Origin of the sequence: Desulfobacter hydrogenophilus, assembly GCF_004319545.1 — a bacterium.
Classification (GTDB): Bacteria; Desulfobacterota; Desulfobacteria; order Desulfobacterales; family Desulfobacteraceae; genus Desulfobacter; species Desulfobacter hydrogenophilus.
On sequence record NZ_CP036313.1, the window covers coordinates 4,203,245 to 4,318,587 of the forward strand.

At 45.8% G+C, this 115,343-nt stretch carries 114 protein-coding genes, 2 pseudogenes and 1 riboswitch (1 of these 117 cut by a window edge); of the genes and pseudogenes, 59 read left to right on the forward strand and 57 right to left on the reverse strand.

What is annotated here, in order from left to right:
• The 12 genes and pseudogenes from EYB58_RS18650 to EYB58_RS18705 form a co-directional block, all read left to right on the forward strand.
• On the forward strand, positions 1-326 hold the end of the coding sequence (locus EYB58_RS18650) for an alpha/beta hydrolase (RefSeq protein ID WP_242637432.1). 718 nt of this gene lie to the left of the window's left edge; 326 of the gene's 1,044 nt are visible here — the last part of the coding sequence; the start codon falls outside the window, past its left edge; the stop codon is at positions 324-326.
• A gap of 52 nt (positions 327-378) precedes the next feature.
• Positions 379-1,332, forward strand: a complete 954-nt coding sequence (locus EYB58_RS18655) for an alpha/beta hydrolase (RefSeq protein ID WP_111953096.1) — start codon at positions 379-381, stop codon at positions 1,330-1,332.
• Positions 1,333-1,344: 12 nt separating this feature from the next.
• A complete protein-coding gene (locus EYB58_RS18660; RefSeq protein ID WP_111953098.1) occupies positions 1,345-1,704 on the forward strand; it encodes a cyclophilin-like fold protein in 360 nt (119 codons plus the stop codon).
• A gap of 10 nt (positions 1,705-1,714) precedes the next feature.
• Positions 1,715-1,861, forward strand: coding sequence for a hypothetical protein (locus EYB58_RS18665; protein WP_207309086.1), 147 nt, complete (start codon positions 1,715-1,717; stop codon positions 1,859-1,861).
• 9 nt (positions 1,862-1,870) lie between these two features.
• Positions 1,871-2,320: a cupin domain-containing protein gene (locus tag EYB58_RS18670; RefSeq protein WP_111953100.1), complete on the forward strand. Its 450-nt coding sequence runs from the start codon at positions 1,871-1,873 to the stop codon at positions 2,318-2,320.
• 109 nt (positions 2,321-2,429) lie between these two features.
• Positions 2,430-3,584: an MBL fold metallo-hydrolase gene (locus tag EYB58_RS18675; RefSeq protein ID WP_207309087.1), complete on the forward strand. Its 1,155-nt coding sequence runs from the start codon at positions 2,430-2,432 to the stop codon at positions 3,582-3,584.
• Positions 3,581-3,994 (forward strand): cyclophilin-like fold protein, encoded by a 414-nt coding sequence (locus tag EYB58_RS18680; protein WP_131072118.1) that lies wholly within the window; start codon positions 3,581-3,583, stop codon positions 3,992-3,994. Before EYB58_RS18675 ends, EYB58_RS18680 begins: the two co-directional genes overlap by 4 nt.
• Positions 3,979-4,377, forward strand: coding sequence for a cyclophilin-like fold protein (locus EYB58_RS18685; RefSeq protein ID WP_207309088.1), 399 nt, complete (start codon positions 3,979-3,981; stop codon positions 4,375-4,377). Before EYB58_RS18680 ends, EYB58_RS18685 begins: the two co-directional genes overlap by 16 nt.
• Before the next feature lie 297 nt (positions 4,378-4,674).
• A complete protein-coding gene (locus EYB58_RS18690) occupies positions 4,675-5,625 on the forward strand; it encodes a Gfo/Idh/MocA family oxidoreductase (RefSeq protein WP_111953106.1) in 951 nt (316 codons plus the stop codon).
• 81 nt (positions 5,626-5,706) lie between these two features.
• Positions 5,707-6,861 (forward strand): MFS transporter, encoded by a 1,155-nt coding sequence (locus EYB58_RS18695; protein WP_111953108.1) that lies wholly within the window; start codon positions 5,707-5,709, stop codon positions 6,859-6,861.
• Between the two features lie 550 nt (positions 6,862-7,411).
• Positions 7,412-7,549 (forward strand): annotated as a pseudogene (locus tag EYB58_RS24225) (IS256 family transposase); the annotation flags it as partial.
• Positions 7,550-7,668: 119 nt separating this feature from the next.
• Positions 7,669-7,914: a molybdopterin-dependent oxidoreductase gene (locus tag EYB58_RS18705; RefSeq protein ID WP_207309089.1), complete on the forward strand. Its 246-nt coding sequence runs from the start codon at positions 7,669-7,671 to the stop codon at positions 7,912-7,914.
• 240 nt (positions 7,915-8,154) lie between these two features.
• Here EYB58_RS18705 and EYB58_RS18710 read toward each other — a convergent pair whose 3' ends face one another.
• From EYB58_RS18710 to EYB58_RS18725, 4 genes are all read right to left on the reverse strand, one after another.
• Entirely contained in the window at positions 8,155-9,579 is a 1,425-nt protein-coding gene (locus EYB58_RS18710) for an efflux transporter outer membrane subunit (RefSeq protein WP_111953109.1), read from the reverse strand.
• 1 nt (position 9,580) lies between these two features.
• On the reverse strand, positions 9,581-12,763 hold the full coding sequence (locus tag EYB58_RS18715) for an efflux RND transporter permease subunit (protein ID WP_111953110.1): 3,183 nt from the start codon (positions 12,761-12,763) through the stop codon (positions 9,581-9,583).
• A complete protein-coding gene (locus EYB58_RS18720) occupies positions 12,763-14,106 on the reverse strand; it encodes an efflux RND transporter periplasmic adaptor subunit (RefSeq protein WP_111953111.1) in 1,344 nt (447 codons plus the stop codon). The genes EYB58_RS18715 and EYB58_RS18720 overlap by 1 nt, the downstream gene beginning before the upstream one ends.
• Positions 14,107-14,175: 69 nt before the next feature.
• Positions 14,176-14,535, reverse strand: a complete 360-nt coding sequence (locus EYB58_RS18725; protein WP_111953113.1) for a hypothetical protein — start codon at positions 14,533-14,535, stop codon at positions 14,176-14,178.
• A 235-nt stretch (positions 14,536-14,770) separates the two neighbouring features.
• Here EYB58_RS18725 and EYB58_RS18730 point away from each other — a divergent pair, with 235 nt between their 5' ends.
• Entirely contained in the window at positions 14,771-16,339 is a 1,569-nt protein-coding gene (locus tag EYB58_RS18730; protein ID WP_111953115.1) for a sigma-54-dependent Fis family transcriptional regulator, read from the forward strand.
• A gap of 420 nt (positions 16,340-16,759) precedes the next feature.
• Here EYB58_RS18730 and EYB58_RS18735 read toward each other — a convergent pair whose 3' ends face one another.
• The gene (locus tag EYB58_RS18735; protein ID WP_111953119.1) at positions 16,760-18,034 is read right to left on the reverse strand and encodes an HD-GYP domain-containing protein; all 1,275 of its coding nucleotides are present in this window, start codon (positions 18,032-18,034) and stop codon (positions 16,760-16,762) included.
• 218 nt (positions 18,035-18,252) lie between these two features.
• Here EYB58_RS18735 and EYB58_RS18740 point away from each other — a divergent pair, with 218 nt between their 5' ends.
• Positions 18,253-18,837, forward strand: coding sequence for a hypothetical protein (locus EYB58_RS18740; RefSeq protein ID WP_111953121.1), 585 nt, complete (start codon positions 18,253-18,255; stop codon positions 18,835-18,837).
• 81 nt (positions 18,838-18,918) lie between these two features.
• Here EYB58_RS18740 and EYB58_RS18745 read toward each other — a convergent pair whose 3' ends face one another.
• Complete coding sequence (locus tag EYB58_RS18745; RefSeq protein ID WP_111953123.1) at positions 18,919-20,412, reverse strand: glycogen synthase; 1,494 nt, start codon at positions 20,410-20,412, stop codon at positions 18,919-18,921.
• Positions 20,413-21,023: 611 nt separating this feature from the next.
• On the opposite strand from EYB58_RS18745, the gene EYB58_RS24890 reads away from it, so the two are divergent.
• The 7 genes and pseudogenes from EYB58_RS24890 (at position 21,024) to EYB58_RS18780 (ending at position 25,970) form a co-directional block, all read left to right on the forward strand.
• Positions 21,024-21,215 carry a transposase gene (locus tag EYB58_RS24890; RefSeq protein WP_423201861.1) on the forward strand — a complete coding sequence of 64 codons (192 nt, stop codon included), beginning with the start codon at positions 21,024-21,026 and terminating at the stop codon, positions 21,213-21,215.
• 480 nt (positions 21,216-21,695) lie between these two features.
• Positions 21,696-21,875: pseudogene (locus tag EYB58_RS24230) on the forward strand (IS1595 family transposase); the annotation flags it as partial.
• 427 nt (positions 21,876-22,302) lie between these two features.
• Positions 22,303-22,842 (forward strand): hypothetical protein, encoded by a 540-nt coding sequence (locus EYB58_RS18760; protein WP_111953127.1) that lies wholly within the window; start codon positions 22,303-22,305, stop codon positions 22,840-22,842.
• Entirely contained in the window at positions 22,808-23,116 is a 309-nt protein-coding gene (locus EYB58_RS18765) for a CHC2 zinc finger domain-containing protein (protein ID WP_111953129.1), read from the forward strand. Before EYB58_RS18760 ends, EYB58_RS18765 begins: the two co-directional genes overlap by 35 nt.
• Positions 23,117-23,195: 79 nt before the next feature.
• Positions 23,196-23,993 (forward strand): tyrosine-type recombinase/integrase, encoded by a 798-nt coding sequence (locus EYB58_RS18770; RefSeq protein ID WP_165477784.1) that lies wholly within the window; start codon positions 23,196-23,198, stop codon positions 23,991-23,993.
• On the forward strand, positions 23,980-24,954 hold the full coding sequence (locus tag EYB58_RS18775) for a tyrosine-type recombinase/integrase (protein ID WP_111953133.1): 975 nt from the start codon (positions 23,980-23,982) through the stop codon (positions 24,952-24,954). The genes EYB58_RS18770 and EYB58_RS18775 overlap by 14 nt, the downstream gene beginning before the upstream one ends.
• Positions 24,951-25,970 (forward strand): tyrosine-type recombinase/integrase, encoded by a 1,020-nt coding sequence (locus EYB58_RS18780; RefSeq protein WP_111953135.1) that lies wholly within the window; start codon positions 24,951-24,953, stop codon positions 25,968-25,970. The genes EYB58_RS18775 and EYB58_RS18780 overlap by 4 nt, the downstream gene beginning before the upstream one ends.
• A 580-nt stretch (positions 25,971-26,550) precedes the next feature.
• Here the strand turns inward: EYB58_RS18780 and EYB58_RS18785 are convergent.
• Genes EYB58_RS18785 through EYB58_RS18795 form a run of 3 tightly spaced genes read right to left on the reverse strand, consistent with a single transcriptional unit; the run spans position 26,551 to position 28,064 of the window.
• A complete protein-coding gene (locus tag EYB58_RS18785; protein WP_111953137.1) occupies positions 26,551-27,102 on the reverse strand; it encodes an HD domain-containing protein in 552 nt (183 codons plus the stop codon).
• Positions 27,103-27,156: 54 nt separating this feature from the next.
• Complete coding sequence (locus EYB58_RS18790) at positions 27,157-27,762, reverse strand: DUF7713 domain-containing protein (protein ID WP_111953139.1); 606 nt, start codon at positions 27,760-27,762, stop codon at positions 27,157-27,159.
• A gap of 14 nt (positions 27,763-27,776) precedes the next feature.
• Entirely contained in the window at positions 27,777-28,064 is a 288-nt protein-coding gene (locus EYB58_RS18795; protein WP_111953141.1) for an integration host factor subunit alpha, read from the reverse strand.
• A 248-nt stretch (positions 28,065-28,312) separates the two neighbouring features.
• Here EYB58_RS18795 and EYB58_RS24235 point away from each other — a divergent pair, with 248 nt between their 5' ends.
• Positions 28,313-28,477 (forward strand): endonuclease, encoded by a 165-nt coding sequence (locus EYB58_RS24235; RefSeq protein WP_278186257.1) that lies wholly within the window; start codon positions 28,313-28,315, stop codon positions 28,475-28,477.
• Here EYB58_RS24235 and traI read toward each other — a convergent pair.
• The 24 genes from traI to EYB58_RS18915 form a co-directional block, all read right to left on the reverse strand.
• Entirely contained in the window at positions 28,431-29,750 is a 1,320-nt protein-coding gene (traI, locus tag EYB58_RS18805) for a TraI/MobA(P) family conjugative relaxase (RefSeq protein WP_111953143.1), read from the reverse strand. The genes EYB58_RS24235 and traI overlap by 47 nt on opposite strands.
• A gap of 90 nt (positions 29,751-29,840) precedes the next feature.
• A complete protein-coding gene (locus EYB58_RS18810; RefSeq protein WP_111953207.1) occupies positions 29,841-30,182 on the reverse strand; it encodes a plasmid mobilization protein in 342 nt (113 codons plus the stop codon).
• An 85-nt stretch (positions 30,183-30,267) separates the two neighbouring features.
• Complete coding sequence (locus EYB58_RS18815) at positions 30,268-30,921, reverse strand: TrbM/KikA/MpfK family conjugal transfer protein (protein ID WP_111953145.1); 654 nt, start codon at positions 30,919-30,921, stop codon at positions 30,268-30,270.
• Positions 30,918-31,853 (reverse strand): P-type conjugative transfer ATPase TrbB, encoded by a 936-nt coding sequence (gene trbB, locus EYB58_RS18820; RefSeq protein WP_111953147.1) that lies wholly within the window; start codon positions 31,851-31,853, stop codon positions 30,918-30,920. Before trbB ends, EYB58_RS18815 begins: the two co-directional genes overlap by 4 nt.
• 23 nt (positions 31,854-31,876) lie before the next feature.
• The gene (locus tag EYB58_RS18825) at positions 31,877-32,314 is read right to left on the reverse strand and encodes a S26 family signal peptidase (RefSeq protein ID WP_111953149.1); all 438 of its coding nucleotides are present in this window, start codon (positions 32,312-32,314) and stop codon (positions 31,877-31,879) included.
• Positions 32,304-34,148: a type IV secretory system conjugative DNA transfer family protein gene (locus EYB58_RS18830; protein ID WP_111953151.1), complete on the reverse strand. Its 1,845-nt coding sequence runs from the start codon at positions 34,146-34,148 to the stop codon at positions 32,304-32,306. The genes EYB58_RS18825 and EYB58_RS18830 overlap by 11 nt, the downstream gene beginning before the upstream one ends.
• The gene (locus EYB58_RS18835; RefSeq protein ID WP_111953153.1) at positions 34,145-36,463 is read right to left on the reverse strand and encodes an ArdC-like ssDNA-binding domain-containing protein; all 2,319 of its coding nucleotides are present in this window, start codon (positions 36,461-36,463) and stop codon (positions 34,145-34,147) included. Before EYB58_RS18835 ends, EYB58_RS18830 begins: the two co-directional genes overlap by 4 nt.
• Complete coding sequence (locus EYB58_RS18840; RefSeq protein WP_111953155.1) at positions 36,456-36,677, reverse strand: hypothetical protein; 222 nt, start codon at positions 36,675-36,677, stop codon at positions 36,456-36,458. The genes EYB58_RS18835 and EYB58_RS18840 overlap by 8 nt, the downstream gene beginning before the upstream one ends.
• Complete coding sequence (locus tag EYB58_RS18845; RefSeq protein WP_111953157.1) at positions 36,667-38,829, reverse strand: DNA topoisomerase 3; 2,163 nt, start codon at positions 38,827-38,829, stop codon at positions 36,667-36,669. The genes EYB58_RS18840 and EYB58_RS18845 overlap by 11 nt, the downstream gene beginning before the upstream one ends.
• Positions 38,826-39,002 (reverse strand): hypothetical protein, encoded by a 177-nt coding sequence (locus EYB58_RS23350; protein WP_165477785.1) that lies wholly within the window; start codon positions 39,000-39,002, stop codon positions 38,826-38,828. Before EYB58_RS23350 ends, EYB58_RS18845 begins: the two co-directional genes overlap by 4 nt.
• The gene (locus tag EYB58_RS18850) at positions 38,999-40,309 is read right to left on the reverse strand and encodes a TrbI/VirB10 family protein (protein WP_111953159.1); all 1,311 of its coding nucleotides are present in this window, start codon (positions 40,307-40,309) and stop codon (positions 38,999-39,001) included. The genes EYB58_RS23350 and EYB58_RS18850 overlap by 4 nt, the downstream gene beginning before the upstream one ends.
• A complete protein-coding gene (locus EYB58_RS18855; protein WP_111953161.1) occupies positions 40,306-40,731 on the reverse strand; it encodes a conjugal transfer protein TrbH in 426 nt (141 codons plus the stop codon). Before EYB58_RS18855 ends, EYB58_RS18850 begins: the two co-directional genes overlap by 4 nt.
• Positions 40,728-41,570, reverse strand: a complete 843-nt coding sequence (trbG, locus tag EYB58_RS18860) for a P-type conjugative transfer protein TrbG (RefSeq protein WP_111953163.1) — start codon at positions 41,568-41,570, stop codon at positions 40,728-40,730. Before trbG ends, EYB58_RS18855 begins: the two co-directional genes overlap by 4 nt.
• A gap of 11 nt (positions 41,571-41,581) precedes the next feature.
• Entirely contained in the window at positions 41,582-42,235 is a 654-nt protein-coding gene (locus tag EYB58_RS18865; protein WP_111953165.1) for a VirB8 family type IV secretion system protein, read from the reverse strand.
• On the reverse strand, positions 42,236-43,300 hold the full coding sequence (gene trbL, locus EYB58_RS18870) for a P-type conjugative transfer protein TrbL (protein ID WP_242637433.1): 1,065 nt from the start codon (positions 43,298-43,300) through the stop codon (positions 42,236-42,238).
• A 109-nt stretch (positions 43,301-43,409) separates the two neighbouring features.
• Positions 43,410-44,162: a P-type conjugative transfer protein TrbJ gene (trbJ, locus tag EYB58_RS18875; RefSeq protein WP_111953169.1), complete on the reverse strand. Its 753-nt coding sequence runs from the start codon at positions 44,160-44,162 to the stop codon at positions 43,410-43,412.
• Positions 44,163-44,173: 11 nt separating this feature from the next.
• Positions 44,174-46,888 (reverse strand): VirB4 family type IV secretion/conjugal transfer ATPase, encoded by a 2,715-nt coding sequence (locus tag EYB58_RS18880; RefSeq protein WP_111953171.1) that lies wholly within the window; start codon positions 46,886-46,888, stop codon positions 44,174-44,176.
• The gene (locus EYB58_RS18885) at positions 46,888-47,208 is read right to left on the reverse strand and encodes a TrbC/VirB2 family type IV secretion system protein (protein ID WP_111953173.1); all 321 of its coding nucleotides are present in this window, start codon (positions 47,206-47,208) and stop codon (positions 46,888-46,890) included. Before EYB58_RS18885 ends, EYB58_RS18880 begins: the two co-directional genes overlap by 1 nt.
• A gap of 15 nt (positions 47,209-47,223) precedes the next feature.
• Positions 47,224-47,484, reverse strand: coding sequence for a hypothetical protein (locus tag EYB58_RS18890; protein ID WP_111953175.1), 261 nt, complete (start codon positions 47,482-47,484; stop codon positions 47,224-47,226).
• The gene (locus tag EYB58_RS18895) at positions 47,481-48,218 is read right to left on the reverse strand and encodes a P-loop NTPase family protein (RefSeq protein WP_111953177.1); all 738 of its coding nucleotides are present in this window, start codon (positions 48,216-48,218) and stop codon (positions 47,481-47,483) included. The genes EYB58_RS18890 and EYB58_RS18895 overlap by 4 nt, the downstream gene beginning before the upstream one ends.
• An 11-nt stretch (positions 48,219-48,229) precedes the next feature.
• Positions 48,230-49,435, reverse strand: coding sequence for a Rha family transcriptional regulator (locus EYB58_RS18900; RefSeq protein WP_111953179.1), 1,206 nt, complete (start codon positions 49,433-49,435; stop codon positions 48,230-48,232).
• 27 nt (positions 49,436-49,462) lie between these two features.
• Complete coding sequence (locus EYB58_RS18905) at positions 49,463-49,801, reverse strand: TraK family protein (protein WP_111953181.1); 339 nt, start codon at positions 49,799-49,801, stop codon at positions 49,463-49,465.
• Positions 49,798-50,010 (reverse strand): TraK family protein, encoded by a 213-nt coding sequence (locus tag EYB58_RS24525; protein WP_020586435.1) that lies wholly within the window; start codon positions 50,008-50,010, stop codon positions 49,798-49,800. The genes EYB58_RS18905 and EYB58_RS24525 overlap by 4 nt, the downstream gene beginning before the upstream one ends.
• On the reverse strand, positions 49,994-51,175 hold the full coding sequence (locus tag EYB58_RS18915) for a helix-turn-helix domain-containing protein (protein WP_242637434.1): 1,182 nt from the start codon (positions 51,173-51,175) through the stop codon (positions 49,994-49,996). The genes EYB58_RS24525 and EYB58_RS18915 overlap by 17 nt, the downstream gene beginning before the upstream one ends.
• Before the next feature lie 410 nt (positions 51,176-51,585).
• On the opposite strand from EYB58_RS18915, the gene EYB58_RS18920 reads away from it, so the two are divergent.
• On the forward strand, positions 51,586-52,293 hold the full coding sequence (locus tag EYB58_RS18920) for a Bax inhibitor-1/YccA family protein (protein ID WP_111953185.1): 708 nt from the start codon (positions 51,586-51,588) through the stop codon (positions 52,291-52,293).
• A gap of 222 nt (positions 52,294-52,515) precedes the next feature.
• Here the strand turns inward: EYB58_RS18920 and EYB58_RS18925 are convergent, their stop codons facing one another.
• Positions 52,516-52,824, reverse strand: coding sequence for an SH3 domain-containing protein (locus EYB58_RS18925; RefSeq protein ID WP_242637435.1), 309 nt, complete (start codon positions 52,822-52,824; stop codon positions 52,516-52,518).
• Between the two features lie 183 nt (positions 52,825-53,007).
• On the opposite strand from EYB58_RS18925, the gene EYB58_RS18930 reads away from it, so the two are divergent.
• The 5 genes from EYB58_RS18930 to EYB58_RS18950 all read left to right on the forward strand — a co-directional run bounded on the left by EYB58_RS18930 (position 53,008) and on the right by EYB58_RS18950 (position 56,875).
• Positions 53,008-53,385, forward strand: coding sequence for a hypothetical protein (locus EYB58_RS18930; protein ID WP_111953187.1), 378 nt, complete (start codon positions 53,008-53,010; stop codon positions 53,383-53,385).
• Positions 53,386-53,639: 254 nt separating this feature from the next.
• Positions 53,640-53,996 carry a CHC2 zinc finger domain-containing protein gene (locus EYB58_RS18935; RefSeq protein ID WP_111953189.1) on the forward strand — a complete coding sequence of 119 codons (357 nt, stop codon included), beginning with the start codon at positions 53,640-53,642 and terminating at the stop codon, positions 53,994-53,996.
• 2 nt (positions 53,997-53,998) lie between these two features.
• Positions 53,999-54,556 carry a DNA methylase gene (locus EYB58_RS18940; RefSeq protein WP_111953191.1) on the forward strand — a complete coding sequence of 186 codons (558 nt, stop codon included), beginning with the start codon at positions 53,999-54,001 and terminating at the stop codon, positions 54,554-54,556.
• Positions 54,549-56,216 (forward strand): integrase, encoded by a 1,668-nt coding sequence (locus EYB58_RS18945; protein WP_111953193.1) that lies wholly within the window; start codon positions 54,549-54,551, stop codon positions 56,214-56,216. The genes EYB58_RS18940 and EYB58_RS18945 overlap by 8 nt, the downstream gene beginning before the upstream one ends.
• The gene (locus EYB58_RS18950) at positions 56,213-56,875 is read left to right on the forward strand and encodes an AAA family ATPase (protein ID WP_131071983.1); all 663 of its coding nucleotides are present in this window, start codon (positions 56,213-56,215) and stop codon (positions 56,873-56,875) included. Before EYB58_RS18945 ends, EYB58_RS18950 begins: the two co-directional genes overlap by 4 nt.
• A 266-nt stretch (positions 56,876-57,141) precedes the next feature.
• Here the strand turns inward: EYB58_RS18950 and EYB58_RS23630 are convergent, their stop codons facing one another.
• A complete protein-coding gene (locus tag EYB58_RS23630) occupies positions 57,142-57,483 on the reverse strand; it encodes a DUF6515 family protein (RefSeq protein WP_207309090.1) in 342 nt (113 codons plus the stop codon).
• Positions 57,484-57,517: 34 nt separating this feature from the next.
• Positions 57,518-57,826 carry a hypothetical protein gene (locus EYB58_RS18960; RefSeq protein WP_111960416.1) on the reverse strand — a complete coding sequence of 103 codons (309 nt, stop codon included), beginning with the start codon at positions 57,824-57,826 and terminating at the stop codon, positions 57,518-57,520.
• Between the two features lie 724 nt (positions 57,827-58,550).
• Here EYB58_RS18960 and EYB58_RS18965 point away from each other — a divergent pair.
• Positions 58,551-59,897: a CDP-archaeol synthase gene (locus tag EYB58_RS18965; RefSeq protein ID WP_111960418.1), complete on the forward strand. Its 1,347-nt coding sequence runs from the start codon at positions 58,551-58,553 to the stop codon at positions 59,895-59,897.
• Positions 59,898-59,993: 96 nt separating this feature from the next.
• Here the strand turns inward: EYB58_RS18965 and EYB58_RS23355 are convergent, their stop codons facing one another.
• The gene (locus EYB58_RS23355) at positions 59,994-60,152 is read right to left on the reverse strand and encodes a hypothetical protein (protein ID WP_163354392.1); all 159 of its coding nucleotides are present in this window, start codon (positions 60,150-60,152) and stop codon (positions 59,994-59,996) included.
• A gap of 89 nt (positions 60,153-60,241) precedes the next feature.
• Entirely contained in the window at positions 60,242-60,757 is a 516-nt protein-coding gene (locus EYB58_RS18970; RefSeq protein ID WP_163354394.1) for a PocR ligand-binding domain-containing protein, read from the reverse strand.
• 438 nt (positions 60,758-61,195) lie between these two features.
• On the opposite strand from EYB58_RS18970, the gene EYB58_RS18975 reads away from it, so the two are divergent.
• Entirely contained in the window at positions 61,196-61,915 is a 720-nt protein-coding gene (locus EYB58_RS18975) for a glutamine amidotransferase (RefSeq protein WP_111960422.1), read from the forward strand.
• A 114-nt stretch (positions 61,916-62,029) separates the two neighbouring features.
• Here EYB58_RS18975 and EYB58_RS18980 read toward each other — a convergent pair whose 3' ends face one another.
• From EYB58_RS18980 to EYB58_RS19000, 5 genes are all read right to left on the reverse strand, one after another.
• A complete protein-coding gene (locus tag EYB58_RS18980; protein ID WP_111960424.1) occupies positions 62,030-62,272 on the reverse strand; it encodes an ORF6N domain-containing protein in 243 nt (80 codons plus the stop codon).
• 90 nt (positions 62,273-62,362) lie between these two features.
• Complete coding sequence (locus tag EYB58_RS18985) at positions 62,363-64,117, reverse strand: aldehyde ferredoxin oxidoreductase family protein (RefSeq protein ID WP_111960426.1); 1,755 nt, start codon at positions 64,115-64,117, stop codon at positions 62,363-62,365.
• Between the two features lie 233 nt (positions 64,118-64,350).
• Entirely contained in the window at positions 64,351-67,827 is a 3,477-nt protein-coding gene (mfd, locus tag EYB58_RS18990) for a transcription-repair coupling factor (RefSeq protein WP_111960428.1), read from the reverse strand.
• Positions 67,828-67,901: 74 nt separating this feature from the next.
• On the reverse strand, positions 67,902-68,789 hold the full coding sequence (gene xerD / locus EYB58_RS18995; protein ID WP_111960430.1) for a site-specific tyrosine recombinase XerD: 888 nt from the start codon (positions 68,787-68,789) through the stop codon (positions 67,902-67,904).
• A 22-nt stretch (positions 68,790-68,811) separates the two neighbouring features.
• Positions 68,812-71,172 carry an SUMF1/EgtB/PvdO family nonheme iron enzyme gene (locus tag EYB58_RS19000; RefSeq protein WP_242637436.1) on the reverse strand — a complete coding sequence of 787 codons (2,361 nt, stop codon included), beginning with the start codon at positions 71,170-71,172 and terminating at the stop codon, positions 68,812-68,814.
• A gap of 540 nt (positions 71,173-71,712) precedes the next feature.
• Between EYB58_RS19000 and EYB58_RS19005 the strand changes: the two genes are divergently transcribed.
• From EYB58_RS19005 to EYB58_RS19045, 9 genes are all read left to right on the forward strand, one after another.
• Entirely contained in the window at positions 71,713-72,483 is a 771-nt protein-coding gene (locus EYB58_RS19005; RefSeq protein ID WP_111957716.1) for a ParA family protein, read from the forward strand.
• A gap of 10 nt (positions 72,484-72,493) precedes the next feature.
• Positions 72,494-72,907, forward strand: coding sequence for a hypothetical protein (locus EYB58_RS19010; RefSeq protein ID WP_111957718.1), 414 nt, complete (start codon positions 72,494-72,496; stop codon positions 72,905-72,907).
• A gap of 12 nt (positions 72,908-72,919) precedes the next feature.
• Positions 72,920-74,371: a DNA topoisomerase I gene (locus tag EYB58_RS19015; RefSeq protein WP_242637437.1), complete on the forward strand. Its 1,452-nt coding sequence runs from the start codon at positions 72,920-72,922 to the stop codon at positions 74,369-74,371.
• A 133-nt stretch (positions 74,372-74,504) separates the two neighbouring features.
• Positions 74,505-75,386, forward strand: a complete 882-nt coding sequence (locus tag EYB58_RS19020; RefSeq protein WP_111957722.1) for a type II secretion system protein N — start codon at positions 74,505-74,507, stop codon at positions 75,384-75,386.
• 31 nt (positions 75,387-75,417) lie between these two features.
• Positions 75,418-75,873, forward strand: a complete 456-nt coding sequence (gene yidD, locus EYB58_RS19025; protein WP_242637438.1) for a membrane protein insertion efficiency factor YidD — start codon at positions 75,418-75,420, stop codon at positions 75,871-75,873.
• Complete coding sequence (locus EYB58_RS19030; RefSeq protein ID WP_111957726.1) at positions 75,870-76,823, forward strand: tol-pal system YbgF family protein; 954 nt, start codon at positions 75,870-75,872, stop codon at positions 76,821-76,823. Before yidD ends, EYB58_RS19030 begins: the two co-directional genes overlap by 4 nt.
• Before the next feature lie 128 nt (positions 76,824-76,951).
• Positions 76,952-77,116, forward strand: a riboswitch (FMN riboswitch).
• 146 nt (positions 77,117-77,262) lie between these two features.
• Positions 77,263-77,919: a 3,4-dihydroxy-2-butanone-4-phosphate synthase gene (gene ribB / locus EYB58_RS19035; RefSeq protein WP_111957728.1), complete on the forward strand. Its 657-nt coding sequence runs from the start codon at positions 77,263-77,265 to the stop codon at positions 77,917-77,919.
• A gap of 340 nt (positions 77,920-78,259) precedes the next feature.
• The gene (locus EYB58_RS19040) at positions 78,260-78,808 is read left to right on the forward strand and encodes a recombinase family protein (protein ID WP_111957730.1); all 549 of its coding nucleotides are present in this window, start codon (positions 78,260-78,262) and stop codon (positions 78,806-78,808) included.
• 185 nt (positions 78,809-78,993) lie between these two features.
• Complete coding sequence (locus tag EYB58_RS19045; RefSeq protein WP_111957732.1) at positions 78,994-80,925, forward strand: bifunctional acetyl-CoA hydrolase/transferase family protein/GNAT family N-acetyltransferase; 1,932 nt, start codon at positions 78,994-78,996, stop codon at positions 80,923-80,925.
• Position 80,926: 1 nt separating this feature from the next.
• Here EYB58_RS19045 and rlmD read toward each other — a convergent pair whose 3' ends face one another.
• Positions 80,927-82,318: a 23S rRNA (uracil(1939)-C(5))-methyltransferase RlmD gene (gene rlmD / locus EYB58_RS19050; protein WP_111957734.1), complete on the reverse strand. Its 1,392-nt coding sequence runs from the start codon at positions 82,316-82,318 to the stop codon at positions 80,927-80,929.
• Positions 82,319-82,404: 86 nt separating this feature from the next.
• Here rlmD and EYB58_RS19055 point away from each other — a divergent pair, with 86 nt between their 5' ends.
• Positions 82,405-83,130, forward strand: coding sequence for an alpha/beta hydrolase (locus tag EYB58_RS19055; protein ID WP_242637439.1), 726 nt, complete (start codon positions 82,405-82,407; stop codon positions 83,128-83,130).
• Between the two features lie 397 nt (positions 83,131-83,527).
• The gene (locus EYB58_RS19060) at positions 83,528-83,731 is read left to right on the forward strand and encodes a cold-shock protein (RefSeq protein WP_111957736.1); all 204 of its coding nucleotides are present in this window, start codon (positions 83,528-83,530) and stop codon (positions 83,729-83,731) included.
• A 140-nt stretch (positions 83,732-83,871) separates the two neighbouring features.
• Here the strand turns inward: EYB58_RS19060 and EYB58_RS19065 are convergent, their stop codons facing one another.
• Positions 83,872-85,137: a CinA family nicotinamide mononucleotide deamidase-related protein gene (locus tag EYB58_RS19065; RefSeq protein ID WP_111957738.1), complete on the reverse strand. Its 1,266-nt coding sequence runs from the start codon at positions 85,135-85,137 to the stop codon at positions 83,872-83,874.
• A gap of 17 nt (positions 85,138-85,154) precedes the next feature.
• A complete protein-coding gene (locus tag EYB58_RS19070; RefSeq protein WP_111957740.1) occupies positions 85,155-86,678 on the reverse strand; it encodes a B12-binding domain-containing radical SAM protein in 1,524 nt (507 codons plus the stop codon).
• A 256-nt stretch (positions 86,679-86,934) separates the two neighbouring features.
• On the opposite strand from EYB58_RS19070, the gene EYB58_RS19075 reads away from it, so the two are divergent.
• The 6 genes from EYB58_RS19075 (at position 86,935) to EYB58_RS19100 (ending at position 91,864) form a co-directional block, all read left to right on the forward strand.
• Positions 86,935-87,183 (forward strand): hypothetical protein, encoded by a 249-nt coding sequence (locus EYB58_RS19075; protein WP_111957742.1) that lies wholly within the window; start codon positions 86,935-86,937, stop codon positions 87,181-87,183.
• An 84-nt stretch (positions 87,184-87,267) separates the two neighbouring features.
• Positions 87,268-88,755: an anthranilate synthase component I family protein gene (locus EYB58_RS19080; RefSeq protein WP_111957744.1), complete on the forward strand. Its 1,488-nt coding sequence runs from the start codon at positions 87,268-87,270 to the stop codon at positions 88,753-88,755.
• 6 nt (positions 88,756-88,761) lie between these two features.
• A complete protein-coding gene (locus EYB58_RS19085) occupies positions 88,762-89,331 on the forward strand; it encodes an anthranilate synthase component II (protein WP_111957746.1) in 570 nt (189 codons plus the stop codon).
• 1 nt (position 89,332) lies between these two features.
• Positions 89,333-90,352, forward strand: a complete 1,020-nt coding sequence (trpD, locus tag EYB58_RS19090) for an anthranilate phosphoribosyltransferase (protein ID WP_111957748.1) — start codon at positions 89,333-89,335, stop codon at positions 90,350-90,352.
• 16 nt (positions 90,353-90,368) lie between these two features.
• Positions 90,369-91,172 (forward strand): indole-3-glycerol phosphate synthase TrpC, encoded by an 804-nt coding sequence (gene trpC, locus EYB58_RS19095; RefSeq protein ID WP_111957750.1) that lies wholly within the window; start codon positions 90,369-90,371, stop codon positions 91,170-91,172.
• Between the two features lie 5 nt (positions 91,173-91,177).
• Complete coding sequence (locus EYB58_RS19100; protein ID WP_111957752.1) at positions 91,178-91,864, forward strand: phosphoribosylanthranilate isomerase; 687 nt, start codon at positions 91,178-91,180, stop codon at positions 91,862-91,864.
• An 11-nt stretch (positions 91,865-91,875) separates the two neighbouring features.
• Here EYB58_RS19100 and EYB58_RS19105 read toward each other — a convergent pair whose 3' ends face one another.
• From EYB58_RS19105 to EYB58_RS19115, 3 genes are all read right to left on the reverse strand, one after another.
• Positions 91,876-92,586: a LysM peptidoglycan-binding domain-containing protein gene (locus tag EYB58_RS19105; protein ID WP_242637440.1), complete on the reverse strand. Its 711-nt coding sequence runs from the start codon at positions 92,584-92,586 to the stop codon at positions 91,876-91,878.
• Positions 92,587-92,665: 79 nt separating this feature from the next.
• The gene (locus EYB58_RS19110; RefSeq protein ID WP_165477786.1) at positions 92,666-93,142 is read right to left on the reverse strand and encodes a hypothetical protein; all 477 of its coding nucleotides are present in this window, start codon (positions 93,140-93,142) and stop codon (positions 92,666-92,668) included.
• Positions 93,143-93,155: 13 nt separating this feature from the next.
• Positions 93,156-94,346, reverse strand: coding sequence for a YkgJ family cysteine cluster protein (locus EYB58_RS19115; protein WP_111957758.1), 1,191 nt, complete (start codon positions 94,344-94,346; stop codon positions 93,156-93,158).
• 236 nt (positions 94,347-94,582) lie between these two features.
• On the opposite strand from EYB58_RS19115, the gene EYB58_RS19120 reads away from it, so the two are divergent.
• Positions 94,583-95,446 carry a formylglycine-generating enzyme family protein gene (locus EYB58_RS19120; protein WP_111957760.1) on the forward strand — a complete coding sequence of 288 codons (864 nt, stop codon included), beginning with the start codon at positions 94,583-94,585 and terminating at the stop codon, positions 95,444-95,446.
• A gap of 13 nt (positions 95,447-95,459) precedes the next feature.
• Here EYB58_RS19120 and EYB58_RS19125 read toward each other — a convergent pair whose 3' ends face one another.
• Genes EYB58_RS19125 through murJ form a run of 5 tightly spaced genes read right to left on the reverse strand, consistent with a single transcriptional unit; the run spans position 95,460 to position 98,680 of the window.
• Positions 95,460-95,951, reverse strand: a complete 492-nt coding sequence (locus tag EYB58_RS19125) for a MauE/DoxX family redox-associated membrane protein (protein ID WP_111957762.1) — start codon at positions 95,949-95,951, stop codon at positions 95,460-95,462.
• Positions 95,948-96,460: a rhodanese-like domain-containing protein gene (locus EYB58_RS19130; RefSeq protein ID WP_111957764.1), complete on the reverse strand. Its 513-nt coding sequence runs from the start codon at positions 96,458-96,460 to the stop codon at positions 95,948-95,950. The genes EYB58_RS19125 and EYB58_RS19130 overlap by 4 nt, the downstream gene beginning before the upstream one ends.
• Positions 96,457-96,789 carry a hypothetical protein gene (locus EYB58_RS19135; RefSeq protein ID WP_111957766.1) on the reverse strand — a complete coding sequence of 111 codons (333 nt, stop codon included), beginning with the start codon at positions 96,787-96,789 and terminating at the stop codon, positions 96,457-96,459. Before EYB58_RS19135 ends, EYB58_RS19130 begins: the two co-directional genes overlap by 4 nt.
• Positions 96,786-97,088, reverse strand: a complete 303-nt coding sequence (locus tag EYB58_RS19140) for an FtsB family cell division protein (protein ID WP_111957768.1) — start codon at positions 97,086-97,088, stop codon at positions 96,786-96,788. The genes EYB58_RS19135 and EYB58_RS19140 overlap by 4 nt, the downstream gene beginning before the upstream one ends.
• A gap of 2 nt (positions 97,089-97,090) precedes the next feature.
• Positions 97,091-98,680 carry a murein biosynthesis integral membrane protein MurJ gene (murJ, locus tag EYB58_RS19145; RefSeq protein WP_111957770.1) on the reverse strand — a complete coding sequence of 530 codons (1,590 nt, stop codon included), beginning with the start codon at positions 98,678-98,680 and terminating at the stop codon, positions 97,091-97,093.
• Between the two features lie 101 nt (positions 98,681-98,781).
• On the opposite strand from murJ, the gene rpsT reads away from it, so the two are divergent.
• Positions 98,782-99,033 carry a 30S ribosomal protein S20 gene (gene rpsT, locus EYB58_RS19150; RefSeq protein ID WP_111957772.1) on the forward strand — a complete coding sequence of 84 codons (252 nt, stop codon included), beginning with the start codon at positions 98,782-98,784 and terminating at the stop codon, positions 99,031-99,033.
• Positions 99,034-99,130: 97 nt separating this feature from the next.
• Here rpsT and EYB58_RS19155 read toward each other — a convergent pair whose 3' ends face one another.
• Positions 99,131-99,643, reverse strand: a complete 513-nt coding sequence (locus EYB58_RS19155; protein WP_111957774.1) for an LPS-assembly lipoprotein LptE — start codon at positions 99,641-99,643, stop codon at positions 99,131-99,133.
• Between the two features lie 3 nt (positions 99,644-99,646).
• Positions 99,647-102,247, reverse strand: coding sequence for a leucine--tRNA ligase (leuS, locus tag EYB58_RS19160; protein WP_111957783.1), 2,601 nt, complete (start codon positions 102,245-102,247; stop codon positions 99,647-99,649).
• Between the two features lie 214 nt (positions 102,248-102,461).
• Between leuS and EYB58_RS19165 the strand changes: the two genes are divergently transcribed.
• The 8 genes from EYB58_RS19165 (at position 102,462) to EYB58_RS19200 (ending at position 109,480) form a co-directional block, all read left to right on the forward strand.
• Positions 102,462-103,631 (forward strand): CNNM domain-containing protein, encoded by a 1,170-nt coding sequence (locus EYB58_RS19165; RefSeq protein ID WP_165477787.1) that lies wholly within the window; start codon positions 102,462-102,464, stop codon positions 103,629-103,631.
• A 208-nt stretch (positions 103,632-103,839) separates the two neighbouring features.
• Positions 103,840-104,361: a 30S ribosomal protein S6 gene (gene rpsF, locus EYB58_RS19170; protein ID WP_111957787.1), complete on the forward strand. Its 522-nt coding sequence runs from the start codon at positions 103,840-103,842 to the stop codon at positions 104,359-104,361.
• A gap of 23 nt (positions 104,362-104,384) precedes the next feature.
• Positions 104,385-104,642 carry a 30S ribosomal protein S18 gene (rpsR, locus tag EYB58_RS19175; RefSeq protein ID WP_111957789.1) on the forward strand — a complete coding sequence of 86 codons (258 nt, stop codon included), beginning with the start codon at positions 104,385-104,387 and terminating at the stop codon, positions 104,640-104,642.
• A 31-nt stretch (positions 104,643-104,673) separates the two neighbouring features.
• Positions 104,674-105,606, forward strand: a complete 933-nt coding sequence (locus EYB58_RS19180) for a DUF2232 domain-containing protein (RefSeq protein WP_111957791.1) — start codon at positions 104,674-104,676, stop codon at positions 105,604-105,606.
• A 45-nt stretch (positions 105,607-105,651) separates the two neighbouring features.
• Positions 105,652-106,110 (forward strand): 50S ribosomal protein L9, encoded by a 459-nt coding sequence (gene rplI, locus EYB58_RS19185; protein ID WP_111957793.1) that lies wholly within the window; start codon positions 105,652-105,654, stop codon positions 106,108-106,110.
• A gap of 63 nt (positions 106,111-106,173) precedes the next feature.
• Positions 106,174-107,553 carry a replicative DNA helicase gene (dnaB, locus tag EYB58_RS19190; RefSeq protein WP_111957795.1) on the forward strand — a complete coding sequence of 460 codons (1,380 nt, stop codon included), beginning with the start codon at positions 106,174-106,176 and terminating at the stop codon, positions 107,551-107,553.
• A complete protein-coding gene (gene hflX / locus EYB58_RS19195) occupies positions 107,550-109,166 on the forward strand; it encodes a GTPase HflX (RefSeq protein WP_111957797.1) in 1,617 nt (538 codons plus the stop codon). Before dnaB ends, hflX begins: the two co-directional genes overlap by 4 nt.
• A gap of 95 nt (positions 109,167-109,261) precedes the next feature.
• Positions 109,262-109,480 (forward strand): hypothetical protein, encoded by a 219-nt coding sequence (locus EYB58_RS19200; RefSeq protein ID WP_111957799.1) that lies wholly within the window; start codon positions 109,262-109,264, stop codon positions 109,478-109,480.
• 96 nt (positions 109,481-109,576) lie between these two features.
• Here the strand turns inward: EYB58_RS19200 and dnaA are convergent, their stop codons facing one another.
• Positions 109,577-110,980 (reverse strand): chromosomal replication initiator protein DnaA, encoded by a 1,404-nt coding sequence (gene dnaA, locus EYB58_RS19205; RefSeq protein WP_111957801.1) that lies wholly within the window; start codon positions 110,978-110,980, stop codon positions 109,577-109,579.
• 512 nt (positions 110,981-111,492) lie between these two features.
• Between dnaA and pdxA the strand changes: the two genes are divergently transcribed.
• On the forward strand, positions 111,493-112,527 hold the full coding sequence (pdxA, locus tag EYB58_RS19210; protein WP_111957805.1) for a 4-hydroxythreonine-4-phosphate dehydrogenase PdxA: 1,035 nt from the start codon (positions 111,493-111,495) through the stop codon (positions 112,525-112,527).
• A complete protein-coding gene (gene uvrA, locus EYB58_RS19215) occupies positions 112,517-115,342 on the forward strand; it encodes an excinuclease ABC subunit UvrA (protein WP_111957807.1) in 2,826 nt (941 codons plus the stop codon). The genes pdxA and uvrA overlap by 11 nt, the downstream gene beginning before the upstream one ends.
• Position 115,343 lies beyond the last annotated feature (1 nt).

A 115,343-nucleotide genomic window follows, 5' to 3' on the forward strand; every position in this document is an offset into this window, starting at 1 on the left:
ACCCCATTTCAAGTGAATTCTGGGAATACTACGCCATGCCCCGTGGGCACCATCCCAGGTCCCATGGCCCCTTCACCCAGACCAGCAACCTGGCGTTTATGAATTTTTCTCTGCTGAATTACATTGACACCATCTCCCCAAGACCGATTCTGTTCATCATAGGTGAGAAGGCCCACTCAAGGTATTTCGCCGAGGATGCATATAAGTTGGCTGCCGACCCCAAAGAACTGGTGATTGTTCCCGGTGCAAGACATATTGATCTGTACGACAGAACCGACATGATCCCCTTTGATAAACTCACCACCTTTTTTAATAAAAATCTGTAATGCCGGCGATGTACAAATATGAATATAAACGATTTAAAATCAGGAGATTGTTATGTGGGATAAAATTTTTCCAAAAAGCGACAAGGTAATTGTAGAAAGAGTTTCATACCGGAACAGGTTTGGTATCAGCGTATCTGCCGACCTCTATCTGCCCTGCAATATTGATCTTTCAAAAAAATATCCGGCACTGGTTGTGGGAACCCCCTACGGCGGCGTCAAGGAGCAGGGTGCAGGACTCTATGCCCAAACCATGGCGGAAAGGGGATTTGTAGCCATTGCATTTGATGAATCCTATAACGGCACCAGCGGCGGTGAACCCCGGCGCACCTCGTCTCCTGAAATTTTCACTGAAGATTTCAGCGCGGGCGTGGATTTCCTTGGCACCCGGCCCTATGTGGACCGGGACAGAATCGGGGCCATCGGTATCTGCGGTAGCGGCGGTTTTTCACTCAAGGCCGCCCAGGTGGATCAACGCATTAAAGCTGTTGCAACGGCAAGCATGTATGACATGAGCCGGGTCACCCGCAACGGCTGGATGGACGGCATGACCGATGATGAACGCCGCCAGGCGCTGGTTGTACTTGGCGAACAGCGTTGGAAAGATTTTGAAAACGGGCTGCCTGAAATTCCGGCAGGATTCCCAAGCACGCCCCAGCAGACAATTCCCCAAGAGCTGGACCCCATTACAAGTGAGTTTTTTGAATTCTATGCCATGAAACGGGGGCATCACCCCAATGCACCGGCCGCCTTTACCTTAACCAGCGGCATGGCCTTTATGAACTTTCCCTTGCTCAACTACATTGAGACAATTTCACCTCGGCCCGTTTTGTTCATTATCGGAGAAAATGCCCATTCCAGGTATTTTTCCGAGGATACCTACGAGCAGGCAGCAGAACCCAAGGAACTGTATATCGTTCCCGGTGCAAGACACATTGATCTGTACGACCGCACCGATATGATTCCCTTTGATAAACTGACAGACTTTTTTACCAAAACGCTGGGATAGAGGGGAACGGTCATGACACCGATTATTTTAACAGCCGCCGGCACAACCATCCCGGCGGGATTAAACGACAGCAAGGCCTCCAGGGAACTGATTGCCCGGTTGCCCTGCACGGTTGAGCTTCACAGATATGAGCATGACTATTGCGGGGTGATGGATACGCCTCTTCCATACAATAAGGAAGATTTGAAGAACGGCTGGAAAAACGGAGAGATCGCTTTTGCGGTTGACGGCGGCTATTTTGCCGTCCTTTACAAGGACGAGGAGATATCCTCCGAGTTTGGAAACCTTGTGACGTTAGGCAAGATCAGCACAGACCCGTCAGTCATGGAGACGCTCCCTGCCGGGATATCGCTCAAAATTGAATTAAAATAAAACAACAGCAATGAAGGGGGAGACGCCCCCCTCCATTGTTCCATTAACCGAGAATACAAAAAAAGGTGTCATCTCAGTCACAGGCATCTGGGACCCGGGCCTTGTCAAGGGCACTCGGGCCATTGAGCAGGCATATGCCATGGGTAAAAATGCATAACCCGACAAAATGTATTTTTTGCTGCGATTCCGGAAAAACACCGGCAAACGGCGTGATGCAACAGACGGTCTTTGGGGGGATACCCGGAAAGCCTTTAAAGGACCACAGGAATTATTTACCGGAGAAGTTCAGTTAGCTTTACTGTTCCCCCCCAATGGGACGGCCCGGTATTCAGGAGCTCAGTGCACATTCCAGCCCGGCGTAAGAACGGCCTGGCACATTCACCCTGCAGGACAATACATGGTTGTGACTTCAGGTCTCGGACGCACCGGAACCCGGGATGGTAAAATTTTAGAAATCAAGGCGGGCGACGTAATCTGGTGCCCGCCTGACACCGAACACTGGCATGGCGCCTCTCCGGATGCCCCCATGGCACTCCTGGTCATCTCCGGTGTATTTGAGTGCAAAAATGTCATCTATAAAGAAAAAGTCACCAACGAACAATATTTGGGAAAATAAGGAGTGGATTATGAAAACCGCTATTTTGACAGCATTGGTCTCTGGCCCGATATTGGATTCGAAAGGGAAAAATATTTCGGTGCTGAATTAGAACATGGGAACACGACCATTGATTTCATTGATATATATTTCGGCAATGACGGTCTGCCTGGGACTGGCGGCCTGTGCGGTTGTCAACCAGGAGAGGTTCGGCAAACTTCCCACAGGAGACCGCCTTGGCCGGATTCAACAATCGCCCCATTACAGGGATGGAAAATTCCGGAATCTGGTTCCAACACCAAAGTTCTCAACAGATGACGGCATGATGTCCGTGATATGGAGCGGGATATTTGACAGGGCGGAACGGCTGACGCCCGATAGGTCCGTACCAACGGTAAAAACGGACTTGAAAGCGTTGTCGGCACGATCTCCCCAAAAAGATACGGTGGTATGGATGGGGCACTCCTCCTGGTATATCCAGGCGGCCGGCAAACAAATTTTAATCGACCCCATCTTCAGCAAATCGGCGGCGCCCTTCTCCTTTTTGAATAAGGCATTTGACGGCACCAACATATACACTGCCGACGATATGCCCCGGATCGACTGTTTGCTGATTTCCCATGATCACTGGGATCATCTGGACTATCCGACAATTATGGCCCTTCGGTCAAAAGTCAAACAGGTGATCTGCCCGCTGGGCATCGGGGCCTATTTCCAACACTGGGGGTATCCCAAAGAAAACATCCGGGAAGGGGACTGGCATGACAAGATCACCCTGGGAGGAGACGTTGTTGTTCATGTGCTGCCGGCCCGGCATTATTCGGGCAGACTGTTCAAGGAGAACAAAACACTCTGGGCGGGATTCGCAGTTGAAACCCATGAACATCGAATTTTCTTCAGTGGAGACAGCGGATACGGATCACATTTTTCACAGATCGGAAAAGCATTTGACGGGTTTGACCTGGTGATGCTGGATTGCGGACAGTATGATCCCCGCTGGGCCTATATCCACATGACGCCCAAAGAGGCGGTACAGGCTGCCCGGGACCTTGGGGCCAAAGCGTTCATCCCCGCCCATGTCGGCCGCTTCACCATTGCCAACCATTCATGGGATGAGCCATTTAAGCTGTTGGCAGAAGACAGTGATGACTATCCATTCCGGCTTTTGACTCCGAAAATCGGAGGGCCGGTGATCTTGGATGCAGAGCCATCTCAACAATTTTCATGCTGGTGGGAGGCAACCGGCAAATGCCCGGAGGCCGAACAATCTGAAGGAGACCTATGAATCGAATTTTAGCTGTTTTGTTTTTAGGTATTAGCATGGCGGCATCCACGACTTGTAGGGCACAAACGCTACCCCTGTCGGATATGCAGATAAAAATCACATCCAGGGGGCATACGGCAACATTCCATTTGTATGAAACCACCGGAGCAAAACAATTTTATGACCAGCTGCCTCTTGAATTGGATTTGACCAATTTTCGCGATGCTCAGTGGATGTTCTATCCGCCCGAAAAATTATCCGTGACTGAGCAGGAAGCTTACCATGAAGGAAAAAAAGGAGAGTTGAGCTACTATGCCCCATGGGGGGATGTGTTCATGCTCTACAAGGATTATTATGCAGGCGACCAGATGCATCGCCTGGGTATCAATGTAACCGGAATTCAGGAGATAAAAAAATGTCAGGCAAGGTAACAATTGAAAAAAACAAAACAAATAAATCCCAGGATCAGGGAGCCATACGCTTAAATGTTACGGGAAACGGCAAAATAACCGTATTTGAATTGAACGGCAATGCTGCAGCCAAAGATCTATATGCCCAGCTGCCCTTAAGTATCAAAGTGGAAAACTACAGCAACAATGAAAAGATTTTCTACCCGCCCCAAAAACTGAATATCAACGCCACGCCCAAGGCCGATGCCAAAGCAGGAACCCTTGCCTATTATGCGCCCTGGGGAGACGTGGTGATGTTTTACGGAAACTTCGGTTCCGCCCCGGGATTGTACGAACTGGGACATGCCGTATCCGGACAGGAATATATTAAGGATATGTCGGGCACCATACAACTTGAGAAATGATCCGTTTCCGGTGGAAAGCATAAAATATCATGTCTGATCAGTCCGTTATCATCTTAAATGATATTCACAATCCTATGCCGGGGTTGAGGTGCTTAAGGGTATTTGAATCTTGGATGATCAGGCAATGATTGTGTAGGATCAGATGATTGTTTTTGCCTAAGACGGTGCATATTTTTGTGTCAGTTTTCAGATCACTGGACGTGAATTTCTGAAGAAACGAACAGCAATGATGAGTCATCCTAACTTAATGTATTTAAGAAGGTTCCTGATATAATTTTAAAGCAACGGAGCAGGATTATGAAAAATATTATCCGTATCGAATTTATCGGCCTTAACCCGGACAGTCACTGTGCATCCATGTCCCATTTCCCGGTCCTCCGGTCCCTTGGTGACAAATTCACCGTTGTGGGTGTGGCCAACAGCACGAAAGATAGCGCCCGGCGTACCGCAGACGCCCTATGCTTGTCTCATGCCTTTGACAATGTCCATGCACTTGTAAACTCACCAGAAATTGATCTTGTGGTTGTGACGGTAAAGGTTCCCCACCATTTGGAACTTGTGACCGCAGCCCTGGAGATCGAACATCTTGGTAAGCTTATCGCTGACGGATATGTTGGAAAGGTGCTTTCCACCACCATAGTGGACTCCGGCGGGAACTGGGCGGATGAAACCATTGAGGATCTTTACTATCTGTTCGACAAAAAGAACGGGGCGACCATGCTGACCATTCCCCTCGCACATACCCTGGCGGCCGTGAAGGATGTGCTTGGAGACTTCGGTCCGTTGTTCTCACGTTTTGTCAGCCGGTTCGATACGGTAAAGGTTACGGAAACCGGTGAGACCAGGAAAAAAACAGCAGCCGACCAGATCATGATCCACGGCACCTTGGAAAGCGGTGCTGCCGTTTCCAGCCACTACCGCGGCGGCGTCTCAAGGGGAACCAATCTCTTATGGGAGATCAACGGAACTAAGGGTGATATCCAGGTCACCGGCGAAATAGGGCATGCCCAGATGATCCAATTGACGGTGAAGGGAGCCCGGGAGGTGGAAAAGGAACTGATGCCTCTGATGCCGGCAGCCTCCCTCTATGAGGGATGGCCCGAATCGGTTACAGTCAGGAATGTGGCACGGATTTATTCTCGTCTGTATGACGATATCTATAATGGTACGCGCACAGCGCCATCGTTCCAGGATGCCGTGATCCTGCATGAACTGATTGACAGGATTGAACATGCTGCGGTTGCATAATCTGCAAGCTTTAAACAAAATCAAGATTTGCTTGCCAGAAAGCATAGGCCGGCAAGCAATTAAACAAGAGAGCAACAACATATGAATCCCGGCAGACAATCGGTCGCCCGAGGCGGTGCGGCTGCATCACCCCCCCCATTGGATATTTCCCAAAACGGCCTGGGGGTGGCATTCCCCATCATGGCCGCAGTGTTTTTGTTTTTTACAGTGGTTGGTGCTGCCCTGCCGGTGCTGCCCCTGCAGGTCCACAACATTCTGGGGTTCGGCCCCTTTGTTGTTGGGATTGTGGCCGGATGCCAGTTTGTGGCGGCCCTGGTGTCCCGGCTGTGGGCCGGGCGTTTGGCCGATTCAAAGGGGGCCAAGTACGCGGTAAGGTTGGGGCTTTGGATATCCATCGCCGGCGGACTGTGCTACATCGCATCCCTTTTCTTTGTGGATACGTCCAATGTGTCCGTGGGCTTTCTGCTGGTGGGGAGGACCCTGCTGGGCGGCGCCGAAAGCCTTGTCATAACAGGTTCCATATTATGGGCCATTCAACTGGTGGACACGCGTCGATCCGCCAAGATGATCGCATGGGTGGGCATGGCCATGTTTGCAGCCCTGGCCGTGGGAGCACCGGCCGGAAGTTTTGTGTTTGAAACCTGGTCTTTTTCGGGAATAGCTGTGGCATCCTCAATCATACCGTTTGTGGGCCTGCTCATGGTTGCACCGATTCATTGTGCAAAACCTGAGACGAGCTTGGAACAATCCGGCTTTGGCTCCGTGTTCAGTGCAGTGTTTTGGCCAGGCGTCGGGTTTGCGCTCAGCGGCATCACCTTTGGCTCCGTGACAACCTTTTTAACTCTTTTGTTTTCGGTGAATCACTGGAATCACGGCGCATTGGCGTTTGCGGTGTTTGCGTGCATGCTCATCGTGACCCGGATTTTTTTCGGGCACCTCCCGGATAGATTCGGCGGAGTAACGGTCTCACTTTATTGCCTTGTTTTCCAGGCAGCAGGTCTTATCATGATAGGCACGACCGCCCATGGCCCGGTGGCCATGGTAGGGGCGGCTGTTGCCGGTGCGGGATTTGCCCTGGTGTTTCCCGGATTGGGCATTGAGGCGCTGAGACGCGCCCCTGTTGAGCACAGGGGACTTGCTATGGGGTGTTTGCCTTTCTCGATGTCACCCTGGGATTCGGCAGCCCCGGGCTGGGATTTCTGGCCGGAAAATTCGGGCTTGAATCCGTTTTTTTAGTCAGTGCCGTCGCAGCAAGTCTTGCAATTTTTATTACGATTTATCTTCGTTGCCGGCGGGGCAGCAGGCTGTTGCATTAAACTTATTTCACTGCTTCTGATAGAACAATGGTTCAGATAGTTTTTAGCCAATGAAATCAATTGATTTTAGCTACATAGCCATTTATTTGCAGCTCAACCCACAGATTGAGTTGCAAATAATTATTTGGCATACCTCAAAAGCTTGATTACAGGACTTTCACTTTGATTTTCAACTATGCTTACGACGCGATCTTTCCTGTTCCCACAACCTTTCCCGACTGAGTGCCGGGACGGAATAACAAACGGGACGCTATTGCAGATTCCTGCAGCGAACTATACATCCCTATATATATTGGTAATCCGAGAAAATTAAGGATTATCTGGGACAGCAAGGATAAATCAGATCTGCGGGATGCAAGAATCCTTGCAATGGTCTGCCGAGTTGAACCCAGGTTGCTATGGCCAATAAAGCATAGAGACAGACAAGCTTATGCTGATTTAGGGATTATTAAATTCACTTCGGCCATACTCCCGCATATCTTCGGAAAACAAAAACAATGGAGGCGCTGATTCCCTGGCTTTATTTAAAAGGAGTATCAACCGGCGATTTTTCCGAAGCATTATCTGTCCTGTCTGGACCCGATGCATCCGGGCTACCCTTAAGTACAGGCATAGTCCACACAAAATGTAAGAGTAATCAGGCAACTTACCCAAGCAACGCTAAAAAAGGAGGGGTTACCATGTTTGAAATCAGAAAAAGCTATTGCGGGCTTTGCCATCCGCGCTGATGCACATTGAAGACGGCAAAATCGTTAAAGTAACGGGAGATCCCGGACATCCGGTCACCCGGGGTGTTATCTGCCAAAGAGGACGGCTGATGCCGGATCATGTCCACCACCCCAAGCGCCTGAACTATCCCTTGAAACGCAAGGGTGAAAAAGGCGGGGCGCAATGGCAGCGGCTGACCTGGGAACAGGCCCTGGATGAGGTAGCCGAAAAACTGTCCCGGCTCAAAGAGCATTCCGGAAAGTGAAGAAAAACTGCCCGGCCTTTTTAAAGTGTTTGAATCCAGTGCCAATATGCTGTGCCCGGACTATCCCGAGGTCTGCAGCCCGGAAACCGGAAGCTGGCCCCATTCTGCATTGCTGTGCAGTATTGAAAAGAAAGCGTGAGTTGTAAGGGATTCGACAGGCTCTAAGACCAACGGTTGTCGGGTTTTTTTTTACGCCAATGGATATATATGCGTTTCCATTGGCGCGCCCACCATAAGTTACTATTGAGGCTGAAGACGTAGGCCGTCACCTCCGCCTAATACAGTGTAAAGAGTTATCTGATTTGCCATCTTTGCCAATTGAAGTGATATCAGGCTCTGCTGCTCTGCGTAGAGAAACCTATGCGCATCAAGCACGCTGAGATAACCGTCTATCCCCAGATTGTAGCGTTCATTCGAGAGGCTGTAGGTCTCGGTTGCCGCGTCAACGATGGATTCCTGTGCCGCCACCTGCCGGTCTATGGTCCCCCGAACGGCAAGTGCGTCGGCTGTCTCCCTGAAGGCTGTCTGGATGGCTTTCTCATATTCGGCCAGGATGATTTTCCGGTCTGCTTTACTGACCCGGAGGGCTGCCCATACACGGGTATCGAAAATCGGCATGGAGATCCCGGGTGCAAAATTCCAGGTATCTGATCCGGAACCGAACAGCCCGGAGAGTTCATCACTTGCCGTTCCCATAGAAGCTGTCAGGGAAATACGGGGGAAAAAGGCCGCCCGTGCTGCGCCGATAAACGCATACGCCCCTTTGAGCCGGTGTTCGGCGGCAACAATATCCGGCCGGTTCAAAAGCGTTTGGGAGGACAGGCCGGCGCAGATTCCGTTAACAGGCGGTACACTGCTGAGGTCGTTGGGCAACATGGCTTCGGGCACTTGCGTACCGGCCAGAAGGTTTAATGCATTCAGGTCCTGTGCCGCAAGTTGGATATAACGCTGCACATCCCTTCGCGCGGCATCTGCCTGGGTCTGTGCACGGCGCAGGTCAATCCTGGTCGCCAGCCCTGTCTGATAGTTTGCCAGGATAAGATTATAAGAATCCCGCTGGTTCTTAAACGTAAACCGGGTCAGATTAAGACGCTCCCTGTCCGCCGCAAATGTCAGATAGGTTCTGGAAACCTCGGATATCAGTGCGATCTGTGCGCTGCGGCGGGCCTGCGCTGTGGCCATATATTCCTCCAGAGCCTGATCTTTCAGACTCCGTATCCGTCCGAAGAAATCCATCTCCCAGGAGACAATTCCCAGATCGGCACTATACTGCTCCACCGTCCCGGGTTCCCCCGGATCGATAAGGTCCTTTGACTGGCCTTGTTTGCTCCCGGCGCCGGAGGCATCAAGCGCAGGAAACAGTTCAGCCCGCCGGACACCGTACTGCGCACGCGCCTTTTCCACATTTAAGGCGGCGATCCTCAGATCACGGTTATTGTCCAAGGCCGTTTCAATAATCTTTTTGAGCTTCTGGTCGGTAAAAAAGTCTTGCCAGTTCAACTCCTGGGCTGCCGGTATTCCGGATACGGACTGGGTGTCCCCGTAGGCTTCGCCCTGGGGCCAGGTATCGGAAATTGGTGTCCGGGGCTGTTGGTATTTGGGTGCCAGGGAACAGCCACCCAGGAAAACAAAGACACCTATAACAACCAGTATTTTTCTTATCATCTCAGCGAACCTCCTCGGACGCGTTAGTATCCATATGCTGTTCGGAAACGAGCTCCTTCTCTTTCTTCCCCTTGAACAATCGTGATACCAGGACAAAAAAGATGGGAATAAAAATAAGATCAATGAACGTGGCGGAGAGCATGCCGCCGCAAACGGCCGTGCCAATGGCATTCATTGCACCGGCGCCGGCGCCGGTGCTCATGGCCAGCGGCAGAACGCCGAAGAAGAATGCCAGAGAGGTCATCATGACCGGCCGGAACCGTGTTTGGGCAGCCCCAAGCGTTGCATCAATGAGGCTTTCTCCGTGTGTCATGCGCTCCTTGATAAATTGAATGATCAGAATGGCGTTTTTTGTCGAAAGGCCAAGCGTGGTTAAAAACCCGATCTGGAAGTAAACATCATTGTGCAGTCCGCGCATTGATGTCGCCAGTATTGCGCCGAAGACACCCAAAGGCAGCATCAGCAGGTTGACAAAAGGAATTGTCCAGCTTTCATACAGGGCTGCCACGCAGAGGAAGATTACGAAAACGGAAAAGGCATAAAGGATTGGTCCCTGGGCTGTTGCTATTCTTTCCTGATAGGACAGGCCGGTCCAGTCAAAGCCGATTCCCTGGGGCAACTTTGCAGCCAGTTCCTCCATGATGGACATGGCCTTACCGGAACTTCCCCCCGGCGCAGGGTCGCCCCAGATGTTGATGGATGGAAAAGCATTGTAACGTTCCAGCTTCGGCGATCCAAACATCCACCGACCGGAGGCAAAGGAGGAGAAGGGGACCATCTTACCCTGATTGTTACGCACATAAAGTTTCTCCAGGTCCTTGGGCAGCATGCGATAGGGAGCGTCTGCCTGCACAAAGACGCGTTTAACCCGCCCGGCCTGAATAAAATCATTGACATAGGCACTGCCGAAGGCCGATGAGATCGTGTTGTGGATGGAACTTATAGGAACCCCCATGGCGCCGGCTTTATTCCAGTCCACATCAATCCGGTACTCGGGGACATCTTCCATTCCATTGGGCCGGACCCTGGTCAACCTCGGATCCTGTGCCGCCATGCCGAGAAGCTGGTTCCGTGCCTCCATCAGTTTTTCGTGTCCCAGGCCACCGCGATCCTGCAGGTGAAAATCGAATCCGCTGGCATTGCCCAGTTCTATGACGGGGGGCGGGGAAAACACGAATATCCGGGCTTCAATTATCTGTGACAAGGCTCCCATGGCCCTGCCGATAATTGCCTTAACCTTCAAGTCCGGCCGTTCGCGGCGTTCCCAGTCTTTAAGTTTGACAAATCCCAGGCCCACGTTCTGGGCTTGGCCGGAAAAGCTGACACCAGCCACTGCCATAAAGGACGCTACGCTCTCTGTTTCGTGTGTAAGCCAATAATCCTTTATTTTATCCATGACCTTCTGGGTCTGCTCCACGGTTGAACCCGACGGAAGTATGACTTGAACCATCAGAATTCCCTGGTCTTCATCCGGGAGATAAGAGCTGGCCATCCGTTGAAACAGGAACCCCACAGCCCCTATGATCAAAATGTAGATTATCAGGTAGCGCAGTGTTTTTGTAAATGACCGGCTGACGATGCCTACATAAAAGCGCCTGACCCTGAGAAAACTATTGTCGAACCACCTGAAAAACGGGCGCAGGAAGAAAACCGCATTGTCTGCGGCATGATGACCTTGGGGTATCGGTTTAAGAAACGAGGCGCAAAGCACCGGGGTCAGGATCAGGGCCACAACCACCGAAAGCAGCATGGATGCGATGATGGTAACGGAAAACTGGCGATAAAGAACGCCGGTGGAGCCCTGAAAGAAAGCCATGGGGCCAAAAACAGCCGAGAGCACCAGACCGATGCCGATCAGGGCACTGGTGATCTCGTCCATGGACTTGGCCGTGGCCTCCCTTGGCGCAAGCCCTTCCTCGGCCATGATCCGTTCCACGTTTTCCACGACCACAATGGCGTCGTCCACCAGCAAGCCGATGGACAGCACCATGGCGAACATGGTCATCATGTTGATGGAAAATCCGAAAAGTCCCAGAACCGCAAAGGTTCCCAGTAACACGACCGGCACCGCAATGGTTGGGATGAGGGTGGCCCGGATATTACCCATGAAAAGATACATGATGATAAAGACCAGAAAGATGGCCTCGAACAAGGTTTTGACCACCTCGTCAATGGCCACCACGGTGAAAGGTGTGGTGTCGTAAGGATAGATCACCTTCATGCCGTGGGGAAAATACCGGCCCATCTCCTTGAGTGTTTCCTTAACGGCATTGGCGGTTTCCAAGGCATTGGCCCCGGCCGCCTGGCGAATGGCCATGGCAGCGGACGCTTTCCCGTTGTATCTGGCCACAACGTCGTAGCGTTCGGTCCCCAGTTCCGTGTGGCCGATATCCTTGATGCGGACCACCGACCCGTCGGTGTTGGTGCGGATGGGGATGGCGGCGAACTCTTCCGGGGTCTTAAGCAAATGCTGAACGACAATGGATATATTCATCCGTTGCCCCTCCCGGGCAGGCGCCCCGCCGAATTGACCGGCGGAAACCTCGACATTGTAGTCCTGAAGTGCCAGGATAACATCTTCTATGGTCAATTGATAATTGGTCAGCTTGTCAGGATCGACCCAGACCCGAATGGCATATTGGGAGCCGAAATTTTCAACTTCGCCCACCCCTCGCACCCGGGACAGGACTTTTTCCAGATTGGACTGGGCGTAGTCTCGCAGGTCCAGGCCGTCCATGCTGCCGTCCTCGGAGATCAGACCTACGATCATCAAATAGTTTCGGGTTGACTTGCTGACCTTGACTCCCTGCCGCTGGACCACATCGGGCAGGCTTGCCATGGCCAGCTGCAGCTTATTCTGCACCTTGGACCAGGCAAGATCCGGATCGGTCCCCGGGGTGAAGGTCAGCTCAATGCGGGATGCGCCGGATGACGAACTGGTGCCGGAGAAATAGATCATATCGCCCAAACCGGTCATTTTCTGCTCAATGATTTGGGTCACGGTATTTTCAACGGTCTCTGCCGAAGCGCCGGGGAAATATGAATCAATGGCGATGGACGGCGGAGCGATAGAAGGGTTCTGGGATATTGGCAGGTTGTAGATGGCAAGCAGGCCGACGGTCATAATGATGATGGCGATGACCCAGGCAAAGACAGGCCGATCCAGAAAAAATCGAGATAACATCAGGCACCCCCATCTTCACGCGGTACGGCCGGTGTGCCGGATTCGGCCTCAGGCCCAGATACGGTTTTTGATTCATTAAAAGGGACTGTATTCACCGTTGTTCCGGGCCGCAACATCAGCATCCCCTCGACAATCACCCGGTCCCCGGGGGTAAGGCCTGCCGAGACCAGCCATTTGTCGCCGATGGCACGGTCAAGGGTGATCATACGCAGTACGACCTTGCTTTCAGCATCGACAATCAACGCAAACGGGTTTCCTTTGTGATCGCGGGACACACATTGCTGGGGAATAAGGATGGCCTGCGGGTTGACACCTTCATTGATAACCGCACGGACAAACATACCCGGCAGCAGGATTCTGTCCGGATTGGGAAACACCATTCTCAAAATAACGGAGCCGGTTGTCGGGTCTACGGTCACGTCACTGAATTTCAGACTGCCGTCCTGGGTATAATTTGTGTCGTCTTCCAGGATGAGTTTGACCTCTTCCCGGTCTGTTCCGTCCTGGTGGAGCCGGCCCTCTTTTATCCGTTGCTTCAGGCGCAGTAATTCAGTGGTGGATTGCGGCACATCCACATAAACGGGGTCAAGCTGTTGAATGGTGGTCATTGCTGCGGATTGATAGGCGGTTACGATGGCACCCTCCGTTACACCTGACCTGCCGATACGACCGGAAATGGGTGCAGTGACGTTGGTATACCCCAGATTGATGCGGGCTGTTTTTAACTCGGCCCGGGCCTGGGCAATGGTTGCCTGGGCCACGGCCACGGCTTCACGTCTGCTTTCCACCTGCGCTTCAGCGGCCTTTAATGTGGATTCGGCTGCCTGGGCCTCGGTCACAGCCTCGTCCCGCTGGATCGTTGAGACGGCTTTTTTATCATGGGCAGTTTCATACCGGCCTCGATTTGTTTCGGCAAGTTTCAGAGTGGCCCTGAGCCGGGCCACATCGGCAATGCTTGCTTTCAGCGCCGCGCGCGCCTGGTCGGTGCTTTTAAGCTTGGCGGAAAGATTTGCATCGGCATTGTCAACGGCTGCCTGAAACGGCGCAGTATCAATATGGTAGAGAACCTGACTGGCCTTGACATCGGCACCTTCCGTAAAAAGGCGCTTTTGCAATAGACCGCTGACTTGGGGCCGGATTTCCGCAATGCGGTAAGCCGAGGTACGGCCGGGCAGTTCAGTGCTAAGCCTGATCTCTCTGGGCTGCACGGTCATGACTGACACTCTGGGAACTGACGTGCCGGTGCCGGGAGGGGCTTGCGGCCCGCAGCCCGCCGCCAGGAAAATCAGCAGCAAAGCCGGTATCATTGCAGTTATAGAGTCCTTTTGATGGATAGGTTGCATGTGTATTGTTTCCTTTTACATAATGGAGTTAATTATCTTAAAAATGTTTTTAAGATAATAGATTGCTATCTAATAACTATTTTGATTTTTAGGACCGGTTTTAATTAATTCATCAACGGCCTGGTCATCCCGGGCATCGTAGAGTTTCCATACCGTATGATTTACGAGACCTACAGTGCGAAGCATTTCTGCCACATAGGTTGCCAGGACTGATTTCCTATGATCCTCTATTGCCGAATTCTGAAAACATACCGCCCAGTCACTTTCCACATGTTCATTTTTGCAAAGGAAAATAGCACGATGGCGGTTTTCATTTCTCTTGGAAAGTTTGGATATCTCTTTCAAAATGTCATGGACGGCATGAGTATCACTAATACTGTAAACACGAACTATAATCATCTCTGTCTGGCTTTCGGCTGTTTCCTTCATTGTTTATGTGTCTCCTGTAAAAACCGGTGTGCCCTTTTCATAACCCAACCTTTACTGTTAGTTTCTTCAAATCATAACTATACTTGGGCGTTGCCAAATTCATACCAATATCGTAATACCCTGATGATCAGTCCTTTTTTAGGCTATGGCACCATATAAGGTATAATTTTATGCCATATATGGTGTTTTGTGGTATAAAACACCGAATATGGGGCTCTTGTTAAAGGAGGGATTTATGACATCAAAAGAACAGGATTTTTTTTACCAGGCGACCATGCGGATTTGTGGCAACCTCAATCTGGATGCAATGCTGTCCGACTGTTATGCGTTCATTGAAAAATTCATTCCGACAAACGCTTTAATCATGGCTCTTTATAATCTGGAGGCCAAAATTTCAGATGCCCTCTCAATCGTTGCAGATCCGGAATTGGACCTGAACATGAAAACCATGCCGTTGACATCGGAAGCCATCACTCACTTTAAAAATCTTGAAAAAAAAGACCCCATGCATTCCAATTTTATTATTAATAATCCCAGGGAAGATCCGGTGGGTAAAATTGGCTGGGAGGCTTTGGGAAAGAAGGAAATATCTTATATATTCTCTCTGCTGAAAGTGGGGGAAGAAAAAATGGGCTTAGTAGCCTTGGTCGCAAAGGGATATAATAGGTACTCAAGGCATGATCTCGAATTGTTCAGCCTGTTAAGGGGACCGTTTGCGATTGCCATGGCAAATGCACAGAAACACCAGGAAGTGATTCGCCTGAAAGAGATATTGGCCGATGACAACCGGTATTTAACAAGGCAGATGTCAAAAGCAGTCGGAGACGAGATGATCGGGAAAGAGTTTGGCCTTCGGGATGTCATGGAGATGGTCAGACAGGTTGCCCCCCTTTCCAGTCAAGTATTGTTGCTTGGGGAAACAGGTGTTGGAAAGGAAGTGATTGCCAACACCATTCACCACACGTCTGCAAGATCGAATGGTCCGTTCATTAAGGTCAACTGCGGGGCAATTCCCGAATCCCTTGTGGACAGCGAATTATTCGGCCATGAAAAAGGGGCGTTTACCGGTGCGGTCAAGCAAAGGCGCGGATGCTTTGAAAGGGCCCACGGCGGAACAATCTTCCTGGATGAAATCGGTGAGCTTCCCCTTAAAGTCCAGGTCAGGCTTTTGCGGGTCCTCCAGATGCGGGAAATTGAGCGGATTGGGGGAGCCCGTCCGGTTCCCGTGGATATCCGCATCATTACCGCCACCCACCGGGATTTGCCTGCAATGGTCCGTAAAGGAACATTCAGGGAAGATCTTTGGTTCCGGCTGAATGTATTTCCTATTACCATCCCGCCCCTACGGCATAGGAAGATGGATATTCCAGCCTTGATCAATTTTTTTGTACTCCGGAAATCAAAAGAGATGAATCTTCTCGTAACGAATAAGCTGGAACCGGGGTGTATGGAAAAGCTTCAAAAATACCATTGGCCCGGCAATGTCAGGGAATTGGAAAATATTGTGGAACGGGCATTGATCCGAAGTTCGGCCAATCCGGAGGAAAAATATCTGCGCTTTGATGGACCAAACCGCTCTTCCGGTCAAAACGTTGCCGCACCAGCTGTCTCATTGGCCTCCCCCCCGGTTCTGAAGATGGATGCAGCCATGAAAAATCATATCGAGTCCGTTCTCGATCTGACCAACGGAAAAATCCAGGGGGATCACGGCGCAGCCTCTCTGTTGGGATTACCCCCCAGCACGCTGCGCAATCGGATGCGTAAGTTAGGCGTAATCTATGGAAAGGCAAGAAAGGGCCGGTAAAAAATCAACTGGTCCCGACTTGATTTTATCAATCATGATTCGAAGATTAATAAAATCGCTATAGTGCTTTAATTTTAGTTTCTCAGGCATGCCTTTTGCTGCATTTGCAATAGACTGTATGCACAAGATATTATTACGACGCTTGTTTCGACCAAGGCCGGGCGCAGTCCAGCACCCACATGACCACGGGATTCTTCCCACCGACGGACAGTCTTTTTCCATGGCCTCGCTTCCTCTTTGAATCCTATCGTCCTGGTCATCGGGCTATTCCCGGCCTTGGTCATATATAGGGCGTCTGAAACAGGCTTCCTTCTTTTTCCTGCGGATGTAAAATAAATCCAATCCAATGCAATCCAATCCAATCCAATCCGACCAGAGCCAGCTCCATGGCGAGGCAATACTCTGGCATATAAAAAAGCATTAGTTCTCAAAATAATGGAAAAGTTTTACCTCTAAGCGTTTTATCAATTCCATTTTACCAGCGGGAGCCGTCTCGTCGTAAAGCACTTTAGAGATTTCTATAAAAGCATTCAATATTTTGGGATCAAATCCCTGTGCCTCTTTGGTCAGAATTTTAATGGCATCCCCATAAGAAAACGCTTGCTTATAGGGGCGCTGGGAGGTGAGGGCATCAAACACATCCACCACTGCAAAAATTCGGGCTGTCAGTGGTATCTGTTCTCCGGCCGTACCAAAAGGGTATCCACTGCCGTCATATCTTTCATGGTGAAACAGGATGACCTCCCTGGCGTCTGCCAGCCAGCGAATATCTTTGACGATCTGCCCTCCCAGTTCCACATGGGTCTGCATCACTTTGAACTCTTCTTCCGTGAGTTTGCCGTGCTTGAGTAGGATATTATCACTAATCCCGATTTTGCCCACATCATGAAGAAAAGCGCCTTTAACAAGGGTTCGGATGGATGCCGGGGACATGTTTACATGCTCAGCCAAGCAGAGACTATAGTAGGTGACCCGGTAGTTATGTTCATCGGTATCGCTGTCCCGTTTGGCAATAGCGTTGCCAAGGGCAAGAATGGTGTGAAGGTGGCTCTCACGCAATTCACGACTGATTCCCTGAAGCTTTCGGTAGAAATTATAGGTCAGCGGATAGAGGACCAGAGTCATGGTCAATATAGTACTGATGGTCATTATCAATGCCATGGTCCGTGTTTTCTTTAATCGATCCAATATGTTCGGATCAACCGCCACCATGATGTCCATAAACCCGAGCAGTGTTTGGTCATGGTAAAGCGGGCTGAAAATCCGGAGATAAAGATCATTCTGAAACTTAATGAAAATATATTCCTCATCATCGACCAGGGAAAACACCTTCCCCAAAATTTTTTTCCCCTTGCTTACAGCCGGAAAGTCCGGCTCGCTGACATAGTGAAAGATGTCTTGCTTGCCTGTATCGTAAACGTCCAGCATCACAACACGAAAGTGGGTAAGCTTTTGGTGCAATAGATTAATTATATGCTCAAAAAGCCTGGAATCCTTTTTACTTAAAGGCCGGACCCGCCCTTCAATAAAGATAGAGCCTACTTTTTTCGCTTGCAGAAACAACTCCTGTTTGATCTGGCGGGTTTGGTAGAGATAGACCACCCCACCCCAAAATAGAAGTAGTAAGATCGTGCAACCCGCTATGCGACGAAAGAAGATAGAGAGTAATTTTTTACTGCCAATGCCGTTTTTCATAGAATAATCAATAGTTTTATCAGCAGTTGGACGGCCCTCCGGGCCGCCATTGGCCTATATTTTTTCAAAAAAAAGATGGCCTGATTTTAATCAAAGATTGTTTGGCAGTCAAATTCAAAAAATTCGAACAGCGAATAAGTAAGTGGCATGTATTTTGAAGATATGATTCGAACGAATAGTGTAAACCAGTTGTAAAAGTTAAAACCGGGAGAGATCAAATGGAAATTGGTATTCGCGCAAAATCTGCTTTTTTTATTCTTGTTTTCGTTCAGATGTTGAACCTTCCCACAGCATGGGCCGGCAACAGGTTTATCGACTACCAGGGGTTTTCGGTTTTCCACGGCCGGAGCGACGGGACCAGTATCGGGCCCGATACTGTTGACGAATATGAATGGACTACGCTCAATTATACACTGGGAAAAAACCTGACCACTTGGGCCGCTTTTGAAACCCTGCTCGGGGCCGGTCACCTGGAAACCGATCATTACGGGGATACCGAGACCCTGGAGGTCAGGGTGCTTGCCGAAGTTCATTATAAATTCCTTTTTTTAAAATTCGGAGCGGGAATCGCTCATCTTTTCGACGATAATAATCTTCCCGGTCTCGCAGAGTCCGGCATTCACGGTATTATCTCAGGATCGGCGGGGTTCCGTTTCCGGTTCCACCGGGAGAAAAAGCCCCCTGTCGCGGTCTGCCTGGGATACGGGGTCGAGCATATTTCCGCTCCGTTCAAGGATGGGGATGACGGGGATGACGGCTGGAATACCGGCGGCGTACTCTTTACCCTTTCCTGTCCTTTCTAAGAGGGGAGTTTTTCTCTCGTTGGACGTCGGGTTGATGGTCGTCCCATTGACATAAGCCTTGGCATGGAAAGCTCTACGCTTTTAAAAAGCCCTTTTAAGCATTTTTTCATACAGGCCAATATAGCTTTCAGCACAACGGCTGTGGTTGAATTCCGTGACAGATTCAATCATGATCCGCCGGATCTGGACTTCTCTTTCATCCGGATCAAGGGCAAAAAAGTCCATGGCCCGGTCCACAGCACAGCTCAGTCCCCAGGCATCGTATACGGAGAAAACAAAACCGTTGCCGCTGGCGCTTTCTGTATCAAGGGGCCTTACCGTGTCATGGAGGCCGCCTGTGTCAAATACAATGGGCAGGGTACCGTAAATGGCCCCGATGATCTGGGGAAGGCCGCAGGGTTCAAAGGAAGAGGGCATGAAAACAAAATCACTTCCGGCAAAGGCCTGGTGGGAAAGTTGTTCGTCAAACCTTAGAACGCTTATTCGATGCCTTAAGTCGTGGAATTCGGCAATATCTTTAAAGTGCTTATAATATTCTCCGTCTGCCACCGAGACAATCTGAATCCCGGTCTCCCAGTAGCGTGATATGGTTTCGTACATGATCTGGGCCAGCAGCTGGCACCCTTTTTGGACCGGATCCAGGCGTGAAGGCCAGAAAAATAAAGGGGCATCCGGATTTTGTTCAAGGCCGACGGCTTTCTGGAGAAACGCCTTGTTTTTCTGTTTCATCCCGCGGTGATCTTTCGGGCCGTAATTAAACCGGATCATTTCATCTACTGCCGGGTTGAATTCCGGTTCCGGCGCATTCAAAATACCCGTAGCACAGCCGGCCTCCCATTTGTGAGCAAGTTCGGCCTGAAGCCCGGCATCCACAAAAGGATGCTTGTTTTCAACGATCTCCTGCAAAAACGTCGGGCTGACTGTATTAACATAATGGGCTGAAAACACGCCGGAACAAAGAAAATCCACCCGGTTAACTTCCCGGCTTTCCTCATAACTTTCAGGCGGCCGTTTAAAATAAAGCCATTGCCAGAAGGAAGCGGCGTCAATCCCCCGGTCCTCTATCTCAGCCAGGGTGGAGGTCATGGTATGGATATTGTGAATGGAAAACAGGCAGGGAACTCCATACTGCCTTGCCATGGCCGGGATCAGGCCTGTCATCCAGTCGTTGCAGTGGATAATGTCCGGTTTTACTCTGGGAATGATATTATTGATAACCTCCCGTTGAAATGCCAGGGACACCTTCAGATTTGTTTTATAACTACCCGAATATACTTTTTCTTTATAAAGAAACGCCCGATCAGCGGCAAAATGAATCCGCTTCTCGTTCAGGCATTGCCTGATTTTTTCCACCTCCAGGTCATGCTTTTCGGTGGAATAATCATGATAGATGGAACGATAATCAGGGATGGCGACATGGACATCGCAGTTCAGATCAAACAAGGCACTGATCAGGGCCGCTGAAACATCGGCCAGGCCGCCGGCCTTGGCGGAATAACCTGAGCATGATCCCATTTCTTCCGGCAGATAAGTCACCTCCGGAGTGACAATAAGAATTCTTGCTCTATCAGGCATAAGCATCTACTCCTCTATTTCAAACCGGTCATTATGAGGGAATCAAGGTTAACCTCAGTTGTTTCTTTCATTAGTTATGCGTTCTCCAGTAAAAACCGGTGTACTCTTTCCATAACCCAATCTTTACCGTTTAGTTCCTTAAATGGATAACTATCCTTGGACGTTGCCAAATTCATACCAACACCATAATACCTTGATGGACAGGAATCTTTAGGCGCAAGCACACCATATATGGTTTAATTTACGACCATATATGGTGCTTTATGATATAAATATCAAATATGGTGTGCTTGATAGCAGATTCATCACAAATTATAAATTTCCGTTCGAAACTCACCAGGTTCAATCATTAATATCCTCACGAAAACATAGCTGCGTTTTCATACAAATACACCTAAGCTTTTTCGTTGCCTCGTCAATTATATTTTTCTGTTAAAGTTTAAAACCCTCGCCTTTAGGCGGATAGCATTTTGCTGATAGGTGTTTTATGGTGCTTGGGGTGGAGTATCGGTAGAAAACAGCCATACAAAGTACAAAATAGAATATCATCTGGTTTGGGTGGCGAAGTACCTGTTCCATTCCAAGAAAATGTTGCTTTGTGAATAAGGGAAATCGCCCAACAAACTTGTGAGAAGTTCGAAATTCTCATTTTGCGTGGTGTGGTCAGTCAGAATCATATTCACATTCTGTGTTCGGTAACCCCCAATATTTCCCCGGCTGAAATAATGCTCAGTGTCAAGGGTCGAGTGTCTCGGAAAATTTTTGAAGAGTTTCCACATTTGAAAAGGCTGTGTCCCCTTTAAATGTTGTTGAAATTCAATAAATGATTTTGGCTCATATTGCGTTTCTGGGTCTTATTTTCGGCTATAGCTTTAACTGCTTGAATTTAATGATAATTCACCAACACCTTAAGTCCTTGAAGACCCGGATAAATTTAAAATAATTTCATATAGTTATGGACAAATTGAATATATACAACCCTGAAGCACAACAAGAGCCATGATTTTTATCTTTTGGATATACTCCAAGAAGGAGGAAATCATGAAAGATACAGATTTTTTACAGTTATTGCATCAAATCACCAAAATGGATCATCGTCAACGGAGTAGCTTGCTGAATGCCCTTACCCATCTCTCCGATAATAGTCAGGTTATCGAATGTATTGAATCACATTTTGACGCAGACTGTAAATGTCCTTTCTGTAGTTTTGCCCATTATTACAGACAAGGATCTGCCAACGGATTACAACGTTATCGGTGCATAAGGGTGCTTTCCACCTCTAAAATGTCAATGCCTATCACAGCCGATTTAAAGGATAGCTGCACCGATTCTACGGTGCTGCTAAGAAATATTTACAACATTATCTTGGCTGGCGGCGTTCACTTGAGCAGCACCCAGGTATATTACCAGAGTCTTTGCTGAGTATTTCATTAGAGCAATTTCAACTATTAAAGGGAACATAGCCTTTGAAAAAGCGATATTGGAGGAAACATTTTTGCATAACCTTTGGAGAAATGACAAAAATATGATCCAAGAGTATTTTGAGCATCATTTTGATATAAGGTAGCTCCTTAAACCGCCAACAAACGGCCTGGCTGAATTTTCAATGCAAATTTTTATTGTCTTTAAAAGGCATTGCGTGTCACTGGTTTTAGGGACAAGTTCCGTTTTGACAGGGTGACCACTATAATATTTATTCCCCAAAACACGATTCCTACCAATTCGATTTTTCAGAGACTGAGCATTGATGGTATTTATGTAGCGAGTTTTTTTTGTTGCGTGTTCTACCCCGCCCGATCCAGCCGAACCCCGCCGGACCCCGCCATATTTTGAAAAAATACTACCCCGCCATCGTCCATCCGATCATAGATCTAAGGAGGTATCAGGTCTATGAAAAAACAAATCCGACAACGCAGGTGTAAAAACTGCCAAAATTTATTCAAACCAGATCCCCGGCATTTGAAGCGGCAAAGATTTTGTGACAAACCCGAATGTAAAATTGCCAGTAAAAAACACAGCCAGCAAAAATGGCTGAATAAGCCAAATAATCAGGATTATTTCTCAGGGCCGGAGAATGTGGCCCGTGTTCAGGAGTGGCGCCAAAGTAATCCTGGTTACTGGAAGCGAAAAAAGCTCCCGGAAACCCCATCCTTAACTGAAGATACGTTACAAGAGATGAAAACCGGCAAAAGCATTGCTGCTAAAGGATTTTCGATAGATTTAATTCAAATACCGTTACAAGATTTAATATTGGCCAAAACCCTTGTCTTTATTGGGGTTGACACTCTTCTTAACAAAAGTGCGTTACAAGAGATTATTGATGCCACGGACCTGGAAACGATAGAATTGACGCCAGATATTCTGAAAGAACTGACCAAAAAGAAGAGGTGTCAACATGGGCAAGTTATTTTCTTCAAAGGAGCTTTATAAATTACGAAATTCAATCCCCATTCATGTGTTGATCGAAACACAACTGGGTATTCCTGCCAAAATCAGTGAAGGGGTATTCCGTTTTCTGTGCCCCTTGTGCAACGAGTTTCAGACCGCAGTGAATCCCAGAACGAACTTGAGCCGGTGCTTTCGATGCGAAAAGAATTTTAACACCATCGATATGGTAATGATCTGCCGCAACACCGATTTTGTCAGCAGCGTAAAATATCTGCAGACTATTTTAAACCCAAGGGAATCCGGTCATGGCACCTGATCATATATTGCCAGAAATCTGTCAGCGGTATTTGGACTATTATAGTCATCAAGTCCGTGCTCAGGGAAGTGTTAGAGGAATGCAACGGATACTGACAGGTCTGGATATCTATTTACAAAAATCAGGCGTTCCCCTGAATGAGATATCCATCCAGAAGGTTGATCAATTTTTAGCCCTGTACAATACCAATTATTCCATAGGGACCGCTAAGTCGAACCGGTCATATCTGAGGCAGTTTTTGAGATATCTTTATCTGAACCAATATATCAAAAAAGATCTCGCCCCTTTGATAGTAAGCCCTCCGGAGTTCGGACAATTAAAACCACCCAAATTTTTACGCTCCCATGAAGTTCAAAAGCTGTTTGACAGCCTGGATCTATCAACAGCAAAAAACCTTCGCACCAATGCCACTATGCACCTGGCGTATTATCTGGGATTGAGACCCCAAGAAATTAGTTCGCTAACCTTGGATGACATCTCATTTAGACAGAAAGAGATTTTTATCCGTTCAAGAAAAAATTGTAGTCCTGCCCATTTCCCCCTTCCCGACAACATAATCAAAGCTATCACTGCTTATATTGTAGGCGGGAGGCCTGAAACTCAATCCCGAGTTCTATTTTTACAATTGATACCACCTTATAAACCGGTCAACAGATGCGATATCCCCCGATATATAAAAAAATGCATGACGGAAAACAATCTTGAATCGAGCACATACTGGCTGCGGCATTCATTTGCCCAGAATATGTTGGAGTCCGGCATGTCCATCTATGAAATCAAAGAAATGATGGGTCATAAAAGCATCGATTCTACCAAAAAATATCTGAGCATTCATATCGGCCTGATGCGGGAGGTTATCCTTGATGAAACGTTTTAAAAGCTTTTTGGCTGAACAAATGGAGGATTTTATCATATATCGTTTTCAACTGGGGTACTCAAACACCTCAATGATATACTGCCTTAAGATGCTTGATCGATATGTATCTGAAAAACAAGTGACTTTGGCTTCCTTTGATCCGCTGTTTTTTATCCGGTTCAGAGCAGATCTTGATCTTGAACCCCGGTCCATAAATATGATTTTTAGAATGATCAAGATATTTTTTAATTATCTTTTACGCAAAGATTTGGTCCTTGAGAATTCGTTACAGGAAATCACTGAGCTACAGGAAAATCACGTTATTCCTTTTATATTTTCTCCGGAAGAAACAGACCTTTTCCTCAAAGCTGCAGTCAAGTCGATGCGGATAAGCCAGAGATTCTATGTGTCAGATTTCAGTGCTTATATTGCCTTTTTGTTGATGGCCCGGTGCGGACTTAGAACATCGGAGACACTCAATTTATTAAAAACCCATTACAGGCCCAAAGAAAGAACAATCTATATTGAAAAGACAAAATTTAGAAAAGATCGATTGATCCCTATACCCACAGCTGTAGCCCATGAAATCAACAACCTGCTAAAAGTCCGCCGGTTATTCCCTGATGAGGATGACAGTCCTTTTTTGCTGGTAAAGGTAAAAGGGAAAAAACTGGTACGTATGTTTATAAATCGCAGATTTAAACAGGCTCTCACAGACATTAATCTTGATCACTCCCGGAAAATAATCGGTACGACCAACTTCAGCCAGCCTTCACATCATTCCCTGCGGCATTCGTTTGCTGTGAACACGCTGAAAAGGATAAAACAGCAAGGAAAATCCTGTCAAAATGCCCTGCCTGTACTGGCTGCGTACATGGGGCACAGCAAATACAAATACACAACCTATTATTTAAAGGTACTGGATGCTGAGCACCGTCGGCAACTGTTTGATTTTGCGAGATCAAAAAGCGAGGGTACATGAGATTGACAAGTTGCCTGCACCAGTATTTTTATGAATACTTGCCCTCAATAAAAGGGACGAGCAAACAAAGTGTTCAAGCCTACCGGCAGAGCCTGTCTTTATTCCTGCATTTTTTGGCGAATCATCACTCAATAAAAATCAAGTCATTGAAAATAGAACACTTAACGGTGGATGCAGTGCTTGCCTTTCTCCAGCATCTGGAAAAAAACCGGAAAAATAGCGTGCAGACTCGAAATCAACGCCTGGCCGCGATCAAGTCTTTGGCCAAGATGATCCGCTTCATGCATCCGGACAAAAAACGAATCGCCGAAGGCCTGCTGAACATCCCGCAGAAAAAAGCTCAAAAAAAGGTGATGGGATTTTTATATCCTGAAGAAATCATGAAAGTCTTCAGTGCCGTGGATCTGAAAAAGAAAGAAGGCATGAGGGATTTTACCATTCTACATTTGCTTTATGACTCCGGTGCCCGGGCCAGTGAGATTGCCACCTTAGAATTTGATTATTTTGATCCTGCAAACGAAACCATTGCGGTCCTGGGAAAGGGAAACCGGTACCGGTTGATTAATCTATGCTCCAGAACCGCCTCGTTGATCTCGGATTATATCGCCAATCACAGGGTAGATCCCATCCCGTTATTTGCCCATAGGCTGTTTATCAATCAACGGAAGCGGGAAATGACCCGGCACGGAATTAATAAAATTTGCAGAAAATATTTGACCTTGGCATTGCCGGAAAAAAGGCTGAAAGGACTGAGTCCGGCGCACTGCTTCAGGCATTCGTGTGCGGTCAATATGGTCACATCAGGTGCTCCGGTATCGGATATCAAAAATCGTCTTGGTCATCAAAGTATTGAATCAACAATGACCTATCTGCAGCTGGATCTGTCAAAAAAACGGGAAATCCAAAATATGCTCATGGAATACATGCAATCGAAAATAACTCATGATAAAAAAATTGATGAGTTAATCGACTGGGAAAATAACGCTGAAATCCTTGCCTGGCTTGACAGTTTATAAACCACTGAAGCAGCTTTTGCTAGCCTTGGAGGGGTATGTAGTAAAACAATAAATTATGTTGCCACTGATTTTTAAAATTTTTAAAATGGGCTTTAACGTGTTGAATTCTAAAACAATATTGATTTGCACAACAGGTAATAAAAATTTCTATTAAATTTAGTAAGTTAGCCAAACTCGCAACATAATGGTATTTAACCGGACCGGCAAGATTTTGAATAAAGCGATAAATTCCTCAAAAAAATCATAGGTTTGAACAAGACGTCAGTGAACCCTATAACTCGTAGGGCTCGCTTTTTTCATAACAAATTTTGACCGGCCAAAAAGATTTCCAAAAGAGCAGACTACCTCCAAGACAAGAACCATTTTCCAGGTGAAAATCACCCCGGACTTTCCCTGTACTTCCACACTTTCTAAATCACCAAACCGGCGAGCAATATTATGTGTATCCCGGAGTTTCCGATTCTTACCAATTCAAATTTTTTAGTAGACCGCAATAATGGTGTGAGTTTTCATGAATGCCTCCCCCAAAAAAGGGTTCAATAACAGAAGTAGGGTTGGTGGCTTTTATCATGCAGACACCTCAAATATAAGACTGATATTCCAGAATTTTTGCCGTTAAACGATAGGACAAGAAATCACTACCAGACCTTAATTCATTCAAAATCAATTTAGCCTGTTTCAGATATTTTTTTTTTTTTTCAGAAGACCAATGGGAAGGAGGGGGCTGTAGATTGGTGATCCTTTCAGCAAGTTTGACCATCCAGATTTCTTTGGAATGGAGTTTGATCCTTTTCAGGCTGTCTTCTATTTGATGCTGTTTTTCAATAGCCCCGTCTTTGGTAAGAGCCAATACTCCCTCTGCAACATGCCGTCCGAATTCTGATTTTAATTCGTCATAAGTGGCATCTGTATCTTCAATGGTATCATGGAGAATTGCAACTTGAACGACTAGGTTCCCATCCCTATCTGTTTCATGGCTTAGAGCAGCCATAACTTCCATACTGACCATGCTCAGATGGGCAAGATAAGACCAATCTGTTCCAGGAACTTTTTGTCCGATATGCTTCTCAGCAGCAAATCTGTAGGCCTTGATATATGCCTCTTGTGCCCAGTTGTTGTTTAATTCACGCATAAAAATTTAATTCTTCACAATATTGGTCGTATGGTATTTTAACGGCGATGATTATTAATCCATCTCATCGCTCGGATCATAGATTTGCAGTTTGAAATTGAATCCTTCGAAGGGCATCAACATCCTGCCGAATTCTTCCCAGGGGATCTTTTTTCCGTCAACGACAATCAATGGGGTTTCAATAGAATCGTCCGAATCCATATCCGCTTCAATCCTACCCCTTACGACATCTTCGCCACCATCGCCGGTCTGGACATGCCATCTACCAGTTTCAGTATCTTTATACATATGCTTGGTATTTAACGTGTTGACCATTCGTTCATAAAGGCTTGCGAACAAACTGAACAGGCTGTCTTCATAATCACCGATCATACTGAATTCATATGCACAGACATCATCCTGGGTGTCTTCATGCGTTTTTAGCACAAGTTGATCTCCCATCAACTGGACGGTGAACTCGAATTTATGTTCATTGCCATCCATATCCTTTAATAAGATGGGCTGGAGTTCAATGTGGTCATAATCAATCCCGACGGATTCAGCCATGTCCTTGTTATAGCAATGCAGGCATACTTTGGTATAACCATCTTCGGATTGCATCATTATGGAATTATAATTTTTTACTTCAGCGCCACAGTATGTGCACTTATCGCCTGCCATTTTAAGAAAATCCTTTATTGTCCCTCATTAATTTTGTCCCTTAATTTACCGGAACACTTAAAAACAACGACTTTCCTTCCATCCAGGATCATCTCTTCGCTGGTGGCCGGATTCCGTCCTTTCCTTGGGGCTTTCTTATTCACTTGGAATTTACCGAAGCCGCTTATCATGATGTCTTCTTCAGCCGCCAAGGTGGATTTCATTATCTCAAGGAGTTCTTCTATTATGTCTTTTGCTTGAAAGGGTTTCAGGTCAAGCTTTTCTGCAACTGATTCAACAATGTTTTGTTTGGTAAGCGCCAAGGGAATTTGCTCCTCTGTTTATTATGCCTGGTATTTTGCTAAAATCAAAGCTGATGTTTAAAATTTAGGATGAGTATTGTCAAGTTTGTTGTTACAGAATAAGAAGTTACAGCCAGGGGAGGGTTTTTCTAAAAACAATCACCTCGACAGTAAATCGTTTGCATTACCGCACAAATCACAGTTGGGCGGCCCTTTGAGGCATAGGCAGAAAGCCTTTCACGGGCAGCAAGTGTGCTGAAAAGGTGAATATGGCATATCGCTATATACAGAGGGATATGTATAATTTGGTTCCTGCTATCGGCCAGGTCAATGCGCTACGGTCAAATTACAGTTATGCCATGATTCCTACCGCTGGAAATGATAAATTTACATTCCATAATCTTCACCATAAAACCGCTGAAAATTTTTATTAAATTTTATCCAGTTGTAATTATGTCGTTTTTGTTCACGGATGTAAATTTTCCAAGCTTCTCTTTCTTTGGCGGATTTGAGTTTTTTTACCGGTTCAAATTTATACGAATTTTCAATTGTATAACCGCCTTGGGACGACTCAAATTTTCCTAAAATTTTCAAATTTCCGGGCTGTTTTGTCTCTCTTTCATTGTTCATATCTCTTCTTTTGGGGCGGTCAAGGATAATGCCGTTTTTGACAATTCGCATTCCGGTTTTAGAAAAAGGGATACTTGAATTTTTTTTTGTCTTTCCGCCTATATCCGTTAAAACATAACCTGCTCCCCGTGGCCTTACTTCAAGACCGACCTTGGCCAGTTCTCTATGAAAGTCTTGCCAGGTATCAGATTTAATTGCCGCCTGGGCGATAAACTCTTTTGATTCTAAAATAAAGGTCTCAAAGGATTTTAGCCCGGTTTTAGTTTCAAAATCTTTGGCTTTGGAGTTTTCCCGTTTGGGCTCCCGTTGAAAAAATTCTTTTACCTCATGATCCCCGGCTGATTTTTCATAAAAACCAAACCGGTCTTGAAGCTTTTTCTTGGACAAATTTTTATCAAAATCGCTTAATTTTATATGATGACCATCTTTTTGTTTGTGGCCGATTGCAGCCAGAATACAGCCGTTCCCACGCATTTGCACAGTTAGGCCGTAAACGGCAAGTTCTTTGTGCAAGGACTGCCAATCCTTGGCATTGTCAAAGGCCTGCTTAATATCTGCTTGCCGCAGCTTCACGTAATCGCTAAATTGCTGTTCAACACCGATATCAACCTTAAGCTTATATTTTTCCTCCAGGAGCCGGCACGTTTTATCTCGTTTATAATAATCATAGAAAGGATCATGCCGAGTGTATTTTTCCTTATGAATCATATTGTAAGCAACGTGCATATGAGGATTGTCAGTGTTGATATGTATTCCGCAGAGCCGTTGATGGTCTTCAAAACCTAACGCTGCAGCAAATTCTTTTTCAATGTTTTTAAAATCCTCCAGGGAAAGTTTTTTGAAATCTTCGGGATGAAAACTGACTACCATATGATAAGTTTTTTCTTTTTTTGTCCGGGTATTCATTGCCTGGGTTGCTTTAATTTCATCAATGGCCAGATCATAATCCTGCCCCGCATAACAGCCGGCTGTCCATTTTGCAAAGAGCTTTTCTCTTTCATGACCGGCGCCTATATACAGCCCTAAACGCTTTATCTTGTCGTTTTGCGGTTCGCAATGGATTCGTTTTGATATCATGGCATTAAACTGTGATGATGGTACTATGGTCCAAAGACATCAAAAATGTCGGTGTTGCCTGAATATATGGAAGGAAACAGGGCTGCAACCTTACACCATATCCCGAATTTTAGAAATGACCGGCCTAAGCTGCCGCTGCCTGTCTTCAATGTCATGCAACACCTTTCTTATTTCTGAAGGAGGCACTTTTTTAAACCCCTGGGCAAGATAGTATTTAAACAGCCCTCCAAGCCTGCCAAGGTCAGCGTTCACTTTAAGCGCAGATAAAAAAGCTTCTTGATCAAGCCTTGATTCAATCCGCTGGCCATTTAGAATCCGGCGGATATATTCAGAGACAGAAAAACCCGTCTGTTTGGCAAGAAGCTTGATTTGGCAGTATTCTTTTTTCGTTACATAAGCTTTGAGGATGATTTCCCGCTTATCTTTTTTCATGTAAAACCCCTGCGTTTTTTTATATGAAACACCATCAAGAACAACGGTGTTTGCCTGCACCATTATTCCTGATGGTGTTACCTTGTTAATTGGCCCATTCCCAACGGTTTTGTGATATTGCCTCCGTTATCTGAGCTTGTTCGTTTCGTGACTTTGCATAAATCACATAATATTCGTTGCCGTCGTCATCTTGGACCTTTCGGCCTATATTGGAACCGATATAGACTGGTTGTGATTGTGAATATTGTGAGTAGGCGGTGTATTGATTACTGTTCATGGCGGCATAATACTTTAAACAATATGCCGGTAATTCAGGATCAACTGCCATTACCGTATAACCAGAAGAGTGGTTGGAAATAGAACTAAAATTACGTCCCGTTGAAATGACCACTTTGACAAGATTTTTATTTAACTGTTCAACAGTGCAGGAAGAACAATTGTAATCAACGAGGACGTTGATCAAGCTGGACATCCCATCTGCATTTGAATCAGGACATTTTTTCAAAAAAGATTTCCGGGCGTCCCTGGTGTCGGATAATTTCTTTTTTTTGATGCTGAAAAAATAATTTAAAGCAGGGTCACATTCGTCCGGCCTGTCGCCCGAAGACAAGCATAAAATAGATTCGCAAGCCAATTTCTGTTCATTTGTTAATTCATCATCTCCCCATGAGAGAGGCGTTTCTCCTAAAAAAACTATCCAAAAAAGAAAAATCGTAATTGTTGCTGAAAACTTTTTCATTTTAAAATCCTTAGTTTTTGTGTTTCCGATTGAAATCCATAATCGTTTCCTATTTCGGCGATATCCTCAATTTTTCGGCCTTCTTTGGTCCGTTTGATAAAAATCACCAGATCAACCGCCTCTTGGATTAAATCATCCATGGGATTCGGCACAACTTCGGCAATCAGCTGCTGCAGCCGGACCAGTCCTCCGGCACAGGAATTTGCATGAACGGTGCACACGCCTCCCGGGTGACCGGTATTCCACGCCTTTAACAGGTCAAGGGCTTCACCGCCCCTTACTTCACCAACAACGATTCTGTCCGGCCGAAGCCTCATGGTGGCTTTGAGAAGATGCTGCATATTGGTGTTCCGGTTTGTACGCAGCATCACCTTATTTTTTGACAGGCACTGTAGTTCGCTGGTGTCTTCAATAATGACAAGCCGCTCATCACCGGCAATATTTGCCAATTCTGCGAGAATCGCATTTGTCAGGGTTGTCTTGCCGGAACCCGTTCCGCCCACCACCAGGATGTTTTTTTTGTTTGCAATGGCATCACAGATGATTTGTTGCTGATCCGATGACATGATTCCCGACCGCACGTAATTATCCAGGGTAAAGATATTGATCGCCTTTTTGCGGATTGTGAACGTGGGATTGGCCACAACCGGAGGAAACAACCCTTCAAACCGGCTGCCGTCCAGGGGCAGCTCGCCTTCAACAACGGGAGAATCCTTTGTAACGACCGCGCCCAGCATGGACGCAACCTGGCTCAGTATTCCGGAGGCAGAAGATGCAGGAATGGCGGACACTTCCACCATGCCTTTATCAAACGTATCGAGCCATAATTTGCCGTCAGGGTTGAGCATGACTTCAATCACGTTATCATCATCCAGGGCCTGGGTAACAATGGGGCCTAAATTATGTTTCAAACTGTCCAATACAACGCTCATTTTCATTCCTTTCTGATACTTTTTTAAAAAACAAAGAGAGGGGTGATCGTATCCATTATTGAAGATTGAGGTACAAACCCGAGATACCGGCTATCCAACGAGTATTTGGTGTCGCCGATTACAACGAATTGCGCAGAAGGCACGATGCCTGTTTTCGGGGAAAAGGGCGTAATCACCCGGCCTTTGCTGTCTGTATCCGAGGCAGGGGGTAATCGGTATGCCTGCCCTGGTAAAGCAGCCACACGTTTCATTAAAGGTGTATTTTTAACGTACTTGGATACAAGAGGTTGTTGTGCAGCCGTGGGATGAAAAACAACAAAGGAACCTTTGGCAATTGCCCGGGAGGTTTTTAAATATATACCTCGGGGCAGGCTGGCAGAACGATTGATATAACAGTATTGAGATACAAAAAAACAGACCGCAAAAAAGAGACTGCAGAGCAGCAAAATTTTATATTTCATTTTTCGAGACCTCTTGCGCTATGTGATCGGGCGGCGGGATTTTAACCCGCTTTTGAAAGACAGGATCTAAAAAATAGAGTATCTGCTGACCGTATACCGTGTTGTACCCGGCAACGAATATAAGCATATCACCAGGGGTTTTGATTCCCCCTTTTTCGTCTTTGACCGGGCCTTTCAACCGCATGCATTCATCCGGTGTGAGCAATGGTCTTGCAACTTCGCTGACCGATACAGAGGCATTTCCCATGCCGCCTAATCGTTTGCCGGAAACACTGGTCTTTTTGTCCACAACAGTGGTTTTCCCGGTCATATCCGACAACAGTTTTGCGGTTTCTATCTTGTTGGGTGCATATGCAATCCTGACATGGCAGTTCGATGTAATTGATTCATCCCTAGTATAGGCCTCCTGCAGCTGGGATAAATCCTGGACAATGATATAAGCCTTCACGCCGTAACCGGCCATAAACGCCAGGGCCTTTTGCATGATTTCCAACTTGCCCAGGCTGGTGAATTCGTCCAGCATGAGCAACAGCCTGTGTTTATAACTCACTACGGCCTGCCCGTTTTCAAACTCCATTTTCTGGGTGAATTTTCTTAACGCCAGATTGAAAAACACGCGCAGCAGAGGCCTTAACCTGTCCAGGTTGGCAGGGGATACAACCAGGTATAAATCAACAGGAGTTTCAGAATTCATGATATCTGAAATGAAAAAATCAGACTCAGAGGTGTTTTTTGCGACAATGGGATCACGATACAAAGAAAGGTTTGTAACAGCGGTGGATACGACCCCGGATAACTCTCGGTCAGCTTTGATCACAGCTTCACCGGCATAACTGTCAATGGTTGATTGTATGTTGTCTGCCAGATCCGTATCCATATCCGGATACCTGTTTTTTAAAATTTGTGCGTGTTCCTTGTCTATCATGGCATAGAGCAGGTTTTTCACATCCCCCTCATTGTCGCTTTTTGTAATTTCGGCCACGACATCTGCAAGGGTTGCACCCTGCTTTGATACAATGACATGCAAAATTAACCCGGTCAGCAAGGCATACCCGGCCTGGGTAAAATAATCTTTCATGCCCTTACCATCCGGATCACAGATCATTTGTGCAATATTCTGGGCATCCGCAATGGCGTGATTGGTATTAATCCGCACTTCAGCCAAAGGATTCCATTTAGCAAAAGAGAATGTTTCATCGGCAGGATCAAACTTAAGAAGTTTATGATGTAATTCTTTGGATCTATAGCCTGATGTCAATGCGTAATTTTCACCTTTGATGTCCAGGGTTACGCTTGAGCCCGGCCAGGCAAGTAGAGATGGGATAACCAGGCCCACACCTTTACCGGATCGGGTTGGCGCAAATGCTAGAATATGCTCCGGACCGTTATGGATCAGGTATTTGGTTCCCCTGGTCAATGGAAAGCCGCCGACATATACACCTTCTTTGGCATCAAGTCCCATAGCGGCCAACTCTTTTTTCTTTGCCCAGGTTGCGGTGCCGTGCAGATTTAAATTGCCTTTCGGCTTTTTCCTGAGAAGCAGGAAAAAGCCGAAGGCCGTGCTGAGGACAAAAGTACCGAAGATCAAGTCAACCCGGTTACCCACCGGGGTATCTATTATGTATTTGTTCCATTCAAACACCTTCCAGGGAAGGTAATACGTATCAAACGCCGGTCGGCCCAGGTCAGGATGGTATCGTAATGCCTTGGCTACGGTTTGCGTGGCGTAACTCATAAATGCAAAGGCCCACAACAAAAAACAAACCGGGAAAAGAAGCGGATACCTGCTTTTTTTTGCCTTGGCCTGCTTAAGGCCGTATTCTTGTTTTTTCATCGTTCAAGCCCTACGCCTTTATCTTTGGAAAGATATTTGATTTGGGATTTCAACTGACTTTGAACTCGACTCTTACCCATCTTGCACTTGGCCAGGTCATTGAAATCCGTGTACCCAAGCTTTTTTGATTCATCCGTAAATTTGGGGATAATGACTTTAGCACCAACGGCCTTGGCGGCTTTTTCGGCTTTTTTCACACCCACATTGTTTTTTTTGGCGTGGTCATTATCAGCACAAATGAACAACTCAGCCGAGGGCATCAATTCCCGGATTTGTTTGGCCACATTTTCAAGGTTATTTGCATCAAAACAGACCACCGCTGGAAGGTGGCTCACATCATTAAGGGTCTTTCCCGTTGCAAATCCTTCAGCCAGCAGTATGGGTTTTTGTTCGTCGAGTTCGCCTATGGTATAAGCGTTCCCAGATTTTTTCCCGCCGGTCAGAAATTGCTTTTGCCCATCCTCGCCGATGAACTGCAGGGATTCGATTTTGTTGGTTTTAAGATTTTTGGCAGGGACAATCAGCCGGTTGTTTTTATCAACCCGGTATCCTTTGTCGCCATTGATCTTTTTATCTGTAAGGTATGGGTGGGACGTGGTTTTTTCGGCATTAATGTAAATGCCGAACGCTTTTTTAGCTGCTGCGGCGTGATCCTGGTCCCGCTCGGCTGCCCGTGCTTGTTTATTTCCTGATGTAATGACTGTTTTACCGAGTTCTCCTTCATATTTGAAATTGGCTTTTTCCCCGGTTTTATGATTTTGAATGAACCCCGCAGGCCTGCCGTCGGGATAAAGCGTATATGCCCCGGATTTTTTACCGCCCTTATCTCCTTCAACCGCTACACGGTGCAGCTTGCCGTCCGCCTGGGGGCTGTCAATTTTCAGGCCAAGTCTGGAAGCCTGATCCTGGAATTGAGCAGTTACTTTGTTCATGTCAAGACTATCCTGGGCAGGTTCGAGCCATTTTTTAAAAGGGGCCTGGTCAATTTCAGATTCAACAAACCAGGATTTTTCCTGTTTATCCCATTTTGCACCCAGGGCCTTGGCTTCATCTTTCTCTGAATACGGCACGTTGATATACATCCTGGATAATGCCGGATCTCTTTTTTCGATTTGCGAATTTTTGGATAGTTTCGGGGCAGGGGAGGGCACCTGGGGAGATGGAACAGATTTGGACTTTTTTTCAAGGGAAGGGGCGATATTCTTCAGATAGGTTACTATTTCACGCTGGGAATCATCCAGTTCCTTGTTAAAAGCTGATAACGGATCACTTTTATAGTGCTCGGGCATTAAATCATCAAACAAATCGGGATTGCCCATGGCCACAGTTATTTTTTCCGTATACGAAAACAAATCTTTGTGATCAATACGGTATTTATCGGCTTTCGCCTGTAATCGTTCCGCTTCTTTTTGTGTTGCTTTACCTTTCTCTAAATCAGGCCCCATCAGGTATTCAACGATTTTTTCAGCGTCTTTCATTGCAAACCCGAGTTCTTTTGCCCGATCTTCCGGCTTTATGGCTTTCAGCCAGGACGAAACATACGCTTTATTGCTCTCTTTGGATTCGGCAGAATAGCCAATGCCAATTTGAGAACACACCAGCCAGCTTGATATTTCCGCCCTTAATTCTTCCTTGGCCCTGGAATCCTTATCCGCATAGTCAACGCCCCTGTCCAGCATTGATTTATGGGCTGTAGCATGGGACAGTTCATGAAATATTGTGGAATAATATTTTGACTTATCGTCAAATTGTGACTTGTCCGGCGTTTCAATGGAATGGGTTAAAAAATTATAAAACGCCTTATCAAGCTGACTCCCTGTGATTTCCACATTGGCAGATGCTATCAGCTTTTCTGCTTTATCTTCCGGCTTCCAGGCAGGCTCCGGGTGCCTGTATGGTTCCACTCCTTCAATCTGGGTGGCATTAAAAACAGAAAAAGTTTTGAAAATAGGTTTATTGACCTTAGTTATTTTCTCTTCACCGTTTTCATCTAGGATGGGCTTTCCTTTATCATCAAGCTCTTTTTCCAATCTGGCAGGCGAGTAAAAAAATCCTTTGGAGGCTTTTTGCCCTTTTTTGACAAAACAATTCATATCTTTCGCCTGGTTGAACGTCATCCACCTGGGGTCATTGTAGCCGCTCATTGCCAGGTTAATCAGGTTTACACCTTTATAATTCTGGTCCGTGGTTAAATTTTTAGGCAATTCTAACAACAGACCTTCTTCCCACGGTTTCTGCCAGGGCGCATCGCCTTTTTCAATGGCCTCTAAAACCCTTTTGGAAAAATCATTGAGCTGGTCTTGATATTTACTCATAATTCAACCCCTCATTCTCTAACTGTACTTTTTGCATTCTGGCTAATTCTTCAGCAGAAATTTTGATAAGGCCAAAGGATTCTTCCGCATATTCGGCAACATCCCCCGGGATATCGTCAGAATCAAAATCAAGGGTATCCAGTTGTCTTTTCAGCCAGGCGATGTACTCATCAACGGTCATGTTGCGTTTCATTGCAAAGTATTCAAAATCCATTATTATTCTCCTTCTTTTCTGTGAACTGGGGCTTGCCGTTATCGTCAAAATACGTTTGTTTACATTTGGGAAAGCCGGAGCATCCCCACCAATAATTATTCTTGCCTCCTTTTCCTTTTTTCTTTGATTCCCGTTTCACAAGCGGTTTGCCGCAGGCCCGGCACTTGTGTTCTGATAATTCTATTTTTTTCTTTGGTGTTAAATCCGGCTTGCCGTTTTTATCATTGAGGAATACAGGCTTGGCATGTCCATCCTGGTTGAAGCATGCCCAATACCACGCCCCTTTTTTGCTTTTTTGCCTGTGTAACGGCCGGTCGCATTCCGGGCAAAGATGGGTTCCCGGTAAAGGGTCTAATTGAAGATCAAATATTGCTTTGACAAGTTCCGGGACCTGGGTGGTTTGATCCGTCATAAATGCGGACAGGCTTTCGTTACCGTCAACGATGCCAGAAAGCCTTGATTCCCATTGTGCCGTTGTCACGGGATCAGTGAGTACTTCAGGGGCCATTTTGACCAGCTGCCGGCCAAGATCAGTGGAAATGATCTTCTTTTTCTGGAGTTCTATCAGCTGCCGGGCTTTTAATGTTTCGATGATCCCGGCCCTGGTCGCTTCAGTTCCGATGCCTTCATTTTCTTTTAAAGTCTTTTTGGCTTCGGTATCTTCGATAAACCTGTGGATATTTGCCATAGCCTCAATGAGGGTGCCTTCGGTGAATCTTGCGGGTGGTTTGGTTTTTTGGGATTTAATATCAACCTGGCCTGCGGTTATACCGTCGTTCTGGTGAACCTCTGGCAAAATTTGATCTTCTGCGGTTTCATCCTCTTGTTCCCTGATGAAGGCTGTCCAGCCAGAATTTAGTATATTTCTGCCCGTTGATTTCCAGACAGTATGATTGATCCCGGTCAGAATTTTCTGCGCTTCATATTCCATGGCTGCATAAAACTGAATACAAAAGATTTGGGCAATCATACGGTACAGGGCAGATTCATCAGCTGACAGGTTAGAAGGCGTTTCACCCGTAGGGATAATGGCATGATGGGCAGTTACTTTTTTCGTATTGTATGCAGCGCTTTTGATAGAACAATCCGTATTCCCGGCAATTTGTTCAAATCCGGAAACGTTTGCCAGGGCTGCAAGCACACTGTCTGCTTCATCAAATTGCTCTTCCGGCAGGTACCGGCAATCTGAGCGGGGATATGTTGTCAGCTTTTTTTCATAAAGTGCCTGGGCCACATCAAGCACTTGTTTTGCTCCCATACCGAGTTTTGAAGATGCAGCTTTTTGTAAAGAGGACAGGCAATGGGGTAACGGCGGATTCTTTTTCTTTTTTTCTTTGTAGGCTTCAAGAATTTTACCCGCCTGGCTGCTTACCTCTTTTTTGAGCCGATAGGCTTCATCAGGATTGATTAAACGGCCCTGGTCATCCAGCCCTTTTTGTGTGTCAAGGGGTTGAAACGTACCGGTGAAAGAACCTGCTTCATGAATAATTTCAACATGCAGGGTGAAATACGGATGAGGTTTGAAGTTTTCAATAGCCAGGTCCCGGTTGACCACCAGGGCAAGGGTAGGGGTCTGGACCCGGCCAAGGGATAGCACGCCCTGGCTGCCGGCATCGCGACCTTTGAGGGTCATGGCCCGGGTGCAGTTCATGCCTACCAGCCAGTCTGCCTGGGCTCTGGCCCTGGCGGCATCACGCAGGCCGGTATAGTCACTATTGTCGGTCATGGAGGTCAGGGCTTTTTTAACTGATTTATCATCCAGGGCCGCAAGCCAGATACGTTCACAAAAACCGGCATAGTCGTGGTATTCCAACACTTCATCAACAAGAAGCTGCCCTTCTCTGTCCGGGTCCCCTGCATTGACGACCATTTCAGCATCCCGTAGCAGCTTACCTATGATCTTCATTTGTACGACAGCATCTTTTCTGACCGAGGCGTTAAAGGTGCCCGGTAAAATGGGCAGTTCCTCTTTTCTCCAAACCTTGTACTTTTCGTCGTATGCTTCGGGCTGGTCCATTTCCAACAGGTGGCCGAAGCACCAAGTAACGACATCTTGGCCGCATTCTATATAACCGTTCCTTTTTTCCACATTCCCCAGGCCTGCAGCAATGGCCCGGCCAAGAGATGGTTTTTCTGCTATGAAAAGTCTCATGATTTCTTTCTCCTTAATTGTTTCTTGTGAGTTTTAATTTTCATTTCAGCCTCTGCCCGCCCTTCAAGAAACCCGGCATACCAGCTTACAACCTCTGTGTTTTCCGGTTGGGACTCCTGTTTCCGGAGCCCCTCCTCATAGCCTTCTTGCCAGGATTTTTTATCAATTTTCATAATTTGCCTTCATACGGCTCGCTGAACTCTAAATCTTTAACCGCTATGATGTTCAGGCGATAACCAGGCCGGATGGTTAAGGTGGGGGACATATTCATATGTTTTTCAAGCAGGGCCATGGTTGTTTGCCCCATCTGATCGGCCAAGGCCGTTCCCATGGATTCATTGAGCGTTGTTGTTTCGTCACTGTTATCGCTGTCCAAGGTGTTCATGGCATAAGCAGTGCCGCCGGTGACAAGGCTCATTAGCAGGGCATGACCATAAATCCTGAAATAGTGGTTATTCACCTTGTCTTTCAGGCCGGTGTAACCCAGCTGGTCCCCGCCGGGCATATCCTTCAAGGTCATTGTCCGGCCATCAGGAAAGATTAATCGCTGCCAGACGACGAATACCCGTTCCTGGCCCATAATTATGTTGTTCTGATATTGGCCAAAGGCTTTGGTGCCCTGGGGGATGAGTAGGTTATAACCGGTTGCGGTATCCCAGACATTTTGACTGACCTGACCGCTGATATAGCCGGGCAAAGTTGAATCAATCCCGGTGATCAGCACCACAGGTATAATGGCCCCGGTTTTAATGGATAACGCATTGGTATCCTGATCCATGGAATAACCGTTATCCCACATTGAATCATCATTGCTTTCGGTTTGAGCTGATATGGATAAACCAGTTGTCGTTGTTACTGATGCTATGGATCGTGAATCGGCACCCCCAAGGCCAAGCCTTGCTTTAGCGTTTGCAAGTTCACTGTTTAAAGCGGACAATCTTGCTGAAGTTCCAGATTGCCCGCCGGTTTGGTCAGAAATACCAGAAGAGGCGCTGACAATCATTGAGGCGTTTTTTTTGTAAACAACCGGATTGGATTCCAAAGCCTGGCGTTGCTTTTCAAATCGGTACTGCAGAACGGTGACAAGCTGTTTTTGCCGCTGCTTATCTAAAGCGGCTTTTACAGGGTCCTGGGGAGGGGGATTCGCGCGTACAACCTCAATGGGCTCAAGGGCCTTTTGATCCCCCTTTTTCCCCTGGGTGTTCATATCGGTTTCAGACGCAAGGCCTTTGCGTTGTTTAGGGGCTTTGGGCAGATTAAGCCCTTCTTCATCTGTGGATACGGATGACTGCTGGGGTTCTATCAACAGGGTTTCCTGATCCTGATCCCCGTTTCTATTCTTTCTTTTATCTTCATCAAAGATTGAAAAAAGCAGCAGCAATACAATGATGGCAATGAACAGAAACAGCACTAAGATAGGCTTTTTGCTCAACACCGTTGTCATTACGCCCGGCCTTTGCAGCCCCCGTGGTGCACTCATTTTTTAACCTCGCGTTGGGTATAATTGTCTGCCAGGTTATATCCCGGCATGCGGAACATCCGGCTGAAACTGAATCCGTCACTGCTTTTAAGGTGGACGTATCCGGTGCCGGGATTTTGCGATAACACGTCAATGACATAGCAGATCTTGACAGCGCTCTGGGTCTGACTGATTGTATAACCGGCTCGTCTGGCCTGTTTTTCAATCAGTTCGTCAAAGGTTTTATTGCCGCTTTTAAGAAGCGTTATCGTGGTTTTTGCCGGTGGATATTGCAGGATCAGGCGGCTGATGATTTCATCACAAATCAGTAACGGCGGCTCAGAATCAATCGATACCCATGATCCTTTAGAAGAAAGATGGGTGCAGGAAAAACAGGTTAACGCCAGAAAAAAAAGAAGGGTCAGTCTGGTAAGCGGTTTCATTTTTTCGCCTCCAGCCGGGTCAGGGTTAATTCTTCCTTATCCTTGCCCACACCAAGGATTAAATAGCCTTGGTCAAAAATCCGGTCTACAATAAAACAGTTATTTTTAACCCGGCAGTTTACAAGACCTTTACCCGCCGCGGTTTTGACCATGAACATGGGCATTTCCTGCAATTTTGGCAGCTTGATATACGTTTTAACGCCGTTGTCAAAAACCTGCAGCGGTCTCCAGCCGGCATTTCCGGATATTTCATAATCAAAGTTTAAATTGGTAATATCAAAACCATCAGGAGTGGTCCTTTTCTCTTTTTCTTTGATTTCTTTTTCCCGGGCCGCTTTGGTGATTGCGATATGGTCCTGGGGATAGATGAAGCCTGTATACAGCATGTGTTTACTGCGGTCGGACTTGAGATTGATATGATAAACCCGCCGGTCAGTGGTGATCACTGCTGTGGTAGTGAGTCCGGAATCCAGGGCTTTGAAAACAACGTGACTTGTGCTGATATCGCCGCTACCGGAAAACACGATTTCTGCATACCATCGCGCGTTATCGCCCAGGACCATAGAATTGATTACTTCTCCGGGCTGCAATTCCAGATCAGCCACTTTATACGGTGTAACAATAATGGTTGGATTTGAATGTCCATAAACAAAACAGTTCATGCCGTTTCTTGTGGTGATGGGGTCCAGGGTGTTTTTTTGCCATCTTGACTGCAAGGCTAAAGGCTTTCTTTCTTTGCTGACCAATCTGGCTGATACGGGGCTTACAAAATCCGCAGCCCGGCATGTCGTCAAACCGGCAAAGAATACTGCTATTGCGATTGTAATTAGTTTTTTCATGGGTTAAACTCCTATTGTATCTTTTTGCTGTGGCTGATTTGCGACACATATATGCCGCTGGCATTGTTGATAATTTCTTGTTGTGTTTCTGGAATCTTGCGTTTGATGATAAGGTTTGCTTGATAGGTTGTCCGGGATCGTTCAACGCCTTTATGTGTGCGCTCTATCTCTGTCCATTCCACCAGCCATGTTTCTCCGCTGACATACAGAGGCAGGGCCAAAATCCGCACTTCTACCAATTTTTCTTCGCTGGAAATGTATGGATTATTGTCTGCATACCATTTAGCCAGGATTCTTTTTGCAGCACCAATTGACATGAAACTGGATTGCTTGATGTATTTTTCCTGCAGGGCGATATCAGCCGTGACCGTCCGCCAGGCCGTGATAAACTGGCCCAGGCTGTATTGAATCATCTCCTGGCTGGTCTCAAGTTTTTTGGCCATATGTCCGCCGCTGATCCGCCCGGCCCGGTCAACTTCAACCATGTACGGGATCACTTTTTGTTGTCTAAGCTGTATGATATTGCCGGCACCAAGCAAGATAGCTACAACCGAAACAAGCAGGGCTAACCACCGCCAAAGGTTTCTTTCCTTGATGAAAGATCCGAATACTTCAGCCCATGCCTGCCGTCCGGCGAGATAATGGTTTTGAATTCCTTTTGACATTTATTTCTCCTCTTTGGGTTTTACGGCTTTTGCTATGGCCTCCAATGCCCCGCTCCTGGCTCCACTGAATGCGCCAGCCATGCCTCCACCGGCACCACCGGCGGCGGCACCGACGCCCATGGAGGCGGCACTCGCCGCCATACCTGCGCCTGCCGCCATGGCTCCGGTCATGGCTCCGGCACTACTCCCACTGTTCAATGTGACCATCCGAGACATAGCGTCAGGTAAAGTTTTGACCAGAAATGCAAGAATTATGAATGAAGCGGTTATAACCAAAACTTCGGTAATATCGCTAAAAGAATAACTAACCATGTCAGCAAGGAAGGCTGCCAAAATATAGATAAGGCATTTAATCGTGAAGAGCTTGAGTCCAACGCCAAGAGAATATTTCAAGAAGCTTGTGGCAAACCCCCGAGTAGTTTTAAGTCCGCCAAAGCCGAAGAGCAAAATCCCTAAATTGAGAACAATCCAAGCCTCACAAAGGATTAGGAGATACATACCGTAAATTAAAGCGGAGCAAAGAAGCGTGGCTATAATACAAAGTCCAATTAATGGGGCTTTTAATGCACCGAACAAAGATATAGGAGCTGACATATTATCTGCAATTGTAAGGCTTTGGACAAAGACCATAGCCGCACTTTCACTACCACCAGCAACCTCAACGCTTAAACCAATCATTCCTGTGATCAGTTTCTCCGCCCAATCTTGGCCATAAACTATTAGACAGAAAAAAACAGATCCAAAAAAAGTTGCTTTTACAAGATCTTCTATGACATCCTGTAAAGTAGATTGCTTAAGGCCTAGTTTTAAAGCCATCCAGGTTAATTGGATCACAAGCATGACCTTTAATAACCAAAAAGCATGGCTTTTTATATTTTCGCCCCAAGTAGTGCCGACGTCGTGATATTTCAATATTATTCGCTGGATTATGCTTTGATCGACGGTCGAAGCGGCTGCATTTCCATTGAAAAATAGCAATAATATTGATATGAACAACAAATAAGAAAAAAGGTTCATAGGAGTTTTTTTCATGTCTAAAAAAATGATCATTTTGACCGTCTCCATCGTTATCGCCATTAGTATCAGTGTTAGTCTCTATATTGGCGTATCTGATAATCCCCAACCCAAACAGGAATATAAAAATACTGTAGGAGTGGAAGTAGATCCGAATATTTTACCGGAACAATTCAGGTAAAATATCTGCCTTCATATCCACCCCTGTTGACTGTTCCCGCTCTTCTTCCGCTTCAAGCTGTTTTTCTTCGTTTTGTTTTTGGGCTGATTCGGCTGCTTGAGCCTGCACATAATTAGCCAGCAATGCTCTTGTCTGTCTCATTTCATGGACTGTGAGGGCGTTGATCTGGTTGCCGGCTTCAATAGCCTGCTGCCTGCCTTCTTTGGTTGATAGAAGGTCATCTACATAATTGTCAAAATCACCTGAATCTTGCAGGTCTTGTAATTGCTGTCCGGAGAGTCGAAAATTTGACTGCAAAATATTGTCCACTTTTTCTGCGGCCTTCTTAAATTGGTTTTGTTTTGCCGCTATCCTATCTTTCATCAACACTCCATCAACCTTAATTTCCTCAAGCTCAGGCCAGGTATCCGTAAAAATAGTATAGAGAGCATCCATATCGGCCTTGTAAGAGTTCAAACGGCTTACGTTGGAAACAGCCACCTTGATTTGAGATTGAAGGTTTGAAAGCAGGTTGCTGGGCAGATTCATGGTATTCGTGATGGCGTTTTCTGTTTGTTTAACGAGTTGTTCGTACTGTTTGATCTCTTCTGCCAATTGCTCTATATCTTTTATATATTCAAGTGCTTGTGTGAATAAATTAGAACAATTAAGACAGGTAACAGGAATACCGGCTATAGACACATTGACAGAGGTAATGATGGACAATAAAGCGATTGTAATTTTGTTCTTCATTTTGAACTTCCTTAAATTTTAGGGGTTTTAATACTTCTGGCATGCAGCCATTGTTTTGGCCATTCAGTGCCGTGCTCATTTATTAAATTCTTAATTGCGCCAATGTCTTCTTTGCCTGATACTCCGGCAAATGACAGGGCCAGGGGGGATAAAGATAAATTGATCAGGCGGCTACCCTGTGAAGATGTTACGTAATATTCTCGTTTTGGCCGGGCCTGTGCGATGATTTGAACCTGGGTGCAATTGAGGCCCAGACCGTGGTAAAGTTCTTTTTGCGTGTCTTTCCCTGCATCCAGGTTTGGTAAAAATATTTTGGTTGGGCAGCTTTCTGACAGCACATCTAAAAGGCCTGAATTTTTGGCATCAGAAAGGCTTTGTGTGGCTAGGACAACCGCACAATTTGCCTTCCTGAGCACTTTTAACCATTCCCGTATTTTTTGCTGAAAAACAGGATGCCCCAGCATAATCCAGGCTTCATCCAGGATCAGTATGCTTGGCTGACCTTTAAATGCCTTCTCTATGCGATGAAAAATATACAAAAGCACCGGGATTAAGTTTTCTTCACCAAGATTCATTAACTCTTCGATTTCAAATACGGTGTACTTTTCCAGGGTCATGGAATCGGCAGGCGCATCAAGAAGTTTTCCCATGGCTCCCTGATTGGTATAATGTTGAATCGCTTCTTTGAGTTTCTGGTGCTGTATATAATGATACAGGTTGCTTAAAGTGCGGTGCTGATCCGGAGAGTTTCTGATCTGCGTAACAGCATCATGTATGGCTGTTCGATGCTCGGGCTTGATATCAACTTTTTGCAGTTTGGCCAGGGTGGTTATCCAATCTTCTGCCCAGGCTTGTTCAGCATCTGTATCAATATATTTTAAAGGGCAAAAAGCAAGCTGGCTGTCGTCACCGGCAATGTGATAATGGGTGCCGCCTGATGCAGAGACCAGAGGAAACATTGACAAGCCCTTATCAAATGCAAAAATACACGCATCTTTATAACGCCTGAATTGAGCTGCGATCATGGCCAACAAAACGGATTTACCCGCTCCGGTAGGGCCAAAAATCAAGGTATGGCCTAAATCCCCTATGTGCAGGTTCAGCCGAAAAGGGGTTGCGCCGTCTGTAGCGGCATACATCAGCGGCGGAGATCCAGGCGGGTAAAAAGGGCAGGGGGCTTTAGCTGATCCGGCATATATTGTGGACAATGGTAAAATGTCGGCAAGATTCAGGCTGTGCAAAATAATGCGGCGCAGGTTGGAATAATTGTTGGCCGGATGGGTTCCAAGCCAGCCTTCCAGGGCATTGAGGGTTTCTACCCGGGCAGCAAAGCCTTGGGATAAAACCACTTTCCGGATATCCCTGGTTTGCGTCTGCAATAATTCTTTATCTTCATTTAACAGAATGATGTTTCCGGAAAAATAACCGAACCCCACAAATCCGGATTGATTAATTAAATAGGCTTCCTCCGCATCTTCGGCCATCAAGGCGGCATCTTTGTTTGGTTTTGCTTTGGCGTTATTTAAAAGTTTGTCAAAGAAACCAATGATTTTTTGAGACCAGCCCTTCCGGTAATTTTCTATCTGCTGTAAGGCTGTCCATTGATCCATACAGATATAACGGGTGTTAAACCGGTACGGTATGGATAAACTATCTAAACCGGACAGCATCATTGGGTAAGATTCTGCAGGGAAACCGTCAATGGCAACGACACTTATATATTTATCCGCAACTTTTGGGACTATGCCGCCTGTGACATCTTGGGAAGATAAAAGATAATCAAGATACATAGGGATTTCCGGCAATTTTATTTTGTGGCGTTCCCCCATGATAATCCAGTTGATAATTTCCAACAGTTCTGAAAATATGCCATTTTGGAGATGTATATCCTTAAGTTCTCGGAGCCGGAAAGATAACGAGAGCCTGTCCTCGATTTCGATTAGATTATTTTGAAAGTTTTTTAATGCCTTAACACCAGGATCATCCCCTTTCTTTCTCTGGTGTTCATCCTTTTCTTCTGTATATAAAAAGGAATCCATTTTCTGCGCGGATATATCCGGCTTCCAGGTGATAAAAAGATAATGAGTTGTGCGAAAATGCTTACCCTTTTTAAAATATATTCGCCTTTCATCATCAATTGCCCTAGTGATCTTGTCAGGGAAATGATTTTCATTTTTATCAGGATAATAATCTTCCGGGCTCCGGATGCAGTCAAAGTGCAGGGTGAAGCCATCTCCTAAATTTTTTAATGATGCGGATATAGAAGTTGAAAAGTTTTCTAATTCCGTATCAGTTGAACTGTCCGTGTCCAGGGTTGTTATTTCATAGCCCACCAGGAACGAACCGTTTTTGCAAAGGATAACCCCGTTATCTACCATCACGGCATACTGCAAAAGACTTTGCAGGCCCTTTTCTTTTCTGCTCATGGCATTGTAATGGATAGATTTATGCGGCAACTCCGGGCTGTCTTTGGCCGGATAAAATTTTTTATGCCGCACATGCTGCCGGAAGACCTTTGAAAGGATCGGCTCTTTTTTATTTGCTTTCCTGGCCAGGGCAAACCCAACCGACATAATTATCAGACCGATCAGTATCTGCCATGGGCGGTTGCCGCTGGATACAATCAGCACGCCGGCGGCAATACCTATCGGGAAAAGCAAATCCCGTTCTATGCCCATGATCAGGTCTGCGCGATGCAGTGAACGATGTATTGCGATTCGTCGCATTATATTAATGCTCCGCTGCCGAATGTGAACAGCGTATCAATGATCGGTTCGGCTAAGGCCAGCACCGAGATGATACAGACTACCACCAGGAACCCCTTTGTCATGCCGTCCAAATCATCTTTCTTGAACCACATCACAAAAGCAGCCGCCAGGATCATCAGTATTGCAACGGACTTGGCCCACGGCCCGCGTAAAGTTTCCATCAAGGTTTCTGCAGGGGTTTCAAATTCTGAAATGGTTGATGCAAAAGCAGAATCAACAAATGTAATAACACCAATAAAAAAAAAGGTTGGTATAAGTAACGGTAAATACTTTTTCATTTTTAAAACTCCTCTTCAAATAATCAATTGAATTGACAGACCGATAATGATGCCGAAAAGCACGGCTATCGCTATATTCAGTGCATTTGTTCTTTTGTTCACCTCCTTAATTTTTTCTTTGAATTTTTTTGCAAGGACATCTTGCTGGTCAGAAAGTTTTCGTGAATATTCTTCGGCCATAAGTTCGCACACAGTTGCAACGATCCAGACAGGATCATTGTCACCGACTGTCATGTTGTGCCTTTTGGCTATTTCCGCCTGGATTCTGTTTTTCATTCCTGCTGTTCCTGGGCATCAATAATCAGGCCGGATTCATCCAGGATGTTCCAGATTTCATCCCTGGCGATTTTAAGCCGCTGTTTAGCCATGACGTTGAATTTCCCGGAATTGATTGCTTGGGCAAATGTCAGGCGGGACTTGAGCATCAGCTCCAGATCATAGCCAAAAGTATCTTTTTTATACGTGGGCAAAACAATGGTGGTACCGCCCTGATCCCGATTGGTTTTTGCCAGTTTGTGGTTTTCAAAATCAATTTGGCCGAAGAAAGGGTTTACCCATATTGTTATGGGGGTGTCCGGGAAACAGTCCATCAGGGATGCCAGGCCTTGAATGGTATCACCTTCGGCCTGGCCGCCGGTGATCAGGGTATGCAGCGTAAGGTGATGGCCGCTGTCTTTCAGAAAATCGGCAACATTGTTTTCCGACATGTAAGCAGCCAGGGGAACAAATGTGCTGGCGCCGCTGTCAACAACTGCGAAGGCTTCATCCGGCAACTGGATCAATTTTTCTATCATCGTGTCAAATAACCGGCTGTTAATAGAATCACCTTCCATGATCTCTATTTTGGTCGCCTTTAATGCTTCATAGGCTGTCAGGGTTGCATTAATCGGATCAGCGTCCAGGCATGCCAGTAGCTGGTCTCTATCAACCAGATATTGACTTAAAAGACTGGCTGTAAAACTTTTGCCAACACCGCCCTTGCCCTGCAGGATCATATTTATTGATGCCATTTTTTTCCCCTTTATAATTGGTTATGGATGCAGCTTGCTTTGCAGCATCCGGCTTTATCGCCAAGGCACATGGCGTACATGGTGCCCCAGGCCAACATTATGATTTTTTGAAAATCTTTCTTGGAAACTTTGGTAAAATCTTCAAACTGGTGTTCTTTTTTGAATTTGTTAAATAGATATTCGTAGCTTATCCTGTCCTCGTAATAAGCCATGAAATCAAACAGTCCCCTTAACGGCCGTAATTCATCTTCCGTACAAAGATCTATAAAGTCGTTTTGCAGAGTTTGTATCCCTGACCAGATGTATTCCATGGCGTTTTCATAACTTGACGTTGTGATGCCTTTCAGGTTTGTTATCTGCATGTAGGCACATAGTTCAGCTTCAAGTTTTTCAGGGGTGGTATTTTCAATCCATGCCCAGATCGAAATTAACCCTTGGAGCGCAAGCATCTTCTTTTCTGAAACATCGGACCGCTGAAACCGGGGGATCACACTTTGGACTGGTTGGGCATGAGCAGTCTCTCCTATGTCTTTTGAGGCGTTGACAGCCTTTAACTGTTCGTATCCCTTTAATTGAGCTGCTCTTGCTACTTGGCTGCGAAAGATATGGCCTATCATGCCAAGACCGGCCAAGGTAATCCCGTACCCGTCAACTCTTGGGCCGTGATCTTCCACATGTCCCATTGGGATAAAATTTTCTGCCTTAAATAGGGTAGGGACATCCAAATATTGAATTTTTGTCATCAAGGCTTTGTGGGGCTGATCAATTTCCTTGGCCAGTTTCCAGCTTGAAACGCCGAACTCGCCGGTGGGCAATAAAACTGTCAGATCGCTTTCTCTTGGAATTTGTAATGCAGCTTTTAAATATAATTTGTCTTTCTGAGCCTTTTCCATGGCGTTGAATGCCTCAATATACTTGAGTTTCCACTCCATGGCTCTCTTGCCTGTAAAGCCCATGACAAGCAAAACAAAACCGTCACGGGTCATGTTCATTGCAGGCTGTTCTTTATTTTGATCGTTAATATATGAGGACGGCTCAAAATTGAGCCGTCCTAAATCACTAAAGTTTGCAGGTAGCTCTGCTACAATCTGACGAATTGTGCGCAACACATTTTTATGGTCTTTTTCGAAATGTTCTGCCACCATCATAGAAGAAACTGTCAGTTTTCCGCCGGTGGTTGTAATATTGATTTTTTGTTTTTTTATGTTAATGTCCATCGTTAAACTCCATATAATAACAGCTGGTTATTCTCTTTTTTTAATGAGAGTAAACGGTTGTTCATTATCTTTTTCTTCCACAACAGAGTCAGTTTCTGGCGGGTAAGGATCGTTTGAATGGCTGAATTTACCTCGTGTTTTGCTTGAATTTTGATTTATATTTTTTTCTTTTTTGATCTTCTTTTGACCGAAGGGAAACCTTTGATCGTGGTTTTCCATAATTTTTGCCCAAGCGACATAAGACATATGAATTTTATCTTTTTCGATAAAATGATCGTATATGGTCTTTTTTGAGTAACCCTTTGAAAACAAAGTACTTACTTCGTCATGGATAGCCAGATATTGACTTTTACATGAAGGTTTCATAATTCATCTTTCTTCTGTGTGAAAGGGAAGGGTTTATGGTAATTTTTTAATATTTTAGTCCAGGAATTATATGACATATGAATCACACCCTTTTTGAAGAAATAATCATACACAGCTTTGATTGTATAACCCTGCTTAAGGAGCGTTTGCGTTTCATCATGAATAGCAAGGTACTGACTTTTACATGAGGGCTTAGGTCCATTCTCCATAATCTAACCATCTTCTTTCTTTCAAAAACTTTGATAGTCCCGGTATCCAGCGGCCATTATCTCGCTGCCAGTCATGGGACATCTTGTTTTTTAAAATGATTTGTAAAAGTTTTGATGTTTTTGGCAGTTCTCCGGCCCGAACAAGTTTTTTAAAATTCATCCAGGCTTGCCATTGCCCGGTTTGCCGGGGGTATTGATTTAAAACCACATCGAATTGTTTTTTGAGAGGTAAACTATTTAATTCCGCTTCCTGTAGTTGCTTTTCAGCCAGAATCCTTTGCTGTTGTATCTTCTGCAGCTGAAGCTGTAATTGATCTTGCTGCTTTTGTTCTTCATCTTTTTTTCTTTGGAGTTCTTCCGAATAGACATTAAAGACAATGGTTTTAACGCCAAAAAAAGAAAAATTTTCTTTGATCGTTTGACCGTAATGTTTTTCGATTCTTTGTAATGCTATTTTGTTTGGCCCTGACAGGATTACACTGCCGTTCTCGATTTCAGCCACCAGGCAGGGAAGATACTTGGCCGCTAAATTCAATTGGTCTTTAGAAATAATACTCTCTCTGATTTTTGCCCAGGTTGCAGGCTCCTGGCGGTCTTGAACTGATTCTGAATAGTGGGGTAGGGGGGGAGTATTTATATATAATCTATCTACGGTATGATCCGACAAATTGCCGACATTTTGTCGATCGGCAGCATGACACTCCTGATCAATCTCCAGGTAGCTATTTTTTGGTGTTTTTTGTTCAATTTGAGGCTCAATTTCCGGAGCCGTTTCCGTCTGACACCGTTTGGGTGTTTCAACAGGCTTTGATAGCTGAGGTTTTGCTTTGCCAGCCCGTAATTCTCTGAATTTAACGATTCCAGGATGAGCAAGAAAATAATACACGGTCTCTGTCCAGCCGTTAATTTCCTCTTTGACAGCGGTGATCAACTTGGCTTCTTTGAGGGTCTTGATATGTCTTTCAATGGTCCGATAGCATACATTTGTCCGGTTGGCTAATGTGCCCATGTTCACAAAAGTATGGTCCTTACCAACCGCACATCTAATCATAGCTCTAAATGTATTTTGTACACCTGCTGGCATTTTGCCCCCATTTATTGTTATTTTCGGGAACCATAAATCCAGATCATTCGCATAACCATGCGATATCAAAGTGTAATTCATATTTTCCTTTCGAGCCGAAAAAAAGAAAATACTACACCTGCAAGCTTGACAAACTCTATTCGTTGAGTTAACTTCTTAATATGTAATTCATATTAAGAAGCCCAAGGCTTCTGGGAGATCCTTAATGGTAGGCGCCATTAAGGATTTTCTTTTTTTGGGCGGCTTATTAGCTTAAGATTGTTCCTCCGCTAATTTATTTTAAGGTTAACAATAACCCTTTCTTTTCCGCCTTTCTTCTCCCACCTCTAAGGTCTGATAATATATATTATGTAAACTTTTATTCTATCGGACTTTATCTCCAACTGTTTTGTATAATCAAAATGTAATATTGAAATCTGCCCTGCCCGTGTTATATTATTGTGGAATAATATCATTATAGCCTAACTAACCTGAAATCAAAAGGAGCTGCAATGAACACAAATCTTTCCTATCAACAGACCGGGGTAATGACCCGGGTTAATTCGTTTATCAGAAGCACATACAACTGGATGGCCATCGGTCTTGCTGCCACCGGTGTGACATCATATTTTGTCTCTGAAAGTCCTGCCGTGATGCAGACCGTTTACGGCAACCCCATCATGCCCTGGGTATTATTCATCGGTCTTATTGTTATGTGCGGATTTCTCAGTGCACGGATTCAAAAAATGCAGGCAAGCACGGCCACAGGTCTTTATGTGGGACTTACCGTTCTTTACGGTCTCTGCCTGGCCCCGATCTTTATGATTTATACCCAGGCATCCATTGCGTCCACCTTTTTTATCTGCGCTGCGACCTTTGGTGCCGCAAGTGTTTACGGTATGGTAACAAAAAAAGATCTCACCGGTATGGGCCAGTTTTTGATGATGGGTTTGATCGGTATAATTATTGCTATGGTTGTAAATATCTTCCTTCAAAGCTCAGTTATGCAAACCATTATCTCCATGATTGCGGTTTTGCTGTTCACAGGTCTTACCGCCTATGATACCCAGAAACTAAAATCCATGGCAGTTACCCTTCCCATGGATGCAACGGGTGCCATGGTCCGCAAAGGTGCTATCCTTGGAGCCTTAAGTCTTTACCTTGATTTTATGGGATTATTCGTTCATCTGCTCAGTCTGCTTGGTGTAGCAAGGGATTAACGTACAAATTAACAGCTTCATTTCTTTAATAAAAACCCCGGAACAAAATTTTTTGTTCCGGGGTTTTTATTTTTAGGACCGCAGATCAAATAAGCGGAGTGAGTTCCTTCGCCGGCACTGCCTGATAGCGCCCTGCCCTACCCTGCAATGAAGGCCGGTTACCAAGCCTTCAGAACTCAGAACCAGGTGCTGGAAAAAATGCAAAGACTACAAGGAGGAGTCTTATCCGACAGGTGATTGATCTATATTCCGGGTGAATTTTTTGTCAACCCAGCCAAGCTTACCCGACGGCAGTTCAACATAAATCCAGCCATCCGATTCCTGATATATCTTTAAGTTTTCCCCTTTGTAAGCAAGGTTGGTCACTTTAAATGCCATGCCCGGGCCAGATCTTACGTTGAGCGTGTCCGCTGCTACGGCAACCTCACCTTTACAGGTGACTGTTCTGAGTTCATTATTTTGCTGCGCTGCGATTAATGTTGGTGGTGCGACCACCATATATCCATCAGGCACCCGGGTGGTAAGATTCAAAAAGTGTAACGCGTACCCCGCAGTTTCATGACGAAATAATGTAACGGGCAGATATCCCGCCGCTATATCCCGCCAATCAAATAAAAAATCATACCCCGCCTATCCCGCCGATAGACCTCGCCGCTGCTTCTTTCAAAATTTGGTACATATAATCTCCCTGATTCAAATTTTGGAGAAGAAATAATGGCAAAGAATTCACGTGGAAGACGACCTTGCTCTATTTGCCGGAAATGGTTCACCCCTGATGTAAGACAAAAAGGGCGGCAGAAAACATGTCGTTCGGCTTGCCAAAAAGAGCTTCATCGAAGGCAATGTGAAAAGTGGAACAGGAAAAACAAAGCTGTTTGCAAAAACAATTATCTGGCAAAAAAACTTGAAGAAGCTGAGGAGCAACAAACATCTGGGAACCTTCCTTCGCTTTCATATCAAAAACAGACAAAACCTGTTTTGCCAATGGAAGTCATTATAGCAGAATACGGGATCAAGCCGGCAATTATCATTCAATATCTGGTTACCCAGGTTATCAGCCATAACAATGAAAAAATACAGGGATTCCCATAAAAGACCCTCTGGCATAAACGACTAATCGAGTATAGATTTTAAGATACATGATTGGAATAACTCATTGTAATATAAAGGGATATTAACAGACTAATCGAGTTTTGATTCTAAGAGACATCATGAGGATAACCAACTGATAATACAAGTAGATATCAACAGAATAATCTCTATCTCAGTTTAAGAGGCAACTGACAGGCGACTCTAACCGGTGATATAAAAAAGCACCTGAAATTTTAAAAATAAGGAGGTGTCTTGTGAAAAACAGATTTTCATCCCGGCAATTATTTGAACTGAGAAACAATATCCCTGTAGATGTGTTGATCAGGGACCATTTACAGATTCTATCCAAGATTAGAGATGGTTATTTTCGTTTTCTATGCCCTTTGTGCAATGAATTTCAAACCGCTGTAAATCCAGCCACGAACCTGGCCAGGTGCTTCAGATGCGAAAAAAATTTTAATACCATTGACCTTGTCATGAAAATCAAGGGCTATGGATTTAGGGATAGTGTCTTGTTTTTGAAACAAATAAATACTGTACCCCAGGTTCAGGCCGCAAAATTGACGGCCCTTGCCGCTATGGTCGGCAGGCCTATGCCGGGAGGGCAGTGAGTATGGAACGGCTGCTTGAGCTTGAAACCCTGATTGGTCGAAATCAAGAATGTTTTTACAAAATCGGCCAAGCCTTGAAAGAAATTCGTGAGAATCGTTTGTACAAGCAGGCTCTGTTTGAGTCATTTGAGGCATATACCAGGGCACGGTGGGATATGGGCAAAGCCCATGCTTACCGGCTGATTCGAGCCTATGAAGTAATTTACAACCTGTCTCCAATTGGAGACAAACTGCCGGCCAACGAATCCCAGATCCGCCCCCTTACTCAAATGGATTCCATAGAACAACGCCGTATCTGGAGGGCGATTATAAACAGTGGCATGGAACTGACCGCACGAAATATCAAAAAATTTATTGAGGACCAGAAAACGGCTCCGGTAAGTAAACCGGATCTGACAGATCGAATTACCCATGAATACATGGCTGTTGTAAAGGCAATGCTTGAACAGGTCCGTGTGGCTCAGCATGATCATTGGCAGAAGACCTCCCGCCAGGCAGCATTGTTGTGGCATCGGGTCATATACGAAAAGATTGTATCAAAGGGGGCAGATAATGGATGACCTGACTATTGATGACCGCTTTCATTTACTGCTGCACAAAAAAATCATGAATAAAACCGGATCTACCAAGAGACGGTCCAAAAAATATTACAAGGACCAGTACAAGAAAACCGGAATTATCCCGGCGCCCCTTTTACTGGTTGAAAAAGGAATTATGGAAGGCCGTAAGTGCAGCGGACGGCCCAGAGCAATAGATGAGCAAACCAAAAGACGGTTTATTGAGATGGTCAAGGCGTCATGCGACCCCTCATCCCAGGGATTCATTTTTATCACCCGGAAAGCCAGAACCATTAAAAATTATCATCACTGGCTTGAACAAGAGCTGGGCAGAACCATCAGTCTTCCGGCACTTCGGCGATGTGTCAAAAGGGAAAATCTCAAATTTTACCTGGAAAAAGAGGATAAGCAGGATCAGGTCCCGGTAATGCATGCCTTCAAGTCGGTGCCGGTATTTGCTTTGATCCAGGTTGACGGCTGTAAATTTCAATATTTAAGGATCAGAGATGAACACGGTAACTGGCAAAAACCACAGGTAATTGAAATATTTGATACCGCTTCCAGGAAAATGTTTATTCTGGACTTTTATTTTACCGAAAGCAGCCTGAACTCTGTGGATCTTTTTACCCGTTTTTTGTTGAGTACCCCTTTGCCTTTGCAAAAAATTGGTATCAGACCTGACCAGGCAAAAGGATTTTTAAATCTAAAACGCCCCATCAATGCCATTAACCTGAAGCATTCTACACCGCAAGGCTTCTATTTGGCACCGGATTTTTCAAAGGCGTATTCACCCAAAGATAAGGCACATCTAGAATCTTCACACCGGAGCCTGCACAATTTTGAAATACGTATTATCAAAGCCTTTGAGGACAGGATTGTGAAAACCGTTACCGAATATGACTTCAAGCGGGGAAGAAAGGAAAAAATTACTGTAACCCTTCTTGATATAAGCCTTCAGGAACTAAGGAGCAGCACTATGCTCAGCGAATATCGTAACGAACATAATCATACACAACATTATTTTACCGAAGACGGGGTGGTCAGTGCCTGGGTGCCGGCACAGAAATTTGATGATTTTTTATCAAACCAGGCAGATACCCTGAATTTTACCCCGGACCAGGTTCAGGAATATATGAAATACGGCTACAGGAAAATCAAAGCCACCGTATCCAAAACCAGGACCATCCGCCATGACAAGCGCGATTATTATGTGACCCGTGGTGCAGATAAGTTCAGCAAACATAAAAGCACACCGGTGAAAATATCCAAATACAAGGACAAGCTTTTTATTTTTGAGCAGGGTGAAGACGGTATACTGTTGGGCGAAGCCATTGCAAAAAAGCCGTTTGACAGACCGCCGGCACCAGAACCTTCGCCTGTGCCGCCTGATGAACTTGACACCATTATCGCTCTTTTAGAAAAGCACAATATGGCCGTTGACCGGCCTGTTTTAGTCGACGTTTTTCATAAGGGCCTCACCCTGGCCCGGGCGGAACAAGTGCTTGATCATAATCAATCAAGGTACGCGGATTACACAAAAAAGATAAACCAGCCGGATGACCGTAAAAATCAGGCCCTGTTCAATGCATTTATGCTTGATTGCCAAAAATCGTTAAATACGAACCATGTAGCCATTTATGCATCCCATGGAGACATAACATGAAAGAGGATTTTATCAGTGATAAACGAAGGGTCTCATACTTGGCTGCCACTTATAACCGGATCTACAGAGGCCAAAGCGTGCTCATGGAGGGTGATTTTGGTGCAGGAAAAACTCGGTTTTTAAAATTGCTGCATCCCAAAAAGCTCCATGCTGTATGGGTTGAGTCTCTGTTCAACATACATGAAACCCTGGCCGCGATACTTAAGGAATTAAATTATGAGGCCACCGCCACCTACCGCCGAACTCCCCAGTACCTGAAAATGATCTGTAATCTCTCCAATTGTTTTATCATTATAGATGAGGCCAATGACTTGGACACCCGGGTTTGGCCATATCTTAAACGGATTATTGATGCCGGGGTTCCCATCGTATTTGCAGGACTTCCGAATGTGAGAACTTATTTGAGCCGGAACCATCCTGATATACTCAGCCGGTTGAAAACCCTGATTTTGTATCCCATAGAGGTCGAGGACTTCATTGAAAAATACAAAGATATCCAGCAGGAAGCCGTTGAACAGATTTATATGTCCGTTAAGGGCGATATGCGCAAATTTAAAGAAATCTGTACAGACTGCCGGGACAGGGCAAAGGAGTTAAACCACCAATTTGTTGATATTAATCTTGCCCTGGAATTTATATCAGATCTCCCTCCTCAATAATCCTTACCACAACTTATCTGCATTAACAGGCCATCCTTGGTATAATCCGAGGTTGGCCTGCCTGTATTTTATCCTCATATGTTTTGACGCCGATTTCTGTTTGATTCATTTTTGAAAAACGCCAAACCACAGATCATTATTGAATTTTTCTTACGCCGTTACATTATTTTGTAACTCTGCTTTTATTGGTGTTTCGCTACAACAAGTTTAAATCAAAAACAAATTTGACATTTTTGTTAGAATCTTAAATCCATAATACCGTTACATTATTTGAATCTCATCACCCGGGCATAATAAATTCCCTTAAAATAGTAATACTTTACACCCTGGACCACCCTGATACCATATCCGGTCGGAAGCGACGAAACAACTGCGCCTTCAGGTGCTTCAACAAGAACATACCCGGCCGGATCTTTACGATAAAACATACCATCTCTCATAAACAAGTGCTGGGTGCCGATAATAATAAGGTCAAACAGCGGATTGGGCCCATGGAAAAACCCTGGGTGCGGCATTGGATGACCGGCAAAACAGACTGTTTCAGCCGCCAGGACACCGAAAGCCGCCAGAGAACCAAAAATGATTTTATTTTTTTTTAAATCAGCCATATTAATACCTTTCTTTATATTCCATCAGATATGCTTAATTGTTTCTCTGGGGGCCTCCGCCCTGCCCTCCCTGGGGTGCATTATCCGGAATGAGCAGAAGTCTGTCGCCATTTCTGTCCTGTTTGCATGTTCCCGTAATTGTCTCTCCATTGGAAGCTTTAAAGGATGCAGTATCGCCTTCGGACTTTCCTTCACAGGCAGTAAATGCTTCCTGGGGCGGTCCGCCCTGGGGTCTGCCGTTATTACTCCGGGCATATGCCAGGCTTGTATTCAGGTTAAATGCGATCAGAACCCCTGTCAGGGCAAGCGTTATGGTTGCTGGTTTGCAGATATGAATTGTCATTGTTTTGTTCTCCTTTATGGTTAGGACCGCAGATTAAATAAATTGGGCAGAAATAACGCCGAATTTGGGTTCATCTATAAGGCGCATTAAAGGTTGAATAGCAGTCCTCTTGGACCTTTGATGCAACGAAGTAGATGGGCCAAAAGGCAAGCTATTTCGTTCAAGTTATTTAATCTGCGGTCTTTAATGTAATTCCGGGATTCACACAAAAATGCTGCCCCGGATATGGATTAAATAATAGCTATATATTGAGAGGAGAGGTGGAGAAAATTGTGAGATAAAATAGAGCATTTACTCTTTTTGATAAAAGACGTTTATCAGACGAGTAGCCCTCGCCTCACCCTTGGGCTTGACTTGCCAAATTTTATCCCCCAATAACAGATCAAAATAAAGCCCTGTGAAAATTAAAATTCAGGAGATTGAATTCGCCCTTGCTATCCAATCGGTAGTCAGGATATTCTACAATTAAATCCATTGCAGCGGTTAAGGTTATTGACCTTGCTCAGTAATCCGTCCCAATCTGTGTAGTGTATGGGAAGAATTCTGAAAAAGCTGAATGGATACGTTCAGCGAAATCCCGAAACAAAAAAGTGAATTTCATACATAACAGATTTGAGTAGTCCAAATATACTTTTCAGGGGGGGGGCATAAACTGATTGCCAATCTTAAATTTTTAATTCTCCTTTGGGGAATCAACCTGATACCGGTCCTCCTGGCCTATTTAATGGAGGAAAAATGGGATACCCCGGTTGACAGGGGCATGCAGTTCAGTGATGGTCAGCCTCTTCTGGGCAACCACAAAACCATCCGGGGGGTGGTTGGGGGGATTTTGGCTGGCGGTGCTGGCGCCCTCATCCTAAACCTGCCACTATGGGCTGGGGTGTCGATCGGGATGCTTAGCATGGCCGGGGATCTTTTGAACAGCTTTATTAAACGCCGCCTGGGAAAAACCGAGGGTCAGGAATTCCCTGTCATGGACCAATTCCTGGAAGGGGCATTGCCCTTGGTCGTCCTGGTCCCCCTTGCCCAGGTGTCCCTGGCCGGTGGGATATACCTTCTTCTGATTTTTGTTGCCACGGCCCATGCTGGTGCCAAGTTCCTGAACCAGATTCTGAGAGCAGAGCCATTTGCAGGATATACTCGACGACTGAGGTCCAGGACCCGCTTCCGGGAATGGCGTGGTTGTCAGACCATCGGGTATCCTTTTCATCCCATCATCAACATAGAGCGGAGCCTGTATTACAACGCTTTCATGAAAACGGTGTTCAAAGGCCTGGGGCTTTATGCAAAAGGAAAGCAGAACGCCTTGGATATCCATTGCAGGGAATTGGAATTTGTTTTCCCCAACCTTCCTCCGGCCTTCGATCAGTATACGATCTTGTTCATATCGGACCTTCACCTGGATTGTATGGAGGGTATTACTGAAAAGGCCAGGGAGGTTGTGTATAGATTGAGCCCGGATCTCTGCATCCTTGGCGGGGATTACCGGACCGAATCATGGGGTTCCTATTCTATAGCTATGGAGAACATCAAAAATCTGCTTGCCAATATCTGTCCCAAAGACGGAATTTTTGCGGTCCTGGGCAATCATGACTGCCTGGAAATGGTCAGCCCGCTGCGGGAAATAGGGGTCAGGTTCTTGATTAATGACAATGCTGCCATTGAGAGGTCAGGGGACCGAATCTGGATTGCAGGGGTGGATGACCCGTATTATTTTGAGGGTCATGACCTTGAAGACGCATTTATTGGCATTCCGGAAAATGGCTTTTCCATCCTGGCTGCCCATACCCCGGCGATTTTTAAGGCTGCGGCAGGCTTCAGGCCCAATCTCTACCTTTGCGGCCACACTCATGCCGGCCAAGTACAGATCCCCGGAATCGGACCGGTGATCACTCATGCCAGAGTGCCCCGAAAAATGATCTATGGCCAATGGCAGTTTGGTTCCATGATGGGGTATACCAGTTCAGGATTAGGTACTTCGGGCCTTCCGGTCCGGTTCGGCTGCCGGGGAGAGGTGGTCCTGATCCGTCTAAAAAGAGGGACAAAGCAGCCTATTCAATCGAGTGAATAGAGAAATTTAACCCATCAATGCGTCTTATCTCAAATTCCGTTGCTGAAGTATTTCCGGGATATTCCGCCTGCCGTTAAGGATACAATTTTTTTGACTTCATACCAGGGAATCCCAATTGCTGATACAGTTGAATAGCTTCCCCAAAACATTGAGAAGAATAAAGGTGGGGACGGCAGTGACGCCGGGACAGTAATGGGCAGCCTTTTCCGGCTTTGAAAAACCGGTGCTTTCAAAGGTTACCTCAGACGGGACCATGAAGCGAATTTATCCAAGTGGTCAAAGTGGCCGATATCCCAGGCATGGCACCAATATTTACACAAACGTTGTTTTGACACGAAATCAAGTTATTTTTGGCAATCGGTATAATCGTACATATTCTCTTCTAAACGACTCCGGATTAAATCACATGCATCTTGAAGGGCTTCATTGGTAATGGTCTGGGCATCTGCTGATAGTTCCCGTATCTTTTCTTCATCAATCTCGGTAATTTTATTGATGGCAAATTCGTCCACCTCGCCATCCTCTGCAAGAAGACCGCATCCGCCAATAACACCCAGGTATTCCTCTTTAAAAAAAATTGGAACAACCAGCTTGAGCAATCCGGCATCACACTCCTCTATCACTGCCTCTTTTGTAGTGCGGGCCTGGTTGGACATATTCATATGGGCAACAGCACAGATAAAACTCTGTCCTTTTTCAGTGGATTTGATCACCGGGCACAGGGAGTTGGACCAATTGGCGTTATCAGTGATCCGCACCCCCTCGGTGTTAAAAACAGAGCTTTGAAAATGAAATTCATCCGCCAATTCCAATTCAAGTTCAATCCATTTTTCAACGGGCATAAGATCGGTTAACTGCATATTATACTTACTCCTTGTTTTTTTCATAGAGAATCAATTTTAATTAGTGGTGCGATTATATAAAAACCCAAAATAGGTATCAGCAAAATATAGACCAAGACTATCCTATCCCCTAAAAATTCAAGTACCATTGCGCCAGAAAGGGTTAAAGATAAAGCGCTTAAAGGTATTTCAGCCTATATTCGACAATTTAAATTTAGTATATCATTTAGTTAATAGCTCAAGAATGATTCGCAAAATCGCACCTTTACTGTCGCATTTATGCCCGGGTTTTAATGGGAACAAGATCCCTTGATATGAAGTGACATTGAGCCACGATCAGAAAATCCAAAGTTGACTTTTCATTTTAAATTGCTAACTTTTTGATTTTTAAATGGAGAAACAAGCAGGCTACATACCTGTGATGAAATAAAAAGAATATAATTTAGGAGATCAATCATGAAACCTGTTGCCATCATTAAGACAGGAAACACATTTTCTGATATTAAAAACAATCACGGCGATTTTGAAACCTGGATAGCAAATGGGCTCGGTTCTGCTACTCCTGCCATTGAGATCATTGATGTAACATTGCACCATCCGTTGCCGCAACCGGACAGCTTGGCTGGGGCCGTTATTACCGGTTCCCATGACAATGTCACTGATAATCCGCACTATTGTGCAGAATTGGAAAGTTGGATCCGCCGAATGGTCGCAGCTCAGACCCCTTTGCTCGGGATCTGTTTCGGTCATCAAATTATAGCAAAAGCTCTGGGTGGCGTGGTGGATTTTCACCCAGTCAGCCTGGAAGTCGGAACCAAAGAGATCCAATTGCTTGAGACTGGACAAAAAGATATGCTGTTCCGGGGCATGCCGGATCGATTTAAGGCTCATGTCTTCCATTCCCAAAGCATACGGGAACTGCCCGGAAAGGCTGTTATACTGGTAAAAAACAGCTTTGAACCCTACCAGGCTGTAAGATTTGCTCCCCGGACATGGGGGGTGCAGTTTCACCCCGAAGCTGATGATGCCATTGCAAAATGTTATCTTTTTCATTTAGCCGATGATATCAGAAAAAGCGGTCAGAGTTTGAATCAACTCAGCGCCCAGCTGGAAAAAACCCCTTATGCCGCCGCTATTCTTGAGCGATTCGGCCACATACTCTCAACCATGGTATAAGGGGCGCTTTACAATTACCCTTGCCCCTAAAAATGAAGAGTTACTTCCCCTGCTTCCAAGCCCCCAAAGTTATCTTCGGCGATCAGCTTAGCCAGAATAAAGAAAAACACCATTTCAAAACCGGTCATCTGTCTGCTGCTTTAATTCCTCCACGATTTTGCGTAATTCTTCATTCTCAGCGATCATGTTGCGCATTTCGGGGAAACGGTTTATATTTTTTCGGACGGACTGTTTTAAATATTTTGTTTCAACTTTATAAAGGGATGCAAGATCCCTGTCTAACATAACTTTAGTGCCCCGGATAATATAAATTTTTTCTGTAATTTGTTCAGTGGCAACAAGTTCTATTTCAGTCACTTTGTCTCCTATCTTAATGTTACAGGCTGTGATATTAAAATTTGGCTCTTGTCGCGTTTTGGCGTCTTGTTTTTATGTTGGTTTTTAGGATCATTCACAATTCCAGTTCCGAATTTTTTGGTAGTCACTGAGCATAAAATCCATCTCATTTTTGGTTATAGCGGCCCCGGAGTCTTTAAGCGGCGTGTAAAAAGCAGGTGCCAGGGTCTCATCGCTCGGGGTCATGCCTTCTCGCAGGTTGAATTCCCGGGCTTTGGCTGCCACGTTCAGGGCGATGCCGGACAGGTTCTCCTTTGATCCGTCCATGCCTGTGGCTGCTGTGATCATTTCTCCAAGCAGTTCCCAGGGGTAAAGGTCTCGGTAAAACTTGCACAGGATCAAGGTGTCAAACAGGGTGAGTCTGTCTTCAAAATCAATAAAGAGTTTTGCTTTGCCCTCCATCTGTCTGGGATCTATCATGCCGGCCAATTCAGGTTTATAAAAGGTTGCCCGCAGATGGCAGGCTCCCCGATCTGAGGCGGCATAGGCCAGGCCCATACCCTTGAGTACCCTGGGATCGTAGCCCGCCGGTTCCATGCCCTTAACATGCACAGCCTGATCCTCCATACCAAAGACTTTCGCAGCATGGCGAATGCCCTGGGCCAGGGTCCGGCCGATGCCCGCTGCATTGGTCGCAATTTTAACAAGCAGTTCTTCGATAGCCCGGGCGTCACCGAATTGGATGGCATAGTCGGATTTTCCCTGTTCGTGGGCCATCATGGCAAAGGCTGCCAAATTGCCGGCAGTGATGGTGTCAATCCCCAGACTGTCGCAAACATGGTTGAGCCGGACGATCTGCTCCACCTCCTCTACCATGCACAGGCCGCCAAAGGTGTATAGGGTCTCATACTCCGGCCCTTCCAGCACCAGTCCCTTGTGTTCCCCCTGGGTGACCTTTGTCATCCGGCCGCAGGACAGATAGCATTTGGCGCAGGCATGGGGGGTGACATCGCATTGGCTGTGCAGAGCCTCTGCCGATATTTTTTCCCAATGAGGGGCGTATCCTTTGGTCCAGTAGCGGGTGGGAAAAGCACCAGCATTGTTCATGACCTTTACCATCTGGGAGGTACCCATGGACTTATAGGCCTGGGCCACGGGATTATCTTTGGCCTCGGCAGCCATGGCCTTCGCAAGTCGGGTCAGCCCTTTTTTATCAAAAACTTCCCGTTTTTTGTTTCCGGAAAAAACAATGGCTTTCAGTTTCTTTGCACCCATGACTGTGCCGGTTCCGGCCCGTCCCGCACACCGCCATCCATCGTTTTTAATGATGGAAAATTTAACCCCGGCCTCGGCTGCCGGGCCGATCACGCTGAGTCCGGTTTTCCAGCCCTTGGGGTACTTGTCGCTGAATTCGGATTTAACGACGGACTCGGTTTCAAAGGTGTCTTTACCGGCAAGGTGGCAGGCGTCGTGGAAAAAGGCCCCTTCCGGAGTGATTTCCATCAGGGTCAAACCGTCTGACCTGCCGTGAATAACAATGGCGTCAAAGCCTGTGGCGGCAATGGCTTCAGGGACCTTACCTCCGGAATAGGACTCGGCATAGAGACCGGTCAAAGGGGATTTGGTAAAGACCCCGTACCTGGAACTGCCCCAGGTGGCGGTGCCGGTAACGGCGCCCGTGGCAAAGATCAGACGGTTTTCCGGCGAAAGGGGATCAATACCCGGTGGGTTCAGTTCCGTCAGCAGCCAGGTGGCAAGCCCCTTGCCCCCCAAAAATTTTTCGTACACCGTCTGATCCACGGTATTGATTTCTGCTTTCTGATTAGACAGATCCACGTAAAGAATCTGATTAAAGAAACCTTTCACTTCCACCTCCTTTTTTTCTCGAAATGCCTATCTCTTATTGACGGTTATGCGAAGGAGATTAACCATCCCTGACAACGAAAAGCAAGAATAAATTGATTTTTTAAAGGTCCGACAAATCGAGATTTTTGGAAATTAACCGCGATAAGTTGTTTTTTATATGACGGCCTTGATCAGCGGGGCAAATAACCTTGCCATTCACGCTCCATAGGACTTTGACTTAATCAATCCAAGGATTAAAAAATAGATGACAAAATCTGCTTTGTATCAAGCAACGCCCGTGAAATATTACTGCGTTTGCGCCCAAGCTGGATGCGGACACTTGTTTTTTTGACAAACTTTGCATCCACTGTCTTTTTCAAGATGGTTTCAATGTCAGTCAGGGTGCGGGTCATATGGTCGGGGGAGAACTCCAGGACCAATACATCCGGGGTAACATCCAGACGTTTGACCCCGGCCTTGATGGCAAAAATCCTGAGCATGATTTTAAGCAGCATGTTTTCAGCCGATTTGGGCAGCTTACCATACCGGTCCACCAACTCTTTTTTCATGTCGGCGATGTCTGATACCCGGGTCAGTCGTGACAGTCTTCGGTAAATGGTCAAACGCTGCTCCACAGATTCGATGTAATCATCTGGAAACCCCGAAGACATGGATGCGTTGATTTCAGGTTCCAGCGGGTCGGTGACATGCTCACCCTTCATATCTTTAACGGCATGGTCCAAAAGTTTAAGAAACATATCATAACCCACGGCTGCAATGTGACCAGACTGGGAGGCGCCTAAGGCCGTCCCTGCCCCGCGAATCTGAAGGTCTTTCATGGCAATCTGAAATCCGGACCCAAGGTCCCGGTGTTCCATAAGGGCTGCCAGCCGCTTTCTGGCATCTTTGGTAAGCCGGGACTCATCTGAAATAAACAGATATGCGTAAGCCTGGTCGTCCCCCCGTCCGATACGGCCGCGCAGCTGGTAGATCTGGGACAGGCCGAAACGCTCTGCGTTGTCTATAATCATGGTGTTGGCACTGGGGATGTCCAGCCCCGATTCAATAATGGTGGTGCAGACCAGCACATTGATCTGCTGGTGAATGAACTGTTCCATCACCTTTTCAAGTTCGGTTTCGGACAATCTGCCATGGGCCACACCGACCTTTGCATCGGGAATCATTTTTTGTATATTTTCGGCTGTTTTGAATATGGTTTTTATGTTGTTGTGAACAAAAAAGACCTGGCCCTTTCTATCCAGCTCTTTGGTAACCGCTTCCCGGACTACTGCATCTTCGTAGTTGGTGATGTATGAAATAATGGGCCGGCGGTCTGCGGGCGGGGTGGTAATCACGGAAATATCGCGCATACCAGTCAAAGACATGTGCAGGGTTCTTGGAATGGGTGTGGCAGACAGTGCCAGGACATCCACCGCAGCCCGTTTTTCTTTTAATTTTTCCTTGTGCTTGACCCCGAACCGCTGCTCTTCGTCAATAATCAAAAGCCCCAGGGACTTAAAGATCACATCCTTTTGCAATAGCCTGTGGGTACCGATGACAATATCCACTTTACCTGCGGCGGTTCTTTTTAAGATATCGGTCTGTTCTTTTCTGTTACGGAAACGGGACAGACACTCGGTGGTGACCGGATAATCATTGAAACGCTCCCGGAACGTATTCAGGTGCTGCTCGGCCAGGATGGTGGTAGGCACCACCAACGCCACCTGTGTGCCGTCGTTCACCGCCTTGAACGCGGCTCGGATGGCCACTTCGGTTTTTCCATAGCCCACATCCCCGCAGACCAGCCGGTCCATGGGTTGATCCTTTTCCATATCCAGGTGGACATCGTCTATGGCACGCAGTTGATCCCTTGTCTCTTCATAGGGGAAGCCTGCTTCAAAATCATTGTAGTAGTTATCCGGACGGCTGAATGAAAATCCTTTGGCCACTTTGCGCCGGGCATACAGATCAAGCAGGCCTGCTGCCATTTTTTCAACTTCGGCCTTGGCCTTGGCCTTGGAATTTGTCCAGGATTTGGATCCTATTTTATCCAGCACGGGGGTGTAGCCGTCCACTCCGATATACTTGCCGATGACCTCCATCCTGTCCACGGGGACGTAGAGCTTATCATCATCCTGGTAGACCACCAGAATAAAATCCTGGGTGATGCCGGATACCGTAAGGCTGAACAAACCATCATACCGCCCTACCCCATGCTCTAAATGAACCACAAAATCGCCGTTTTTAAGCTCTTCGGGAGCAATGAACTCCGCCTTTAAATCCCGTTTTGCCGACACCCTGCGCCGGATTCGTTTTTTGCCGAAAATCTCACCTTCGGTCACAATACTAAGATTTTCCAGGTCCGGGATAAAGCCTGCGCTTAAAGCGCCCACGGTAAAATATAAGCCGGGCTTCATATCGGAAAGACCACTGAAATTGCGGCAAAATTGCGGCTCGATGCCGTAGGGCGCAAGAAGTGCATTCAACCGCTTTGCCTGGGCATCCTGGCTGAGCACAAACAAAATGTATTGAACATCCTGCTGCTGTTGCCCAATCCATTCCACCAAAGGGGTTAACGGTGTGGCGTCTTTTGTTCTGTTGCGCAAGGATTCCGACAGCGCCCGGTTGTCTGAACACTTCAGGGAAAGAACATTAGCCGTACCTTTGTCCCGTTCCAGCATGAGCGTTTTAAAACAAAGGGTTTTAGATGCAAATATTTTTTCTTCGACGGTCTGCCAGTTCCGGCAAATGGATTCCGGGGGCAGGCTTAATCGTTTTTCATCAGCCAGGGTACTAAAATGATGCTTTAACCCGTCATGGAACTCCTCTGCCTTTTGAGGCAGCACATCGGCATCATCCAGTATGAAAAAGGTGTTTTCCGGTAAATAGTCGAACAAGGTGGCCAGGGAATCATACACAATGGGCAACATGGACTCGATGCCGTCAAACCGCCCTTTGTCCCGGATCTGGTTGACGTAATCCCGGATTCTGTCCGCGGTAAGTCCGGCCTGGGCGCCTGCCTTTCGCAGACGGGCCTGGACATGGGGCAAACTTTGTTTTGTGATCACAGCTTCCGTGGCCGGAACAATAATGGTTTCAGCAAGTTCCTTTGTGCCGCGCTGGGTATAGGGCGAAAAATGGCGTATGGATTCCACAAGATCCCCAAAAAATTCCAGGCGGACCGGCTGTTTGAGCCCCGGGGAAAATATGTCAATAATACCACCCCTGACTGCATACTCACCAGGGTCCTCAACAAGGGTGGATCTGGTATACCCGCTTGCTTCAAGATTTTCCAGCAACCGATCCCTGTCAATCTCTTCATTTGCCATAACCAGTTCAAAACTGTCTGTCATGACGTCTTTGGGCATCAGGAAAGATAAAAGCGGATCAACATACGTCACCAGAAGAAACCTGTCCCGGATGGTCTCACTAATGCTGAACAGGGCCGCAAGTCTTGAGGCAGATGTCTCTTTATGAAAGGAAATATTCTTGGCACCCGGATAATGGCTGCCGGGGAAAAAAATGATGCGCTGCCGGTCGGTCGGCATAAAAAATTGAAGATCCGAAATAAAGGCTGCCGCTTTTTTTGCATCGGGCAAGACAACGACCAAAGGCTGGTTCAAGCGGGAAAACATTTGGGCAATCGTCCACGCTTTCGGAGCATAGTCGTCACCCATGGCAAGCATGGTATGCTTATTTTTTTTCAACGAATTTAAAATGGCATAAATCATTTAAAGCCCCTGGGGATTTTTAAAACAAAGCTGAGAATCTATCATCCAGGTATCAAGTATGCAAGTGCTAAGCTTTATTTTCTAGGATGAAATTCATGATGCATTTTAATCAGGTAATCGCGTGAGATATGGGTGTAAATCTGGGTGCTTGAAATATCGGAATGACCGAGCATGGTCTGGACCGACCGCAGGTCCGCCCCACCCTCGATCAGGTGGGTGGCAAAGGAGTGGCGCAGGGTATGGGGGGAGACAGGCCGGACAATACCGGCCACAAGGGCGTATTTTTTTATAATTTTCCAGAATGATTGACGGGTCATGGGCTTGCCTGCCCTCGCAATAAACAAAAAATCACTGGATAACTGCTTTAATGTCGTGGGACGCCCCTGATCCAGCCAAATTCTTACCACATCTTTGGCCTTTGAACCAATGGGTACAATTCTCTCTTTGGCGCCTTTGCCCATGACCCTGACAAGACCTGCATCCAGATTTACGTCAACCACCTTTAAAAATACAAGCTCTGAGACCCGGAGTCCGGCCCCGTACATGATTTCCATCATGGCAAGATTTCTTTGCCCTTTGGGTGTTGTGATATCACAGGCGTTTAAAAGCGCTTCCACCTCATTGACGGAGATGACACCCGGCAAATGCCGGCCGGTTTTGGGAATATCAATATCTTTTAGGGGATTGACGGATATCAATTTCTCTGCTGTCAGGTATTTATAAAATCCCCTGATGGAGATCAGGTGCCTGGCCCTGGATTTAGCTGACAGCCCCTGACGGGTCAGATAAACCAGCCATCCAAGAATGGCCGTGGTGTCGGCATTATCAAGAGTTTCAATCCCGTTGTCAGACAGATAATTGATATATGAGGCTAAATCTGTTCCATAGGCTGTAATGCTGTTAGCAGAAAGGCCTTTTTCTATGGTCAGATGATCCATATATGTGTCTACCAGTTCATGCATGATTTCATCCCTTAACAGTGTTTTACTGAAAAAGCTCGGAAATACATCGAAATCCGATAATATTGGCAGTCGTATCTGATGGGAACAGCCCCCGGGAACTGATAGAGACCGAGTCCTTGGCATTCCAGGCCCCGCCTTTGGCTACACTGAACGACTTGGCTTTACGGGTGGCAAAGGGGGGCGGCTGGGTGTCGGCTGTCCACTCCATGACATTGCCCAGCATATCAGCCATACCAAAAACATTGGCAGCATGGTCATAGTTGTCCACAGAACTTGTGTCTGCAAGGCCTGAAGATTCAATATTCAATACGCCTGGATCAAACTGATTGCCCCAGGGGTATTTTAAAGCCATATCCGTGCGGGCAGCAGCCTCCCATTCGGCTTCCGTGGGCAGACGCCGTCCGATCCAGGAGGCATAGGCAAAGGCATCATCCACACTGATTTGAACCACAGGATGGTTTCTTTTGCCGTAAAGGGTGGAACCCGGTCCTATCGGCTGGTACCAGCAGGCCCCTTTAACAATGGAAGATCCGGCTTGTTTACTCCAGACCACTTTTTCCCCTTGTTTTTTAAACCGGGAATGGTAAACCGTTCCAACCTTTTTTCTTTCGGCGGTGGTGACATATCCGGTCTGTTCAATAAAAATTTCAAACAAAGCATTTGTCACCGGATATTTGCCCATATATACCTTGGGCATGTCAAAGGGCTGTAGGGCCAGACTGGATTTCAAGGATTTTTCCGTGCCAACGGTATATGTACCTGCGGGGATCGTGATATAAGCATTGAATTTTTTTTCACGCTCTCCCAGAAAGTCGTCAAACTGTTCGGCAAGCTCCCGGGCATTTCTAAATTCCTCAAGGGCTTCGAGTTCTTCTTCATCAAGCTCGTCAAGCTCTTCTAAGTCCTCATCCTCATCTAAATCAACTTCTTTTATTTCCTGATCCTCATCAAGCTCAATGTCTTCTATTTCTTCAAGTACTTCATCCTCATCGAGCTCAACATCTTCTATTTCCGTGTCCTCATCAATCTCTTCCAACGCTTCAAGATCTTCATCTATCTCTTCGAGTTCGTCATCCTCGATATCTTCTATCTCAACAACATCATCAATCTCTTCAATCTGCGCATCAAGGAGGTCTTCGTCCACCTCTTCAAGGTCTTCATCTTCGTCAAGGTCGATCTCTTCGATTTGTTGGTCTTCATCAATCTCTTCAACCTCTTCGAGTTCGTCATCCTCGATATCTTCTATTTCAACATCATCTTCTATCTCTTCAATCTGCGCATTAAGGAGGTCTTCGTCCACCTCTTCAAGGTCTTCATCTTCGCCAAGATCGATCTCTTCGATTTGTTGGTCTTCATCGATCTCTTCAACCTCTTCGAGTTCGTCATCCTCGATATCTTCTATTTCAACATCATCTTCTATCTCTTCAATCTGCGCATTAAGGAGGTCTTCGTCCACCTCTTCAAGGTCTTCATCTTCGCCAAGATCGATCTCTTCGAGTTGTTGGTCTTCATCGATCTCTTCAACCTCTTCGAGTTCGTCATCCTCGATTTCTTCTATTTCAACATCATCTTCTATCTCTTCAATCTGCGCATTAAGGAGGTCTTCGTCCACCTCTTCAAGGTCTTCATCTTCGCCAAGATCGATCTCTTCGAGTTCGTCATCCTCGATTTCTTCTATTTCAACATCATCTTCTATCTCTTCAATCTGCGCATTAAGGAGGTCTTCGTCCACCTCTTCAAGGTCTTCATCGATCTCTTCAACCTCTTCGAGTTCGTCATCCTCGATTTCTTCTATTTCAACATCATCTTCAAGGGTACCATCACCATCACCGCCGACTCCTTCGTGGTCATCCAAAATTCCGCCACCAAACCGGTTCAACACCTTTTTAATCTCTTCTATGATATCCGTTGACTCATTGTCGGCATCGGGAGGCTGGATTTTATCCAGAAATTCAGCCACGGCGTGAAGCATATCAGCAGCGTTGGTAAGATCAAATCCATCGGGTTTGACGGCATCCCTGAAGGATTGTAGAAGGTTGTTTTTCGCATCCTGTGTCATATCAAAAACATTTGACTCGGTCAGCGTGATGTCCTCAGGGTTGAGGCCGTTTGTGGACAGTTTTTTCAAATCGGCATTGATGGAAGATTTAAGACTGGAAAAATTTCTTCTTTTGGATTTTATTTTGCCAGGATCATCCCCGACGTCCCAGATCTGACGGATAATACTGTCCCCGTCAATGGACGAAAGGTTCTGAATACTATCTTCGGAAACATAATAGGCAGATATGGCTCGAATAGCCTTATCCTTGACGGATCCGGGGCGGTAGTTAAGATTTTTTGATGCCTCGGTAATGCCGAACAGAGTTATGGATACATTGGCCAAAACTTAAAATGTTCCTTTTTGAGCGGTCTTGAAAACCTTTAATTCTATATTAGATTAAAGACATCCGGAACCTCAGATGATATAAATATTTTTGCCTAAATACATGTTTTAACGTGCTTTTAGTACAGATATTACTCCCCATTCGCTTATTTTTTTTAGTGTTTTGTTAATTTTTACACACAATATATTGTGTTATAATACTCTTGCTCAGAAAAATTATGTCATATTTGGAATGCAAAATCATAATTTTTATATGCAAAAACAAACCATATAAGAATTAAAAACTAAAATTATTCAGGATTGTCTTTTTTTTTAGGCAAATAATGACTCCCCATGATTATAAATTGGCTTTTCTGATTTCAAAATAAGCGAATGGGGAGATATTATGATATACAATATGATATATTTCAATTGTACAAAAATCTTGATCTTAAGGCAAAAATAAAAAAGAATTCATTTGCTGACTGCAGATGAAAGCCCTGATACTAAAACATCCGGCGTTGATAAATTTTTTATGAACATGCTAAAGAGATAAAAAAAATGAGAAATGTATTGACTATTTCAGGGCTGAAAGGCGGTACTGGCAAAAGTGTAACAGCCCTTAACCTATCGGCTTCTGTGGCACTTTATGGAAAAAAAGTACTGCTGGTTGACTGTGACCCCCAGGCATGTGTATCCCAATGGCGTAAAATTGATTCAAATGGGAATGATCATGACCTTGCACAGGTGCTGGCCGGAAAAATAAGCGTTCCTGAAGCCGTATCCGGCACTGATATTGACGGACTATATATCCTGCCTGCGGGCTTCGATCTTTTTTCCATATCCCTTAAACTGACCAGACGAATAGACAACGAAAAGCTTCTTCGTCTTGTTATTGATGAAATTAGGCATGACTACGACATAATTATTCTTGATGCACCTTCATCTTGCGGATATCTGAGCCTCGCCGCTTTGACGGCAGCCGACTGGCTTGCGGCAGTGGTCACCCCGAATAACGACTGGGTGAGTGATTTTTATTCACTGATGCGAATTGTCCGGTACATACGCCGATCCCACAATATACCCTTAGGCGTTGCAGGCATACTGTTCAACAGATGCAATAGTGAAAAACAGATGGAAAATTGTTCGGTTCCCGAAGTGTTGGAACAGATTCGTCCTCTGATATACAAAACCATGATCCCTGACGATGAAATACTTAACAAAAAACAGGCCTCCCTTAGTCCGCTGTCTTTGTACGACATTAAAGCGCAGGCGTCCCAGGCGTACCTTGGGATCGCCAGAGAGATCATCTGTGCATTCAATTTAAAATGAGGAGACCCCATTGAAATTGACCAATCCCGAATCCATTCAGGACAGTGAAAAAGAGTTTATTGACACTATAAATGCTGAACTTGACTGGGATGTCATCGAGCAGATGCTACTTGACAAACATAATTTTGCGGTTCAGGATGACATTGAATACAAGGACGGAAATCTTATCGTTTACAACAACGAAATCGCATACAAATTTGACTTTCAAATCAAGGTTCCCCTTTCGGTAATTTTTAACCGTGGTGGTGAATGCTTATCTATGTCAACTACCCGGGAAGAAGAGGTGCTTAAAAACAACGAAGATGTGGAAGTCCAAAATTCGTCAACAACTCAAACGCTTAGTGACGAACCGGGTAAAAACAAAGTAGAGGCGATGGCTGTTGAGATTGCTGATTTGATCTCTGAAATTAATAATAAAGCATAAGGGAGTATGGATATGCCGGAGGGCAGCACCACCAAGCGAGAGTCTGTCAGGAAGCAGTTGGATGAAATTCTAGCCAAGGAGATCACCGCGTTCATTGATATAGATTCCAATATGGCGCTGATGTCTTTCAACCTTGCCACCATCTCATGTCTCGTCATCAGCGTAGATCGGGAACGTGAAATCAAAGAGTATCCAGACTCTCCTCCGGAACGTTTCACCCGCAAAAGCTTTACGTCGGAACTTGTGGATATCGGACTTGATCAAGACGATTACCTTGACCATGCCATTTCCACCGTCCTGGGTTCCGGCTACATAACAACACTTTCTAATGGTGAGTTTAAAGCAGAAATGCCTGCATTTATGATGGTCGGTTTTTTAGACTCCATGTTTCCGGGCATGCAGGGCCTTAATCTGATTGCTTTTATCCTTCAAATAAATGACGAAGTCAATTCCGGCCGAAAAAGTCTTGACCTTGCAAAACGAAGCTTTGAAACAACGCTAAAAACTCGTGGCGTTTCGGTGACAAAAGACCGCGCACAGGAACGGGTAACCGAAATGGTCAAAGGAGTTAACAAGTCCGTCACGGTACAGTCAAAACAAATTTCAGCCCGGTTGAAGAGGGAAAAGCTCAACAAATTATCCCTGCTGATGAAATTCAGAAAACAGCGGACTGACGGCTATCAGGAAAAGGTCAAAATTAAAAATCTTTTTGACAAAGAGCCGAGCCCTGAAGAAATTGAAGCTGAAAAACAAAAAGCCAGGGACGCTGAAGAGGCATCTCTGAAAGCCGCAGAACTGGCAAGCAAGTTAGCGGAAAAAGAGAATAGAATAAAAGAAGCCGAGGCCGCTGCACAGACACTTGCAGAAAAACTTAAAGTTATTGAAGAAAAGGAAATAGTTGCTGAAGAAGCCAGGACCAAAGCCTTGGAAGCCCAAGAAAAAGCCGAAGCCCTTGCGGCAAGGGAACAGGAAATAGCTGAAAAGGAATCCAGGCTTTTAGCCCTTGAAGAAGAAATTAAGCGCAGAGAAGAAGAAGAGGCGAAAAAGGAAGACGAAGCCAAAGAACTCGCAGAAAAACAAGTAAAAAAGGCAAGAGCCGAAGATGATATTGAATCCAGAATCGCCGACTTTGAGCAGACCCTGGCCATGCCATGCCCTTTGTGCCGTGACGGCAGGATTGAAGAAAAGACCACGGACAAAGGAAAAATTTTTTACTCCTGCACCCAGAAGGATTGCCGATTCGTATCCTGGGATAAACCCTATCATTTTGAATGTCCATTGTGCAAAAACCCCTATTTAATCGAATATGTAACCCCTGCAGGCACCCCGGGACTTAAATGTCCCAGGGCTTCATGTACCTATTCCCAAAACAACCTGCTTGCACCCGTTCAGCACATGGCCGCAACTGCACAGACTCCCCCAAAAAAGAAAAAGCTGGTCAGACGCGTCAAACGACGGCGATGAACATTTCCTATATATATAAAAAATTCTTTTCGGGATATTCCCATTGCTTTTTAGTTTGATTTTTATATGAAAGCCTGTGTAACTTAGATAAATATTACCTGAAATACAGAGCCATGACCCGGCCGGACAAAAAATGAAGCCAATATTTTCCATAATTTTAATAGGTTTAATAATACTTGTGGCGTTCCAGGTATATGCCTTGGTCAATCCGGCGATTGATACACCAGAGGGACAACTGCTCTCAAATAACCAAAAGACAGACGATACCCAGACACCATCCAAGGCCAGTCGTTTTGAACCTGCCAAATTAAATAAAGTCATCGAAAAGGTTACCCAGCGAAATCTTTTCAAGGTAAGGGTAAACGGTGAACACAAAAAGACCCCTGAACCCGTGAACCTGAACCTTGAAAAAACCAGCCTGGAACTGACCCTTTTGGGCACGGTGACAGGGCAAAAAAAACAAGATGACTGGGCCGTAATGCAGGATATTAAAACAAAACAGCAGGAGCTATACCAGGTCGATGATAAAATCCAGGGTGCCACCATTAAATCCATATTACGAAACAAGGTTATTTTAACCGTAAACGGCAAGGATCAGATTCTTGAAGTGAATGCAGATCCGTCACCCTCACAAAACAGAACACGCGGCTTTTCCGGCAGACAACCCATGCATCCGCGGCATGATATCATGGATCGACCGAATATGCCTGATGCGGTATCCCAGTCAAATCCATGGTTTAAAGCCCGGCCCTATGTCAGAAACGGTGAAGCGTCAGGTGTTATGATTTACAGCATTAAAAAAGACTCCGTGTTTCAGCTGTTAGGCCTTCGAAACGGAGACATTATCCAGGCCGTAGACGACGTCGAAATTCAAGATATCCAGGATCTTGAAAATTTTGATGACAGCATCAGCGACCATTCAGATATTACCATTTCTATCCTCAGGCGTGGCAAATCCAAAGAACTGGTTTTTAGTGGACAGGATAACGCGTATACCATCAATGATGTTGAATAGTAACACACAACGTATTCTTTGTGATATCTCATTGAAAACATCTATTATTCTATTGTTTTTTTTCATTTTCATGTTAAGTGCGCTGCCTAAAGAAATTTGGGCCCAGGACCCAACCAAAAACAACAGAATAGACACTAATCCCATAATTCAAGTTTATCAGGCACACATATCCGGCATTGACGGCAATCGCTGTCCCATGTATCCGCACTGCTCCCAGTATTGTGCCCAGGCCATCCGAAAACACGGATTTGGCCTGGGCTGGATTATGGCCTGTGACCGTTTACTCAGATGCGGTAGGGATGAGGTTCAACTGTCTCCCCATGTCAGGATGAACGGACGCGAATTAATATTTGACCCGGTCAGCGCCAATGATTTCTGGTGGTTTTCACCCAAACCGCCTGCCAAGGAAACCAACTTACCTGGAAAAAAAATGTTCCACTCAGATTCCGGCCGGATGTCGGATGTGAATCCGGATCAACACAAGTGAAGCGTCTGCTGATAACCCTAACCGTTCTTGCATTTATTTTAGGCCTTAGTTCATCATATGCCCATGCAATACCCAATGAGCAACCCGGCCTTTATATTACGGCGGACATGCAGTTTGAATACGCCCAGGCACTTTTTGAACAAAAAGATTTTACTGCAGCCCAGGTGGAGTTCAAACGGTTTATTCATTTTTTCCCCCAGGATCCCCGGCATGACCGTGCCGATTATTCTGCAGGCGTTGCCCTGTTTCACTCGGGGCAATTTTATGAGGCCGCCAAACGATTTGATACAATTATCCGGCAGTCCAAAGATATAGACACTCCATGGGTCCAACAATCCTGCTTGATGCAAAGTCAAGCCTTTGAGTCCCTGGGCAACACAGGTTATGCCCAGGTTGTTCTGCAAAATTATTTAAAACTGACCCGGGATACTGATATAAAAAACCGGATTTATCTGGAACTTGCCCGTATGCATATCCAAAACACCGTGAACCCGGGGAAAAATGAGCTTGACAGCGCCCGAAAAAATCTGATGCTCATCAGTCCTGAAAAACAGCGGGAATACAAAATAGCAAAGCAACTGGAAGTCATTGACAATGCCATAAATGCACCAACAAAACACCCTGTCCTTGCAGGGATTATGGCTATTATTCCCGGGGGGGGCATGCTCTATTGTGAACGGTATAAAGATGCTTTTATCAGTTTCTGCGTCAATACTGGATTAATCTGGGCCGCATACACGGCCTTTGACCATGACAACCCGGCCCTTGGCGGTGCCATTACCTTTGTGGAGACCGGCTTTTATTCAGGCAATATTTACGGTTCCATAACAGCCGCCCACAAGTACAACAAAGCGGCCCAGATAAAAATCCTGAACAAAACCTTTGACTTTGAACCGGGGTTTGATCCGATAAATAAATCTTTTTTCCTGAAATTAACCCACGGTTTCTAAATGAAACGATCCGAACAAAAAGAACAGACAATTGGCCTTCACCCTTGATTCGATCCGACTTCGGCGTTACACCAAAGGACACATATCTTAAGGGGATTGACATCAATCCCTTACCGGCGTAGTATTTTCAGCGTTCTCAGGGCGGGGTGAAATTCCCCACCGGCGGTAACCTGGCAGTTTGAGATCAAATTCCAGGAAAGCCCGCGAGCGCTTTGCAGCTTTTTGCGCAAAGGTCAGCAGATCTGGTGAAAATCCAGAGCCGACGGTTACAGTCCGGATGGAAGAGAATAAGCAAAAAACATAATACCATTGCGTCTATAGCTTACTGACAGCGTTTGTCGGCAAGTACTGGTATGGCAATGGATGGTGTTATCTTGCCTTTTTATTCCCACGCCCTGATTCATGTATTAATTTATAACGATTACCAAGGAGTTGAATCATGAATCAGAATCCTTTAAAACAATTTGGAAATTCCCAGCAGCGTTTACAGGCCGGACTTGAAGCACTTCGCCGAGGCTCTGGCGTTTTGGTCGCCGACGATGAAAACCGGGAAAATGAAGTGGATCTCATTTTCGGGGCACACAGCCTTAAAGTGGATCAGATGGCTATGCTGATCAGGGAATGCAGCGGCATTGTCTGTCTGTGTCTTCCCCAGAGCAAGGTTGCAAACTTAAATCTTTTCCCAATGGTAAAAAACAACACAAGCCAATACCAGACCGCCTTCACAGTATCCATTGAAGCGGCCAACGGTGTCACAACAGGCGTTTCTGCCCAGGATCGGTTAACAACCATTCAGGCAGCCATTGACGACGATGCAGCACCGGAAGATCTCAATTGCCCCGGCCATATTTTTCCGTTACAGGCAAAACCCGGGGGCGTCCTTGAACGCGCTGGCCATACCGAGGCCACAGTTGATCTTATGGGCCTGGCAGGATTACCTCCATACGGGGTGTTGTGTGAACTTACAAATCCTGACGGAACCATGGCCAGGCTCCCTAAAGCTGCACAATTTGCTATGGTCAACGGTTTTACAATGCTCACGGTTCAAGATATTATAAATTACAAACGTGGGGTACAAAGCGTTAAAGCTTCATAATTGTGTTCCCGGCATCTGCAAACTTTTTTGCCGGATGCCGGACAAACAATAATTGTTCACCTATGGTAGATCCTTTTTCGCCAATTCATTAAAAAGTTTTGACTTTATTCATAAACTTGTGTTATTTTTTTTAACATATTGTGCTATTTTGTTCTTAAATAGGTAATGTTCAATAATCTAGCTGAAATTCATTCATTTAATATTCAGAACCGCACTCAAGGACTCAAAGAACATAAATAGCATTATTGAATGGTATTCTTACGTTAAGTTCTATTTCCCGATACATAACAATTTTTATGGGTGATTTTTGCGGGATTTCAACCATACGGAGGAAACTTCATTGAACGATTTTTTAAAAAATCTGAGAACTACCGGTAAAAAAGAAAGTGCGTCCGTTAAAAAAAATATGGATACCAACTACTTTACGCCTGGAGAACGGCGTATGTCAAAAGAAAGACGACCCTCTGCCTTTAACCGATCAAATTCCATTCCGGAAAAAGAAGCAAGGAAACAGGAAATCCAGGATTTGATCCCGGTTATTGCCGAAAACACCACGCAGCTGGTCAAAGAAATTGGTCGTATGGCAGAGGTAAGCGAGATGATCATGGAATCCCAGATGCGCCAGCAAAATGCAATGGCTGATTTTTTTGAGTCTTTAAAAACGTTTATGGCAAATAAGCAAGGCCCGGATGACATGCCAATAGCAACAACCAGCTATGCCTCAGGCACCCATTACACCAAAGATGACATCATCTCCACCATTAACAGGATGCGGGACCAGGGTGCCACATTTTCCACGATTGCTGAATATTTAAGAGATAAAGGTATTCCGACCTTTTCCGGCAGGGGGCAGTGGCATGCCCAGACCATCCATAGGCTTTGCAAATAGATTTAATCTTTATTCAGCCCTTATTTAAATTGATGGTTTTAAGCTTAATTTAATATTCACAACCGTATCTTTTTTATATATGATATCCTTCGCTTTTACATTTTTTTTGTAAAATAATATCTGCCTTTGAATAAGGAATATAAAAACCGATTTCAAGCAGACAATAAATAGTGGGAGGGTTGACTATGACAAAAGCCATTTACTGGGCAGATTCCTACGTAGATAAACGTTGCAGTGCCCAGGAGGCCCTGAAACATATCCGGCCTGGTCAACGTGTATTTATAGGCTCATCCTGCGCTGAACCCCAGCATCTAGTCAAAGAGTTATCCGATATTTCTGCAAGATTCACTGATCTCGAAATTGTTCGCCTGCTCAGCATTGAAAGTGGACCGCTGACGCTTATCGCTAATGAGCCCCACTCTCAGCAGTTCAATATCAGATCCTTTTATTTAGGATCCTGTGGTCCAAGTATTATCAAAAAAAATCAAAGATTTATTACGCCTGCGAACCTGTCTCAGATCCCGCACCTGTTCAAATCAGGGCTTATGCCCTTGAATGCAGCGCTGATCCAGGCCTCGCCGCCCGATGACTTTGGGTGGATGAGTCTCGGCATTTCCGTGGATATCAATCTTTCGGCCTGCGAAACCGCTGATATTGTTATATGCCAGATTAACCCCCAAATGCCCCGGGTCCTGGGCAGAAGCTTTATCCATGTCAATGATGTTGATTTTATTGTGGACCATGAAGAACCGCTGTTAACCATCCAACCACGGCCTGAACATGAATCAGACAATACCATTGCCAAACATATTTCACGTCTCATTGAAGACGGTTCAACCATCCAGACAAGTCTTAGTTTAACCACTGAGGCGGTTATGTTGGCTTTATCCGGTAAAAATGATATTGGAATTCATTCACAATACCTGTCAGATGCAATCATGCATCTTTTCTCCATTGGAGTGATCACGAACAAAAAGAAAGGGTTTAATAACGGCAAACTGGTGGCCAGCGCAGCCGTAGGCTCCGCCCTGCTCTATGAGTTTATTGACGACAATCCGTCCATTGAATTTTACCCATCGGATTATACCAACAACCCGGGAATCATCGGTCGCCACAATAAAATGGTTACTCTGAACACGGCCATGGCCATTGATCTAACCGGCCAGGTGGCAGCCGATGCCCTGCCGTTTAACAACTACACAGGGATTAATGGTTTGCTTGATTTCACCCGGGGGGCAGCCATGTCCGAAGGTGGAAAATCCATTCTCATGATGACCTCCACCATGGATCACGGGCAAAAAAGCCGAATAGTTCCCCGTTTAGAAGACCTCGCTGTGGTGGTTCCCAGGGGAGATGTTCAGTTTGTGGCAACAGAATACGGGCTGGTGAATCTTTTCGGCAAAACACTTCAGGAGCGGGTCATGGCTCTGGTATCCATTGCCCATCCGGATTTCAGGGATGAACTGTTTGCCGCAGCCAAGGACATGGGCCTGATTAACAGTGACCGCAAATTTAAAGAGGCCATTAAAGGCGTCTACCCGCTTAAATATGAAGAAACCATTGTTATAAAAGACATTCCCATTACATTCAGACCGGCAAAGCCGACGGATGAACGGTTTATCCAGGAGCACTATTACACCATGAATCGCGGAGATATAGTCTCCAGGTTCTTTCATGAGAAAAAAAGTTTTGCCTATGACCAAATTGAAACCACCTATGAAATTGATTATATCAATGACCTGACCATCGTCGCTACGATAGGTGAACTGGGATTTGAAAAAATTATTGCCGTAGGCGAGTATTTCAGAAACACGATTATCAACATGGCCGAAGTTGCTTATTCCGTATCAAAAGAATACCAGGGCATGGGAATTGCCGAAATTTTGCAGAAAAAACTCAATCAAGCGGCCATTGACAATGGTATTAAAGGACTGATCGCCTATACTTCTCCACAGAACAAAGGCATGATCAGTCTTTTTCACAAACAGCCATATAAAATCACGACAGAAAAAAATGAGGATATGCTTATTTTAAGCTGCGTGTTCAATGAACCGAAAGAAGATGATGACGGCGATGGCGGCAAAGCTTTGGGAGATGCCATTCTATCCATGGGTTAAATTAGTTTTTTTTTACAAGCAACGCCACGGATTCAATATGATAGGTGTGGGGGAACATATCCACAGGTGTTACTTCCAGCACGGCGTAACGCGATGCAAGCATTTCAAGATCCCTGGCAAGGGTTGCAGGATTGCATGAGACGTAGACAATTTTGCCGGGAGAATGGGCCAACACATGTCCCACCACATCTTTGTGCATCCCCACCCTAGGCGGATCAATGATGATGACATCCGGCTTTTCGGGCACCTGTTTAAAAACGTCCTTGATGTCCCCTTCCAGAAAAGTGCAGTTATCAATACCGTTCAAACTTACATTTTCTCTTGCGTCGACCACAGCAGAATGAACAATTTCAATCCCGTATATTTGCTTTGCCTGGCCGGAAAGCCAAATAGGAATGGTTCCGGTGCCTGAATACAGATCCAGAACCGTCTGGGATCCGTCAAGACCTGCATATTCACTGACTTTGGTATACAGCTTTTCACAAGCCCGGGTATTTGTCTGGAAAAAAGAGTTTGCCGAAATCTTAAACTGATACCCCCCGAGCTTTTCGATCAGATGATCTTCGCCGTGGATAAGAATTTCTTCCTTGCCCGTGGAGACCCCGGATCGGGCATCCGTAATATTATTGACAATACAGCTTATCTGACTGAATTTTTTCACAAGCTGTTTGCTTAAGGCTTTAATGACGTCAGAGTTTTCTTCACTGGTCACCAGATTGACCATCCACTGGTCCCGGGCCACGGAATGCCTTAGCATGACAAAGCGCCAGAATCCTTCGTGCTTACGCAGATGATATGCAGCAAGCCCGGATTCGGCCACAAAGGCACGGATGGTCTCTAAAATGTCATTGCCCAGGGCCGGCATAATATGACAGTTATGAATGTCAATCACCTTGTCAAAGGTGCCGGGTACATGCAGTCCAATGCCAAAGCCCTTTTTAATGGAATCATCAGCCAGTTCCTCGGGCATGAGCCAGCGCATTGAAGAACAGGAAAACTCCATTTTATTTCGGTATTCGTAAATATAATCCGAGGGCACAACATCCATGACCCGGACATCCTTTAAGCGCCCGATGTGTGCCAGAGATTCGACAACATGCCGCTTCTTGTATTCAAGCTGACGCTCGTAAGGCAGCTGCTGCCATTTACAGCCCCCGCAAAACCGGTTATACTCGCATCTTGCCTCCTGGCGCAGGGGTGACGGGTTGACGATATTAATCAGCCGTCCTTCGGCCCAGGATTTCTTTTTTTTAAAAATCTTTACAAAAACCCGGTCTCCGGGAACACAACGATCCACAAACACGGGAAACCCGTCGGGTTTGGCCAGACCCTTTCCCCCAAAGGCAAGGTCAATGATGTCAAGTTCGTAGGTTTTTCTTTTTTTAACGGGCATTTTATATTATATCTTGTGATTATATGGTTGAAGTAAAAAAGACGGTAAATATACAGAGATATGAGTACAAAAACAAGATGAAAATAATGAAAACAAATTTTACAGTTGATGGATTCACCCTGAAAGGTACTCTTCATCTTCCCCCATGCCCTATGCCCCCCCTTGTTGTGGGCTCCCACGGCCTTGAAGGCAGCCGAAACTCTGCAAAACAGATGCTTTTGTCAAAAGTTCTGCCTGCAAATAATATTGCGTTTTTCCGTTTTGACCACAGGGGATGCGGCGACAGCCAGGGAAGTTTTATCAAGGACACCAGTATTGAAAAGCGCGCAAGGGATTTTTGTGCGGCGGTGGGCCATGTTCTTGGAATGGGGGTTACATCAAACCGAATTGCCCTGTTTGGCTCCAGTATGGGTGGTGCCACCTGTATCAAGGCCTGGCATGATCTTGAACGTGCTGGATTCAGGATTCAGGGTGCTGTTTTATGCGCGGCCCCCGTGAATACCCGGACCATGAAAAGGATTCCTCTGACAGGCGATGACAATCGCCCTGCCCTTTCTTTGGATTTTTTCAAGGAAAACCTTTTGTATGATCTTTCCGACCAGGCAAAGGCGTTGCATCATGTCATGATTTTCCATGGCTGTGCCGATGAGGTGGTCCCGGTGGAAAATGCCGATATCCTCTACGCCGCCATGCACCCCCCCAAAGAAATGATCCTCCATGACGGGGGCGATCACCAGATGAAAAAGCGGGCACACCAGCAGGATTTTGAACTAAAAATGACCGCCTGGTATAAATCTGTATTCAATCTATAGCCCCTCCCTGAAATAGGCAACCGCATGTAATGTGCCGTCTGCGATTTTTGGGGGGATAGTAAAATTACAACAATACGCTCTTAACACTACAGCGACACTTGTCTTTTTTTCATACCTAATGGGGTGGAAAATTATCACATTATAGCTGATTTAGAGCTATAAAATGTTCTATCGATAGGGACAATTTCGAAAGTGTCGCTGTAGTGTTAGAAATGAGTCCGCAATAAAAAAATTGATTTTCTTGACAGGTTATTTTTTTCGTGTATGATGTGAAAAGTCATTAAGATGACTTATTAAGTGTTTAAGTTTCTTCTTTAGATATTTTCCCCGAGAAATCAGTGATTATTCTTTAAGATCGAGACGATTTATTTTATTTCTTATTTAGGAGAACGCCTACATGGCAAATGGTACTGTAAAATGGTTTAGCGAGTCAAAAGGTTTTGGATTTATTGAACAAGCAGATGGTGGCAACGACGTGTTTGTACATCATTCCGGTATCAATGCGGCTGGTTTTAAATCTCTCAATGAAGGTGAACAGGTTTCATACGACATTGTACAGGGTCCCAAAGGACCGGCAGCTGCAAATGTAACCGTGATTTAATATCCCATTTTATCCCTGTGACATTTTAGCCCCTGAGTAGATTCCTACTCAGGGGTTTTTTTATTTTGATTATGATTTAGGGGATTTAGGACAGATCCAGATCCACCTTTTAGGGGATTTAGGACAGATCCAGATCCACCTTATTTTTTCACAAGTTCCTTGCGCAGCATCTCAAGGGCCATAGCGGCAAACAATTGTTTGTTGCGCTCACGGTCACCGCGGTCCAGTAGAAACCTTTGGGAATACGATTCCAAAGGACCTGCCACCCCAATGCATACAGTCCCCACAGGCTTATCTTCGCTCCCACCGGTCGGGCCTGCAATGCCCGTAGTGGATACAGCCCAGTCAGATCCGCCGGCGGCTCTGACGCCGGTTGCCATTTCAAGGGCAGTGGTTTCATCCACCGCCCCATTATTTTCCAGGGTTTCACGGGACACGTTAAGAATAGCTTCCTTGGCTGAATTGGCATAGGTGGTGGCTGAAAACAAAAAATAGTCAGAGGCACCCGGCACATCCGTTATCAGGTGCGCCACAAGTCCGCCGGTACAGGATTCAGCCACACTGAGTGTCTGCCCACGCTCTGTCAGAAGCCGCCCCACTTCCTGGGCCAGGGTCAGTCCCTGGTCTGAAATTACTTTAGGCCCAATTTTTTCCATCACCCACTGTTTAGCCTGATTCATCTCTGTGGCACCGTCCAGACCCTTTTGGGAATCGGACACCACTTCTTTGAGCCGGGAGAGTCTCACCTCAATCATGGGGAACCTGATCCTGGAACCCAGATGAATTCCAGGAAACTGCACACTGAAACCGGAAAGCGCCTTCTCAACTCTGGATTCAGGCATACCGAACACCATCAGGCGCATGACCTGAATTTCACCGGCCTGCCCGGTTATTTCATTCAATTGGGGTCTGACTTTCAAATCAAACATTCGTTCCATTTCCCTGGGGACACCAGGCATACAAAAAAACCGGCAATTGCCGATGATCATGGAAAATCCCGGAGCAGTACCATGACGATTTTCCATAAACTGAGCGCCTTCAGGCAGCATGGCCTGTTTTTCATTGGCAGGTATAAGGGGAACCCCGCGTTTATCAAAATACTTTTTCATGGAACTTAAGGCTGCAGTATCCAACTTAATTTTCACCCTGGCCGCTTTGGCCAAGGCTTCGGCCGTTAGATCATCAGACGTAGGTCCAAGGCCGCCTGTCATCACACAGACATCTGCGGCAGATGCAATGTTTTTAATCTCGCTGACCAGGGCTGTCATATCATCGCGCACAGCACTTGTCTTGATTACGGTTACCCCTGAACGTTTAAGTTGCCTACATAAAAATGCACTGTTGGTGTCTACTGTATCGCCAAACAGCACCTCATTGCCTGTGGAAAAAACATGGCCTTTGGTCATGAAAAAATCCTCTTAGATCAGTCTAAGTTATTAAAAAACATGGCATGGTTGGATGAAAAAAAAGCCGGGTTTTTCCTGAACCGGGACCCCACACCCAGCTGTTTTTTAAACTCTTTATCAATAAACGACTTTACATTACGGCGGGTCCAGCCCCAGGGGTGTTCAAAATTAAGATACAAGGAAAGGTCTCCATGGTAAAATTCATGGGTCACAAGACCTTTGGCATCTTCGCTGAACTTAGGCAAATTAAACACCGACAGATTCAGATAGTCAATATCTGATTTATGCGCCTTGATATAATCCAGGGTGCGGTGGGCTGCCGCCTCATCTTCATAATGGGTGCCGAAAAGCAAATATACAAAAGTAAGAATTCCTGCGGCTTTAAGATTGGCAAGGGTTGCTGACGCAAGTTCAAGATCCGTGCCCTTTCCCATTTCCTCCAGAACCTTCTGGTCGCCGGATTCAAGCCCGAGTTTAAGCATCTCACATCCGCTTTGCTTAAGGGCCCGGCAAAATTGGGGGTCAGCAAAATCCTTTTCAAACCGGACAAACCCGTACCACTTAAAAGTACACGTCTGCCTGGAAAGTGCGCGCAAAAACGCAGGCGTCACCGCATTGTCAATAAAATGCACAACCTCAGGATTGTGATTTTCGGCCATTAAGTCAAGATCCCCAAGCACTCGATCGGCCCGCTGGGTCGAATAGGGACGCGTTTCAGCTTTTTCAGGACAAAAACGGCATTTGCTCCAGTAACACCCGATGGATCCCCTGAAAGGCAAAATTTTTGCCGGGGCAATATAAGCATGGTTATCGGCAAACCCGTAATCCGGCACATAGTGCTTTTTTTCAATGCCAGGCTTTCCAAGCAGCGCGAGCAAAGGAGATTCTCCCTCCCCCTTGACCAGATGATCAATCAGACTTGAAAAAGGGTTATTAAAATCAGGACGGCTCATCCAGGAAGAGACCAATCCCCCGCCCATGACAAGTATTTTACCCGGAAAATTATCCCTGATCCATCCAGCCAGGGCAAAACTGACCAGGGCCTGGTTGAGATAGCAAAGGGAGATGCCGATCCAGGGGTGGTCCCAGGATTCTATTACAGGACGAAGTTTTTCTTCAAAATATGGAAAAAAAGGATTTTCCTGGTATAATGCGCCACTGTCAAGCAAGGCCGTTGAGTCCACCGAAGAGAGCTGGTTGTCCGAATAGTCACTTAAGCTGATTTTGAATCTTGATCGATCTACGGATACGGCCACCAGCCGATTCAGGTCATAGACCCGCTGGTGGTAGCGGTCAAAATTGGTGTACAGATCAGGATTACCAAGGTCATTTAAAAGGGCTGCTCTGTTTTTCAGCGCCCGCCGGGTCCAGGAATCGGTTGCCTTGTCTTTGCCCACGGAGTTGATCAGCCATAAAAGGCCGTCAACATTGGCGTCAACACATTTGCAGTCGATACCGTTTTCTTTTAATGCAGATGACAAAAGTGCAATACCGGCTGGCGGTTCACAGGGTTTTGCCACAGGGGGGAAAAGCAAAAGCATTTAAATCAGTCCCGAGCCAATATCATAAAGTTAAGATGCCTCCAAATGAAAATCATGCAGGACATAAAGGAGATGAAGATTGATTTTGGGTATATCATCTTCATGCGCTTCATGTTCTTCGTGGTGAAAAAACAGTCAATATATAGATGCCGAAGCTCAATAGTACCAGCTTTTTTTCATCTTTGTCCGGTCTTTTGATTTTTGTTTCTACAAATAGAAACGTTTTTTATTGACACCATCATGAAAACCATTTAATTTGGCCTTAAAAAAACATACAGAAAAGGGAACGTATGAAAACGTTTGCAACCAACCAGAAACAAACTTTATGGCGCTGGCATTTCTGGCCAATATGGCAATGGCTGTTGCACCGGTTTTCAAAGATGCTTTAGATTCTTGTGACATATCGCTGCAGCAGCTTTTACTTAAATTCATGGCTGTTGCGAGCCCAGGGCTGACAACATCCATGTCAGCCTTTTTTATTTTAAACAGCCATGGGCTGATATAGACTATCAAGACCCATACTCAACTCACAACAAAAGTTGAAAGATCTGTGCAGGTTACACAGACTTTCTCATAAAAGGATTTTTTAATGATATTAGACAGACTGCCGGACAAAGACCAATTTATCAAACTTGCCCAATCCGCAAATGTCATACCTGTGGCCACAAGGGTGCTTGCAGACAGTGATACACCCGTATCCATTCTGCAAAAATGCTATGAAAAGGACAAGGCGTGCTTTCTTTTAGAAAGTGTGGAGGGTGGCGAGCGCTGGGGCCGATACAGTTTTCTTGGGGTTGCCGCCTTTGGGCATATCAAAATTTTTAAAACCCATGTCCTTGTGGAAACCCGTCACGACACAAAAAAAATTGATCATGACAACGATCCTTTAAGCGTGATGCGGGACGTTATCAAAAAATTCACCCCTGCTGATATCCCGGATTTACCGCGGTTCTGGAGCGGGATCACCGGCTACTTTACCTATGAGATGGTTTCTTTTTTTGAAAATATTGACGTTTCCCTGCCCGAGGGCACCCCATACGGCCATTTTATCATTCCCGAGCAGATGATCATCTTTGACAACATCAAACAGACACTGACCTGCCTGAACATCTGTTACCTGTCCAAGACTGACGATCCGGCCACGGTCTATGATAATGCCAGAAATGACGTTGATATGCTTGTAAAAAATTTAGGAAAACCGTTTGTTCCCGGGCCCGCTCTCCCTGTTGCCGATACACAGCTTGTACCTGAAACATCGGCCGAAGAATACATGGAAGGGGTTAAAATCATCAAGGAACATATTGTGGAGGGAGATATTTTCCAGGCTGTATACTCCCAGCCCTTTTCATGCACAACAACGGTTGATCCCGTAATGATCTACAGGGCCCAGCGTTACATCAATCCGTCGCCTTATATGTTTTTCATGAATTTCACGGACCGGGTCATTGCAGGCTCTTCCCCTGAAACCATGGTGCGCCTTGAAAACCGGGTGGCAACCCTTCGGCCCATTGCCGGAACCCGGCCCCGGGGCAAAAGCGAACAAACGGACCGGACCCTGGCCGATGATTTGCTTAATGATGAAAAGGAAAAGGCAGAGCATGTCATGCTCATTGACCTTGGCCGAAATGATCTTGGTCGGGTGGCCCAGGCCGGAACGGTCCAGGTGACGGACACCATGGTCATTGAACGCTATTCCCATGTCATGCACCTGGTTTCCAATATCACCTGTGACCTGAAAGATGAGTGCGACGCCTTTGATCTTTTCAAGGCCACTTTTCCGGCAGGCACCTTGTCCGGTGCGCCTAAAATTCGGGCCATGGAGATCATTGGAAAGCTTGAGAACCGTCAACGAGGTGTCTATGGTGGGGCTGCCGGGTATATCTCCTTTACCGGCAACATGGATTTTGCCATCACCATCCGCACCGCTGTCATGGAAAACGACACATTAACCGTCCAGGCAGGGGCAGGCATTGTCTACGATTCAGATCCTGAAACCGAATTGAAAGAATGCATCAACAAGGCAAAAAGTGTTGAAATGGCATTAAAACTTGCTCTGTCACAAAGCCCAAAAGGATAGTAAGATATGAAAACCGCCATAATAGACAACTACGATTCCTTTACCTTTAACCTGGTGCACTATGTACTGCACACAGGCGCCCAGGCAGAGGTTTTCAGAAATGATAAGATCAGTGTGGAAGAACTTGAGAAATTAGGGTTTGACGCCATTATCCTGTCACCAGGGCCAGGCAGGCCTGAAGATGCGGGCATCTGCCTTGAACTGGTACAAAAGCTGTCAGGAAAAATTCCCATTCTTGGTGTGTGTTTAGGTCACCAGACCATTGCCCAGAGTTTTGGCGGCACCATTATCCATGCCAAGACCATTATGCATGGCAAAACTTCCGTGGTGGAAGCAAACGGCAAACACATTTTTTCAGGCATCAATAAGCCCTTTAATGTGATGCGTTACCACTCCCTGGCGGTTCAGGAATCAGACCTGCCCGACTGTCTGGAAGTGACGGCCAGAACCCTGGACGGAGAAATTATGGGTATAAAACACAAAACGCACCCCACCCAGGGGGTTCAGTTCCATCCGGAATCTTTCATGACCACCGTGGGAAAACGGTTGATCAGAAATTTTATCAAAGGAGCATGATATGGATTTTACAGATTACCTAAATACCATAGTAAACAGACAGAATCTTAGCCAGGACCAGATGGCAGACATGCTGAACACTATTTTTTCAGGACAGGCCACCGAAGCTCAGGTCGGGGCATTCATGGCCGCCCTTGCCACAAAGGGAGAGACATTTGAGGAACTGGCAGGTGCGGCCCGGGCCATGCGGACCAAGGCGGTACGTGTTCAGACCCTTGCCAAAAAGGTCATTGACACCTGCGGCACAGGTGGTGACGCCTCGGGGTCATTTAATATTTCCACCACAACGGCCTTTGTCATTGCCGGAGCCGGCGTAACCGTGGCAAAACACGGCAACCGGTCTGTCACCAGTAAATGCGGGTCCGCGGATGTACTTGAAGAACTTGGGATCAATTTAAGTGTGGACCCTGAAATTGTGGAAGAGGCCATCAACGAAATCGGCATTGGTTTCATGTTTGCCCCCCTGTACCACGGCTCCATGAAGTACGCCATGAAAGCCCGCACTGAATGTAAAATCAGAAGTATTTTCAACATGCTGGGTCCATTAACCAACCCGGCCGCCGCTTCATGTCAAATCCTTGGGGTATATGCACCGGAATTGACGGAAATGTTTGGAAAGGCATTGAATCTGCTGGGTGTGGAAAAAGCCTTTGTGGTCCACGGGCATGACGGCATGGATGAGATGACCACCACAGATCTGACCCGGGTGACGGAACTTAATGACGGCATGATTAAAACCTATGATGTGGACCCCTTGACCTATTTTGACGAATACGCCGACCCCAAGGATCTTTTGGGTGGGGATGCAAAACATAATGCCGCTATTACCCGGGCTATTTTATCCGGGGGAAGTGGTCCGAAACAGGATATTGTCCTGCTCAATGCAGGCGCAGGACTTGTGGCCGCAGATGCCGCCCCCAACATTGAAAAGGGTATTGAGATGGCTTTAAAATCCATTGAAACAGGGGCGGCCATGGAAAAACTTGAGTTACTGGCAGATTATACCAGGGAAAACGCTTAAACCGAAAGGCAGATAAATGCAAGGATTTCTCAACGCTGTTGTTGATGTTAAAAATGAAGAAATAAACCGGGCCAAAAGCAAAGTGCCCTTAACTGCCATTCGCCATGATGCCGAACAGACACCGGCGTCTGCCTCTTTTGCAGATGCCATGGCAGATTCAACCCATAAAGCAGTCGGTATCATAGCCGAGGTCAAAAAAGCATCACCTTCCAAGGGGGACATAAAAACCGATATTGACGTGGCCGCCTATGCCAAGACCTATACCCAGGGCGGGGCAAGGGCCATCTCGGTGCTTACGGAATCAAAGTACTTTAAAGGCACCTTGTCCGACCTTGAACTTGTGTGTCAAAACACAAATCTGCCCGTACTTCGAAAGGATTTTATCTTTTCCGAATACCAAATCTATGAAGCTAAAAAGGCAGGGGCATCTGCGGTGCTTTTGATCACCACCCTGCTCGACCCGGCCCAGCAGGCAGAGCTGACCTTTCTTACCCGGGAACTTGGCATGGAGCCGCTGGTGGAGATCAATTCAGAGTTTGAATTTGAACAGGCATATAAAGCACAAGCCCGGGTGGTTGGCATTAACAACAGAAATCTTGCTACCCTTGAGGTGGACACAAGTGTGGCAAAACGTGTGGCAAAGATTTTTCCCGATGAAATCATCCCCGTGGAGGCCTCGGGCATTTCCGGGCGTCCCGGCATTGAAGCCGGCATTGAAAATCGTATTTTCAATTTCCTTGTAGGAGAAAGCATTGTGCGCTCAAAAGATCCAGCCAAGTTTATCAAAACCCTTATCGGCATCAAAGCGGAGGACGACTAACAGCCATGGCTCAGTTTCCTGCATCAAAATGGCAAATCCCCCCCGGCCAAAGGCACAACGTGCTGGTAAAGATATGCGGCTTGACCCTTGTGGATAATGCCCTTGACTGCGTGAACGCCGGCGCGGATATCATCGGACTTGTCTTTTTTGAAAAAAGCCCCCGGCATGTAAGCACCGCCCAAGCCCGGGAAATTACCCGGGCCCTTCCCAAAGACGTGCCGGCCTGCGGGGTGTTTGTCAACGAAACCTTTGACACGATTATGCAGACCGTTTCAGCCTGTGGGCTTGAAATCATACAGCTGCACGGCGCAGAATCGCCTGAGCTTGCCGAACGTTTATCAGCCCAAAACCTTGTGGTGACCAAAGCCTTTTTTGCAGCAAGACCTCCGGAGCTTTGTGACACACAAAAATACAAATCCGCAGATTTTTGTCTGGCCGAGTACGGCAAAGGAATCCTTCCCGGGGGAAATGCAGAAACCTGGGATTACGACCAGGCCCTTGAAATGGCAAAGAAAGTGCGGCTGATGCTGGCAGGCGGACTTAACCCGGAAAATGTAGCGGATGCGGTGTCAAGAATACGTCCCCATGCCGTAGATGTATCTTCGGGTGTGGAAAAAACAAAGGGAATTAAGGACATTGCAAAGGTCACAGCCTTTATCAGGGCTGCAAAATCTGTTTATTTGCAGCCCTGATACGCCAATTTTTACTTAACCAGCAAATTACTCCCGGGATATATCTTATCATTAGGGGTCAAATTATTGAGTTGGCGTATTGCCGCCACACTGGTTTTATATTTCTGGGAAATCGACCACAGGGTTTCATCCTTTTGAACCGTATGAAACTGGTTGGTCTTCTTTGGTGTATTAGCTTTTGGTTTCTCTGTTTTTTTCTTTGCCACCTGAACTTTTTTCTTGGGCGTGGTTACCGACGCAGGTTTCTTCACTGTAGGCTTGGGTTTGACAACAGTTTTTTGAGGAGGCGTCGAGGCAACAACAGCCAATTTGCTTAATCGGCCTTCAAGTTTGGCCACACGCTCAATCAGGGTATCAAGCTTTAGGTTTACGGCCGTTTCAATTCGTGTTATCCGTTCATCAAAATCGGACACGAACCGTGATGCCGCTTGGTTCTCATTCCGATCCGAAGAGGATGCTATTTTTGCCAAAGAGATCTCAAGGGCAGAGACGCGTTCCTCAAAACCCGGGGCGACCTGATCGTCCCCTTTAGTCGAAACAGATTTCTGTTCACCGCTCTCTTGTGTAGATGACCCGCTGAAAAAAAAGAAAAAAACCAGGGCTGTGACCGCCATTGCAGCGATAAGAATCATGGTAAATTCATTTTTTTTCAGTAATGAGGTGCCCTGCTCAATGGCGGACACCCCGGGTTCATTTTTTTTCTGGCTTGTCTCTTTGTTCATTTGTTGGCTCCCGGAAGAAGATGTCTTAATGCCTCTTAATAGCATTTCAGTCTGTTATTTCAAGCCCAAACAATAATTTTTAGTACGCTTGTATAATTTCATCGAAGTCAGTGTACAGCGATTTTTTTTGGTAATTGCCTGTCAAGTACACCTTATCAACCGGCCTTGCATACTTGATATAAAAATTGAAATCCTGGAGCCTGGCGTAAAATTGTAAAAACACCGCCTGATCGGTTTCCAAATTGATCCGGCATTGATCAAGCAGTTGAAAGGCACTTGAGGCATGATGAACCATGAGATAAAAGCAGGCCGCTGACAAATATTTGCAGTTTATCTGCCTGTATAATTCCGGATAAAACTTGGAAACATAGAGGCTACCTGAAAAAACTTCATGGGAAACAATCAGTGTTTTTGAAATCTGTTTTCCGGTATGCCTGTCGCAAAGAAAATATTCCATACAGGTGTCGTCCCGGGCAAAGGTGAGTAAAAAACGATTGTACAATCTTGGAATCTGCTGATTTAAAAAATTATTTTCCCCGAATTTTGCTGTGATCATTTTCAACGTCCTGTTACCCCTGTCTGGGAATTCTGCACAAACCGGAATCCCCTTTGAAACCAAATTGTTCATACCAGTTACTTAACACCTTAAAATCACTGTGAAAAAATTCATCATTGGGGTCGAAGGCAGGATTGGCACTGAGCCGGATATTAAAACAGTCGGCTTTTCGGCACAACTCTAAAAGCATCAGTGTACCGTTGCCGCTTTGGAGAACAAAGGCCTTTAGATGATGGATGTGCACGGTCCTGTTTTGGGAAACAACCTCATTCAAGGCAATGGCACCAACGGGTTTGCCATAAACATTTTGAAAAACAAAAGAATGGACCTGTGAATGATTTTCGGCATATCCATATCCGGCAAGGCGACTTTTGTACTTACCATAAAAATAATCGATGTATTCCTGTTCCCGGGATACCGGTAACGTCTGTACATCCCTATCTGAATCTGCCTCAAAAGACTGATGATCACCAGATGAATCCATCCGTGACGATGCAGGTTCTATTGGGGTATCTACATTTAAAATATCTTGTCCTGAAAGCCACAACGGCAATGGATTAGTCGTTTTCAGACAGTTGAAGACAGCCCGGGTCATTTCAAATGGAACCGTTTCCAGTTTCAATTGATTGCCAAAATCAACAAAAAGTGATCTGGAGGATTCAAATACAAAATTTCTGGCAGATGAAGATTCAATTTCATCATCGAATTTTCCTGAATTAAAAATTTTTTTACAAAGGGATGAATCCATGCTGTTCCACGCACGGCAGATAAAAGGGCGGACCTGATAGATGCTGCACATTCCGTTTTCTAGAAAAATACAGGGCAATTCAGACTTGACTGAAAAAAGAGCGCCAATGGATTGTCCCCGGGTCCGTTGAAGTCGCTGCTCAATTCTGTCCATGAGCAGGAGAATCTGCTCTCCGGTAAAACATTCATGAATAAAGGACAGGATGAGCAAGGCTTCAATGGGCAGCACATGTATCTGGGAATGACAGCAGTAGCTGCAGCCCGGCCCGCATGCCACAGCGGGGCTTTGATTCGAACGTTCAAGGGCGTCAACAATATCATGGGCATATGCCATGACGTTTTTTAACACGGGAAGAACCGCGTCATTGATAAACCCGTTGTAAATTTTTTCCCGGAATTGGGCGTTCAAAATATCTTTGAATGCATTCTGGCATGAATCCCCAGGGATTGCTGTCATATAACCTCTCCAATGTAAGACAGAGAGGATTCTGTAACAAACCAAAAGGCTGTCTGAGCTTACTCAATAATAATAGTAAAAACCTGCGGCAGGTTATATAAAATTAAACCTGCCGTCAATATATCATTGCCATACGCAAGGATATAACCTTGAACCCCGGGTTTTAAATGTGTTAATGTCAACATTATTATCCGCTTGATATAGTTCAAAACCAGACAAGAAATCAGGAACTTGCTATGAGGTTGAAATCCTTATTCACCATATCGTTATTTCTTTTGATTTTCACACTGATTAATCAGTCTGTGGTTTTGGATGCATTTGCCCAAAACTTTTTTATTAATAAAATCGGAATGAAATTTGTCCTGATTCCGGCAGGGGCTTTTATTATGGGAAGCCCTGACTCGGAGAAGGGGCGGCAAAAAGACGAAAAACAACACAGAGTGGTCATCACCAAAAGTTTTTACATGTCAGAAACCGAAGTGACCCAGGGGCAGTGGGACCGCCTTGTCTCCCCGAACCCGTCATCCTTTAAGCTGGGCAATTACTATCCTATGGACACCGTGTCCTGGTATGATGCTATCGAATTTATTCGATTTTTGAACAAGAGAGAAGGCTCCCGCAAATACCGTTTACCCACAGAGGCGGAATGGGAATATGCCTGCCGGGCCGGCAGTCAGACGGCCTTTGCCACAGGGGACGTAACCACCTTTTCCTGCAAGGAACCGGAAGCAGCGCTTATTGATCATGCCTGGTACTGCTTTAATAGCGGTGGTTTCTCGCCGGCCGGAAATTTCAAGCCCCATCCGGTCAAACTCCTTAAACCCAATAAATGGGGCCTTTACGACATGCACGGCAATGTTCAAGAATGGGTCCAGGATGCATGTGAATGGCGCACCATCTGGAGTGCGGGAACCGGAACCATTACCCGAACCTATGTTGACAACATTACAGATCCTTTGGAAACAAAAGGTGGACACCGGGTGGTCAGAGGCGGCGGATGGTTCCAGAACAGCAAATACCAGAGATGCGCCTACCGCACCAATTACAAGCCCGTGGCCCGTCGCAACAGCTTAGGGTTTAGAATCGTCCGGGAACGGTAAACAACCGGCAAGTTTAGCCCCTGTCTTTTTTATCGAACAGCCTGAAAAGATAAATCCCTGCCCCCAGCATCACAAAATCCCTGATGAGCAGCCAGACTGAGGCCCAGAGTCCTTTGGTGGACCCCAAAGAAAAGCATCCGCAGTCAAATTCATGGCCCCGTATCAGATTAAAACTGATCAGGAAAATAAAGCCCACCAGCATGGCATTAATTAATAAAAGACCCGAGCGTTTAAGCAGACCAGTTATCAAGGTGATACCGCAGACAAGCTCCACAAAAGGTATAACAATGGCTAACACATTTATAATCTGGTGGGGAAAGACGGCATAGCCGTACAAAATTGTGGCAAATTGATCCGGTGACACGATTTTGTGCCAGGAAGCGAAAACAAAGGTGCATCCCAGAAACAGACGTAGTGCCCATTCAAAGAAATCCGTTTGGCCGCCCAAATCCATGAAAGAGGGGTTGGTGGGATCTTTAAATTTGAAACGGAATAAATTGCTCATAGGTCAGTTTCTTGGGCCGCCACATCAAACCCCATTTCCTCCCATTCAGCAAATCCACCGGCATACACCGCCACATGGGCAAAGCCCATTTCAACCAAACGGGTGGCAAATGTGTGGGAATCATGGCAGGTCACACCCGCACAATACACAAGGATCTCATCTTCGGGGGTTATTTTTGACAACAGCCTTTTTTTCTCTTCCTCAAAATCTTCCAAGGGGAAATTCAATGCCCCCGGAATATGTCCCAGGTCATAAATATCGGGCCAGCGGACATCAAGCACGATCACTGTCCCGGATTCCACCATTCGTTTGACTTTGAGGGGATTGTTGATCTGCATAACATTAACGGCATGGGCCTTGTTTGCCCCAGGCATGACCACACCCTGATTCGGATTCCACTGGCCTTTAAGGGCAATACCGTTAGGGGAGAGCGCATTAAAACCAAGGCTTAGCATTACACAGATACTTAAAAGAAAAAAGCACCCTATAATATCATGTTTAAGAATCATAACCGAGCTTTAATGGTTTTGAATATATCCACCCGTTTCTGCATGACAATAAGTCTAAGCCAGACTTCGAGCAGATGGGCCATCCTGGCCTCTTTGGTGGTATCTTGAACCTGATCAGGGTTTATAGAATCATGGCCTGGTTCTTTTAAACTTTCTTTGGTATCCACAGTTTGCTTTTGTACTTCAAGGCGGGAAATGGCGTCGAGGACATTCTCAGCATCAGGATTCCGGCTTGTATCAATCGTCTTGTAAATTTCAAGGGCATCGTCCATATATCCCTGTTTCTCGTACAGGCGAGCCAGAGCTAAGCTTGCAAAATTACCGGTCATTTTTCAGTTCCTTGATTTTTGGATTTTTCTTTGAATACCCATTCATCTTGGGCAGCCATTTCATGCTTATGTTTGGCCAGGTGCTTAATATATTCAATATCGGTTTTAAGTTTCAGTATCTCTTTTTCCAATTTTAAATTTTGATTGACAGCAATGGCCGCCTGGATTTCAAGCTGCTCCTGCCTGGATTTAAGCCGACTATAGTCCATGACCCCTTTTGTGGAAAAGAAAAACATAAATAAAAGGATAACCGCCCCTGCTATGGTCAGGTAAAGGCATATTTTTTCCATATGGGTCATTTTTATTTAAAAAAAATCCTTGTGAGCATTGCCATTTCCGGATTCGATGTGAGGCGGGCCCCCAACAAGTAGCAACCGGCCCCGAGACTGATGCTGATAACAAGGCCTGCTGCTTGAATTATTTTTGAACAGTCAGTCCAAAAACCCCATATCCATCGAACCAGGAAAAACATTATAACAGACATGAAAACCGCTCTGCAAGCGCAAACCAGTACCGCCCTGCCCCGAAGCCCGAAAGGCCCGGATGCGGATAGAAAAACAAATCCGGCCACAGCGGACAAAGATACGGCCAAACTAAGTCCGGTCACCCCCATGCGTTGCACAAAAAACCGGCACATCAAAAGATTAGATATAATGGACACCACGCCTGCCATAAAAGGCTGCCGAATATTGGACAACGCATAATGAAACGCCACAAAAAGGCGGGTTCCGGCAACAGCCCAAAGCCCAAGAATCATAAAAACAAGACATTGGCCGGTCTGATTCACTGCGGTCAGATCAAAGGCCCCTCTGCCGAACAGCAACGAAACAATGGGGCGGTTTAAGGCGATGATGCCTACTGTTGCAGGAATAATTAAAAAAAAAACCATGCGTACACCAGCATCAAACAAAAGGCTGAAATCCCGGGTTTCCTGTGTTTGATCAAAAAAATTAAATCCAGGCATTCCACCTGAAGATTTCCCGGCTTTCAGATAATGCGTACCGGCCATTGCAGACAACATGGGCAACAAAACCGTGGCAACGGGAGAGGCCACTAAAGCCAAAGGAAATTGAACCAGGCGTTCGGCATAATTAAGATAAGAGACCGCACCCGAATCAAGCGTCGAGGCGGTAAGTCCGGCCACCATCAGATTAATCTGAAAAGCTGCAGCCCCGATCATGGAAGGGACAAGGGTAATAAAGGCTTTTTTTACATGGGGGTGCACCCGGACAAAGACCTTAAAATCAAACAGGCCAAGCTTTACAAGGCTTGGAAGTTGAAAGACAAGCTGAACAATGCCGCCGCAGGTTACCCCAATGGCCAGAACGACGATTTTTGGCGAAAACCGGTTGGAAAACAGTACAGCGATAGTGATAATACAAAGATTGAGCAAAATTGGCGTGGCTGCAGGCACATGAAAATTTCCCCTGGCATGGAGCACACTCATAGACAGGGCCACAAAAAAAATAATGAACATATAGGGCGTCATAATCCTGAACAGCAGACAGGACAATGTATGGGAATAAGAACCAGCACCATACCCCGGGGCAAAAAGATCTATGAAAAAAGGCGCAAAATAGATTCCTAAACCCACCAGCACCGCCCCTGCAATGGATATAAAAAACAAGGCATTTAAAAACATGGCCGCAGCCTGGTCTTTTTTGTTTTGGGCAAACTGTTCTGCAAACAATGGGATGAAAGAGATACTTAAAATTCCGTCGGACATCATTTTCCGGATCAGATCAAAGGGCCTGAATGCAATAAAAAAAGCGTCGGACACCGTACCTGCGCCAAATATAAATGCAATGACCGCATCCCTTATCATGCCAAGAATTCTTGAAATCAGCGTAATCGAACTGATAGATGCCGCTTTTTTAATAAAGTGGGTCACAGGTTTTCCTTGACATATTTATCTGTTTTGTATATCTTACCGAATTTGATACAAGTTTTATTAATTATTTTTAATTTATTTTATGAAGGAGCTAGACCAAGTTGGCGAACCATAAATCAGCAAAAAAACGCGCAAAACAAAATCAGGTCAGACGGATGAGAAATAAATCCGCAAAAACCTCCCTTAAAACCCTTGAAAAGAAACTTCGTTCAGCTAAAGAAGCTGGTGAAAATACCGACGAACTGATGAAAAAGACCCAGTCTGCCATTCACAAGGCGGCTAAAAAAGGTATTGTTCACAAAAAAATGGCGTCAAGGAAGATCTCAAGACTGTTCAAATTTGCGAACGCATAAGTTACGCGCTTTTTGCATCATTTAAGCTCAGCCGGTCCAGACTATAAACCGGCGTCTGTCTTGTAGCAGGAACAGGCGCCGGTTCATTTTCTTGGATTTAAAAGTTGTTTGTCATTTGGCTGACCACACGTTCGGCCACACGTTCGGCAATGAGGTCAACAGCCTCCCGTTTATTGGCCTCATCATCCACGGTACTGCTCGATACTTCATAGGATTCCGTGGCTGAAAAATTCTTCACTGACCAAAGAATTTTTCCACCGGCCCCAGTCAAAACCACATCTATCCTCGCATTAACCTGTCTTTCCGTAACATCTTCCGAAGACGATCTGGACAATGTGGAAAAGGTGATAGATTGAACGGTACCTGATATTTTTTGGGTAGCATTGCCGGCATCCACAACAATGGTATCTGTTTTTGCGGTAATCTCCCGAATCAATTCGTTGGTAAAAGATATCCCGGCCCTGGATTCGGTGCTTTTGTTTTCAAATATGGACACAGAGACCCGGGTGACATCATTATGAATGAAACCACCGCCGGCCAGTCGGTATCCACACCCCGTACCAATCATCAAAAATGAAATAATCATCAGCCATGCAATACATTTTCTCATAAATTACACCACAATATTAACAAGGGTCTGTTTTTTACGAATCACAATGATCTTACGGATTTCTTTTCCGTCGATATACTTGACAATCCTTGAATCCCCAAGGGCGGCAGATTTAATATCATCTTCTCCTGCATCAGTGCCCATGGGAAATTTTGCCCGCAATTTTCCGTTCACCTGAACCACAACAAGCACCTCGTCGGTCTGCATGGAATCTTTTCTGAATTCAGGCCAGGGTTGTTTAAGAATAGAGTCCTTGCTCCCCATATGGGCAAATAACTCCTCGCAGAAGTGGGGAAGAATGGGACTGAGCAAGAGCAGTACATTTTCAAGGCAGAACCAAACCACGGACTTGAGCTCATCATCGGCCTTTTCAAGCGTAACCGTGTACATGGCATTGACAAGTTCCATGACTGCGGCAATGGCCGTATTGAAATGGAAATTAGTTTCAATATCTGCGGTCACCTTCTGGATCGTCTGATTCGCCTTGATATACAATTCTTTGGCCTGCTCACCCTTAAGTGAATCCGCCGACCCTTTGTACGCATCGATACCCTGAATGGTTTCCATGCAGGTCAACGCCAGACGCCAGACACGATTGACAAAACGATTACTGCCTTCGACACCATCTTCGCTCCACTCCAGATCCCTTTCAGGAGGCGCGGCAAAAAGACAGAACAACCGGGTCACATCAGCGCCGTATTTTTCCAGAAGCTCATTGGGATTGACCACGTTCTTCTTGGATTTGGACATCTTGATCACACGTCCGACATCCACATCCTTGCCGCACATGGTACAGACAAGCTTGCCATCCTTTTTCTCACCCTGCTCCGGAAACAGGAACCCATGCTCGGGACAGGTCATGGTCTCTTTGCACACCATCCCCTGGGTCAAAAGTCTGGTGAACGGTTCCTTAAAAGGCACAAGCCCCAGGGTATTGAGAACCCGCAAAAAATACCGGGAATAAAGAAGATGCAGCACGGCATGCTCCACACCACCAATATACTGATCAACGGGCATCCAGTATTCCACTGCTTTAGGATCAAACATACCCTTATCATACCGGGGAGAACAATAACGCAGGTAATACCAGGAAGATTCCACAAAGGTGTCCATGGTATCGGTATCCCTTTTGGCATCTTTTCTGCCGCAGGCTGGACAGGTGGTCTTGGCAAAATAGTCCAGGGTCGGCAAAGGAGACTGACCCTTATCCAGCAGATTGGCATTTTCGGGCAGAATAATGGGCAGATCAGTTTCCGGCACCGGAATCATCCCACATGAGGGGCAGTGAATCACCGGAATGGGCGTACCCCAGTACCGCTGGCGGGAAATGCCCCAGTCACGCAGACGGAAAGAGACCGCGCGCTTGCCAATGCCGGATTCTTCAAGCCAGTCCGCCATTTTTTCAATGGCGTCCTTGCTGTCCATGCCGTTAAATTGTCCGGAATTGGTCATAACACCGCGACCGGCATAGGCCTCGGTCATGGTTGCACCGTCAAGAGTCTCCCCTTCAGGCTGCACCACCACCCGGATTTCAAGCCCGTATTTTCGGGCGAAATCAAAGTCCCGCTGATCCCCGGAAGGCACGGACATAATAGCCCCTGTGCCATAGCCCATTAAAACGAAATTGGCCGTATAAACAGGAATCTTTTCGCCGGTGGCCGGATTGATACAGTAGGCGCCGGTAAAGACCCCTTCTTTTTCGTATTTTTCAATGCCTTCGGCTGAGCGTTCCTGCCTGGACACCCTTGCTACAAACTCGGAGACGACCGTCTCCTGGTCCGTACCCTTGGACAGGGTCTCCACCAGGGGGTGTTCCGGTGCCAGACACATGAAGGTGGCACCGAAAATGGTGTCAGGGCGGGTGGTGAACACATTGATCACCTCGTCACTGCCGTCCACCTTAAAGTCCAGCTGAGCGCCCACGCTTTTGCCGATCCAGTTTTTCTGCATGGTGGTGACATTATCCGGCCAGCCGGGAAGTTTATCACAATGAACCAGAAGGTCTTCGGAATAATCGGTTATTTTGAAAAACCACTGCCACAACTTTTTTTGCTGAACCACCTGGGAGCACCGCCAGCATTTGTCTTGCTCCACCTGCTCATTGGCCAGCACCGTCTGGCATTTCTCACACCAGTTCACATAGGATTCCTTGCGGTAGGCCATGCCCTTTTCAAGCATTTTTAAAAACAGCCACTGTTCCCAGCGGTAGTATTCCGGCCGGCAGGTGGCAATTTCCCTGTCCCAGTCATAGGAAAAACCCATTTTCTTAAGCTGGGCCCGCATGGACCGGATATTGTCATAGGTCCAGGCAGCCGGATGGGTATTGTTGTCAATGGCTGCATTCTCCGCGGGCATACCAAAGGCATCCCATCCCATGGGATGAATGACATTAAAGCCTCTCATGCGCTTGTAACGGACCACCACATCTCCGATGGTGTAATTGCGCACATGCCCCATATGAATCTTTCCCGAAGGATAGGGAAACATTTCAAGCAGATAATATTTTTCCCTGGACGAATCTTCTTTTACCTTGAAAAGCTGGGTATTTTTCCAGTATTCCTGCCATTTGGGCTCGACCTGGGAAGGGATGTACCGTTCCTCCATTATCTTAATTCCTTTCAAAAAGCATCTATATTTATAGTTGAACCTTTTTAGATGCCATAAGACAGACGAAATAGCAAAGGTATTTATGGCAATAACTTTAAATTTTTTGTAAACCCTATCTGTTGAGTATGGGTATTGATAGACCAAGTCAACCCTTGGCTGTTATAATGAATTATTAAACTAAAACCAAAGTTAAAGGCCTAACGTGACCGATATGCCGTATACCCCTGAAGATGTTATAATGCTGGCCGCATATGTTCTATTGGCGCTGGTGTGTTCGTTCCTTTGTTCCGTTGCCGAGGCGGTGTTATTAAGCATCACGCCTTCTTACATCGAAGCATTGGGGGAACGCAACCCAAAACATGCGGCACGCTTGCGCAAGCTGAAAAACGACAAGCTGAATCAGTCCCTTTCCGCCATTTTAACTTTAAACACCATTGCCCATACAGTGGGCGCCATTGGCGCAGGCGCCAAAGCCACCGTGGTATTCGGCAACGCATGGTTCGGCCTGTTTTCAGCGATCATGACGCTTATGATTCTCTTTCTTTCCGAGATTGTTCCCAAAACCATCGGCGCGGTTTACTGGTCCATCCTTGAGGTTCCAACCGCTCGGTTTGTTCAATCACTGATCGTGATCCTCTATCCTGTGGTCTGGATTTCCGAAAAACTGACAGCCTTTATTTCCCGTAGGAAGGTTGTCAACAATTCCAGCAGAGATGAGCTGATCGCCATGGCCTCCCTGGGGGTCAAAACCGGACAGCTTCACAGTAAAGAGTCGAGAATCATCGAAAACCTCCTTCGATTCGAAACACTTAAACCATCGGATATCATGACCCCGAGAACCGTTATTTTTGCGCTGCCTGAAGACATGAAAATCAGAGATGCCTGGCCCATCATCAGCCGAAAACCCTTTTCACGAATACCTATTTATACAGATAGCGTGGACAGCATCACCGGATTTATTCTCAAGGATGACGTATTGATCCACTCGACACAGGATTATGTAGCCCCCGGAATTCAAGGCCCAAAAAAGAACAATGAACGCTCAATACCCTTATCTGCAGAATATCCCCGGAATGGCAATTCATTTTTGTCAACCGGAGAAGTGCTGAATGTTTTAAAACGGGAAATACTCACTGTTCCAGAGTCCATATCCGTGACGTCTCTTTTTGAACAATCCTTGAAAAATCGCCACCATATTGCGGTTATCGTTAATGAACATGGTGGCACCGAAGGTCTGGTGACCCTTGAGGATTTGATTGAAAGCATTATTGGCATGGAGATCGTTGATGAGACTGACCGCGTAGAAGACATGCGCATCCTTGCGAGAAAACGATGGGTCAAGCGTGCCAAAAAAATGGGGATTAAAGATTCTTCGATTTAAACCGAAATGCCGCATGTTTCGTTTTCAGCTCCGGCAGACTTGTTACATTTAGGTTAAAAGTCAGATATTTATCTTGACCACATATAACTGAAATGATATAGACAGTGGTTTTATTGTCCTGAGCTGGACAATAAGCGTAACTGTTTTGTCCTTGCTCCGGGTTATATAATAAGGTTGATCCGGGGCTTTATATCCACAAGGAGGAAAAATGAGGAAGTACGAAACCGTATTCATTTCTGATTCGGACATGTCGGATCAGGCCCGTGAAGAGCTACTAGAAAGAGTCAGAAGTATCATTGAGAGAGAAAATGGTATTCTTCTGAACGTTGATGAATGGGGCTTGAAAAAATTGTCCTATGAGATCAAAAAGAAACTGCGCGGATACTATGTTTGCTTGACTTACGGCGGAACCGGAGCACTGGTTACAGAGCTTGAAAGAAATTTTCGTTTAAGTGATTTTATCATGAAGTTCATGACCATCCTTATCACGGAACACGTCACCGAAGAGTCTCTTAGACAAGAAGCTGAAGAGGCCAAAGCGGCAGCCCAGCAAGCTGAAGAATCAGCCACAAAAGCAGAAGCGGTACCCCAGGAAGCAGAAGTAAAAAAAGATCAAGGGGACGCGGAAGAAACAAGTGATAAAGCTGAAGAGAATGCAGATGATCAGGATGATGCGCAAGAGACAGAATCTAAAAAGACATCTGAACCTGCCGAAGAATCCAAGGAATAATTCAAGCACAAAGGAGATCAAGTATGTATAAAGGTCAGAGAGGCGGCGGAAAAAACAGATTCTATCAGCGCCGGAAAATCTGCAGGTTCTGCGTGGACAGCTCCATGGAACTTGACTACAAAAATCCCAAAGCACTCAAGCAGTTCATTACTGAACGGGGCAAAATCATTCCCCGCCGCATCACAGGGACCTGCGCCAAACACCAGCGCAAGCTGACAGTGGCCATCAAGCAGGCTCGGCAGATTGCACTTTTGCCCTTTGTGGGTCGTCCCTTAAATTAAAATAAAAAAGATTTTCACAGGTTTTTGGGATATGCCGTTATCCATAACACACCCGGCTTTCATCAGGGAAACTTTGACAGGCATTCTTTTTTGTCTATTGATTTATGGCGTGGTGTTTGCGTCCCCCCTGCTTGGTGTGTTTGTTCTTCTGTTTCTGCCCCTGCCGGTGCTTTTTTACCGTCTTAAACTTGGCAGAAACAGTGGGGCATTTATTGCTGCAGCAAGTTTTTTTATACTCGTTCTTATGGCCAAAGGCTTCGCTTTTGACACACTTTACTTTGGGTTGCTTCTGGCAACCGGTATGGTTTTAGGAGAATGCCTTGAGCGGCATATGAGTATTCAAAAAACCATGGGTCTGACCGCTCTAATAGCGGCTGGCGCTGTCGTTTTAGTGCTTATGATCTACACCATCAGCCAGGGACGGACATTATCCGCCTTAATGACGGATTACATAAATCAGTCTTTAAGTATTGCCAAACAGCTCTCTCCTGAAATCGGAATGAATCAGGATATGACCCAAAAGCTGATATCATCCATGATGATTGTCATGCCGGGCATGTTCATGATTTCTTTTATAACAACCCTGTGGTTGAATATCCTGATTATCAGAAAGATTTTAAAATACAAGGGTATCACCCTCAAAAGCATTGAACACTTAAATCGATATAAAGCGCCGGACATGCTGGTCTGGGTATTTATCGGTTGTGCAATGGCTTTAATGATTCCCACAGGCCCCGTGAAAATATTTGGCATCAACTGCCTGATTGTTTTAATGCTTGTCTATTTTTTTCAAGGAATTGCAGTTGTCTCCTTTTTTTTTCAGAAAAAAAACACACCCATGGCTTTGAAAGGATTTTGCTATTTTCTCATTGCCGTACAGGTGTATGTTTTAATCCTTGTCATTGTTCTTGGTTTTTTTGACCACTGGATTGATTTCAGGAAACTTTCTGCATCACGAAAATAAAATATATGCCGAACCGTAAAATTACGGCCGGATTGGAGGTTTACAATGAAAGTAATATTAAAGGAAACCATCGACACTTTGGGTATCGCTGGTACCGAGTGCAAAGTGGCGGAAGGATATGGACGCAATTATCTGCTGCCCCAGGGTAAAGCGGTTATTGCAACCCCTGCCAATCGCAAAGTTATGGAGCAGGCCCGGGCTAAACTTGAACTTCAGATTGCAAAAGAAAGAAAGATTGCCGAAGAGATGGCAGCAAAAGTCAAAGAAGTTGCGATTACAATCAAGGCCAAGGTCCGCGAGGAAATTTATCTTTACGGTTCTGTAACCTCCCATGACATCAAAGATGCTCTGGATGCACAGAATGTTGAAGTTGAACGCCGTGCCATTCTCCTTGCAGAACCTATCAAGGAGACCGGTGAATACAAGGTACCCATCCGTTTATATAAGGATGTTGAACCGGAAATCACCGTAACGGTTGTAGCAGAAGATAAACAGGAAAAATAGTTCCGACATATGCCTGCAGAATTTTGGAATCCAAAGTTCTGCAGGTGTCTTTAAAGGTCATTGATGGCAAAAAAAGAATCCGTTCAATCAGATCATCTGCTTAATCGTACCCCGCCCCATGATACAGATGCAGAAGCCTCACTTCTGTCCGCCATCTTTATAAATAATGACAGCCTGTTTGACATTATTGAAATCCTCAAACCCGATGATTTTTATAAAGGGGCGCATAAAAAAATTTTCAGGGCCATCACAGAACTTTCCAAAAAAGAGGAACCTGCTGACCTTGTGACCGTTGCCAATCACCTTAATGAAAAGAATGAATTGGAAGGGGTTGGCGGACCTGCTTTTCTTGCAGCCATTTCCGATGCAGCACCGGTGGCGGTCAATGCCGTGCATTATGCCAGGATCATCCGTGAAAAATCAACGTTGCGGCAGCTTATCAATGCATGCTCTGCGACCATTGAGCGCTGCCTTGAAGACAAAGGTGATTTTAAAGATATACTTGATGAGTCCCAGGGATCAGTCCTGAAAATTGCCGACCGGCAGTCCGGCAGTCCTTTTAGGCCCCTATCAGAGCTCATCAACCTGAACATTGACCAGTTAGAAGAGCTGCAGGGCAAGGAAGGTGGACTTGCAGGACTTTCGACCGGGTATCCAAGGCTTGACAGAATCACATCCGGACTACAGCCTTCGGATCTTATTATTCTGGCTGCCCGCCCCTCCATGGGAAAAACCGCATTTGCCCTGAATATTGCCAGAAATGTCGCATTTCACTACCGCAGACCCGTGGCGGTATTTTCCCTTGAAATGTCCAAAGAACAATTATCCATGCGGCTGTTAACATCCGAAGCACGGGTGGATGCCAACCGGCTACGCAGCGGGGTGTTCAGCCCCGAAGACTGGCAGAATTTTACGGATGCGGCAGGCGTTCTCAATGAGATTCCAATTTTCATTGATGATACACCGGCCATATCGGTTATGGATCTTCGGGCCAAATCCAGGAAACTGTTCCAAGTTAATAAAGACATTGGATTAGTGATCATTGATTACCTGCAGTTAATGAAATCATCCATCCATTCTGATCGAAGGGATCTTGAAATTGCCGATATTTCAAGGTCGTTAAAATCCCTTGCCAAAGAACTTAAGATTCCGGTTCTCGCGCTATCCCAATTGAACCGTGCCCTTGAACAACGCTCGGACAAACGGCCCATGATGTCTGATTTACGCGAATCAGGCGCCATTGAACAGGATGCGGATATTATCTCCTTTATTTACCGGGACGAGGTCTACAATAAAGAGCCGGATAACCCCAAAAAAGGAACAGCAGAAATCATTGTTGCCAAAAATCGTAACGGGAGTATTGGTACTGCACACATGGTATTCAACGGCCAGTACACCCGGTTTGAGGAACTGGCACCCGAAGCCTATCAGGGATTTAAATGAAACGCATTGTCTACGGCACCCTTGACGGGCTGAACAAAGCCCAGATAAACCGGATTGAAAATCTTTACAACCTCAAATCACCACCGGAATATATTCTTTCCCGGCAGGCAGCCATCGAAATTGTTGCCATCAGCCGGGATATCCGCCGCCAGATCGGCCTTCTTCTGGAACGAAACGGAAAAGTCATCTGTGTCATTGCGGGAGAACCCCATCGCATCGTTATCCCCGTGACACCGGATTTTCAACCCGGCCCTGGCCGACTTAAGGGGCTGCGCTGCATCCATACGCATCTATCCCACGAGCCCTTGACACGGGATGATCTCACCGACCTTGCCCTTCTGCGCCTGGATTACATCACCGCCATCTGCCTGAATGCCGATGGGACCCCTGGTCCTGTGTACTCCGCGCATATTCTGCCAGATCCCAAAGCAGATCCATACAGAATACTTCCCGGCACATCCCTTGACCATCTCAATATAGACTGCCAGTCTCAAATTTTTGAACTTGAATCCGAACTTTCCCAACACAACCGTCAGCACAGCCCGGGAACCAGCCGGGAAAATGCTTTTTTGATCAATGCGGCAACCCAAGAGGTCAATTCTGCACACGTCTCTATGGATGAGCTCAAGGAATTGTGCAAGACAAGCCGGATCAACGTGGTGGGCAAAGCCATCCAGCAAAGAAAAAAAATTGACCCTAAGTTTGTGGTGGGCAAAGGCAAATTATCAGAACTGATTATCAAGGCCATCCAGAATTATGCCACAATGCTAGTCTTTGACCGGGAACTGAGCCCTTCCCAAATACGATCCATCACCGATTTTGTGGAGATGAAGGTCATTGACCGTACCCAGCTTATACTCGATATTTTTGCCAAACAGGCCAAATCCAGTGAAGGCAAATTTCAGGTGGAACTGGCCCAGCTGGAATATATGCTGCCCCGCCTGATCACGAAAAATACGGCCATGTCCAGGCTGACAGGTGGAATTGGCGGCAGAGGCCCTGGAGAAACTAAACTTGAGGTGAACCGCCGTCGTGCACGGGAGCGTATCACCAGGCTGAAAAAAGAAATTAAAAAAATCCGCAAACAGCGTACCCAGCAAAAAGCAATGCGAAATAGAAAGGCGCTGCCGGTCATTTCCATTGTAGGATATACCAATGCCGGTAAGTCAACGCTACTCAACACCCTGACCCAGAGCAACATTATTGCCGCAAATCGGCTGTTTGCCACCCTGGACCCCTCCTCACGAAGGCTGAGGTTTCCCCGGGATAAGGAAGTGATCATCACAGATACCGTGGGCTTTATCCAGAATCTGCCCAAGGAGCTTTTAGAAGCATTTCACGCCACTTTAGAGGAACTTGAGCAGGCAGATGTCATACTTCATGTTATTGATATTTCAAACCCCAGGTACATGCAGCAAAAAGAAACCGTGGACCAGTTGCTGAACTCTTTGAACCTGAATAAAATCCCCACATTGTATGTATTCAATAAAATGGACCTGGCTGATTTGGAAAATTTTGATTCACCCTGGCTGTTAAACCAGGGAATTGTGATTTCAGCACAAAAAAAATCAACGCTTACCCCTTTGGTTGAAAAACTCGAAGCCATGGTATAAGGCTCATTATCATTTTTTACCAAAACCCGGGTTGAAAAAAAGAGACATATACTTTAACATATTTAACATAAAAACCACTTGCCTTGGAATTTCATATGGAAATACGATTAGACCGGTTAATGGAAGAAGAAAATATCAAAGAAGACTCAATGGACGTTCCAGACTGTTTTGGGGAATTTGATAAAAACTGCAGACTCTGTTTTGATTATTGCGCGATATCCATAAAATGCTGCGTTATGCAGTCCCGTCATCCCAAAATTGATATTTTGGAAAAGCTTTTGATCTACAATGATTACGCAGTAAAACCCAACTGATTATTTGTTTTCAATGATTCCAATAAAAAGGGTATCTTGTGGGCTCAGAACTTGGGAAAAAATTAAATCCACCATTTTGTTTGCCGTATTCTTCGTTTAAAACCCACCTGCTTCAAGTTTGTTGGTCAGATATGTAACCTGCTCGTAACGTTGACCTTTTTGCTTCATTTCCTTTTCAACCGCATTGACGGAATAGATCGCTGTTGCATGGTAACGTTTAAAACTGGCCCCAATTGTTTTTATGGGTTGGTCGGTATATTTCTTTGATAGAAACATTGCCACCTGGCGGGGTTTGACAATGCGGTGTTTCCTGGATTTAGAGATAAGTTCTTGTTCAGAAACATCAAATGCGTCACAGACCAGTTTTTTGATCAGATCAATGGTTATGCGTTTTCGCGTCCCATTCATTTTTCCAAGCACACGCCTGGCAAGCTCAACGTCAATGTTCCGCTTCATCAGCTGCCCCCTGGTAACAACGCTTAAAAGCGCACTCTCAAGCTGGCGGACATCACTACACGCCTCTTGGGCAATATATTCGGTCACAGGTGTGGGCAAAACACACTGAATGGCCTTGGATTTCTTGTTTAAAATTTTTACCCGAGTGGCAAAATCAGGCGCTTTGATCTCCGTAACGACCCCCATATTCAGCCTGGATTTTAGGTTTTCGTTTAATTTAGGGATCTCATCAGGTCGGTCGCATCCTGAAAAAATAATTTTCTTATCGGCATCAATCAGATAGTCCAGGGTCATGGCAAGCTCTTTTTGGGTGGCGGACTTTCCGGTCAGAAAATGAACATCTTCCAGGATCAGCACATCACATTTAAGGCGGTATTTTTCCTTAAACCGGTCAATACTATTATTTCTTAAGGAATAGATCATTTCATTGGTAAAATCCTCGGCCGTGACATAAAAAACCCGCTGGCCCCCATTATGCGTGAGCATATGATGGCCGACAGCCTGGGACAGATGGCTTTTTCCAAGACCTGTCTTGCCCAGAAGAAAAAGCACTCCAGTTCCGTTAAGCTTCCCCTGAGCCAGATATAAAGAGGCCGTATAGGCAAAGCTGGAATTGTCCCCCACAACAAAATCATCAAATGTAAAATTCTTTTTAAGCATGCGCCCGCAATTAAATGCCGGGGTCATACCGGGAAGCTGCGGATGAAATTCTGCCGGTACACTGTTAGCTATCGGGATGACGGGCAGCACCCCAGTTGTTTTTTGTGCCCGGCCTTTTTGAGTCTGGCCGGAACCTGATTTTATTTTTTTTTTGCCTACCTCAAATTCAATGCGGACTTTATGCCCCAACCGCAAAAAACCGTCTTCAAAATACCCCATATAGTTCTCTTTGAGCCGTTTGACATAGAAATCATTGGGCACCGACAGAACAATAGTTTCAGCATTGTGGGCGGATAATATCACGGGTTCAATCCACATTCGGTAACAATGGTCTGGAACTAATTCTTTAATATGTGATTTTACTTCTTTTAAAAACGAATCCATTGAGCAATACAAAGCCTTCCAAACAATACAAAGCAAAGCCGATAATATAAAGTAACGCGGCTAATAATTAGGATTGACATTAACAGTGGTTATAATGATTGTAGTATTTTGATTTGAGGTTTTATGTGAATCTGATTGATTGGTCAAATGTGATAAAGATAGTTAGGCCTCAGTTAGAAAAACGTGTGGTATATTTTCTCAACGACCTGTTTTTATAACATTTTTTTTGTGGAACAAACGAAATGCGTTCTGATTACAATAGGTTCGACAAATCCCTATTTTCAAAAGGTATTTTTTGAAAAATTAAATATTCGCAAAGAATGTAAAAAAAATTTTCTTCGATTTTTACCGATTTTCTGTGAATTTCTTCAAATTAAACAAAAGTCTAAAAAACCGATCAACCCTCAAATTTATAAGGGTTTCACAAATTCATTCCTAAATTGTATTTACACCCTGTTTAGTCAATAGTATATTTTTTGAATTTAACATATAAATGAAAGTAATATCTAATTATGAATACCCAATCAGACCGGCCTGTTCTTGGCATAACCATGGGAGATCCTGCAGGTATCGGCCCTGAAATAATAATTAAAAGCCTTGCCGACCCTGAAATTTTAAACTCGTGCATCCCTGTTGTTTTAGGTGATATCGAAATACTTAAAAAAGCGGATGTTGATTCTGAGATACTTCCAAAGTTAGCCATAACAGACGAATTAAATTGCGATTTATCTAATTTTCCCAAGGGGTTTCTGATGTGCCTTTCCAACCTGAACCCGGATGTGGCTAAACTTGGGCACCCCACCGTAGAGACCGGAAGCGCCATGGAAACCTATATCAATGCGGGGGTAGACCTTGCCCTGTCCGGTGCGATTGATGCCCTGGTCACAGGCCCCATTACCAAAACAGGCCTGAAATTGGCCGGGTCATCCTTTCATGGTCATACCGAGTTGATTGCACATAAAACAGGCACGGACAATTTTGCGATGATGATGGCAGGCCCCCGCCTAAAAGTGGTTTTAACGACTATTCACATACCCTTGTCCCAGGTGCCGGAACGACTGAGCAGCCAGGAAATAACAAGAATTATAAACCTGACCCGGAACACCTTGATCACAAGGTTCGGCATAAAAAGCCCCAGACTTGCCGTGGCAGGCCTAAATCCCCATGCCGGCGAGCAGGGCATGTTCGGTAACGAAGAGGCGGATATCATTTTACCCGCAATAATAGAGGCACAGGAAAAAGGGGTTGATATTAGAGGTCCGTACCCGCCAGATACCGTTTTTTTTCAAGCTGTTGAGGGGCAATTTGACGCCGTAATCTGCATGTATCACGACCAGGGGCTGATCCCTTTCAAGCTGGTGCATTTCAGGGATGGAGTGAACACCACCATCGGGCTTCCCATTATACGTACATCCGTGGACCACGGTACCGCCTATGATATTGCCTGGACAGGAAAAGCAGACCCATCAAGCATGAAAGAGGCCATTAAAATGGCGGCCGGCCAAGCGATTAATCAAAAAAAGCATGGCAATAGTAATGCCAATTGACCACATCATAATTAAAGGCGCCAGAACCCATAACCTTAAAAATATTGATGTCAGTATCCCCAAAAATAGCCTGACCGTGGTCACCGGACTTTCAGGTTCCGGTAAATCCACCCTGGCCTTTGACACGCTTTATGCCGAAGGCCAGAGACGCTACGTTGAATCTTTATCCACCTATGCCCGCCAGTTTTTAGGCCAGATGGATAAACCGGATGTAGATGCCATAGAGGGGCTGTCTCCTGCCATTGCCATTGAACAAAAAACCGCCTCCCACAACCCCAGATCTACGGTGGGAACCGTCACGGAAATCTATGATTACCTGCGCCTGCTTTTTGCCAGGGCCGGCAGGTCCCACTGCCATATCTGCGGTAAACCCATTTCATCTGCATCCATCGACCAGATCATACAGAGCATCCTTTTTCCAATGCCAGAAAAAGCACAGAAAATAATGGTGCTGGCCCCTGTGGTCACAAACAAAAAAGGCGGGCACGAAAAACTTATCCATCATCTGAAAAAGGAAGGATTTGCAAGGCTTAAAATAGACGGGCATGTCTGCTTAATTGAAGATGCACCGGCACTTGATAAGAAAAAAGCACATGCCATAGATGTTGTGGTGGACCGGCTGATTTTAAAACAGGGGATCGAACAACGACTAACCGATTCCGTTGAAGCCGCACTGGCCCTTGCCCAAGGTCAGGTGGTCATTGATAATCTGGATCTAAAAACACAGACTCTTTTCAGTGAAAAATCCACCTGCCACACCTGCGGCATCTCTTATCCGCAATTTTCTCCCGCCAGCTTTTCATTTAATTCCCCCCAGGGTGCATGTCCCCATTGTGATGGTCTTGGTTATTTAAGGGAGTTTGATCCGGCCAAAATTGTCGCGAACCATCACTTGTCCCTGCGCCAGGGAGCGGTATTACCCTGGGCCGGAAAGGATTCCGTACGTCATATGGAATTTTTAGACGCCCTAGTGACCCATTATAATGAAGATATCTACACACCTTTTAAAGACCTTTCCACAACCTTTCAAAAAGTTATTCTCTTTGGGTCCGGCACCCATAAAATTCCTTTTTATGTTGAACAAGCCGACAAAAAAATCGTTTATGAAAAGACATTTGACGGCGTAATTCAACAACTTGCCCACCGTTTCCAGGAGACAAAATCAGCATCTGTCAGACAAAACCTTGGCAAATACATGGGCCAGAAAGTCTGCTCTAAGTGTAATGGTTCCCGCCTGAATTCCGGCGCTTCGGCAGTACAGGTGGCAGATAAAACCATCCACCAGATCACGGCCATGTCCGTTAAGCAGGCAGATGATTTTATAAACAGCCTTCATTTGACAGGCAGGGAAAAAGCCGTATCTAAATCCATTCTTACAGAATTGTCCCAAAGGCTTTCTTTTCTTGAAGATGTGGGCCTTGACTATCTGACCCTTGACCGCTCCGCAGCAACCCTTTCAGGCGGAGAAAGTCAGCGCATCCGGCTGGCCACCCAGATAGGTTCAAAACTTTCCGGAGTCCTTTATGTGCTTGATGAACCCAGCATAGGTCTACACCAACGGGACAATGCCCGCCTGCTCAGTACGCTGATGCATCTAAAGGACCTGGGCAATACCGTACTGGTGGTGGAACATGATGAAGAAACCATGCTGGCCGCAGATCACATTGTTGATGTGGGTCCAAAGGCAGGTGTTAACGGTGGTCAGGTGATGTTTTCAGGTCCGCCCGAAGAACTGGTCAAAGCATCCTGTCTCACTGGGCTGTATCTTTCCGGAAAACGAAACATTCCTGTACCGGAGACCAGGCGAACCGGCACCAAAACATTTTTAACGGTCCAAAAGGCAAGTGAAAACAACCTTAAGGATATTGATGTCTCCTTTCCCATAGGGTGTTTAACCTGTGTAACAGGCGTATCAGGATCAGGAAAATCGACCCTGGTTCTGTCAACCCTTTACCAGGCCCTTGCAAGCACCATTAACAAATCTGAAAAACCCGTGGGAAAACATGCCGCCATTTCAGGCATGGAATATATCGACAGGGTTATCCATATTGATCAGTCCCCCATCGGCAAAACCCCGAGATCCAATCCAGGCACCTATACTGGGGTTCTCACCCATATAAGAGAATTATTTGCACAGACGCCCGAGGCAAAGGCCCGGGGCTACAAGGCCGGGCGGTTCAGTTTTAATATCAAGGGCGGCAGATGCGAATCCTGCCAAGGAGACGGCATCATCAAAATTGAAATGCATTTTCTGCCTGACGTTTATGTCACCTGTGATGTGTGCAACGGCATGCAATTCAACAAAGAAACCCTTGAAATAAAGTTCAAAGGAAAAAACATAGCCCAGGTTCTGGATATGACCGTCAATCAGGCCCTTAAATTTTTTGACAATATATCATCAATTCGGCACACCCTTTCCACGTTAGTGGAAACAGGGTTGGGATATATCAAACTGGGCCAGGCGGCCACAACACTATCTGGCGGGGAAGCCCAGCGTATAAAAATTGCCAGGGAGCTGTCCAAGAAAAGCACGGGAAAAACCATTTACATTCTCGATGAACCCACCACAGGCCTGCATACCGATGATATCAAAAAGCTATTGGCCGTGCTGAACAGACTTGTGGATGCAGGCAACACCGTGGTGGTTATTGAACACCACCTTGATGTCATTAAATGCGCGGATTATGTCATTGATCTTGGCCCTGAAGGTGGAGACCAGGGTGGGCAGATCATCGCTGAAGGCACCCCGGAACAAGTGGCCTCTACACCGTTGTCCCATACGGGCTTTTACCTGAACCGGGTTTTGGCAAATTAGT

What these genes read in the sequence shown, in the direction of transcription:
- EYB58_RS18880 (WP_111953171.1), bottom strand. Translation starts at nt 46,888, where the DNA reads ATGCGACGAATCGCAATACATCGTTCACTGCATCGCGCAGACCTGATC.
- pdxA (WP_111957805.1), top strand. Translation starts at nt 111,493, where the DNA reads ATGAATACCCAATCAGACCGGCCTGTTCTTGGCATAACCATGGGAGAT.
- EYB58_RS18830 (WP_111953151.1), bottom strand. Translation starts at nt 34,148, where the DNA reads ATGAAAAAACAAGAATACGGCCTTAAGCAGGCCAAGGCAAAAAAAAGC.
- uvrA (WP_111957807.1), top strand. Translation starts at nt 112,517, where the DNA reads ATGCCAATTGACCACATCATAATTAAAGGCGCCAGAACCCATAACCTT.
- EYB58_RS23350 (WP_165477785.1), bottom strand. Translation starts at nt 39,002, where the DNA reads ATGAAAATTGATAAAAAATCCTGGCAAGAAGGCTATGAGGAGGGGCTC.
- EYB58_RS18735 (WP_111953119.1), bottom strand. Translation starts at nt 18,034, where the DNA reads ATGAAAAACGGCATTGGCAGTAAAAAATTACTCTCTATCTTCTTTCGT.
- EYB58_RS18840 (WP_111953155.1), bottom strand. Translation starts at nt 36,677, where the DNA reads ATGGATTTTGAATACTTTGCAATGAAACGCAACATGACCGTTGATGAG.
- EYB58_RS18720 (WP_111953111.1), bottom strand. Translation starts at nt 14,106, where the DNA reads ATGCAACCTATCCATCAAAAGGACTCTATAACTGCAATGATACCGGCT.
- EYB58_RS18790 (WP_111953139.1), bottom strand. Translation starts at nt 27,762, where the DNA reads ATGGCAGGCGATAAGTGCACATACTGTGGCGCTGAAGTAAAAAATTAT.
- EYB58_RS19080 (WP_111957744.1), top strand. Translation starts at nt 87,268, where the DNA reads ATGATATTAGACAGACTGCCGGACAAAGACCAATTTATCAAACTTGCC.
- EYB58_RS18785 (WP_111953137.1), bottom strand. Translation starts at nt 27,102, where the DNA reads ATGCGTGAATTAAACAACAACTGGGCACAAGAGGCATATATCAAGGCC.
- EYB58_RS18715 (WP_111953110.1), bottom strand. Translation starts at nt 12,763, where the DNA reads ATGTTATCTCGATTTTTTCTGGATCGGCCTGTCTTTGCCTGGGTCATC.
- EYB58_RS24235 (WP_278186257.1), top strand. Translation starts at nt 28,313, where the DNA reads ATGGCATATCGCTATATACAGAGGGATATGTATAATTTGGTTCCTGCT.
- EYB58_RS19020 (WP_111957722.1), top strand. Translation starts at nt 74,505, where the DNA reads ATGAAGCCAATATTTTCCATAATTTTAATAGGTTTAATAATACTTGTG.
- trbB (WP_111953147.1), bottom strand. Translation starts at nt 31,853, where the DNA reads ATGAGCGTTGTATTGGACAGTTTGAAACATAATTTAGGCCCCATTGTT.
- EYB58_RS18825 (WP_111953149.1), bottom strand. Translation starts at nt 32,314, where the DNA reads ATGAAATATAAAATTTTGCTGCTCTGCAGTCTCTTTTTTGCGGTCTGT.
- EYB58_RS18765 (WP_111953129.1), top strand. Translation starts at nt 22,808, where the DNA reads ATGGGCAAGTTATTTTCTTCAAAGGAGCTTTATAAATTACGAAATTCA.
- leuS (WP_111957783.1), bottom strand. Translation starts at nt 102,247, where the DNA reads ATGGAGGAACGGTACATCCCTTCCCAGGTCGAGCCCAAATGGCAGGAA.
- EYB58_RS18975 (WP_111960422.1), top strand. Translation starts at nt 61,196, where the DNA reads ATGAAACCTGTTGCCATCATTAAGACAGGAAACACATTTTCTGATATT.
- trbL (WP_242637433.1), bottom strand. Translation starts at nt 43,300, where the DNA reads ATGGAGACGGTCAAAATGATCATTTTTTTAGACATGAAAAAAACTCCT.
- EYB58_RS18930 (WP_111953187.1), top strand. Translation starts at nt 53,008, where the DNA reads ATGGCAAAGAATTCACGTGGAAGACGACCTTGCTCTATTTGCCGGAAA.
- traI (WP_111953143.1), bottom strand. Translation starts at nt 29,750, where the DNA reads ATGATATCAAAACGAATCCATTGCGAACCGCAAAACGACAAGATAAAG.
- EYB58_RS18850 (WP_111953159.1), bottom strand. Translation starts at nt 40,309, where the DNA reads ATGAGTGCACCACGGGGGCTGCAAAGGCCGGGCGTAATGACAACGGTG.
- EYB58_RS18945 (WP_111953193.1), top strand. Translation starts at nt 54,549, where the DNA reads ATGGATGACCTGACTATTGATGACCGCTTTCATTTACTGCTGCACAAA.
- EYB58_RS19125 (WP_111957762.1), bottom strand. Translation starts at nt 95,951, where the DNA reads ATGAGCAATTTATTCCGTTTCAAATTTAAAGATCCCACCAACCCCTCT.
- EYB58_RS18740 (WP_111953121.1), top strand. Translation starts at nt 18,253, where the DNA reads ATGGAAATTGGTATTCGCGCAAAATCTGCTTTTTTTATTCTTGTTTTC.
- hflX (WP_111957797.1), top strand. Translation starts at nt 107,550, where the DNA reads ATGAAACGCATTGTCTACGGCACCCTTGACGGGCTGAACAAAGCCCAG.
- trpD (WP_111957748.1), top strand. Translation starts at nt 89,333, where the DNA reads ATGGATTTTACAGATTACCTAAATACCATAGTAAACAGACAGAATCTT.
- EYB58_RS18940 (WP_111953191.1), top strand. Translation starts at nt 53,999, where the DNA reads ATGGAACGGCTGCTTGAGCTTGAAACCCTGATTGGTCGAAATCAAGAA.
- trbG (WP_111953163.1), bottom strand. Translation starts at nt 41,570, where the DNA reads ATGAAAAAACTAATTACAATCGCAATAGCAGTATTCTTTGCCGGTTTG.
- EYB58_RS19135 (WP_111957766.1), bottom strand. Translation starts at nt 96,789, where the DNA reads ATGACCGGTAATTTTGCAAGCTTAGCTCTGGCTCGCCTGTACGAGAAA.
- EYB58_RS19165 (WP_165477787.1), top strand. Translation starts at nt 102,462, where the DNA reads ATGCCGTATACCCCTGAAGATGTTATAATGCTGGCCGCATATGTTCTA.
- rpsF (WP_111957787.1), top strand. Translation starts at nt 103,840, where the DNA reads ATGAGGAAGTACGAAACCGTATTCATTTCTGATTCGGACATGTCGGAT.
- EYB58_RS18810 (WP_111953207.1), bottom strand. Translation starts at nt 30,182, where the DNA reads ATGAAAAAAGATAAGCGGGAAATCATCCTCAAAGCTTATGTAACGAAA.
- EYB58_RS18890 (WP_111953175.1), bottom strand. Translation starts at nt 47,484, where the DNA reads ATGAAAAACAGAATCCAGGCGGAAATAGCCAAAAGGCACAACATGACA.
- trpC (WP_111957750.1), top strand. Translation starts at nt 90,369, where the DNA reads ATGCAAGGATTTCTCAACGCTGTTGTTGATGTTAAAAATGAAGAAATA.
- EYB58_RS23630 (WP_207309090.1), bottom strand. Translation starts at nt 57,483, where the DNA reads ATGGCTGATTTAAAAAAAAATAAAATCATTTTTGGTTCTCTGGCGGCT.
- EYB58_RS18970 (WP_163354394.1), bottom strand. Translation starts at nt 60,757, where the DNA reads ATGCAGTTAACCGATCTTATGCCCGTTGAAAAATGGATTGAACTTGAA.
- xerD (WP_111960430.1), bottom strand. Translation starts at nt 68,789, where the DNA reads ATGCATGAACTGGTAGACACATATATGGATCATCTGACCATAGAAAAA.
- EYB58_RS18845 (WP_111953157.1), bottom strand. Translation starts at nt 38,829, where the DNA reads ATGAGACTTTTCATAGCAGAAAAACCATCTCTTGGCCGGGCCATTGCT.
- EYB58_RS18670 (WP_111953100.1), top strand. Translation starts at nt 1,871, where the DNA reads ATGTATTTTTTGCTGCGATTCCGGAAAAACACCGGCAAACGGCGTGAT.
- EYB58_RS18660 (WP_111953098.1), top strand. Translation starts at nt 1,345, where the DNA reads ATGACACCGATTATTTTAACAGCCGCCGGCACAACCATCCCGGCGGGA.
- EYB58_RS18775 (WP_111953133.1), top strand. Translation starts at nt 23,980, where the DNA reads ATGAAACGTTTTAAAAGCTTTTTGGCTGAACAAATGGAGGATTTTATC.
- EYB58_RS18965 (WP_111960418.1), top strand. Translation starts at nt 58,551, where the DNA reads ATGGAGGAAAAATGGGATACCCCGGTTGACAGGGGCATGCAGTTCAGT.
- EYB58_RS18685 (WP_207309088.1), top strand. Translation starts at nt 3,979, where the DNA reads ATGTCAGGCAAGGTAACAATTGAAAAAAACAAAACAAATAAATCCCAG.
- EYB58_RS18915 (WP_242637434.1), bottom strand. Translation starts at nt 51,175, where the DNA reads ATGAATTACACTTTGATATCGCATGGTTATGCGAATGATCTGGATTTA.
- EYB58_RS18950 (WP_131071983.1), top strand. Translation starts at nt 56,213, where the DNA reads ATGAAAGAGGATTTTATCAGTGATAAACGAAGGGTCTCATACTTGGCT.
- EYB58_RS19065 (WP_111957738.1), bottom strand. Translation starts at nt 85,137, where the DNA reads ATGACCAAAGGCCATGTTTTTTCCACAGGCAATGAGGTGCTGTTTGGC.
- EYB58_RS18680 (WP_131072118.1), top strand. Translation starts at nt 3,581, where the DNA reads ATGAATCGAATTTTAGCTGTTTTGTTTTTAGGTATTAGCATGGCGGCA.
- EYB58_RS19180 (WP_111957791.1), top strand. Translation starts at nt 104,674, where the DNA reads ATGCCGTTATCCATAACACACCCGGCTTTCATCAGGGAAACTTTGACA.
- EYB58_RS19200 (WP_111957799.1), top strand. Translation starts at nt 109,262, where the DNA reads ATGGAAATACGATTAGACCGGTTAATGGAAGAAGAAAATATCAAAGAA.
- dnaA (WP_111957801.1), bottom strand. Translation starts at nt 110,980, where the DNA reads ATGGATTCGTTTTTAAAAGAAGTAAAATCACATATTAAAGAATTAGTT.
- trbJ (WP_111953169.1), bottom strand. Translation starts at nt 44,162, where the DNA reads ATGAAGAACAAAATTACAATCGCTTTATTGTCCATCATTACCTCTGTC.
- EYB58_RS18695 (WP_111953108.1), top strand. Translation starts at nt 5,707, where the DNA reads ATGAATCCCGGCAGACAATCGGTCGCCCGAGGCGGTGCGGCTGCATCA.
- EYB58_RS18710 (WP_111953109.1), bottom strand. Translation starts at nt 9,579, where the DNA reads ATGATAAGAAAAATACTGGTTGTTATAGGTGTCTTTGTTTTCCTGGGT.
- EYB58_RS18770 (WP_165477784.1), top strand. Translation starts at nt 23,196, where the DNA reads ATGCAACGGATACTGACAGGTCTGGATATCTATTTACAAAAATCAGGC.
- rplI (WP_111957793.1), top strand. Translation starts at nt 105,652, where the DNA reads ATGAAAGTAATATTAAAGGAAACCATCGACACTTTGGGTATCGCTGGT.
- EYB58_RS19100 (WP_111957752.1), top strand. Translation starts at nt 91,178, where the DNA reads ATGGCTCAGTTTCCTGCATCAAAATGGCAAATCCCCCCCGGCCAAAGG.
- EYB58_RS18815 (WP_111953145.1), bottom strand. Translation starts at nt 30,921, where the DNA reads ATGAAAAAGTTTTCAGCAACAATTACGATTTTTCTTTTTTGGATAGTT.
- EYB58_RS23355 (WP_163354392.1), bottom strand. Translation starts at nt 60,152, where the DNA reads ATGGTCCCGTCTGAGGTAACCTTTGAAAGCACCGGTTTTTCAAAGCCG.
- EYB58_RS18865 (WP_111953165.1), bottom strand. Translation starts at nt 42,235, where the DNA reads ATGTCAAAAGGAATTCAAAACCATTATCTCGCCGGACGGCAGGCATGG.
- EYB58_RS24525 (WP_020586435.1), bottom strand. Translation starts at nt 50,010, where the DNA reads ATGGAGAATGGACCTAAGCCCTCATGTAAAAGTCAGTACCTTGCTATT.
- EYB58_RS18655 (WP_111953096.1), top strand. Translation starts at nt 379, where the DNA reads ATGTGGGATAAAATTTTTCCAAAAAGCGACAAGGTAATTGTAGAAAGA.
- EYB58_RS18835 (WP_111953153.1), bottom strand. Translation starts at nt 36,463, where the DNA reads ATGAGTAAATATCAAGACCAGCTCAATGATTTTTCCAAAAGGGTTTTA.
- EYB58_RS19130 (WP_111957764.1), bottom strand. Translation starts at nt 96,460, where the DNA reads ATGATTCTTAAACATGATATTATAGGGTGCTTTTTTCTTTTAAGTATC.
- EYB58_RS18745 (WP_111953123.1), bottom strand. Translation starts at nt 20,412, where the DNA reads ATGCCTGATAGAGCAAGAATTCTTATTGTCACTCCGGAGGTGACTTAT.
- rlmD (WP_111957734.1), bottom strand. Translation starts at nt 82,318, where the DNA reads ATGCCCGTTAAAAAAAGAAAAACCTACGAACTTGACATCATTGACCTT.
- EYB58_RS19115 (WP_111957758.1), bottom strand. Translation starts at nt 94,346, where the DNA reads ATGACAGCAATCCCTGGGGATTCATGCCAGAATGCATTCAAAGATATT.
- EYB58_RS18690 (WP_111953106.1), top strand. Translation starts at nt 4,675, where the DNA reads ATGAAAAATATTATCCGTATCGAATTTATCGGCCTTAACCCGGACAGT.
- ribB (WP_111957728.1), top strand. Translation starts at nt 77,263, where the DNA reads ATGAATCAGAATCCTTTAAAACAATTTGGAAATTCCCAGCAGCGTTTA.
- EYB58_RS19060 (WP_111957736.1), top strand. Translation starts at nt 83,528, where the DNA reads ATGGCAAATGGTACTGTAAAATGGTTTAGCGAGTCAAAAGGTTTTGGA.
- EYB58_RS18725 (WP_111953113.1), bottom strand. Translation starts at nt 14,535, where the DNA reads ATGAAGGAAACAGCCGAAAGCCAGACAGAGATGATTATAGTTCGTGTT.
- EYB58_RS19105 (WP_242637440.1), bottom strand. Translation starts at nt 92,586, where the DNA reads ATGAACAAAGAGACAAGCCAGAAAAAAAATGAACCCGGGGTGTCCGCC.
- mfd (WP_111960428.1), bottom strand. Translation starts at nt 67,827, where the DNA reads ATGATTTATGCCATTTTAAATTCGTTGAAAAAAAATAAGCATACCATG.
- EYB58_RS18760 (WP_111953127.1), top strand. Translation starts at nt 22,303, where the DNA reads ATGAAAAAACAAATCCGACAACGCAGGTGTAAAAACTGCCAAAATTTA.
- EYB58_RS18920 (WP_111953185.1), top strand. Translation starts at nt 51,586, where the DNA reads ATGAACACAAATCTTTCCTATCAACAGACCGGGGTAATGACCCGGGTT.
- rpsR (WP_111957789.1), top strand. Translation starts at nt 104,385, where the DNA reads ATGTATAAAGGTCAGAGAGGCGGCGGAAAAAACAGATTCTATCAGCGC.
- EYB58_RS19055 (WP_242637439.1), top strand. Translation starts at nt 82,405, where the DNA reads ATGAAAACAAATTTTACAGTTGATGGATTCACCCTGAAAGGTACTCTT.
- EYB58_RS19155 (WP_111957774.1), bottom strand. Translation starts at nt 99,643, where the DNA reads ATGAGAAAATGTATTGCATGGCTGATGATTATTTCATTTTTGATGATT.
- EYB58_RS18900 (WP_111953179.1), bottom strand. Translation starts at nt 49,435, where the DNA reads ATGGACATTAACATAAAAAAACAAAAAATCAATATTACAACCACCGGC.
- EYB58_RS18730 (WP_111953115.1), top strand. Translation starts at nt 14,771, where the DNA reads ATGACATCAAAAGAACAGGATTTTTTTTACCAGGCGACCATGCGGATT.
- EYB58_RS18905 (WP_111953181.1), bottom strand. Translation starts at nt 49,801, where the DNA reads ATGAAACCTTCATGTAAAAGTCAATATCTGGCTATCCATGACGAAGTA.
- EYB58_RS19015 (WP_242637437.1), top strand. Translation starts at nt 72,920, where the DNA reads ATGCCGGAGGGCAGCACCACCAAGCGAGAGTCTGTCAGGAAGCAGTTG.
- dnaB (WP_111957795.1), top strand. Translation starts at nt 106,174, where the DNA reads ATGGCAAAAAAAGAATCCGTTCAATCAGATCATCTGCTTAATCGTACC.
- EYB58_RS19085 (WP_111957746.1), top strand. Translation starts at nt 88,762, where the DNA reads ATGAAAACCGCCATAATAGACAACTACGATTCCTTTACCTTTAACCTG.
- EYB58_RS19110 (WP_165477786.1), bottom strand. Translation starts at nt 93,142, where the DNA reads ATGATCACAGCAAAATTCGGGGAAAATAATTTTTTAAATCAGCAGATT.
- EYB58_RS18885 (WP_111953173.1), bottom strand. Translation starts at nt 47,208, where the DNA reads ATGAAAAAGTATTTACCGTTACTTATACCAACCTTTTTTTTTATTGGT.
- EYB58_RS18855 (WP_111953161.1), bottom strand. Translation starts at nt 40,731, where the DNA reads ATGAAACCGCTTACCAGACTGACCCTTCTTTTTTTTCTGGCGTTAACC.
- EYB58_RS18895 (WP_111953177.1), bottom strand. Translation starts at nt 48,218, where the DNA reads ATGGCATCAATAAATATGATCCTGCAGGGCAAGGGCGGTGTTGGCAAA.
- EYB58_RS19005 (WP_111957716.1), top strand. Translation starts at nt 71,713, where the DNA reads ATGAGAAATGTATTGACTATTTCAGGGCTGAAAGGCGGTACTGGCAAA.
- EYB58_RS19140 (WP_111957768.1), bottom strand. Translation starts at nt 97,088, where the DNA reads ATGACCCATATGGAAAAAATATGCCTTTACCTGACCATAGCAGGGGCG.
- EYB58_RS19070 (WP_111957740.1), bottom strand. Translation starts at nt 86,678, where the DNA reads ATGCTTTTGCTTTTCCCCCCTGTGGCAAAACCCTGTGAACCGCCAGCC.
- EYB58_RS18705 (WP_207309089.1), top strand. Translation starts at nt 7,669, where the DNA reads ATGCACATTGAAGACGGCAAAATCGTTAAAGTAACGGGAGATCCCGGA.
- EYB58_RS19045 (WP_111957732.1), top strand. Translation starts at nt 78,994, where the DNA reads ATGACAAAAGCCATTTACTGGGCAGATTCCTACGTAGATAAACGTTGC.
- EYB58_RS18665 (WP_207309086.1), top strand. Translation starts at nt 1,715, where the DNA reads ATGAAGGGGGAGACGCCCCCCTCCATTGTTCCATTAACCGAGAATACA.
- EYB58_RS19120 (WP_111957760.1), top strand. Translation starts at nt 94,583, where the DNA reads ATGAGGTTGAAATCCTTATTCACCATATCGTTATTTCTTTTGATTTTC.
- EYB58_RS18780 (WP_111953135.1), top strand. Translation starts at nt 24,951, where the DNA reads ATGAGATTGACAAGTTGCCTGCACCAGTATTTTTATGAATACTTGCCC.
- EYB58_RS18960 (WP_111960416.1), bottom strand. Translation starts at nt 57,826, where the DNA reads ATGACAATTCATATCTGCAAACCAGCAACCATAACGCTTGCCCTGACA.